The sequence below is a fragment of the Pseudomonas sp. FSL W5-0203 genome (assembly GCF_001896155.1).
In the GTDB taxonomy this organism is placed as follows: domain Bacteria; phylum Pseudomonadota; class Gammaproteobacteria; order Pseudomonadales; family Pseudomonadaceae; genus Aquipseudomonas; species Aquipseudomonas paracarnis.
Genome location: NZ_MPOR01000005.1, coordinates 1 through 113,282, shown reverse-complemented (window position 1 = coordinate 113,282; position 113,282 = coordinate 1). Strand labels below are relative to the sequence as shown.

Annotated in this window: 107 protein-coding genes and 1 tRNA gene (1 of these 108 running past the window's edge); 61 read left to right on the top strand and 47 right to left on the bottom strand. The window is 61.0% G+C overall.

The window, feature by feature from the left end; all coding sequences use genetic code 11:
- The 4 genes from hflD to BOP96_RS07235 all read right to left on the bottom strand — a co-directional run.
- Window positions 1-371: the 5' portion of a high frequency lysogenization protein HflD gene (hflD, locus tag BOP96_RS07250; RefSeq protein ID WP_003192101.1), read on the bottom strand. It extends 253 nt beyond the left edge of the window; 371 of the gene's 624 nt are visible here — the first part of the coding sequence; it begins with the start codon at window positions 369-371; its stop codon lies beyond the left edge, outside the window.
- Window positions 368-1,492, bottom strand: coding sequence for a tRNA 2-thiouridine(34) synthase MnmA (mnmA, locus tag BOP96_RS07245; RefSeq protein WP_014718905.1), 1,125 nt, complete (start codon window positions 1,490-1,492; stop codon window positions 368-370). Before mnmA ends, hflD begins: the two co-directional genes overlap by 4 nt.
- 59 nt (window positions 1,493-1,551) lie before the next feature.
- The gene (locus BOP96_RS07240) at window positions 1,552-1,998 is read right to left on the bottom strand and encodes an NUDIX hydrolase (RefSeq protein ID WP_073452274.1); all 447 of its coding nucleotides are present in this window, start codon (window positions 1,996-1,998) and stop codon (window positions 1,552-1,554) included.
- Window positions 1,999-2,202: 204 nt separating this feature from the next.
- Window positions 2,203-4,428 carry an NADP-dependent isocitrate dehydrogenase gene (locus BOP96_RS07235; protein WP_014718903.1) on the bottom strand — a complete coding sequence of 742 codons (2,226 nt, stop codon included), beginning with the start codon at window positions 4,426-4,428 and terminating at the stop codon, window positions 2,203-2,205.
- 482 nt (window positions 4,429-4,910) lie between these two features.
- Between BOP96_RS07235 and icd the strand changes: the two genes are divergently transcribed.
- Window positions 4,911-6,167 carry an NADP-dependent isocitrate dehydrogenase gene (gene icd, locus BOP96_RS07230; RefSeq protein WP_005789095.1) on the top strand — a complete coding sequence of 419 codons (1,257 nt, stop codon included), beginning with the start codon at window positions 4,911-4,913 and terminating at the stop codon, window positions 6,165-6,167.
- Window positions 6,168-6,242: 75 nt separating this feature from the next.
- On the opposite strand, the gene cspD is transcribed toward icd, so the two are convergent.
- On the bottom strand, window positions 6,243-6,515 hold the full coding sequence (cspD, locus tag BOP96_RS07225) for a cold shock domain-containing protein CspD (protein ID WP_073452272.1): 273 nt from the start codon (window positions 6,513-6,515) through the stop codon (window positions 6,243-6,245).
- 225 nt (window positions 6,516-6,740) lie between these two features.
- Here cspD and clpS point away from each other — a divergent pair, with 225 nt between their 5' ends.
- Window positions 6,741-7,109: an ATP-dependent Clp protease adapter ClpS gene (gene clpS, locus BOP96_RS07220; RefSeq protein ID WP_005789091.1), complete on the top strand. Its 369-nt coding sequence runs from the start codon at window positions 6,741-6,743 to the stop codon at window positions 7,107-7,109.
- Between the two features lie 29 nt (window positions 7,110-7,138).
- On the top strand, window positions 7,139-9,409 hold the full coding sequence (clpA, locus tag BOP96_RS07215) for an ATP-dependent Clp protease ATP-binding subunit ClpA (RefSeq protein ID WP_003192090.1): 2,271 nt from the start codon (window positions 7,139-7,141) through the stop codon (window positions 9,407-9,409).
- Between the two features lie 245 nt (window positions 9,410-9,654).
- Here the strand turns inward: clpA and infA are convergent, their stop codons facing one another.
- The 3 genes from infA to aat all read right to left on the bottom strand — a co-directional run bounded on the left by infA (window position 9,655) and on the right by aat (window position 11,418).
- Complete coding sequence (infA, locus tag BOP96_RS07210) at window positions 9,655-9,873, bottom strand: translation initiation factor IF-1 (RefSeq protein WP_002553999.1); 219 nt, start codon at window positions 9,871-9,873, stop codon at window positions 9,655-9,657.
- Window positions 9,874-9,973: 100 nt separating this feature from the next.
- Entirely contained in the window at window positions 9,974-10,681 is a 708-nt protein-coding gene (locus tag BOP96_RS07205; protein WP_003192088.1) for an arginyltransferase, read from the bottom strand.
- 56 nt (window positions 10,682-10,737) lie between these two features.
- A complete protein-coding gene (gene aat / locus BOP96_RS07200; RefSeq protein WP_014718900.1) occupies window positions 10,738-11,418 on the bottom strand; it encodes a leucyl/phenylalanyl-tRNA--protein transferase in 681 nt (226 codons plus the stop codon).
- A gap of 474 nt (window positions 11,419-11,892) precedes the next feature.
- Here aat and ftsK point away from each other — a divergent pair, with 474 nt between their 5' ends.
- From ftsK to cysG, 6 genes are read left to right on the top strand one after another with little or no spacing between them, the layout of a single operon-like run.
- Entirely contained in the window at window positions 11,893-14,301 is a 2,409-nt protein-coding gene (gene ftsK / locus BOP96_RS07195; RefSeq protein WP_003192084.1) for a DNA translocase FtsK, read from the top strand.
- A 54-nt stretch (window positions 14,302-14,355) separates the two neighbouring features.
- Window positions 14,356-14,979 carry an outer membrane lipoprotein chaperone LolA gene (lolA, locus tag BOP96_RS07190; RefSeq protein ID WP_003174700.1) on the top strand — a complete coding sequence of 208 codons (624 nt, stop codon included), beginning with the start codon at window positions 14,356-14,358 and terminating at the stop codon, window positions 14,977-14,979.
- 23 nt (window positions 14,980-15,002) lie between these two features.
- Entirely contained in the window at window positions 15,003-16,328 is a 1,326-nt protein-coding gene (locus tag BOP96_RS07185; protein ID WP_014718899.1) for a replication-associated recombination protein A, read from the top strand.
- On the top strand, window positions 16,325-16,699 hold the full coding sequence (crcB, locus tag BOP96_RS07180) for a fluoride efflux transporter CrcB (RefSeq protein WP_014718898.1): 375 nt from the start codon (window positions 16,325-16,327) through the stop codon (window positions 16,697-16,699). The genes BOP96_RS07185 and crcB overlap by 4 nt, the downstream gene beginning before the upstream one ends.
- A gap of 15 nt (window positions 16,700-16,714) precedes the next feature.
- A complete protein-coding gene (gene serS / locus BOP96_RS07175; RefSeq protein WP_019816715.1) occupies window positions 16,715-17,995 on the top strand; it encodes a serine--tRNA ligase in 1,281 nt (426 codons plus the stop codon).
- Window positions 17,996-19,390 carry a siroheme synthase CysG gene (gene cysG / locus BOP96_RS07170; protein WP_014718896.1) on the top strand — a complete coding sequence of 465 codons (1,395 nt, stop codon included), beginning with the start codon at window positions 17,996-17,998 and terminating at the stop codon, window positions 19,388-19,390.
- A gap of 106 nt (window positions 19,391-19,496) precedes the next feature.
- Here cysG and BOP96_RS07165 read toward each other — a convergent pair whose 3' ends face one another.
- From BOP96_RS07165 to tusD, 6 genes are all read right to left on the bottom strand, one after another.
- A complete protein-coding gene (locus BOP96_RS07165; protein ID WP_073452270.1) occupies window positions 19,497-20,492 on the bottom strand; it encodes a glutathione S-transferase family protein in 996 nt (331 codons plus the stop codon).
- Window positions 20,493-20,580: 88 nt separating this feature from the next.
- Window positions 20,581-21,582, bottom strand: coding sequence for a glycosyl transferase family protein (locus tag BOP96_RS07160; RefSeq protein ID WP_073452268.1), 1,002 nt, complete (start codon window positions 21,580-21,582; stop codon window positions 20,581-20,583).
- The gene (locus BOP96_RS07155; RefSeq protein ID WP_014718893.1) at window positions 21,579-21,914 is read right to left on the bottom strand and encodes a TusE/DsrC/DsvC family sulfur relay protein; all 336 of its coding nucleotides are present in this window, start codon (window positions 21,912-21,914) and stop codon (window positions 21,579-21,581) included. Before BOP96_RS07155 ends, BOP96_RS07160 begins: the two co-directional genes overlap by 4 nt.
- Window positions 21,911-22,189 carry a sulfurtransferase complex subunit TusB gene (gene tusB, locus BOP96_RS07150; RefSeq protein WP_014718892.1) on the bottom strand — a complete coding sequence of 93 codons (279 nt, stop codon included), beginning with the start codon at window positions 22,187-22,189 and terminating at the stop codon, window positions 21,911-21,913. Before tusB ends, BOP96_RS07155 begins: the two co-directional genes overlap by 4 nt.
- The gene (gene tusC, locus BOP96_RS07145) at window positions 22,189-22,539 is read right to left on the bottom strand and encodes a sulfurtransferase complex subunit TusC (protein ID WP_032902851.1); all 351 of its coding nucleotides are present in this window, start codon (window positions 22,537-22,539) and stop codon (window positions 22,189-22,191) included. The genes tusB and tusC overlap by 1 nt, the downstream gene beginning before the upstream one ends.
- Window position 22,540: 1 nt before the next feature.
- Window positions 22,541-22,933, bottom strand: coding sequence for a sulfurtransferase complex subunit TusD (gene tusD / locus BOP96_RS07140; protein ID WP_003192069.1), 393 nt, complete (start codon window positions 22,931-22,933; stop codon window positions 22,541-22,543).
- Window positions 22,934-23,090: 157 nt separating this feature from the next.
- On the opposite strand from tusD, the gene BOP96_RS07135 reads away from it, so the two are divergent.
- Window positions 23,091-24,266: a CaiB/BaiF CoA transferase family protein gene (locus BOP96_RS07135; protein WP_073452265.1), complete on the top strand. Its 1,176-nt coding sequence runs from the start codon at window positions 23,091-23,093 to the stop codon at window positions 24,264-24,266.
- 93 nt (window positions 24,267-24,359) lie between these two features.
- Here BOP96_RS07135 and BOP96_RS07130 read toward each other — a convergent pair whose 3' ends face one another.
- Together BOP96_RS07130 and BOP96_RS07125 are read right to left on the bottom strand one after the other, a co-directional pair.
- A complete protein-coding gene (locus BOP96_RS07130) occupies window positions 24,360-24,854 on the bottom strand; it encodes a SprT family zinc-dependent metalloprotease (protein ID WP_003192067.1) in 495 nt (164 codons plus the stop codon).
- Between the two features lie 128 nt (window positions 24,855-24,982).
- Window positions 24,983-25,585, bottom strand: a complete 603-nt coding sequence (locus tag BOP96_RS07125; protein ID WP_073452263.1) for a Yip1 family protein — start codon at window positions 25,583-25,585, stop codon at window positions 24,983-24,985.
- Between the two features lie 362 nt (window positions 25,586-25,947).
- Between BOP96_RS07125 and ttcA the strand changes: the two genes are divergently transcribed.
- Entirely contained in the window at window positions 25,948-26,772 is an 825-nt protein-coding gene (ttcA, locus tag BOP96_RS07120; protein ID WP_014718888.1) for a tRNA 2-thiocytidine(32) synthetase TtcA, read from the top strand.
- A gap of 67 nt (window positions 26,773-26,839) precedes the next feature.
- On the top strand, window positions 26,840-27,511 hold the full coding sequence (locus tag BOP96_RS07115; RefSeq protein ID WP_014718887.1) for a DNA-3-methyladenine glycosylase I: 672 nt from the start codon (window positions 26,840-26,842) through the stop codon (window positions 27,509-27,511).
- Window positions 27,512-27,636: 125 nt separating this feature from the next.
- Here BOP96_RS07115 and BOP96_RS07110 read toward each other — a convergent pair whose 3' ends face one another.
- The 3 genes from BOP96_RS07110 to arsC are packed head-to-tail and all read right to left on the bottom strand — an operon-like array spanning window position 27,637 to window position 28,989.
- On the bottom strand, window positions 27,637-28,041 hold the full coding sequence (locus BOP96_RS07110) for a DUF2069 domain-containing protein (protein ID WP_032902853.1): 405 nt from the start codon (window positions 28,039-28,041) through the stop codon (window positions 27,637-27,639).
- Window positions 28,025-28,639, bottom strand: coding sequence for an NAD(P)H:quinone oxidoreductase (wrbA, locus tag BOP96_RS07105; RefSeq protein WP_014718885.1), 615 nt, complete (start codon window positions 28,637-28,639; stop codon window positions 28,025-28,027). Before wrbA ends, BOP96_RS07110 begins: the two co-directional genes overlap by 17 nt.
- Window positions 28,636-28,989, bottom strand: a complete 354-nt coding sequence (gene arsC, locus BOP96_RS07100) for an arsenate reductase (glutaredoxin) (protein WP_014718884.1) — start codon at window positions 28,987-28,989, stop codon at window positions 28,636-28,638. The genes wrbA and arsC overlap by 4 nt, the downstream gene beginning before the upstream one ends.
- A 115-nt stretch (window positions 28,990-29,104) precedes the next feature.
- Between arsC and BOP96_RS07095 the strand changes: the two genes are divergently transcribed.
- The gene (locus BOP96_RS07095) at window positions 29,105-29,566 is read left to right on the top strand and encodes a TlpA disulfide reductase family protein (protein WP_003192057.1); all 462 of its coding nucleotides are present in this window, start codon (window positions 29,105-29,107) and stop codon (window positions 29,564-29,566) included.
- A gap of 132 nt (window positions 29,567-29,698) precedes the next feature.
- Here BOP96_RS07095 and BOP96_RS07090 read toward each other — a convergent pair whose 3' ends face one another.
- The 4 genes from BOP96_RS07090 to BOP96_RS07075 all read right to left on the bottom strand — a co-directional run bounded on the left by BOP96_RS07090 (window position 29,699) and on the right by BOP96_RS07075 (window position 34,410).
- A complete protein-coding gene (locus BOP96_RS07090; RefSeq protein ID WP_014718883.1) occupies window positions 29,699-30,103 on the bottom strand; it encodes an META domain-containing protein in 405 nt (134 codons plus the stop codon).
- Entirely contained in the window at window positions 30,100-30,540 is a 441-nt protein-coding gene (locus BOP96_RS07085) for a hypothetical protein (RefSeq protein WP_003192054.1), read from the bottom strand. Before BOP96_RS07085 ends, BOP96_RS07090 begins: the two co-directional genes overlap by 4 nt.
- A gap of 71 nt (window positions 30,541-30,611) precedes the next feature.
- Window positions 30,612-31,601, bottom strand: coding sequence for a 2-hydroxyacid dehydrogenase (locus BOP96_RS07080; protein WP_073452261.1), 990 nt, complete (start codon window positions 31,599-31,601; stop codon window positions 30,612-30,614).
- A 55-nt stretch (window positions 31,602-31,656) separates the two neighbouring features.
- Complete coding sequence (locus BOP96_RS07075; RefSeq protein ID WP_019816717.1) at window positions 31,657-34,410, bottom strand: response regulator; 2,754 nt, start codon at window positions 34,408-34,410, stop codon at window positions 31,657-31,659.
- A gap of 205 nt (window positions 34,411-34,615) precedes the next feature.
- On the opposite strand from BOP96_RS07075, the gene BOP96_RS07070 reads away from it, so the two are divergent.
- Together BOP96_RS07070 and BOP96_RS07065 are read left to right on the top strand one after the other, a co-directional pair.
- A complete protein-coding gene (locus BOP96_RS07070) occupies window positions 34,616-35,344 on the top strand; it encodes a response regulator transcription factor (RefSeq protein WP_014718880.1) in 729 nt (242 codons plus the stop codon).
- Complete coding sequence (locus BOP96_RS07065) at window positions 35,331-36,689, top strand: sensor histidine kinase (RefSeq protein WP_014718879.1); 1,359 nt, start codon at window positions 35,331-35,333, stop codon at window positions 36,687-36,689. The genes BOP96_RS07070 and BOP96_RS07065 overlap by 14 nt, the downstream gene beginning before the upstream one ends.
- Window positions 36,690-36,692: 3 nt before the next feature.
- Here BOP96_RS07065 and BOP96_RS07060 read toward each other — a convergent pair whose 3' ends face one another.
- The gene (locus BOP96_RS07060; protein ID WP_003192045.1) at window positions 36,693-37,208 is read right to left on the bottom strand and encodes a DUF2062 domain-containing protein; all 516 of its coding nucleotides are present in this window, start codon (window positions 37,206-37,208) and stop codon (window positions 36,693-36,695) included.
- Window positions 37,209-37,343: 135 nt separating this feature from the next.
- On the opposite strand from BOP96_RS07060, the gene BOP96_RS07055 reads away from it, so the two are divergent.
- From BOP96_RS07055 to murB, 8 genes are all read left to right on the top strand, one after another.
- Window positions 37,344-39,569, top strand: coding sequence for a DNA internalization-related competence protein ComEC/Rec2 (locus BOP96_RS07055; RefSeq protein WP_073452259.1), 2,226 nt, complete (start codon window positions 37,344-37,346; stop codon window positions 39,567-39,569).
- Between the two features lie 108 nt (window positions 39,570-39,677).
- Window positions 39,678-40,313, top strand: a complete 636-nt coding sequence (locus BOP96_RS07050) for a MotA/TolQ/ExbB proton channel family protein (protein ID WP_003192043.1) — start codon at window positions 39,678-39,680, stop codon at window positions 40,311-40,313.
- The gene (locus BOP96_RS07045) at window positions 40,310-40,738 is read left to right on the top strand and encodes an ExbD/TolR family protein (RefSeq protein ID WP_073452257.1); all 429 of its coding nucleotides are present in this window, start codon (window positions 40,310-40,312) and stop codon (window positions 40,736-40,738) included. The genes BOP96_RS07050 and BOP96_RS07045 overlap by 4 nt, the downstream gene beginning before the upstream one ends.
- The gene (gene lpxK / locus BOP96_RS07040; RefSeq protein ID WP_032902859.1) at window positions 40,738-41,748 is read left to right on the top strand and encodes a tetraacyldisaccharide 4'-kinase; all 1,011 of its coding nucleotides are present in this window, start codon (window positions 40,738-40,740) and stop codon (window positions 41,746-41,748) included. The genes BOP96_RS07045 and lpxK overlap by 1 nt, the downstream gene beginning before the upstream one ends.
- 24 nt (window positions 41,749-41,772) lie before the next feature.
- Entirely contained in the window at window positions 41,773-41,958 is a 186-nt protein-coding gene (locus BOP96_RS07035; RefSeq protein ID WP_003174668.1) for a Trm112 family protein, read from the top strand.
- Window positions 41,955-42,719 (top strand): 3-deoxy-manno-octulosonate cytidylyltransferase, encoded by a 765-nt coding sequence (gene kdsB / locus BOP96_RS07030; RefSeq protein ID WP_032902860.1) that lies wholly within the window; start codon window positions 41,955-41,957, stop codon window positions 42,717-42,719. Before BOP96_RS07035 ends, kdsB begins: the two co-directional genes overlap by 4 nt.
- Window positions 42,719-43,183: a low molecular weight protein-tyrosine-phosphatase gene (locus BOP96_RS07025; RefSeq protein WP_014718874.1), complete on the top strand. Its 465-nt coding sequence runs from the start codon at window positions 42,719-42,721 to the stop codon at window positions 43,181-43,183. Before kdsB ends, BOP96_RS07025 begins: the two co-directional genes overlap by 1 nt.
- Window positions 43,180-44,199 carry a UDP-N-acetylmuramate dehydrogenase gene (gene murB, locus BOP96_RS07020; RefSeq protein ID WP_073452255.1) on the top strand — a complete coding sequence of 340 codons (1,020 nt, stop codon included), beginning with the start codon at window positions 43,180-43,182 and terminating at the stop codon, window positions 44,197-44,199. Before BOP96_RS07025 ends, murB begins: the two co-directional genes overlap by 4 nt.
- A 69-nt stretch (window positions 44,200-44,268) precedes the next feature.
- On the opposite strand, the gene BOP96_RS07015 is transcribed toward murB, so the two are convergent.
- Window positions 44,269-44,940 (bottom strand): Bax inhibitor-1/YccA family protein, encoded by a 672-nt coding sequence (locus BOP96_RS07015; RefSeq protein ID WP_003192030.1) that lies wholly within the window; start codon window positions 44,938-44,940, stop codon window positions 44,269-44,271.
- 152 nt (window positions 44,941-45,092) lie between these two features.
- Here BOP96_RS07015 and BOP96_RS07010 point away from each other — a divergent pair.
- A tRNA-Ser gene (locus BOP96_RS07010) sits at window positions 45,093-45,183 on the top strand.
- A 116-nt stretch (window positions 45,184-45,299) separates the two neighbouring features.
- Here BOP96_RS07010 and BOP96_RS07005 read toward each other — a convergent pair.
- Both BOP96_RS07005 and BOP96_RS07000 read right to left on the bottom strand, forming a co-directional pair.
- Window positions 45,300-45,842, bottom strand: a complete 543-nt coding sequence (locus BOP96_RS07005) for a tyrosine-type recombinase/integrase (protein ID WP_256575347.1) — start codon at window positions 45,840-45,842, stop codon at window positions 45,300-45,302.
- Between the two features lie 151 nt (window positions 45,843-45,993).
- Window positions 45,994-47,073, bottom strand: a complete 1,080-nt coding sequence (locus BOP96_RS07000) for a fimbrial protein (RefSeq protein WP_081088285.1) — start codon at window positions 47,071-47,073, stop codon at window positions 45,994-45,996.
- A 736-nt stretch (window positions 47,074-47,809) separates the two neighbouring features.
- On the opposite strand from BOP96_RS07000, the gene BOP96_RS06995 reads away from it, so the two are divergent.
- A complete protein-coding gene (locus BOP96_RS06995; protein ID WP_175562981.1) occupies window positions 47,810-48,607 on the top strand; it encodes a fimbrial protein in 798 nt (265 codons plus the stop codon).
- A 441-nt stretch (window positions 48,608-49,048) separates the two neighbouring features.
- Here the strand turns inward: BOP96_RS06995 and BOP96_RS06990 are convergent, their stop codons facing one another.
- Window positions 49,049-49,825: a hypothetical protein gene (locus BOP96_RS06990; protein ID WP_073452249.1), complete on the bottom strand. Its 777-nt coding sequence runs from the start codon at window positions 49,823-49,825 to the stop codon at window positions 49,049-49,051.
- Window positions 49,826-50,171: 346 nt separating this feature from the next.
- On the opposite strand from BOP96_RS06990, the gene BOP96_RS06985 reads away from it, so the two are divergent.
- The 6 genes from BOP96_RS06985 to BOP96_RS06960 all read left to right on the top strand — a co-directional run bounded on the left by BOP96_RS06985 (window position 50,172) and on the right by BOP96_RS06960 (window position 55,000).
- The gene (locus BOP96_RS06985; protein WP_032902864.1) at window positions 50,172-50,588 is read left to right on the top strand and encodes an Ivy family c-type lysozyme inhibitor; all 417 of its coding nucleotides are present in this window, start codon (window positions 50,172-50,174) and stop codon (window positions 50,586-50,588) included.
- A 129-nt stretch (window positions 50,589-50,717) separates the two neighbouring features.
- Entirely contained in the window at window positions 50,718-51,119 is a 402-nt protein-coding gene (locus tag BOP96_RS06980) for a hypothetical protein (protein WP_014718871.1), read from the top strand.
- 92 nt (window positions 51,120-51,211) lie between these two features.
- Complete coding sequence (locus BOP96_RS06975) at window positions 51,212-51,409, top strand: hypothetical protein (RefSeq protein WP_014718870.1); 198 nt, start codon at window positions 51,212-51,214, stop codon at window positions 51,407-51,409.
- Window positions 51,410-51,603: 194 nt separating this feature from the next.
- A complete protein-coding gene (locus tag BOP96_RS06970; RefSeq protein ID WP_032902865.1) occupies window positions 51,604-52,344 on the top strand; it encodes a hypothetical protein in 741 nt (246 codons plus the stop codon).
- A gap of 133 nt (window positions 52,345-52,477) precedes the next feature.
- A complete protein-coding gene (locus tag BOP96_RS06965) occupies window positions 52,478-52,747 on the top strand; it encodes a hypothetical protein (RefSeq protein WP_019816804.1) in 270 nt (89 codons plus the stop codon).
- A 135-nt stretch (window positions 52,748-52,882) separates the two neighbouring features.
- Window positions 52,883-55,000 carry a TonB-dependent receptor family protein gene (locus BOP96_RS06960; protein ID WP_073452247.1) on the top strand — a complete coding sequence of 706 codons (2,118 nt, stop codon included), beginning with the start codon at window positions 52,883-52,885 and terminating at the stop codon, window positions 54,998-55,000.
- 1 nt (window position 55,001) lies between these two features.
- On the opposite strand, the gene BOP96_RS06955 is transcribed toward BOP96_RS06960, so the two are convergent.
- Complete coding sequence (locus BOP96_RS06955; RefSeq protein WP_073452245.1) at window positions 55,002-56,816, bottom strand: sigma-54-dependent Fis family transcriptional regulator; 1,815 nt, start codon at window positions 56,814-56,816, stop codon at window positions 55,002-55,004.
- 350 nt (window positions 56,817-57,166) lie between these two features.
- Here BOP96_RS06955 and BOP96_RS06950 point away from each other — a divergent pair, with 350 nt between their 5' ends.
- The 12 genes from BOP96_RS06950 (at window position 57,167) to BOP96_RS06895 (ending at window position 68,720) form a co-directional block, all read left to right on the top strand.
- A complete protein-coding gene (locus BOP96_RS06950; protein WP_014718865.1) occupies window positions 57,167-58,261 on the top strand; it encodes an ABC transporter ATP-binding protein in 1,095 nt (364 codons plus the stop codon).
- The gene (locus BOP96_RS06945; protein WP_056783757.1) at window positions 58,261-59,358 is read left to right on the top strand and encodes an ABC transporter ATP-binding protein; all 1,098 of its coding nucleotides are present in this window, start codon (window positions 58,261-58,263) and stop codon (window positions 59,356-59,358) included. The genes BOP96_RS06950 and BOP96_RS06945 overlap by 1 nt, the downstream gene beginning before the upstream one ends.
- Complete coding sequence (locus BOP96_RS06940) at window positions 59,355-60,221, top strand: carbohydrate ABC transporter permease (protein ID WP_003192014.1); 867 nt, start codon at window positions 59,355-59,357, stop codon at window positions 60,219-60,221. The genes BOP96_RS06945 and BOP96_RS06940 overlap by 4 nt, the downstream gene beginning before the upstream one ends.
- Before the next feature lie 10 nt (window positions 60,222-60,231).
- On the top strand, window positions 60,232-61,032 hold the full coding sequence (locus BOP96_RS06935) for a carbohydrate ABC transporter permease (RefSeq protein WP_003192012.1): 801 nt from the start codon (window positions 60,232-60,234) through the stop codon (window positions 61,030-61,032).
- An 11-nt stretch (window positions 61,033-61,043) separates the two neighbouring features.
- A complete protein-coding gene (locus tag BOP96_RS06930) occupies window positions 61,044-61,316 on the top strand; it encodes a DUF2160 domain-containing protein (RefSeq protein ID WP_014718862.1) in 273 nt (90 codons plus the stop codon).
- A gap of 47 nt (window positions 61,317-61,363) precedes the next feature.
- Window positions 61,364-63,106 (top strand): ABC transporter substrate-binding protein, encoded by a 1,743-nt coding sequence (locus BOP96_RS06925; RefSeq protein WP_003192009.1) that lies wholly within the window; start codon window positions 61,364-61,366, stop codon window positions 63,104-63,106.
- 145 nt (window positions 63,107-63,251) lie between these two features.
- Complete coding sequence (gene relB / locus BOP96_RS06920) at window positions 63,252-63,446, top strand: type II toxin-antitoxin system RelB family antitoxin (RefSeq protein ID WP_014718861.1); 195 nt, start codon at window positions 63,252-63,254, stop codon at window positions 63,444-63,446.
- Window positions 63,446-63,721, top strand: a complete 276-nt coding sequence (locus tag BOP96_RS06915; protein WP_019816805.1) for a type II toxin-antitoxin system RelE/ParE family toxin — start codon at window positions 63,446-63,448, stop codon at window positions 63,719-63,721. The genes relB and BOP96_RS06915 overlap by 1 nt, the downstream gene beginning before the upstream one ends.
- 209 nt (window positions 63,722-63,930) lie before the next feature.
- On the top strand, window positions 63,931-65,310 hold the full coding sequence (locus tag BOP96_RS06910; protein ID WP_073452242.1) for an iron-containing redox enzyme family protein: 1,380 nt from the start codon (window positions 63,931-63,933) through the stop codon (window positions 65,308-65,310).
- Window positions 65,311-65,321: 11 nt separating this feature from the next.
- Window positions 65,322-66,266, top strand: a complete 945-nt coding sequence (locus BOP96_RS06905; protein ID WP_073452240.1) for a methyltransferase — start codon at window positions 65,322-65,324, stop codon at window positions 66,264-66,266.
- 7 nt (window positions 66,267-66,273) lie between these two features.
- The gene (locus BOP96_RS06900; RefSeq protein ID WP_060766988.1) at window positions 66,274-67,392 is read left to right on the top strand and encodes a carboxylate-amine ligase; all 1,119 of its coding nucleotides are present in this window, start codon (window positions 66,274-66,276) and stop codon (window positions 67,390-67,392) included.
- Window positions 67,393-67,475: 83 nt separating this feature from the next.
- Window positions 67,476-68,720, top strand: a complete 1,245-nt coding sequence (locus BOP96_RS06895; RefSeq protein WP_073452238.1) for a zinc-dependent alcohol dehydrogenase — start codon at window positions 67,476-67,478, stop codon at window positions 68,718-68,720.
- A 286-nt stretch (window positions 68,721-69,006) separates the two neighbouring features.
- On the opposite strand, the gene BOP96_RS06890 is transcribed toward BOP96_RS06895, so the two are convergent.
- Both BOP96_RS06890 and BOP96_RS06885 read right to left on the bottom strand, forming a co-directional pair.
- Window positions 69,007-69,438 carry a hypothetical protein gene (locus BOP96_RS06890; protein ID WP_060766986.1) on the bottom strand — a complete coding sequence of 144 codons (432 nt, stop codon included), beginning with the start codon at window positions 69,436-69,438 and terminating at the stop codon, window positions 69,007-69,009.
- A gap of 93 nt (window positions 69,439-69,531) precedes the next feature.
- Entirely contained in the window at window positions 69,532-70,320 is a 789-nt protein-coding gene (locus BOP96_RS06885) for an AraC family transcriptional regulator (protein ID WP_014718855.1), read from the bottom strand.
- An 85-nt stretch (window positions 70,321-70,405) separates the two neighbouring features.
- Between BOP96_RS06885 and BOP96_RS06880 the strand changes: the two genes are divergently transcribed.
- The 3 genes from BOP96_RS06880 (at window position 70,406) to BOP96_RS06870 (ending at window position 73,156) form a co-directional block, all read left to right on the top strand.
- Complete coding sequence (locus tag BOP96_RS06880; RefSeq protein ID WP_073452236.1) at window positions 70,406-71,383, top strand: bile acid:sodium symporter family protein; 978 nt, start codon at window positions 70,406-70,408, stop codon at window positions 71,381-71,383.
- Window positions 71,384-71,490: 107 nt separating this feature from the next.
- Window positions 71,491-71,853 carry a type 1 fimbrial protein gene (locus tag BOP96_RS06875; RefSeq protein ID WP_038450482.1) on the top strand — a complete coding sequence of 121 codons (363 nt, stop codon included), beginning with the start codon at window positions 71,491-71,493 and terminating at the stop codon, window positions 71,851-71,853.
- 112 nt (window positions 71,854-71,965) lie between these two features.
- On the top strand, window positions 71,966-73,156 hold the full coding sequence (locus BOP96_RS06870; protein ID WP_014718852.1) for a sugar transporter: 1,191 nt from the start codon (window positions 71,966-71,968) through the stop codon (window positions 73,154-73,156).
- A gap of 169 nt (window positions 73,157-73,325) precedes the next feature.
- Here the strand turns inward: BOP96_RS06870 and BOP96_RS06865 are convergent, their stop codons facing one another.
- Both BOP96_RS06865 and BOP96_RS06860 read right to left on the bottom strand, forming a co-directional pair.
- Window positions 73,326-74,525 carry an NAD(P)/FAD-dependent oxidoreductase gene (locus BOP96_RS06865; protein WP_073452234.1) on the bottom strand — a complete coding sequence of 400 codons (1,200 nt, stop codon included), beginning with the start codon at window positions 74,523-74,525 and terminating at the stop codon, window positions 73,326-73,328.
- A 111-nt stretch (window positions 74,526-74,636) separates the two neighbouring features.
- Window positions 74,637-75,632, bottom strand: a complete 996-nt coding sequence (locus tag BOP96_RS06860) for a GlxA family transcriptional regulator (RefSeq protein ID WP_073452232.1) — start codon at window positions 75,630-75,632, stop codon at window positions 74,637-74,639.
- A gap of 285 nt (window positions 75,633-75,917) precedes the next feature.
- Between BOP96_RS06860 and BOP96_RS06850 the strand changes: the two genes are divergently transcribed.
- Window positions 75,918-77,471 (top strand): DUF726 domain-containing protein, encoded by a 1,554-nt coding sequence (locus BOP96_RS06850; RefSeq protein ID WP_073452228.1) that lies wholly within the window; start codon window positions 75,918-75,920, stop codon window positions 77,469-77,471.
- A gap of 42 nt (window positions 77,472-77,513) precedes the next feature.
- Window positions 77,514-78,833 carry an Nramp family divalent metal transporter gene (locus BOP96_RS06845; protein ID WP_003191984.1) on the top strand — a complete coding sequence of 440 codons (1,320 nt, stop codon included), beginning with the start codon at window positions 77,514-77,516 and terminating at the stop codon, window positions 78,831-78,833.
- Window positions 78,834-78,909: 76 nt separating this feature from the next.
- On the opposite strand, the gene BOP96_RS06840 is transcribed toward BOP96_RS06845, so the two are convergent.
- A complete protein-coding gene (locus BOP96_RS06840) occupies window positions 78,910-79,842 on the bottom strand; it encodes a LysR family transcriptional regulator (protein WP_014718847.1) in 933 nt (310 codons plus the stop codon).
- Window positions 79,843-79,961: 119 nt separating this feature from the next.
- Here BOP96_RS06840 and BOP96_RS06835 point away from each other — a divergent pair, with 119 nt between their 5' ends.
- The 6 genes from BOP96_RS06835 to BOP96_RS06810 all read left to right on the top strand — a co-directional run bounded on the left by BOP96_RS06835 (window position 79,962) and on the right by BOP96_RS06810 (window position 83,291).
- Window positions 79,962-80,450 carry a DMT family transporter gene (locus BOP96_RS06835; RefSeq protein ID WP_014718846.1) on the top strand — a complete coding sequence of 163 codons (489 nt, stop codon included), beginning with the start codon at window positions 79,962-79,964 and terminating at the stop codon, window positions 80,448-80,450.
- A gap of 4 nt (window positions 80,451-80,454) precedes the next feature.
- Window positions 80,455-80,910: a DMT family transporter gene (locus BOP96_RS06830; protein WP_073452225.1), complete on the top strand. Its 456-nt coding sequence runs from the start codon at window positions 80,455-80,457 to the stop codon at window positions 80,908-80,910.
- Window positions 80,911-80,998: 88 nt separating this feature from the next.
- On the top strand, window positions 80,999-81,169 hold the full coding sequence (locus BOP96_RS06825) for a putative metallothionein (RefSeq protein WP_019816816.1): 171 nt from the start codon (window positions 80,999-81,001) through the stop codon (window positions 81,167-81,169).
- Window positions 81,170-81,283: 114 nt separating this feature from the next.
- Window positions 81,284-82,060 carry an AraC family transcriptional regulator gene (locus tag BOP96_RS06820; protein WP_073452223.1) on the top strand — a complete coding sequence of 259 codons (777 nt, stop codon included), beginning with the start codon at window positions 81,284-81,286 and terminating at the stop codon, window positions 82,058-82,060.
- Window positions 82,061-82,129: 69 nt separating this feature from the next.
- On the top strand, window positions 82,130-82,303 hold the full coding sequence (locus BOP96_RS06815; protein WP_014718843.1) for a DUF1427 family protein: 174 nt from the start codon (window positions 82,130-82,132) through the stop codon (window positions 82,301-82,303).
- A gap of 28 nt (window positions 82,304-82,331) precedes the next feature.
- Complete coding sequence (locus BOP96_RS06810) at window positions 82,332-83,291, top strand: quinone oxidoreductase family protein (RefSeq protein ID WP_014718842.1); 960 nt, start codon at window positions 82,332-82,334, stop codon at window positions 83,289-83,291.
- Between the two features lie 151 nt (window positions 83,292-83,442).
- Here the strand turns inward: BOP96_RS06810 and BOP96_RS06805 are convergent, their stop codons facing one another.
- Both BOP96_RS06805 and BOP96_RS06800 read right to left on the bottom strand, forming a co-directional pair.
- Window positions 83,443-84,474, bottom strand: coding sequence for a purine-nucleoside phosphorylase (locus BOP96_RS06805; protein ID WP_073452221.1), 1,032 nt, complete (start codon window positions 84,472-84,474; stop codon window positions 83,443-83,445).
- A gap of 14 nt (window positions 84,475-84,488) precedes the next feature.
- Entirely contained in the window at window positions 84,489-85,439 is a 951-nt protein-coding gene (locus tag BOP96_RS06800; protein ID WP_032872109.1) for a nucleoside-specific channel-forming protein Tsx, read from the bottom strand.
- A gap of 212 nt (window positions 85,440-85,651) precedes the next feature.
- On the opposite strand from BOP96_RS06800, the gene BOP96_RS06795 reads away from it, so the two are divergent.
- On the top strand, window positions 85,652-86,464 hold the full coding sequence (locus BOP96_RS06795) for an aminoglycoside phosphotransferase family protein (RefSeq protein WP_019816821.1): 813 nt from the start codon (window positions 85,652-85,654) through the stop codon (window positions 86,462-86,464).
- On the opposite strand, the gene BOP96_RS06790 is transcribed toward BOP96_RS06795, so the two are convergent.
- Window positions 86,446-87,393, bottom strand: a complete 948-nt coding sequence (locus BOP96_RS06790; RefSeq protein WP_073452219.1) for a helix-turn-helix domain-containing protein — start codon at window positions 87,391-87,393, stop codon at window positions 86,446-86,448. The two genes, BOP96_RS06795 and BOP96_RS06790, sit on opposite strands and share 19 nt — an antisense overlap.
- A 254-nt stretch (window positions 87,394-87,647) precedes the next feature.
- Between BOP96_RS06790 and BOP96_RS06785 the strand changes: the two genes are divergently transcribed.
- A complete protein-coding gene (locus tag BOP96_RS06785) occupies window positions 87,648-88,421 on the top strand; it encodes an L-iditol 2-dehydrogenase (protein WP_073452217.1) in 774 nt (257 codons plus the stop codon).
- Window positions 88,422-88,643: 222 nt separating this feature from the next.
- Window positions 88,644-89,291, top strand: a complete 648-nt coding sequence (locus BOP96_RS06780; RefSeq protein WP_073452215.1) for a nicotinamidase — start codon at window positions 88,644-88,646, stop codon at window positions 89,289-89,291.
- Between the two features lie 3 nt (window positions 89,292-89,294).
- Here BOP96_RS06780 and BOP96_RS06775 read toward each other — a convergent pair whose 3' ends face one another.
- The 7 genes from BOP96_RS06775 to BOP96_RS06745 are packed head-to-tail and all read right to left on the bottom strand — an operon-like array spanning window position 89,295 to window position 95,733.
- Complete coding sequence (locus tag BOP96_RS06775; protein WP_014718835.1) at window positions 89,295-90,326, bottom strand: ABC transporter substrate-binding protein; 1,032 nt, start codon at window positions 90,324-90,326, stop codon at window positions 89,295-89,297.
- 13 nt (window positions 90,327-90,339) lie between these two features.
- Entirely contained in the window at window positions 90,340-91,437 is a 1,098-nt protein-coding gene (locus BOP96_RS06770; protein WP_038450464.1) for an NAD(P)/FAD-dependent oxidoreductase, read from the bottom strand.
- Complete coding sequence (locus BOP96_RS06765) at window positions 91,434-92,777, bottom strand: FAD-dependent oxidoreductase (protein WP_073452213.1); 1,344 nt, start codon at window positions 92,775-92,777, stop codon at window positions 91,434-91,436. Before BOP96_RS06765 ends, BOP96_RS06770 begins: the two co-directional genes overlap by 4 nt.
- Window positions 92,774-93,064, bottom strand: a complete 291-nt coding sequence (locus BOP96_RS06760) for a (2Fe-2S)-binding protein (RefSeq protein WP_014718832.1) — start codon at window positions 93,062-93,064, stop codon at window positions 92,774-92,776. The genes BOP96_RS06765 and BOP96_RS06760 overlap by 4 nt, the downstream gene beginning before the upstream one ends.
- Complete coding sequence (locus BOP96_RS06755) at window positions 93,064-93,858, bottom strand: ABC transporter permease (protein ID WP_020303062.1); 795 nt, start codon at window positions 93,856-93,858, stop codon at window positions 93,064-93,066. Before BOP96_RS06755 ends, BOP96_RS06760 begins: the two co-directional genes overlap by 1 nt.
- Before the next feature lie 4 nt (window positions 93,859-93,862).
- Entirely contained in the window at window positions 93,863-94,708 is an 846-nt protein-coding gene (locus tag BOP96_RS06750) for an ABC transporter permease (RefSeq protein ID WP_014718830.1), read from the bottom strand.
- Window positions 94,705-95,733, bottom strand: a complete 1,029-nt coding sequence (locus tag BOP96_RS06745) for an ABC transporter ATP-binding protein (protein WP_073452211.1) — start codon at window positions 95,731-95,733, stop codon at window positions 94,705-94,707. Before BOP96_RS06745 ends, BOP96_RS06750 begins: the two co-directional genes overlap by 4 nt.
- Window positions 95,734-95,975: 242 nt before the next feature.
- Here BOP96_RS06745 and BOP96_RS06740 point away from each other — a divergent pair, with 242 nt between their 5' ends.
- Together BOP96_RS06740 and BOP96_RS06735 are read left to right on the top strand one after the other, a co-directional pair.
- Window positions 95,976-96,806, top strand: coding sequence for an IclR family transcriptional regulator (locus BOP96_RS06740; RefSeq protein WP_019816829.1), 831 nt, complete (start codon window positions 95,976-95,978; stop codon window positions 96,804-96,806).
- A gap of 80 nt (window positions 96,807-96,886) precedes the next feature.
- Window positions 96,887-98,242, top strand: a complete 1,356-nt coding sequence (locus BOP96_RS06735; protein WP_014718827.1) for an MATE family efflux transporter — start codon at window positions 96,887-96,889, stop codon at window positions 98,240-98,242.
- Here BOP96_RS06735 and BOP96_RS06730 read toward each other — a convergent pair.
- Window positions 98,226-98,813, bottom strand: coding sequence for a TetR/AcrR family transcriptional regulator (locus tag BOP96_RS06730; RefSeq protein ID WP_073452209.1), 588 nt, complete (start codon window positions 98,811-98,813; stop codon window positions 98,226-98,228). The genes BOP96_RS06735 and BOP96_RS06730 overlap by 17 nt on opposite strands.
- A 132-nt stretch (window positions 98,814-98,945) precedes the next feature.
- On the opposite strand from BOP96_RS06730, the gene BOP96_RS06725 reads away from it, so the two are divergent.
- Window positions 98,946-100,118, top strand: a complete 1,173-nt coding sequence (locus BOP96_RS06725; RefSeq protein ID WP_073452207.1) for an MFS transporter — start codon at window positions 98,946-98,948, stop codon at window positions 100,116-100,118.
- Here the strand turns inward: BOP96_RS06725 and BOP96_RS06720 are convergent, their stop codons facing one another.
- Together BOP96_RS06720 and BOP96_RS06715 are read right to left on the bottom strand one after the other, a co-directional pair.
- On the bottom strand, window positions 100,119-100,484 hold the full coding sequence (locus BOP96_RS06720) for a type II toxin-antitoxin system HicB family antitoxin (RefSeq protein WP_014718824.1): 366 nt from the start codon (window positions 100,482-100,484) through the stop codon (window positions 100,119-100,121).
- A 13-nt stretch (window positions 100,485-100,497) separates the two neighbouring features.
- Window positions 100,498-100,731 carry a type II toxin-antitoxin system HicA family toxin gene (locus tag BOP96_RS06715; protein WP_073452205.1) on the bottom strand — a complete coding sequence of 78 codons (234 nt, stop codon included), beginning with the start codon at window positions 100,729-100,731 and terminating at the stop codon, window positions 100,498-100,500.
- Between the two features lie 210 nt (window positions 100,732-100,941).
- Here BOP96_RS06715 and BOP96_RS30745 point away from each other — a divergent pair.
- Window positions 100,942-113,282: non-ribosomal peptide synthase/polyketide synthase (locus tag BOP96_RS30745; RefSeq protein WP_073452202.1), on the top strand; the 12,341-nt coding region annotated here is incomplete at its 3' end.

The following is a 113,282-nucleotide window of genomic DNA, read 5'->3' as shown; positions in this document are numbered from 1 at the left end:
GCCGGGCCGAAGTGTTCTACCTGGGACTGGATCTGCGGCAGGCGCTTGCCGATGGTGTCCAGCAGGTCGTCACGCTTGGCTAGTTGGCGCTCAAGGCCGAGCATCGACAGGGCATAGCGCAACGGTTCGCGCTGCAGAGTGCTGGGGTCGCGCTCCAGGGCGCCGATCAGGGCGCGATAGCCTTCACGCAGGGCCAGGTCGTCACCGCCATAAACCTCAAGGGTGTCCTTGGGATCGCGGATCAGCAGGCTGCCGAGCATGCAGGTCAGGCCGGCTTCAGTGACCTGGCCGGTCTTGGCGATCTTGTCCACCAGTACCGCAGCGAGAAAGACACCGCCAAGGGCCGTCAATTGCTCCTGGGTCGGGCTCATGCCGGGTTGCTCCAGGCTTGCGCGACTTCAATCACGCCGCCGCCCAGGCAGATTTCGCCGTCATAGAACACCACGGACTGGCCAGGGGTGACCGCGCGCTGCGGGTCATCGAAGGTGGCACGGTAGCCGGTGGCGGTCTTTTCCAGGGTGCAGGGCTGGTCGCTCTGGCGATAACGCACTTTGGCGGTCAGGCGGCGCGGGGTGCTCAAGTCGATAGGGTTGACCCAATAGATCTCGGAAGCGAGCAGGGCGCCGGAGAACAGCAGCGGGTGCTCGTTGCCTTGGCCGACCACCAGCACGTTGTTTTCCAGGTCTTTGACCAGCACGTACCACGGCTCTTCACCGGCGTCCTTCAAACCGCCAATACCCAGGCCCTGGCGCTGGCCGATGGTGTGGTACATCAGGCCGTGGTGGCGGCCGATCACTTCACCCTCGGTGGTCTTGATCTCGCCCGGTTGCGCCGGCAGGTATTGCTTGAGGAAATCACTGAAGCGCCGCTCGCCGATAAAGCAGATACCGGTGGAATCTTTCTTCTTGGCGGTGGCCAGGCCGTGTTTCTCGGCAATTTTGCGCACTTCGGGCTTTTCCAGCTCGCCGACCGGAAACAGGGTCTTGGCGATCTGCTCACCACCGACGGCGTGCAGGAAGTAGCTCTGGTCCTTGTTCGGGTCCAGGCCCTTGAGCAATTCGGTGCGGCCATCGATATCGCGACGGCGCACGTAGTGGCCGGTAGCTATCAGGTCGGCGCCGAGCATCATGGCGTAGTCGAGGAAGGCCTTGAACTTGATTTCGCGGTTACACAGGATGTCCGGGTTCGGCGTGCGGCCGGCCTTGTATTCGGCCAGGAAGTGCTCGAACACGTTGTCCCAGTACTCGGCGGCGAAGTTGGCGGTGTGCAGCTTGATGCCGATCTTGTCGCATACGGCCTGGGCGTCGGCGAGGTCGTCCATGGCGGTGCAGTATTCGGTTCCATCGTCTTCTTCCCAGTTCTTCATGAACAGGCCTTCCACCTCATAACCCTGCTCCATGAGCAGAACGGCGGAAACGGAAGAGTCCACGCCGCCGGACATGCCGACGATGACGCGCTTCTTTTGTGTGTCAGAAGGGGCTGAATCACGCATAGGGTTTCAACGGGTGTCTTGAAAAAGGACGCGATTCTAGCAGGCCTGGGCCCGCAAGGCTAAAGAGAAGGGCGGATCAATTCGAGACTGTGGCATTGGCCGGCCAGATAATCATCGATGCAGCGGATAATCAGCTCGCTGCGCCAGTCGTCGCGCACGGCCATCAGTTCGTCACGGGTCAGCCAGCGGGCGCGCAGGATGCCTTCGTCGAGTTGATAGTCCGGGTGGTGTCTCAGGGCCTTGGCGATAAAGCAGACCCGTTGATAGGTGACGCCATTGCTGGGTGCGGTGTACAGGTAGATGCCGACGATGCCGGTAGCTTCCACGTCCCAGCCGGTTTCTTCCAGCGTTTCGCGCACGGCAGCTTCGGTCAGGGTTTCGTTCGGGTCCAGATGGCCGGCGGGCTGGTTGAGCACGGCGCGGCCGCCCTTGAGTTCTTCGACCATCAGGAAGCGGCCGTTGTCTTCGACGATGGTGGCGACGGTGATGTGGGGGAGCCAGGTCATTGCGAACCTCGGTATCTGGAAGGTGGCATGCTCAATGTGGGAGCTGGCTTGCCTGCGATGGCGGTGGGTCAGCTACGCCTGTATGAACTGACAGACTGCAATCGCAGGCAAGCCAGCTCCCACATTGGATTGGGTTTCTTCAATGAAGTCCCTACAAGCAGAAACCCCGGCACTGGGCCGGGGCTTCTTCACATCCTTACAACCTTACTTCAACTTGGCAATCGCCGCATTGAGGGTGTTGCTCGGGCGCATGGCTTTGCTGGTCAGCTCTGGGTTCGGCGCGTAGTAGCCGCCGATGTCCACTGGCTTGCCCTGTACGGCGTTGAGTTCGGCAACGATGGTTGCTTCGTTCTCGGCCAGGGTTTTGGCCAGTTCGCCAAACTGCGCTTGCAGTGCAGTGTCTTCGGTCTGGGCCGCCAGGGCTTGTGCCCAGTACAGCGCCAGGTAGAAGTGGCTGCCGCGGTTGTCGATGTTGCCGACCTTGCGCGATGGCGACTTGTTGTTGTCCAGGAACTGGCCGGTGGCCTGGTCCAGGGTCTTGGACAGTACCAGGGCTTTGGGGTTGTTGTACGTCACACCCAAATGCTCGAGGGACGCGGCCAGGGCCAGGAACTCGCCCAGGGAATCCCAGCGCAGGAAGTTTTCTTCCAGCAGTTGCTGCACGTGCTTTGGAGCCGAACCGCCAGCACCGGTTTCGAACAGGCCACCGCCATTCATCAGCGGCACGATCGACAGCATCTTGGCGCTGGTGCCCAGTTCCATGATCGGGAACAGGTCGGTCAGGTAGTCGCGCAGTACGTTGCCGGTCACCGAGATGGTGTCCAGGCCCTTGCGGGTGCGCTCCAGGGTGAACTTCATCGCATCGACCGGGGCCATGATGCGGATGTCCAGGCCTTCGGTGTTGTGATCTTTCAGGTAGGTCTGAACTTTCTCGACCACCACGCCATCGTGCGCGCGCTTAGGGTCCAGCCAGAAAATGGCCGGGGTGTTGCTGGCGCGGGCACGGTTGACGGCGAGCTTGACCCAGTCCTGGATCGGCGCGTCTTTGGTCTGGCACATGCGGAAGATGTCGCCAGCTTCGACGTTCTGTTCCATCAGCAGGTTGCCCTGGCTGTCGGTGACGCGGACAACGCCGTCAGCCTTGATCTGGAAGGTCTTGTCGTGGGAACCGTACTCTTCGGCTTTCTTCGCCATCAGGCCAACGTTTGGCACGCTGCCCATGGTGGTGGGGTCGAAGGCGCCATTGGCCTTGCAGTCTTCGATGACCGCCTGGTAGATGGTGGCGTAGCAGCGATCCGGGATCACAGCCTTGGTGTCGTGCAACTGGCCGTCGGTGCCCCACATCTTGCCGGAGTCACGGATCATCGCTGGCATCGAGGCGTCGACGATGACGTCGCTCGGCACGTGCAGGTTGGTGATGCCTTTGTCGGAGTTGACCATCGCCAGGGCAGGGCGAACGGCGTAGACCGCCTGGATATCGGCTTCGATCTGCGCCTGCTGGTCGGCCGGCAGGGCCTTGATGCGGGCGTATAGGTCGCCGATGCCGTTGTTCAGGTTGAAGCCGATCTGTTCCAGCACGGTCGCGTGCTTGGCCAGGGCGTCTTTATAGAACTCGGCAACGATCTGGCCGAACATGATCGGGTCGGAGACCTTCATCATGGTGGCTTTCAAGTGAACCGACAGCAGCACGCCTTGCTTCTTGGCGTCTTCGATTTCAGCGGCGATGAAGCTGCGCAGGGCTTTCTTGCTCAGCACGGCGGTGTCGATGATTTCGCCGGCCTGAACGCTGGTCTTTTCCTTCAGGACGGTGGTGGTGCCGTCCTTCGCAACCAGCGCAATTTTGACCGCGTCAGCGGTTTCGATCTGCACGGCTTTTTCGCTGCCGTAGAAGTCGCCGTTGTTCATGTGGGCAATGTGCGACTTGGAGTCGGCAGCCCAGGCGCCCATCTTGTGCGGGTGCTTGCGTGCGTAGTTCTTGACCGACAGCGGTGCGCGACGGTCGGAGTTGCCTTCGCGCAGTACCGGGTTCACGGCGCTGCCCTTGACCTTGTCGTAACGTGCACGGGTTTCTTTTTCCGCGTCGGTGGTTACGGTTTCAGGGTAGTCCGGCAGGGCGTAGCCCTGGGCCTGCAGTTCCTTGATCGCGGCTTGCAGCTGCGGGGTCGAGGCGCTGATGTTGGGAAGCTTGATGATGTTGGCTTCAGGCGTAACGGCCAGGTCGCCCAGTTCGGCGAGGTGGTCCGGGATGGCCTTGGTGCCCAGTTGCTCGGGGAAGCTTGCGAGGATGCGCCCGGCGAGGGAAATGTCGCGGGTTTCCACGGCAATATCAGCGGAAGCGGTGAAGGCCTCTACGATAGGCAGCAGTGAATAGGTGGCGAGGGCTGGGGCTTCGTCGGTGAAGGTGTAGATGATCTTCGAGCGGGTGGGCATATTCGGATTAACTCTCTTCTTTGCTGAAAGCGTGCGCAGAAACTCGAGATGCGCCGGGTAGAGCGCGTTCGTTCAAAGTCATCCATGAGCGAAATGTCGAGGTTTCTTCGCGGTGATGTTGGTTTGCATCAGTCGAGCGTCAAGCGGGTGGGCTATGGTAATAGTCCGGCTTTCTGGCGAAAGGCTACGTTCTAGAGCGGTCCGCCGTCGTGACTCTTTGGTCAGCGGCGGCATTATACATAGGTCGCTATGCTTACGCTGAGCCTTCATACAAAAGGGGGCTCGTCCATTGGTCTAAAGGTCGCAGGTGCGTGGGTAGTGGGATGTGCTCAAGATTGGCGCTTTTCCCTTTGCTTTCAGGCTTGTAGGCCACCAAATATGCTGTTTTCGATGCAAATGAGCATGGCGTGAGGTTTCAGTCGCCATTTATCTGGAGTAGGCTCGAACGCAGCCAGATGTTCAATCCATAGATGGAGTTCAGCATGGGATACAAGAAGATTCAGGTTCCGGCAGTCGGCGACAAAATCACCGTCAATGCAGACCATTCTCTCAATGTTCCTGACCAACCGATCATCCCCTACATCGAAGGTGACGGTATTGGCGTCGACATCAGCCCGGTGATGATCAAGGTGGTCGACGCCGCTGTTGAAAAGGCTTACGGCGGCAAGCGCAAAATCTCCTGGATGGAGGTGTACGCTGGCGAAAAAGCCACTCAAGTCTACGACCAGGACACCTGGCTGCCCCAGGAAACCCTGGACGCGGTCAAGGATTACGTGGTGTCCATCAAGGGCCCGCTGACAACGCCGGTGGGTGGCGGTATCCGCTCGCTGAACGTAGCGCTGCGCCAGCAACTTGACCTGTACGTGTGCCTGCGCCCGGTGCGCTGGTTCGAAGGCGTGCCCAGTCCGGTGAAAAAGCCTGGCGACGTGGACATGACTATTTTCCGTGAGAACTCCGAGGATATTTACGCGGGCATCGAGTGGAAGGCCGGTTCGCCGGAAGCGATCAAAGTGATCAAGTTCCTCAAGGAAGAAATGGGTGTTACCAAGATCCGTTTCGACCAGGATTGCGGGATTGGCGTCAAGCCGGTCTCCAAAGAGGGTACCAAGCGCCTGGCGCGCAAGGCCTTGCAGTATGTGGTGGATAACGACCGCGACTCGCTGACCATCGTGCACAAAGGCAACATCATGAAATTCACCGAAGGGGCCTTCAAGGAATGGGCCTACGAAGTGGCGGCTGAAGAGTTCGGTGCGACCTTGCTCGATGGCGGGCCGTGGATGCAGTTCAAGAACCCCAAGACCGGCAAGAATGTAGTGGTCAAAGATGCCATTGCCGACGCCATGCTCCAGCAGATCCTGCTGCGCCCGGCCGAATATGACGTGATCGCGACCCTCAACCTCAATGGTGATTACCTGTCCGACGCCCTGGCGGCGGAAGTGGGCGGCATTGGTATTGCGCCGGGGGCCAACCTGTCGGACACCGTGGCAATGTTTGAAGCCACCCACGGTACTGCGCCTAAATATGCGGGCAAGGATCAGGTCAACCCTGGTTCATTGATCCTGTCGGCGGAAATGATGCTGCGGCATATGGGCTGGGTCGAGGCGGCGGATCTGATCATCAAGGGCACCAACGGCGCGATTTCGGCCAAGACCGTGACCTATGACTTCGAGCGTCTGATGGATGGCGCTACGTTGGTGTCGTCGTCGGGGTTTGGTGATGCGTTGATCAAGCATATGTAAACAGGCAGAGAAAACCGGCCGCCCTGATGAGTCGGGGCGGCCGGTTTGCTTTGAGTGCTTGATTTCAGTGGCTGGTCAGGCCCGCTGCTTCTCTGATTTTTCTACCTTTGTTTCTTTCACGCCTGCAGTGGCAGGCGCATCAACAATATTTACGGCATGCATGCCTTTTGGCCCTTGAATGATTTCAAAGTTGACACGCTGACCCGCTTTCAGCGTTTTGTAACCTTCCATCTGGATCGCTGAGAAATGCGCAAAAAGGTCCTCGGTCTTGCCGTCTTCCTTGCCGTCTTCAATGACGAAGCCGTAACCCTTGACATTGTTGAACCACTTGACCTTACCACTAGCCATTCCCTTATCCCTCTGCACCAGACTCCATCACTGGAGTATCATCCTGTCTATCCGTCCTAACCCGAATAAATAAGGTTGACTGCGCGGACCTTTTTTACCCACTGTGGGCTCTATTCGTTGTAACACCGTTTCGCCGATAGTCAAGGTGACCAAAGGGTCAGAGTTGAAATTCTGACAGGCCGCCCCCACCACTGTAATTGAACCACTGACGAACCTTTCTTTCCCATGCATGCAAACAGCCAGATTCGACTAACATTCAATCAGGATCGCCCGGATCAGGAACATGACGACGACGGTTCTGCAGGCATTGCTGTTCAGGAGGCCAAGCCTGCTTTACAGGCGCCGCCGATGTACAAGGTGGTTTTGTTTAATGATGACTACACACCGATGGATTTCGTCGTCGAAGTGCTCGAGGTGTTTTTCAACCTGAACCGCGAGTTGGCGACCAAGGTAATGCTGGCCGTTCACACAGAAGGACGGGCAGTATGTGGAGTGTTTACCCGCGACATCGCCGAGACAAAGGCCATGCAGGTCAACCAGTACGCCAGGGAAAGCCAGCATCCGCTACTCTGTGAAATCGAGAAGGACGGTTAACGCCGACCACTTGGGTATGAGGTGAAGCTATGTTAAACCGCGAGCTCGAAGTCACCCTCAATCTTGCCTTCAAAGAGGCTCGTTCGAAGCGTCATGAATTCATGACCGTCGAACACCTTTTGCTGGCACTTTTGGATAACGAAGCTGCCGCCACCGTTCTACGTGCGTGCGGCGCCAACCTCGACAAGCTCAAGCATGACCTGCAGGAGTTTATCGACTCCACCACGCCACTGATCCCCGTGCATGACGAGGACCGCGAAACCCAGCCAACCCTGGGGTTCCAGCGGGTATTGCAGCGTGCTGTGTTCCACGTACAGAGCTCCGGTAAGCGTGAAGTCACGGGCGCGAATGTGCTGGTGGCAATTTTCAGCGAACAGGAAAGCCAGGCCGTGTTCCTGCTCAAGCAGCAGAGCGTTGCCCGTATTGATGTAGTCAATTACATCGCCCACGGTATCTCCAAGGTGCCTGGGCACGGCGATCATTCCGAGGGCGAGCAGGATATGCAGGACGAGGAGGGCGGTGAGTCTTCTTCTTCCAGCAACCCGCTGGATGCCTATGCCAGCAACCTCAATGAAATGGCGCGCCAGGGGCGGATCGATCCGCTGGTGGGGCGTGAGCACGAGGTAGAGCGTGTAGCGCAGATACTTGCGCGTCGTCGCAAGAACAACCCGTTGCTGGTGGGCGAGGCGGGCGTGGGTAAAACCGCGATTGCCGAAGGCCTGGCCAAGCGCATTGTCGACAACCAGGTGCCAGACCTGCTGGCCAGCAGTGTCGTCTATTCCCTTGACCTGGGCGCGTTGCTCGCCGGGACCAAGTACCGTGGCGATTTCGAGAAACGCTTCAAGGCGTTGCTCGGCGAGCTGAAAAAACGCCCGCAGGCCATCCTGTTCATCGACGAGATCCATACCATCATTGGCGCCGGTGCGGCTTCCGGTGGGGTGATGGACGCTTCCAACCTGCTCAAGCCGCTGCTGTCCTCCGGTGATATCCGCTGCATTGGTTCGACCACGTTCCAGGAATTTCGCGGCATCTTCGAAAAAGACCGTGCCCTGGCGCGTCGCTTCCAGAAAGTCGACGTGTCCGAGCCGTCGGTTGAAGATACCATCGGCATCCTGCGTGGGCTCAAGGGGCGTTTTGAAGCGCACCATGGCATCGAGTACACCGATGAGGCCTTGCGTGCGGCGGCTGAGCTGGCGTCGCGCTACATCAATGACCGGCATATGCCTGACAAGGCCATCGATGTGATCGACGAAGCGGGTGCCTACCAGCGCCTGCAACCGGTCGAGAAGCGCGTGAAGCGCATCGACGTGCCTCAGGTCGAGGACATCGTGGCCAAGATCGCGCGGATTCCGCCAAAACACGTCACCAGTTCCGACAAGGAGCTGCTGCGTAACCTGGAGCGCGACCTCAAGCTCACCGTGTTTGGCCAGGATGCGGCCATCGACTCGCTGTCCACGGCGATCAAGTTGTCCCGTGCGGGCCTCAAGTCGCCGGACAAGCCAGTCGGTTCGTTCCTGTTCGCAGGCCCGACCGGTGTCGGCAAGACCGAGGCGGCTCGCCAGTTGGCCAAGGCCATGGGCATCGAGCTGGTCCGTTTCGACATGTCCGAGTACATGGAGCGCCACACTGTGTCGCGCTTGATCGGTGCGCCTCCGGGCTATGTCGGCTTCGACCAGGGCGGCCTGTTGACCGAGGCGATCACCAAGCAGCCACATTGCGTATTGCTGCTCGATGAAATCGAAAAGGCTCACCCGGAAGTCTTCAACCTGTTGTTGCAGGTCATGGACCACGGGACCCTGACCGATAACAACGGGCGCAAGGCGGACTTCCGCAATGTGATCGTGATCATGACCACCAACGCCGGTGCCGAAACCGCGGCGCGGGCTTCGATCGGCTTTACGCATCAGGATCACTCCTCCGATGCCATGGAAGTGATCAAGAAGAGCTTCACGCCGGAGTTCCGCAACCGCCTGGACACCATTATCCAGTTTGGTCGCCTCAGCCATGAGGTCATCAAAAGCGTGGTGGACAAGTTCCTCACCGAGCTTCAAGCGCAGTTGGAAGACAAGCGCGTGCAGCTGGATGTGACGGAAGCGGCCCGCAGTTGGATCGCAGAGGGCGGCTACGATGCGGCAATGGGCGCACGCCCGATGGCGCGTCTGATCCAGGACAAGATCAAGCGGCCACTGGCCGAAGAGATCCTGTTCGGCGAACTCTCCGACCATGGTGGCGTGGTGCACATCGACCTGAAGGACGGCGAGCTGACCTTCGAGTTCGAGACCACGGCGGAAATGGCCTGATCGTTAGCTGCAACATTGCAAAAGGCGCCGAAAGGCGCCTTTTTGCTGCCTGAAATACGATTTACGAGACTGTGACCATCAACTGTGGGAGCTGGGTTGCCTGCGATGGCGGTCCTTCGGTCGCACATCGTTAACTGGCCCACCGCTATCGCAGGCAAGCCAGCTCCCACAGGGTCGAGTGGCGACTGTTAAATCCTGCGCACACAAAAACGCCCGGCATAACCGGGCGTTTTGTATTGACTTGCTTAGCGAGCGCGGTAAGTGATGCGCCCTTTGCTCAAGTCATAGGGCGTCAGCTCGACGCGCACTTTGTCACCGGTAAGAATACGAATGTAGTTCTTGCGCATCTTGCCGGAGATATGCGCGGTTACGACGTGCCCATTTTCCAACTCCACACGAAACATGGTGTTGGGCAGGGTGTCGACGACAGTGCCTTCCATTTCGAAGCTGTCTTCTTTCGACATGCAGTAAAGCCCTCGGTATCCAGTGAATGGCCCGGTGCAACTGCGCCAGGCAAAAGCGGCGTGCATTGTGCCCGAAAAAGGGTGTTCAAGCCAAGGGGTTCTAGTTAAGCGTGACCCATCTTTGATTAATCAGCAGCTCAATGGGCCGATATTGGGTCTTGTAGTTCATCTTTTTGCAGTTCTTGATCCAGTATCCGAGGTACACCGCCTCCAGTTCCAGGCGCAGCGCTTCGCCTATCTGCCACAGGATGGCGAAGCGCCCGAGGCTGCGGCGTTCTTCGGTCGGTTCATAGAAGGTGTACACCGCCGAGAGGCCGTTGGGCAGTAGGTCGGTGACCGCCACGGCCAACAGGCGGCCGTCGAGGCGGAATTCGTAGAACCGCGAAAAGGGCAGGTCACGCACCAGGAATGTGGAAAACTGGTCGCGGCTGGGTGGATACATATCGCCGTCGGCATGACGCTGCTCGATATAGCGTTGGTAGAGATCGAAATATTCTTCGCTGTATTGGGGTTTGGTGGCGTGTACGGTCAGGTCGGCGTTGCGCTTGAGAATGCGTTTCTGGTTACGGTCGGGCGAAAACTGCGCAACCGGGATGCGTGCGGGCACGCAGGCATTACAGTTCTGGCAATGGGGGCGATACAGGTGATCGCCGCTGCGCCGGAAGCCCATCTCGGACAGGTCGGCATACACATGCACGTCCATGGGCTGGCTGGGATCGAGGAACAGCGTGGTGGCCTGCTCGTCGGGCAGATAGCTGCATGAGTGGGCTTGAGTGGCATAGAACTTCAAGCGCGCCAGCTCGGTCATGATCAACCCTCGGGATAAGCTTTGAAATAAGTGTAAGCCACGTGCGCGAAAGTCGCCTAGGAAACCCACGGCCCGGCGTTGGGTTGGTCCAGATGTTTGTCCAGGAAGTCAGCGAAGACGCTGCGCGGTATGCCGCGGGCACCCAGGCTGTGCAGGTGATCATTGGGCATCTGGCAATCGATCAGCACAAATCCCCAGGCTTGCAGTTGCCGGGTCAATGTGGCGAAACCGAATTTGGAGGCGTTGTCGGCGCGGCTGAACATGGACTCGCCAAAAAACAACTGGCCCATCGCCAGACCGTACAGGCCGCCCACCAGTTCGCCCTGGTCCCAGACCTCGACGGAATGCGCGTAGCCACGCTGGTGCAGCTCCAGATAGGCCTGCTGGATGCTTTCGGTGATCCAAGTGCCATCGGCATAGGCACGGGGCGCGGCGCAGGCGTGTATGACGGCGGCGAAATCCTGGTCGAAGGTCACGGTATAGCGCTGCTGGCGCAATAATTTGCCCAGGCTGCGGGAAACATGCAGCTCGTCGGGGAATATCACTGTGCGAGGGTCGGGTGACCACCAGAGGATAGGCTGGCCTTCGGAGAACCAGGGAAAACAGCCATGACGGTAGGCCTGGATCAGTCGTTCGGCCGACAGGTCGCCACCGGCGGCGAGCAGGCCGTTGGGTTCGCGCATGGCCTTGGCCAAAGGTGGGAACGTCAGGGTGTCGCGTTGTAACCAGGTCAGCATGGCATCCAGGCTTACGGAAGGGGAGGGGAGTGGCAGGTCATGCACCTGCACCGCAAGTGTTGATTATTGACGACCCGGCGCCACGGGGCCAGCCCGAATAGGCTATTAACGAGGATTAGCATGAGCGGGTGTTTCTGCAACTCTGCACACAGGGTGTGGTCGTAATCGGGTCTGGCGCATGCCGGCCATTTGCCAAGCTTGCCTGGATTGCTAAATACAGCTCATAAGCCTTTGTCAGCAAAGGCAATGCATGCTCAAATTGTCCGTGCAGTCAGGTGAGCGGCAAGTGTGTGGCATCGCGCACGCAAACCCGTACAATGCGGCCATTGTGGCGTTATCGCCATTTCACCTATCCGTCACCGGATGTTAAAAGTAGATTCAGCAACATTCGTTCATTTTTCAGCTGCTCCGGATAGAGCAGTCGTGTAGTCATTTAACAGATGGACGCGCTAAAGGCGCAGGAATAGACCCGTTTTGAAGAAATCCGCCGCAGCACCTAAAGCAGCAGTCGTACCGGCCTGGCGCCAGCACCTGCATTACCGACTCAAGGAAGGCGCACTGATTGCCATCGGTGCGCTGTGTCTGTTCCTGATGATGGCCTTGCTCACCTATGGCAAGGACGATCCGGGCTGGAGTCATAACAGCAAAATCGATGACGTGCAGAATTTCGGCGGCCCTGTAGGTTCTTACAGCGCCGATATCCTCTTCATGATCCTGGGTTACTTCGCCTACATTTTCCCGCTGTTGCTGGCGATCAAGACCTGGCAGATCTTCCGCCAGCGTCACGAACCGTGGCAGTGGAGCGGCTGGCTGTTCTCCTGGCGCCTGATCGGCCTGGTGTTCCTGGTGCTGTCGGGCGCTGCGCTGGCGCATATCCACTTCCATGCACCGACCGGCTTGCCGGCGGGCGCGGGCGGGGCTCTGGGCGAAAGCCTCGGCGACCTGGCACGCCGTACCCTGAATATCCAGGGCAGCACCCTGATGTTCATCGCGCTGTTCCTGTTCGGCCTGACGGTATTCACCGACCTGTCATGGTTCAAGGTGATGGACGTGACCGGCAAGATCACCCTCGACCTGTTCGAATTGTTCCAGGGCGCCGCCAACCGCTGGTGGGCCGCCCGTGTCGAGCGCAAGCAAATGGTGGCGCAGTTGCGTGAGGTTGACACCCGTGTCAACGAGGTGGTGGCTCCAAGCACGCCGGATCGACGCGAGCAAGCCAAGGTCAAGGAGCGCTTGATCGAGCGCGAGCAGGCCCTGAGCAAGCACATGTCGGACCGTGAAAAGCAGGTGCCGCCCGTGATCGCCCCGGCACCGCCCAAGGCGCCGGAGCCCAGCCATCGCGTGCAAAAAGAGAAGCAGGCACCGTTGTTTATCGACAGCGCTGTCGAAGGCACCTTGCCGCCGATCTCGATTCTGGACCCGGCCGAAAAGAAACAACTCAACTATTCCCCCGAATCCCTGGCGGCCGTCGGCCACCTGCTGGAAATCAAGCTCAAGGAATTCGGCGTCGAAGTGTCGGTGGACTCGATCCATCCGGGCCCGGTGATCACCCGTTACGAAATCCAACCGGCCGCCGGGGTAAAAGTCAGCCGTATTTCCAACCTGGCCAAAGATTTGGCACGTTCCCTGGCCGTCACCAGCGTGCGCGTGGTGGAAGTGATCCCGGGCAAGACCACCGTGGGTATCGAGATCCCCAACGAAGACCGGCAGATCGTGCGCTTCTCCGAAGTGCTGTCGACGCCGGAATACGACAACTTCAAATCGCCGGTCACCCTGGCGCTCGGCCATGACATCGGCGGCAAGCCGGTGATTACCGACCTGGCGAAAATGCCGCACCTGCTGGTAGCCGGTACCACCGGTTCCGGTAAGTCGGTGGGTGTGAACGCCATGATCCTGTCGATCCTGTTCAAGTCCGGGCCGGATGACGCCAAGCTCATCATGATCGACCCGAAGATGCTGGAACTGTCGATCTACGAAGGCATCCCGCACCTGCTGTGCCCGGTGGTTACCGACATGAAGGACGCCGCCAACGCCCTGCGTTGGAGCGTTGCCGAGATGGAGCGCCGCTACAAGCTGATGGCGAAGATGGGCGTGCGTAACCTGTCGGGCTTCAATGCCAAGGTCAAAGAAGCCCAGGACGCCGGCACACCGCTGACCGACCCGCTGTACAAGCGCGAAAGCATTCACGATGAAGCACCGCTGCTGACCAAGCTGCCGACCATCGTGGTGGTGGTCGATGAATTTGCCGACATGATGATGATCGTCGGCAAGAAGGTTGAAGAGCTGATCGCCCGTATCGCCCAGAAGGCGCGGGCGGCGGGCATCCACTTGATTCTCGCGACCCAGCGGCCGTCGGTGGACGTGATCACCGGCCTGATCAAGGCCAACATTCCGACGCGCATGGCGTTCCAGGTCTCCAGCAAGATCGACTCGCGTACCATCATCGACCAGGGTGGCGCCGAGCAACTGCTGGGCCACGGTGACATGCTGTACATGCCGCCCGGGACCAGCCTGCCGATTCGCGTTCACGGCGCCTTTGTTTCCGATGACGAAGTCCACCGTGTGGTCGAAGCCTGGAAACTGCGCGGCGCGCCGGAATATAACGACGACATTCTCGCTGGCGTGGAAGAGGCCGGCAGCGGCTTCGACGGTGGCAGCAGCGGTGGCGACGATGATGCTGAAACCGACGCGCTCTACGACGAGGCCGTGGCCTTCGTACTGGAAAGCCGCCGTGCCTCGATTTCGGCGGTGCAGCGCAAGCTTAAAATCGGCTACAACCGCGCCGCCCGCATGATCGAAGCCATGGAAATGGCCGGCGTCGTGACCGCAATGAACACCAATGGCTCGCGTGAAGTCATCGCCCCTGGGCAGATGCGCGACTGATTCCGCGCCGCGTGGCAACACGCGGCGTGCCCTGACTACTCAATGAGGACTCCCATGCGCTTTATCCGCATGCTGTTGTTGCCGGCCCTGGCCTTGACCGCTGTTTCGGCTCACGCTGACCCGGCTTCCGTCGCCAGCCTGAAGAACCTGTTGGACAAATCCCAGACCCTCACCGCGCGCTTCTCCCAGCTCACCCTGGATGCCGGCGGCACCCAGTTGCAGGAAACAGCCGGTGAAATGGCCGTGCAGCGCCCAGGGCTGTTCTACTGGCATACCGAAGGCAAGGCTGAGCAGACCATCGTTTCCGACGGCCAGAAAGTCACGCTGTGGGACCCGGACCTGGAACAAGCCACCATCAAGAAGCTCGATCCACGCCTGAACCAGACCCCGGCACTGCTGCTGTCGGGTGATGTGTCGAAAATCAACGACAGCTTCGACATCACCTCCAAGCAGACCAGCAACGTCATCGAATTCACCCTCAAGCCAAAATCCAAGGACACGCTGTTTGACACGCTGTCCTTGTCGTTCGGCAACGGCGTGATCAACAACATGCGCCTGGTCGACAGCGTCGGCCAGCGCACCGATATCCTGTTCTCCGGAGTCAAGGCCAACCAGCCGGTGCCCGCGTCCAAGTTCAAGTTCGACATCCCCAAGGGTGCCGACGTGATCCAGGAATAATCTAGAGGTTTCAAACGCTGCCCATGGATCTGTTTCGAAGTGACCCGATTGCCCAGCCACTGGCCGCGCGCTTGCGTTCGACCAACCTGGATGAGTACGTCGGTCAGGAACACCTGCTCGCTCGCGGCAAACCCTTGCGCGAAGCCTTGGAGCAGGGTGCGCTGCATTCGATGATTTTCTGGGGGCCGCCGGGCGTGGGCAAGACCACCCTGGCGCGGCTGCTGGCGAAAGTCTCGGACGCGCACTTTGAAACGGTCTCGGCGGTGCTCGCCGGGGTGAAGGAGATCCGCCAGGCGGTGGAAGTGGCCAAGCAGCAGGCCGGGCAATACGGCAAGCGCACTATCCTGTTCGTCGACGAAGTGCATCGCTTCAACAAGTCGCAGCAGGATGCGTTCCTGCCTTATGTCGAGGACGGTACGCTGATCTTTATCGGCGCCACCACCGAAAACCCTTCCTTTGAATTGAACAACGCCTTGTTGTCACGGGCGCGGGTCTATGTGCTCAAGAGCCTGGATGAAGCGGCGATGCAAAAGCTGCTGCACCGTGCCTTGAGCGAAGACAAGGGCCTGGGCAAGCGCCAGCTGAGCCTCAGCGATGAAGGCTTCAAGATTTTGCTGACCGCCGCCGATGGTGACGGGCGTCGCTTTCTCAACCTGCTGGAGAACGCTTCCGACCTGGCCGAAGACGGCGGCGAGATTGGCGTTGATCTGTTGCAAAGCCTGCTGGGTGACACGCGCCGACGTTTCGACAAGGGCGGCGAAGCCTTCTACGACCAGATTTCCGCGCTGCACAAATCCGTACGCGGTTCCAACCCTGACGGCGCGCTGTATTGGTTTGCGCGCATGATCGATGGCGGTTGCGACCCGCTGTACCTGGCGCGCCGCGTAGTGCGCATGGCCAGCGAAGACATCGGCAACGCCGACCCGCGGGCCCTGAGCCTGTGCCTGGCCGCCTGGGAGGTGCAGGAGCGCCTCGGCAGCCCGGAAGGCGAGCTGGCGGTGGCCCAGGCCATCACCTACCTGGCCTGCGCGCCGAAAAGCAACGCGGTGTATATGGGCTTCAAGTCGGCCCTGCGTGCGGCCGCCGAGCACGGCTCCCTCGAAGTGCCGCTGCACCTGCGCAACGCACCGACCAAGTTGATGAAGCAACTGGGGTATGGCGACGAATACCGTTATGCCCACGATGAGCCGGACGCCTATGCGGCCGGCGAAGACTACTTCCCCGATGAGCTGGAGCCGCAGCCGTTCTACCAGCCCGTGCCCCGTGGCCTGGAGCTGAAGATCGGTGAGAAGCTCAATCACCTGGCCACCCTCGACCGTCTGAGCCCCCGGCAGCGGAGAAAATCATGATTCCTTTGGTGGTCGCCGTCTCGGTGGGGGGGATTGCCGGGACGCTGTTGCGCTTCGCCACCGGCAATTGGATCAACGCCAATTGGCCGAAACACTTCTATACGGCGACGCTCGCCGTTAATATCGTGGGCTGCCTGTTGATCGGCGTGTTATACGGCCTGTTTTTGTTACGCCCGGAAGTGCCTGTCGAGGTACGTGCCGGCCTGATGGTTGGCTTTCTTGGCGGCCTGACGACTTTTTCATCCTTTTCACTGGATACCGTGCGCCTGCTGGAAAGCGGGCAAGTGCCGCTGGCGATTGGCTATGCGGCCATCAGCGTATTCGGCGGGCTGCTCGCCACCTGGGCTGGCCTGTCCTTGACCAAACTTTGATAACGAGAGACCGACATGCTCGATTCCAAACTGTTACGTAGCAACCTTCAGGACGTAGCGGACCGCCTGGCATCCCGTGGCTTTGCCTTGGATGTTGCGCGCATCGAAGCGCTGGAAGAACAGCGCAAGACCGTCCAGACCCGCACCGAAGCACTGCAGGCTGAACGTAATGCGCGCTCCAAGTCCATCGGCCAGGCCAAGCAGCGCGGCGAAGATATCGCGCCGTTAATGGCGGATGTCGAGCGCATGGGCACTGAGCTGTCCGACGGCAAAATCGAGCTGGAAGGCATTCAGACCCAGTTGGATTCGATCCTGCTGGGCATTCCGAACCTGCCCCACGAATCCGTACCGGTCGGCGAAGATGAAGACGGCAACGTCGAAGTGCGCCGCTGGGGCACGCCGAAAGCCTTCGATTTCGAGATCAAGGACCACGTCGCCCTGGGCGAATTGACCGGTGGCCTGGATTTTGAAACCGCGGCAAAAATGTCCGGCGCACGCTTTGCCTTGCTGCGCGGCCCGATTGCGCGCATGCACCGTGCACTGGCGCAGTTCATGATCAACCTGCACACCGGCGAACACGGTTACGAAGAGGCCTACACCCCGTACCTGGTTCAGGCGCCGGCGTTGATGGGCACCAGCCAACTGCCGAAATTCGAAGAAGACCTGTTCAAGATCAGCCGCGACGGCGAAGCCGACCTGTACCTGATCCCGACGGCCGAAGTGTCGCTGACCAATATCGTCGCCGGCGAAATCCTCGACGCCAAGCAACTGCCGTTGAAGCTGGTTGCCCACAGCCCGTGCTTCCGCAGCGAAGCCGGCGCATCGGGTCGCGATACCCGCGGCATGATCCGCCAGCATCAGTTCGACAAGGTTGAAATGGTCCAGGTAGTAGAACCGTCGACCTCCATGCAAGCCCTGGAAGGCCTGACTGCCAACGCCGAGCGCGTGTTGCAGCTGCTGGAGCTGCCGTACCGCGTACTGGCCCTGTGCACGGGCGACATGGGCTTCAGCGCCGTGAAAACCTACGACCTGGAAGTGTGGGTGCCGAGCCAGGACAAATACCGCGAGATTTCGTCGTGCTCCAACTGCGGTGACTTCCAGGCCCGTCGCATGCAGGCGCGTTTCCGCAACCCGGAAACCGGCAAGCCGGAACTGGTGCATACCCTCAACGGTTCGGGCCTGGCCGTAGGCCGTACCCTGGTGGCCGTGCTGGAAAACTACCAGCAGGCGGACGGTTCGATCCGTGTACCTGAGGTGCTCAAGCCTTACATGGCGGGCGTTGAGGTCATCCGCTAAATGGAATTTCTGCCGCTGTTTCATAACCTGCGCGGCAGTCGTGTGTTGGTCGTCGGTGGTGGGGAGATTGCCTTGCGCAAATCCCGGCTGCTGGCCGATGCCGGCGCGGTGTTGCGGGTGGTTGCTCCCCAGATCGAAAGCCAGCTGCGTGAGCTGGTGCTGGGCAGTGGCGGGGAACTGATGTTGCGCGGTTATCAGGAGGCCGACCTGGACGGTTGCACCCTGATTATCGCGGCTACCGACGATGAGCCACTGAATGCGCAAGTGTCCAGTGATGCCAAGCGTCGCTGCGTGCCGGTCAATGTGGTGGACGCGCCAGCGTTGTGCAGCGTGATCTTCCCGGCGATTGTCGACCGTTCACCCTTGGTGATTGCCGTCTCCAGCGGCGGTGACGCGCCGGTACTGGCACGGCTGATCCGCGCCAAGCTGGAAACCTGGATTCCCTCCACCTACGGGCAACTGGCTGGGCTGGCCGCGCGTTTTCGGGCTCAGGTCAAAGGTTTGTACCCGGATGTGCAGCAGCGCCGGGCGTTCTGGGAAGAAGTGTTCCAGGGCCCGATTGCCGACCGCCAGTTGGCCGGGCAGGGCGAGGAGGCCGAGCGCCTGTTGATCGAAAAGGTCAATGGCGCGCCGCCTTACGCGCCCGGTGAGGTGTACCTGGTGGGTGCAGGCCCAGGTGACCCGGATTTGCTGACCTTCCGCGCATTGCGCCTGATGCAGCAAGCCGACGTGGTGCTGTACGACCGTTTGGTTGCGCCGGCGATTTTGGAACTGTGCCGTCGTGATGCCGAGCGCGTGTACGTCGGCAAGCGTCGTGCCGATCACGCGGTGCCTCAAGACCAGATCAACCAGCAACTGGTCGACCTGGCCAAGCAAGGCAAGCGCGTGCTGCGCCTTAAAGGGGGTGACCCGTTCATCTTTGGTCGTGGTGGCGAAGAGATCGAGGAATTGGCGGCCCATGGCATCCCCTTCCAGGTGGTGCCGGGTATCACGGCAGCCAGTGGTTGTGCGGCTTATGCCGGGATTCCGCTGACTCACCGCGATTATGCCCAGTCGGTACGGTTTATTACCGGGCACTTGAAGAACGGTACCTCGGACTTGCCTTGGCAAGACCTGGTCGGCCCCTCACAGACCCTGGTGTTCTACATGGGCTTGATTGGCTTGCCGATCATTTGCGAGCAGTTGATCAAGCACGGGCGCTCCGCAGATACCCCAGCGGCGCTGATCCAGCAGGGCACCACGTCCAACCAGCGCGTGTTCACCGGCACCCTGGCCGACCTGCCGCGCATGGTGGCGGAGCATGAAGTGCATGCGCCGACACTGGTGATCGTGGGTGAGGTGGTGGTACTGCGTGAAAAGCTCAAGTGGTTCGAGGGCGCCCAGTCCCAAGTCTGACCTCAAAAGCATCGGGGGCAAGCCCCCTCCCACATTGGAATGCATTCCAAGTGTGGGAGGGGGCTTGCCCCCGATGAGGCCATCTCATTACAACCGATGATCCGGATCAGCCAAAGACACCTTTACCCGGCAGCCGCACCCGATCATGCTCCGTATCAAACCTCTGCAACGGCCCCTTCGGCACAATCCCCGTCGGGTTGATCGTGCGATGGCTGGCATAGTAATGCCCCTTGATATGCTCGAAATCCACCGTCTCGGCCACCCCCGGCCACTGATACATCTCCCGCAGCCAGTTCGACAAATTCCCATAGTCGGCAATTCGCCGCAGGTTGCATTTGAAGTGGCTGTAGTACACCGCATCAAAATGAATCAGCGTAGTGAACAGCCGTACATCGGCTTCGGTCAGGTACTCGCCGGCCAAATAACGATGGCTGCCCAGGTGCTGTTCCAAATGATCCAGCTCGGCAAACACATCATCAAACGCACTTTCATACGCCTGTTGTGAGGTGGCGAAACCTGCGCGGTACACACCGTTGTTCACGGCGGGGTAGATGCGTTCGTTGAGGCTGTCGATGGTCGAATGCAGGGCTTGGGGGTAGAAATCCAGGGTATTGCCGGTCAGCGCATTGAACGCACTGTTGAACATGCGGATGATCTCCGCCGATTCATTGCTGACGATGCGCTTGAGCTTTTTGTCCCACAGCACCGGCACGGTCACGCGCCCGGTATAGTCGGCGGTATCGGCGGTGTAGCGTTGGTGCATGAAGTTGAAACCGTCGAGGTTGTCGCCGCTGGAGCCGTGGGCCTTGTCGAAGGTCCAGCCGTTTTCCAGCATCAGCCAACTGACCACCGAGACGTCGATCAGGCTTTCCAGGCCCTTGAGCTTGCGCAGAATCAAGGTGCGGTGCGCCCACGGGCAGGCGAGGGATACATAGAGGTGATAGCGACCGGCCTCGGCCTTGAAGCCGCCTTCACCACTCGGGCCTGGCGCGCCATCGGCGGTCACCCAGTTGCGGCGTTGTGCCTGCTCCCGTTGGAAAGCGCCATCGGCGCTACTTTCGTACCACTGGTCTTTCCACTGTCCGTCGATCAATAAACCCATGACTGGCTCCTTGGCTGATAAGCGTTGGAGCCCAGTCTAAAGGGATGAGTTCGAACTAAAAGCGCAAAGAACCGGCGTGAATGATCGATTAAATCGATTTATCCCGTGCGTCCCAGTACTGCTGGGCCAACTCGAACGCCTGTTGCCGTGGGTGGCCAAGGCCGCGCAGGGCCAACGCCATGGTGGCGATCAACGCCAGTTGCGGGTAGCTGTCTTCAACATCGCCGCGCCACAGCGCTTTGAGGTGCTCGGGCTCAAGCGTTGCTGGCTTGACGTGGCGCTGGTCTGAGAGGGCGGGCCACTCTTCGTCCCAGCTCTGGCCGCCGGTGGTGCCGTACAGGTGACTGAGGGTGTCGGGGTTGATCTCGATCTCGCCGCCGTCGCCCTTGACCACAATCACGTTGTCACCCAGCAAGCCACTGGCATCGCGATGCACGCCCTGGTAACCGGGGTGGAAAATGCTTTGCAGGCCACAACGCGCATTCAGCGGGTTGAGCAGGCGCGCCAGAGAGTGGATAGGCGAGCGCAGGCCCAGGGTGTTGCGCAGGTCGATCATGCGTTGCAGCTGTGGGGCCCAATCACCCAGCGGGATAAATGCCAGGTTGCCGTGGGCGAAGGTGCTCTGGACCTGTTGCCAGTCGCGGCACAGCGGGATCTGCAAGCCGTCCAGCAATTGCTCGGTGTACAAGCGCCCCGAAGTGTGGGCGCCGCCGCCGTGCATCAGGATGCGCACGCCGTTCTGCGCCAGGCATTTGGCTGCCAGCAGGAACCACGGCAGGTGGCGCTTTTTACCGGCGTAGGTCGGCCAGTCGATATCGACGTTCAGCGCTGGCGCGTGCAGGCGCTCACGTACGGCTTCGGTGAAACCGGCGAGTTCTTCCGGGCTTTCTTCCTTGTGGCGCAGCAGCATCAGGAAGGCGCCGAGCTGGGTGTCCTCGACCTTTTCGTCGAGCAGCATGCCCATGGCTTCCCGCGCTTCCTCGCGGGTGAGGTTGCGCGCGCCACGCTTGCCTTTGCCGAGGATGCGCACGAACTGCGCAAAGGGATGCTCTTGGGGCGTTACGAGAGTCAGGGGGGCAAAGTCGGTCATAAGCAATTCGTCGGCCTGGGCAGGCCCGCCAGCTTGGCGGCGAGTTTGGCGGGAGTGCCGTTGAACAGTTTGTTGAGGTGCAGGCTGTTGCCCTTTTCCGGGCCCAGCTTCAAGGCGGTGTACTTGATCAGCGGGCGCGTGGCGGGGGATAGCTGGAATTCGGTGTAGAACTGGCGCAGCAGGGTGAGGATTTCCCAGTGTGCCGGCGTCAGCTCCAAGGCTTCGGCAGCGGCCAGGGCATTCGCCACTTCATCGGACCAGTCGTTGAGGTCGACGAGGTAGCCGTCCTTATCCAGTTCCAGGGTGCGTGCGCCGACGGTCAGGGTGTTCATAGCCAGGTGTTGACCTTGTCGTAGTCGATCGACAGTTGCACGAAGCCTGGGTAATCGACGCTGTCAGCCCAGTCGGGCAGCGGCAGGTTGCGCGCCTGCATGTCTTCGGCCAGCACAAACACCTTTACGCCTTTGGTTTGCAGGGCGGGCGTGTGCAGGCCGTAGGCTCCGTCACCACATAGGAGGATAGCGTCCTCGGTGCCACAGATGCGCAGGCAGCTGTCGAGGCGGCTGTCGGTAAACGGGGAATGAGACACCACATGTAGAGTCGACATCAGAGGGTAATCACCTGGTCGTAACGGTCAATCAGCTGGAAAATGGCTTGGCTGTCGAGCGCCTGCGCGTGGGCAGGCGGCGGCAACCCGCGTGCGGTCAGGCTATGGCTGCACGCGAACACGTCATCAATGCCGAACAGGCCCAGGGCCTGCAGGTTGGCACTCAGGTCTTTCTGTTGCACGGCCTTGGCCGCTTGGTTCGGCGCCAGTTGGAACACACCGTCATCCAGGAACAGCAGGCCAATGGGCAGATCGAACGCGCCGCCGGCCAGCACGATATCCAGTGCTTCCCGCGCACTCGGCCCGGACCACGGGGCCTGGCGGCTGATCACTAATAAGGATCTGGACATGTCACGGCCCTCCAAAACAGATCAGGCGGTCGGCGTCCTGGATCGCGTCATGCAATTGTCCCAGGCCCGACAACGCCCAGGGTGCTTCCAGGTTGACCGCGCTGCGTTGGTAACGCGCAGCTTCCTCGGCATTAAGCACACCCCGGCGCAGGGCTGCGGCGATGCACACCACGCCGTCGAGTTGGTGCTGGCTGACAAACTCGCGCCATTGGCGCGCAATGTCTTGCTCATCCTGGGGCGCGACGATGTTATTGGACGCGCTGTACACGCCGTCCTGGTAGAAAAACAGCCGCACGATCTCATGCCCGCCGGCCAGCGCCGCCTGGGCGAACAACAGGGCGCGGCGCGAGGAGGGCGCGTGGGCGGCGCTATACAGTGCAATCGCGAACTTCATGGAAGACTCTGCCAACAAACGTCGGCCAATGATAAAGCCGCCGCCGCGAAAAAGCCCGCCGTGATCAAAACGGTCACTGTGGTTGATCGTTCTGACGATTGCCGGCAGCTGCCCGGCTGCCTAGTCTGTGAGTATTCGCAACCCAACTGGAGTCCCCATGTCAGGTCCCTTGGCGTCCCTTAAAGTGTTGGATTTTTCCACCTTGCTGCCCGGCCCGTTTGCCTCCCTGATGCTGGCGGACATGGGCGCCGAGGTGCTGCGTATCGAATCGCCCACACGGATGGACCTGTTGCGGGTATTGCCGCCCCATGATCGTGGTACCTCGGCCAGCCACGCCTACCTCAATCGCAACAAGCGCAGCCTGGCCCTGGACCTCAAGCAGGCCGAGGCGCTGGAGATTGTGCGTGAGTTGGTCAAGGGCCATGACATCCTGCTCGAGCAGTTCCGCCCCGGTGTCATGGAGCGCCTGGGCCTGGGCTATGAGGCGCTGAAGGCGATCAACCCGCGGCTGATCTATGTGTCGATCACCGGTTACGGCCAGACCGGCCCCTATAAGGAACGCGCCGGGCACGATATCAACTACCTGGCGTTGGCCGGCGTGGCCAGCCATACCGGGCGCCAGGACACCGGCCCGTTGCCCCTGGGCGTACAGTTGGCGGATGTGGCGGGCGGCTCGCTGCATGCCGTGGTGGGCTTGCTGGCGGCGGTGATTGCCAGGCAGCAAAGCGGGGTGGGGCAATACCTGGATGTGAGCATGACCGACTGCTCGTTCAGCCTTAACGCCATGGCGGGGGCCGGTTACCTGGCTTGCGGGGTCGAGCCTGGGTGGGAGAACCATGTGCTCAATGGCGGGAGTTTCTATGACTACTACCGCACACGCGATGGGCGCTGGATGTCGGTGGGCAGTTTGGAACCGGGGTTTATGCAGCAGCTGTGCGCGGCCTTGGGGCGCCCGGAACTGGCGGCACACAGCGTGACGCCCGAACGCCAGGCCGTGCTCAAACAGGCGTTGCAGGTGGAGTTCGAGAAGCGCAGTTTTGAAGAGTTGTGTGAGTTGTTTGCCGGGGTGGATGCCTGTGTTGAGCCAGTGTTGAGTTTGAGCGAAGCGGTGGAGCATCCCCAGTTGAAGGCGCGGGAGCTAGTCAGCCAGGTGCCCCGGGGTGATGGCTCGACACAAGCGCAATTGGCCTGCCCGCTGAAATTCTCCGAGGGGTTGCCGGCACCCAGGCACATTGGAGTGGCGGTGGGGGCGCACAGTGATGAGGTGCTGGCGGAGTTGGGGTTCGGCATTGAGCGGATAGAGCAATTGCGGCAGGCCAAGGTTGTAGGTTGACTGAGCGGGCGCTTTCGCAGGCAAGCCAGCTCCCACATCTGGATCTGTGAACGCAATCAAAATGTGGGAGCTGGCTTGCCTGCGAATAGGCCCTCATTCCACCCGAGTTTCTCCAGTGAACACCAGAGTCTGCCGACACCGCCGACACAAATACCGCCGCCCCTGGTTCACCAGCCCATGGCGCTGCGGTGAAAACGGAAAATCACTGTCCGCACACGGGCAGCGGTAAATATAGCGAGTCACTTGCCGACGCTTGACCTCGTAGGTGTGGCAACGGTCGGGCGGCAGCTCGTAAACCCCGCGCATGATCAACTGCCATTCCTCGCCATGGGGTTGGATACGCTCGCCAAACAATTGGTGGGCAATCAGGTGTGCCACTTCGTGGGCCACGGTTTGCTTGAGAAAGTGTTGGCTGTTTTCACGGTATAACTGAGGGTTGAAGCGCAGCAGGTTCTCGTGCAAATGCGCGACACCGGCCTTCTGGCCCCGCAGCTTGAGGCTGACCTGGGGGCGTTTGAAGCTTCGTTTGAAAAAGGATTCGGCTTGCAGGAAACAATCTTCGACGCGGGTATTGAGTTGCTCGGGCATGCTGTACATATCTCCAGAGACGCCCAGTATGCCGCAAAGCTGGGTGTTTCCGAATCTGTCAGGCGCCGAATGGTCATGCATAACGCACAAAGCCACCTTGCGGTGGCCTTGCCTGCGGGTTTTTTCGTTCAACTGGTGTAGATCGGCCCGACGCCCAGGCCCCAGACGATCACGGTAAAGGCCATGATCGCCACCAGCACCACCAGGCCGACGGCCAATACCGAGCTGGAAAACAGGAAGCCTTCATCCGGGTCGATACTCATGAAGGTCGGCAGCCCCACATACAGCAGGTACACCGTGTAGCAGATCGCCGCCGTGCCCACGACCATGCCCAGCCACATATGCGGGTAGAGCGCCGCCAGCCCGCCGATAAACAAGGGTGTGGCGGTATAAGTGGCAAACGCCACGCAGCGGGCCATGCTTGGGCTGGCGTCGTAGGTGCGGGCCATCCAGTGAATGAATGCACCCATCACCGCCACGCCGCACAGCATGGCCGCGTAGGACATGAGGGTCATCCACAGCGCGCTTTCCTGGGTCAGCATCACCGGGGCGCGGTTGCCGATGACCCAGCCGATCTGAGTGGTGCCAATAAAGGCGGAAATGGCGGGGATCGCCGCGAGAATCAGGGTATGAGTGAGGTACATGTGGCTGATGCTTTCTTCTTTATCGCCACGGATTTCCCGCCATTCCTGGTCGGGATGGGTAAACAGCCCCACGACGTGATGGATCATGCCAGTCACTCCTGTCGTTATTACCATCGCCCCCCATCGGAGCGCCCACGGGCCAAATGGCCTGAAAGGTCTGGATAGATGTGCGACCTCAAGTCGCAGTATAGAAAGGGATGACCGGAATAACCGTAGGGCCTTTAGAGCAAATTGCGCTGTAAACACTCACGCTAATCGCGGTGCGGTCTGTCAGGATTCATGGGATCCAGTGTGGGAGCTGGCTTGCCTGCGATGGCGGCCTGTCCGGACCAGAGATGTTGACTGGCACACCGCTATCGCAGGCAAGCCAGCTCCCACATTGGAACTCGGCGAGTCTTACCGGTAAAATGCTGCGCTTTTCGTCACACACCTTTGCGGATCCAAGCGCCATGGGCACTCTTACAGTCAACCAGAACAAACTGCAAAAACGCCTGCGTCGCCTGGCCGGTGAAGCGGTCGCCGATTTCAACATGATCGAGGACGGCGACAAGGTCATGGTCTGCCTCTCCGGCGGCAAAGACAGCTACACCATGCTCGACGTGTTGCTGCACCTGCAAAAGGTCGCGCCGATCAAGTTCGAGATCGTGGCGGTCAACATGGACCAGAAACAACCCGGTTTCCCTGAGCATGTGCTGCCGGCCTATTTGAAAGAACTGGGCGTGGAGTACCACATTGTCGAGAAAGACACCTACTCGGTGGTCAAGGAATTGATCCCGGAAGGCAAGACCACCTGCTCGCTGTGCTCGCGCCTGCGCCGCGGCACGCTCTATACCTTTGCCGATGAGATCGGCGCGACCAAGATGGCCTTGGGTCATCACCGCGATGACATCGTCGAAACCTTCTTCCTCAATATGTTCTTCAACGGCTCGCTCAAGGCCATGCCGCCCAAGCTGCGTGCCGATGATGGGCGCAACGTGGTGATCCGCCCGCTGGCGTATTGCAACGAGAAGGACATCCAGGCTTATTCCGACTTCAAGCAATTCCCGATCATCCCGTGCAACCTGTGCGGCTCCCAGGAAAACCTGCAGCGCCAGGTGGTCAAGGAGATGCTGGTGGACTGGGAGCGCAAGACCCCGGGGCGTACCGAAAGTATCTTCCGCAGCCTGCAAAACGTGATCCCGTCGCAATTGGCCGACCGCAACCTGTTTGACTTCACCAGCTTGAAAATCGATGAGACCGCCGCATCGCGTTTCGTCAATGTAGTGAACCTCTGAGTCTTCCCGAGGCTCTAGTACACGGCGCTTGCGGGCGCCGTTTTCAATTCGACTGACAGGAGAGGGCATGCGCGATTACAAGTGGCTGCACGAATATTGTCTGAACCGCTTCGGTTCGGCGGCCAAGTTGGAAGCCCATCTGCCGGTGCCCAAGACCCCGGCGCAATTGCGCAAGATCACCGATGACCGTTACCTGTCGACCTTGGCGCTTCGGGTGTTCCGCGCCGGTTTGAAGCACAGCGTGGTTGATGCCAAATGGCCGGCGTTCGAGCAGGTGTTCTTCGGTTTCGACCCGGAAAAAGTCGTGCTGATGGGCGCCGAGCACTTGGAACGGTTGATGCAGGACGCCCGCATCATCCGCCACCTGGGCAAGCTCAAGAGTGTGCCGCGCAATGCGCAGATGATCCTGGATATCGAGCAGGAAAAAGGCAGCTTCGGTGCGTTTATCGCCGATTGGCCAGTGACTGACATCGTTGGGCTCTGGAAGTACCTGAGCAAGCATGGCCATCAACTGGGCGGGCTGTCGGCGCCGCGCTTTTTGCGCATGGTCGGCAAGGACACCTTTGTGCCAAGCGATGACGTGGTGGCGGCGCTGAATGCGCAGAAGATTGTCGACAAGGCCCCGACCAGCCTGCGCGACCTGGCGACGGTGCAGGGCGCCTTCAACCAGTGGCATGCCGAGAGTGGGCGGCCGATGTGTCAGTTGTCGATGATGTTGGCTTACACGGTGAATCATTGATCACCTGATCGTTCCCACGCTCCGCGTGGGAATGCATCCTGTGACGCTCCGCGTCACCCTTGCACTAGGCCCGGGACGCAGAGCGTCCTGGGCAGCATTCCCACGCGGAGCGTGGGAACGATCAGTCAATCGGCCAGTCGACGGTTCAACTGATGCCGCCAACGCACATACAGCAACGCCGTGCAAAACACCGCCAGGCTCGCCAGCATTTCCAGCACACCGAACCACTGGCGGTTCGGGTCATACGCCGCCAGCGCGCCCTTGATGAAATACAGGTTCACCACAAAGCACATCCACGAATGCCCGCGTGCGCTGCCCATCAGCATGCCTGGCGCAAGTATCAGCAGCGGCACCAACTCGATCAGCAGGATGACCCACGGGCGCGCCCCATGCAGGTCGGCGACCAACAGGTAGTACGCGCACAACAAGCCCACCAGGCCTAAAAACGCCAGCAGGCTCAGCGCGCGTGCCACCTTGACCCGCGGCGCCAGCCATTCCCGCGTTGGCAGGACCTTAGGCTTCCTGGCCACGGCCGTTCTCCAACAGCGTGGCGGTCTTGGCCAGGCGCAGGCCCAAGGCCCGGCACAGGGTGATTTCATGTTGATCGAGCATGCGCTTACCGTCTGGCCCGGAATGGTGGCTGGCGCCATACGGCGTGCCGCCGCCCTGGGTGTCGAGCAGTGCCTGCTCGCTGTAGGGCAGGCCGGTGATCAACATGCCATGGTGCAGCAGCGGTAGCAGCATCGACATCAGCGTGGTCTCCTGGCCGCCATGCAGGCTGGCGGTGGAGGTGAAAACGCCGGCCGGCTTGCCGACCAAAGCGCCGGTAAGCCACAGGTTGCTGGTGCCATCGAGGAAGTACTTGAGCGGCGCGGCCATGTTGCCGAACCGGGTCGGGCTGCCCAGGGCCAGGCCCGAGCAGTGCTTCAGGTCGTCCAGGCTGGCATACAGCGCGCCTTCGTCGGGAATGCTCGGCGCCACCGCTTCGCACTCGGTGGAGATCGCCGGCACGGTGCGCAACCGCGCTTCCATGCCGCCTTGCTCGATACCGCGGGCAATCTGCCGGGCCATCTCGCTCACCGAGCCGTTGCGGCTGTAATACAACACCAGCACATAGGGCGTAGTCACGGCAGGATCTCCAGCACGTTCTCGGGTGGGCGGCCAATGATGGCTTTGTCGGCGGTTGCCAGGATCGGGCGTTCCATCAGCTTGGGATGGGCTGCGATGGCGGCGATCAGTTGGGTGTCGCTGAGGCTGGCGTCTGCCAGGTTCAGGGTTTTGTATTCGTCTTCGCCGGTGCGCAGCAGTTGGCGTGCGCTGATCCCCAGTTTTTTCAGCAGGGCCTCGATTTGCGCGGCATCCAGCGGGGTGTCCAGGTAGCGCACGACGGTCGGGGTGAGGCCGCGGGCTTCCAGCAGTTCCAGCGCACCGCGGGATTTCGAGCAGCGCGGGTTGTGATAAAGCGTCAGATCGGTCATGTGCGGGTCGCATCTTGCGTAAGGTGGCGGGTATTCTACCTGCGCTGGCGCCTGTCCTTAAACCGTAAGAGGCGATAGGCCGCAGCCAACGTTCATTTTTGCGAAGGAATACCCCATGACAAGGCGACTGATCGGTGCATTGGCGATCATCACAACCCTGCTGCTCAGCGGCTGCGGTAACGATTACGGCGTTGACCAATATGGCCAGAAAGTGGCGGCCGAACGCCTGGACAAACAGTGGCTGGTGGTCAACTACTGGGCCGAATGGTGTGGGCCGTGCCGCACGGAAATCCCCGAGCTCAATGCCCTGGCAGAACAGTTGAAAGGCCAGAATGTCGGGGTGTTCGGCGTCAACTTCGACAATGTGCAGGGTGAAGAACTGAAGGCCGCCAGCGACAAGCTGGGGATCAAGTTCACGGTACTGGCCCAGAACCCGGACGGGATCTTCGAGATTCCGCGCAGCGAGGCATTGCCGGTGACCTACATCATCGACGACAAGGGCAAGGTGCGTGAGCAGTTGATGGGTGAGCAGACAGCGGAAGGGGTGTTGGCCAAGCTCAAGGCGCTGAAAGGATAAAACTGTGGGGGCTGGCTTGCCTGCGATGGCATCGCTGCGGTGTACCTGATACACCGCGTCGTCCGCATCGCAGGCAAGCCAGCTCCCACAGAACCAGAGGACACCGCGTTAATACAGGAGAGTGCGCCTAGATCAGCCTTCTTCGAGCCACAAGCGGATCGGCTTGCCTTCGGCCGGCCAGAACCGTGTCTGCTCTATAGGCGAGATGTCCCAACGCTGCACGCCTTGCAGGGCCTGGAAGAAGCGATGCTCTTGCTCCATCAGGGCCTCGGCGCACATTTTTCGGGTGCTGCCGACTGGGCCGAAGCTGAGCTTGTCGCCTTCGACCGTGTACGGCGCAAACCAGTGGTTACAGCCGCCATTGCCATAGGCGCGGCCATCGGCGCCCAGGGTGACGGTGAGGTGCGCGTAGTCCATCAACGGCCGCTCACCGATCCATTCCACTACGTAGCTGTGGTCGCGCTCGAGCTTGGCGCCATCGGCAGCGCAGCCTGCCAGGCCCATGCCGATGGCGGCGAGCAGCAGCGGGCCTTTCATTGCGCGGCCTGCTGGCATTTCGGGCAGCGGTGCTTATCGCCTTCGCTGGCCCAGCCCAGTTCTTTGATACGCGCGTTGGCGGCCGGTTGCAGCGGTGCCTTGGTCAGCTTGGTTTCTACCGCGAATTCAAACTCCAGCACGGCGTCGCAGCTGTCGCAATTGACCTTCCAGGTGTGAATCTCCAGTTCGCCGAACTTCGGCCCTTGGGCCATGGCGACCCACTGGCCCGCTGGGCGGATGGAGTAGCGTGCGTCACCTTCGACGGTCAGTCGCATCGACAGGGTTTTACTGCCGCGCAGGCTGACGATCAGGACGTCGCCATGTTTGATCGAACCACCGTTGCCGGTGACCTGGTAACGGCCCGGCACCAGGGCACGGCATTCGATCAGGGTATGTTGCGGGCTCAGCAAGCTGAAGCGGAAATCGTGTTCGGCCATGGATCCTCCAAATAGGCGCGGCATCCTATCACGGGTGCCGGCCTATCATGAGCCTGGTATGTGACCGCTGATCATCCCTTGACCAGGTTCTGCGCCCGGCCATCGCCCCACGCGGCAATGTTGGCCAATGTGGTACCGGCAATCGCCGCCAGGGCCTCACGGGTGAGGAAGGCCTGGTGCGCGGTGATGATGACGTTGGGGAAGGTCAGCAGGCGGGCAAGCACGTCATCCTGCAGGGGCAGGTCCGAGCGGTCCTCGAAAAACAATTGGGCTTCTTCTTCGTAGACGTCCAGCCCCAGGTAGCCCAACTGGCCAAGCTTGAGCGCTTCGATCAGTGCTGGCGTGTCGACCAGGCCACCGCGCCCGGTGTTGATCAGCATCGCACCGGTTTGCATCTGCGCGAGTGAGCGGGCATTGATCAGGTGTTTGCTGTCGGCGGTCAGCGGGCAGTGCAGGCTGATGATTTGCGCCTTCGCCAATAGTTCAGACAGGCTCACGTAGCGGGCCCCGAGGTCCTGCACCTGTGGGTTGGGGAAGGGATCGTAGGCCAGCACCTGGCAGCCGAAGCCGGCCATGATCTTGGCGAAGGTCGCGCCGATCTGACCGGTGCCGACCACGCCGACCGTTTTGCCGACCAGATCAAAACCGGTCAGCCCGTGCAGGCTGAAATCACCGTCGCGGGTACGGTTGTAGGCACGGTGCAGGCGACGGTTGAGGGCCAGGATCAGGGCGACGGCATGCTCGGCCACTGCGTGGGGCGAATAGGCGGGCACGCGCACGATGGTCAAGCCCAGGCGCTGGGCGGCGGGTAGGTCGACGTGGTTGTAGCCCGCCGAGCGCAGGGCAATCAGGCGTGTGCCGCCCTTGGCCAAGTGCTCCAGCACCGGGGCGCTGAGGTCGTCGTTGATAAAGGCACAGACCACCTCGTGGTGTTCGGCCAGGGCCACGGTATCGAGGTTGAGCCGGGCGGGTTGGAATTGCAGTTCCAGGCCAGCCGGCAGCGGTTCGCCGAGGAAACTCTCGCGGTCGTAGGTTTGGCTGCTGAAGAGAATGACGCGCATTGAGAAGGCTCCCTGCAATTTACACATTGTTGATTCGTTGCCCATGAAAACAGGGTCAGGCGCTGACTCTGGCTTCACTGGCCAGCCGCGCAATCGCCATGTCCAGTTCGTCCAGCGCGGCCATGGCCTTGGCGTCATCCTGCTTGAGCAGGGTTTCGGCGCGTTGGCAGGCTGCTCGTAATTGCGGCACGCCACAGTAGCGGGTGGCGCCGTGCAAACGGTGCACGCGCTCGATCAAGGCATGGTTGTCATTGGCTTCGCGGGCGTGGGTAATTGCCAGGCGATCAGCCTCCAGGGAGGCCAGCAGCATGGCGAGCATATCGGCGGCCAGGTCGGCCTTGTTGGCGGCCAGGCGCAGGCCTTCTTCGTGGTCGAGTACCAAGAGCTGCACGCCCTGGGCCGCACCTTCATGGGTGCGCTCCGGGCCTTGGTTACGCAGCGCCAGGCCGGTCCATTTCAATACCACCTGGGCCAATTGCCGCTCGCTGATGGGTTTGGTCAGGTAGTCGTCCATACCGCTTTGCAGCAGGGCGCGTTTTTCGTTGGCCATGGCGTGGGCCGTGAGGGCCACCACCGGCAGCGGCGTGCCGTGGCGCTCGCTTTCCCACTGGCGGATCGCCTCGGTGCTCTGGCGGCCATCCATGCCGGGCATTTGCACGTCCATCAGCACCAAATCGAACGTTTCCTGCTTCACGGCGTCGACCGCCGCGTAACCGCTTTCCACCGCCTGCACCTTGGCGCCCATGTCTTCCAACAGGGTTTGCACCAGCAACAGGTTGGCCGGGTTGTCGTCCACGCACAGCACGCGTGGCGCACGGCTGGACAACGGCTCACCGGGTTCGCTGCGCGAAGGGCGCGGGCTGATCAGGTCGGCCAGGGAACGGCGCAACTTGCGCGTACAGGCGGGCTTGGCCTGCAATTGGCTGTTGGGGTTGGGCACCGATTGGTTGAACAGCATCTGCTCGGTGGTCGGGCACAGCACCAGCACCTTGCAGCCCAGGTGTTCAAGGTCCCACAGGTGTTGGTTGAGGCGCTCGGGCGGAATGTCGTTGGCCGTGACGCCGAGCACCGCCAGGCTGATGGCCTGTTCGGTCTGGTGCGCACTGGTGATGCCGTTGGTCAGGCTTTCCAGGGTATTGAACGGCGTGACTTCCAGGCCGCAGTCTTCCAACTGATGTTGCAGGGCCTGGCGCGCCAGTTCGTGGTTTTCCAGCACGGCCACACGACGCCCCAATAGCGGCGCGGCGGGCAGGTCTTCGACGTCGTCACGGGTCTTGGGCAGGTTCAGGCTGATCCAGAATTCCGAACCTTCACCCGGCGTGCTGTCGACGCCGATTTCGCCGCCCATCTGCTCGATCAATCGCTTGGAAATCACCAGGCCCAAACCGGTGCCGCCGGGCTGGCGCGACAGCGAGTTGTCGGCCTGGCTGAATGCCTGGAACAGGGCGCGCACATCCTGGTTCGACAGGCCAATGCCGGTGTCTTGCACACTGATGCGCAATTGCACGCTGTCTTCCTGCTCGTCCTCGATCATGGCCCGGGCCACAATGGTGCCTTCGCGGGTGAACTTGATCGCATTACTGATCAGGTTGGTCAGGATCTGCTTGAGCCGCAGCGGGTCGCCCACCAACGCCAGGGGCGTGTCGCGGTAAACCAGGCTCACCAGTTCGAGCTGCTTGGCATGGGCGGCGGGAGCGAGGATGGTCAAGGTGTCTTGCAGCAAGTCGCGCAGGTTGAAAGGCACGCTGTCGAGCACCAGCTTGCCGGCTTCAATCTTCGAGAAATCGAGGATCTCGTTAATGATGCCCAGCAAGTTATCCGCAGACTTTTCGATAGTGCCCAGGTAGTCCAACTGGCGCGGCGACAGCTCGCTTTTTTGCAACAGGTGAGTAAAGCCGAGGATGCCGTTGAGCGGCGTGCGGATTTCATGGCTCATGTTGGCCAGGAACTCCGACTTGATACGGCTGGCCTCCAGGGCTTCCTTGCGCGCCAGGTCCAGCTCGATGTTCTGGATCTCGATGGTTTCCAGGTTCTGGCGCACGTCTTCGGTGGCCTGGTCGATGCTGTGTTGCAGCTCTTCCTGGGCATTTTGCAGGGTTTCGGCCATGCGGTTGATGCCCGACGCGAGTTGGTCCAGTTCCTGGCTGCCCAAGGGTGGCAGGCGTGTCTCCAGGTTGCCGTCCTTGAGCTGGGTCACGGCTTGCTTGATCTGGCCAATCGGCGAATTGATGGTGCGGCTGATACGCAGGGCGAGGGCGGCGGTGCACATCAGGCCGATGGCGATCAGCAGCAGGCTGGCGAACAGGCTGCGATAGCCGCGCAGCAACATGCCATTGTGGGACAGCTCCACTTCGACCCAACCCAGTAGACGGTCGGCCTCATCGGGAATCAACTCGCCCGCCAGGTTGCGATGGCGGCCAAACACCGGCAGTAGATAGCGAGTGGCGTCATTGCCGGTGCGCTGCAACAGGTGCGAACTGTTGCCGGTGGGCGGCTGGTTGAGCATGGTCGGACCGGCATGGGCCAGGGACGAACGGTCGGGCGCCAGGAACGACACGGCGCGCACATCCGGCTGCTCCAGGGACTGGGTCGCGATGCGCTCCAGCAGGTCGGTGTTCTTATGGCCCAGCGCGGGTGCCACCAAGGGTGCCAATTGCTCGGCGATCATTTCGCCGCGTTGCAGCAGTTGGGTCTGCAACTCCGAGAGTTGCATCCAGGTGAAATAGCCGCCCAACAACAGCGCCATCAGGCTGGTCGGTAATAAGGTCAGCAACAGTACGCGGCCTTTTATCCCCATTCTTCTAAGCACGCCACTCTCCTGCTACCACGTTGTTATCAATGATCCACGCCGGCATCCGGCCCGCGCCACCTGCGCAGTGTAGCCATTTGCACGGTCTGGAATCTTGCAAATTAATGACATGCGGCAATCTTCGGGCCATTCGGCGCCGGGTGGCGATTGCCTGTGAACGTTTAATCTTGAATAATCAGTGATTGAGAATGACTTGCAGACGCTAATGACTCCCGCAGCAGTTGGCCTACCCAGTATCCTGACCATCGAAGACGACCCGGTGTTGGGCGCCTACGTGCACGAGCAGCTTGGCCGCAGCGGCTTCCAGGTGACCTGGTGCCAGAACGGCCAGCAGGGCCTGCAACTGGCCCGCGCCCAGGCCTTCGACCTGGTGCTGATGGACATTCTGCTGCCGGGGCTGGACGGTTTGTCGATCCTCACCCATTTGCGCCAGAGCCACGCCATGCCCGTGATCCTGATGTCGGCCCTGGGCGCTGAAGCCGACCGTATCAGCGGTTTTCGCCTGGGCGCGGACGACTATTTGCCCAAGCCGTTCAGCATGGTTGAACTGTGCGTGCGAATTGAAGCGATCCTGCGCCGCGTTGCCCTGGATCGCCGGCCCGAGCCGCCGCGCGCCTCGGTACCTGAACATGCCCGGGTGCTGCACTTTGATGATGAACGCTGCGATGTGTCCTGCCAGGACCAGTGGGCCGGGCTCACGCGCAGCGAATACCGCCTGCTGGAAACCCTGCACCGCAATGCCGAAGAAGTCCTCAGCAAAGCCTTCCTGTATCAGCAGGTGTTGCAGCGCGGTTATGCGCCCCATGACCGCAGCCTCGACATGCATGTCAGCCAGATCCGCCGCAAGCTCAAGGCCATCGGTTACATCGAGCGTGAAGTACGCACCGTATGGGGCAAGGGCTACGTGCTGAGCGGTCACGATGAAGGGCTTTGAGCGATTGCCCGGCAGGCACTCGTTGTTCTGGAAGCTGGCCTGTCTGTTGATCGCCTTCTGTTTGCTGATGATCTGGCTCAGTTGGTCGTGGGGGCGCTACATGGAGCAGCAAAGCGCGTACCTGTCGGACAAGTCGCGGGAGATTCTCACCGGCTATGCCGCGGGTGCCGAGCTGGCGTGGAGCACTCAAGGCAGCGCCGGCGTGGACGCCTGGCTGCGGCGGATGGCCGAGCGCGAAAGCACTTGGGTGGGGGTGATCGGTAACGACCTACAGTCCCTGGGCAGCACGCCCTTGAGTGACAAGGAAAGCCAGCGCCTGACGTTTTTGCGCGGATTGGATTGGCCGGTCAGCCGGCATGTCATTGGCCTGCCCTGGATGAAGGTGCCGTTTCCGGTCGACCCTGGCGCGGGGTCGCTGGTGATCGAGCTGCCGCAGCGTTTTATGCCAGGGCGCTATCAACTGTTCTGGCGGGTGGTCACCAATGGTGTGATTCCCGGCCTGTTTACCCTGTTGCTGTGCATCGGCCTCTACCGGCTGTTGATCATGCCCCTCAATCAATTGCGCGAGCAGGCCAATGCCTGGCGTGCGGACCAACTCAATACGCGGATGTCTCGCGATGCCACCAGCCGCCAGGATGAACTGGGCGAGTTGGGCCGCGCCTTTGACCATATGTCCGAACGCTTGCAGGGCACCGTGCGTTTGCAGCAGCAGTTGCTGCGCGATATGTCCCATGAACTGCGCACACCCTTGAGCCGCCTGCGGGTGGCCTGCGACAGCGAGCAAGACCCGGCCAAGCTGCGCGAGCGCCTGGGCCGGGAAATCGACGCCATGCAGCGCCTGGTGGAAGACAGCCTGCAACTGGCGTGGCTCGACAGCGAAACAACGCCGCTGCCCCAGGAAGACATTCAGCTCCAGGCGTTATGGGACATCTTGCGCGAGAACGCGTGTTTTGAAAGCGGTTGGCCCGCATCGCGCTTGCCGTGCCTGTTACCCGCGGACAGTTGGGTGCGTGGCAACCTCAATGCACTGGCCCAGGCCTTGGAAAATATCCTGCGCAACGCCGTACGCCACTCGCCCCAGGGCGGCTGGGTGCAACTCGACGGCTGTCGGGAGGGGGACTATTGGCATATCTGGCTGCAGGATCAGGGCGCTGGGATTGCTGAGGATGATCTGGAGCGCATCTTCGCGCCCTTTACCCGCCTGGACGGCTCGCGGCCCGGCGATGGTGGTTTCGGCCTGGGCCTGAGCATTGCCCGCAACGCCGTGCAGCGCCAGGGCGGTCGCTTATGGGCGGAAAATACCGGGCAGGGCCTGCGGGTGCATTTGCACTTGCTGGCCCGTTAGCGCTCAGCGCCTACGCAGTTTGCGTTTTTTCCACTGGTGCGCCACCCACCAGCGCCAGTACGCCATGGTCAGGCAATAGGCCAGGGCGCCCAATACTACCCCCAATACCACCGAACCCAGCAGGAACGGCTGCCAGAGTGTGCTCAACTGGCCGCTGATCCATTCCCACGTCAGGTTGTCGGGCAAGCTGCGTGGCGGCACATTCATCAGCCAGGCGCCGGTCATATAGGTGCAGATGAACACCACCGGCATGGTGATGGGGTTGGTCAACCACACCAGGCTGATGGCGATGGGCATATTGCCGCGCACCGAGATCGCGAGCACTGCGGCGAGCAACATCTGCAACGGAATCGGGATAAACGCCGCAAATAAACCCACCGCCATGGCGCGCGCCACGGAGTGCCGGTTCAGGTGCCAGAGGTTGGGGTCATGCAGCAGCGTGCCAAGAAACTGTAATGACTTGTGTTCCCTGATACTGCTGGGGTCTGGCATGTACCGTTTGAATAAGCGCCGGGGCATAAGGGGTCCAGGTCAATTCGAGGGGCAAGTATGCCCGGATTCTATAAACAGAAAATTCAGACTTTGTGACAAAACATCATAGGCGCTGTCGTTCAGCCGACTAAGACTGAGTGGATCACGGGAAAAGGATGATCCATGAAGACAGGGATGTTGGCGTTGGCGCTGGGGTTGCTGATGTTGCGTTGGTTGCCGGCCCTGCCGCCCGGCGCCGCGTTATTGGGCATGCTGGTGTTGGCCTTGATGCTGTTGCCTTTTCGGTCCTATCCCTTGGCCTTTTTTCTGGTGGGCTTGAGCTGGGCTTGCTTCAGCGCGCAGCGGGCGTTGGATGATCGACTGCAGCCGGCCCTGGATGGGCAGACTCGTTGGGTGGAGGGGCGCGTGGTCGGCTTGCCCCAGCAGACGGTTACGGGCGTGCGCTTTGAACTGGCCGACGGCCGGTTGCGCAAGGGGCGGCTGCCCAAACGTATCCGCGTGTCCTGGCACGGCGGGCCAGTGGTGAACAGCGGCGAACGCTGGCGCCTGGCGCTGACACTCAAGCGGCCTGCGGGCCTGCTCAATTTTCATGGAGTTGACCACGAAGCCTGGCTGCTGGCCCAGCGTATCGGTGCCACTGCAACGGTAAAAGATGGTGAACGCCTCGCACCGGCCCGCAATGCCTGGCGCGATGCTGTTCGCCAGCGCGTGATGGCGGTGGATGCCCAAGGCCGCGAGGCGGGCTTGGCGGCGTTGGTATTGGGCGACGGTTCCGGCTTGGCGCCTGAGGATTGGCAGGTGTTGCAGGACACGGGCACGGTGCATCTGCTGGTGATTTCCGGGCAGCATATCGGCTTGTTGGCGGGCTTGATCTACGGCTTTGTCGCGGTATTGGCGCGCTATGGTTGCTGGCCACGAACCTGGCCGTGGCTGCCGTGGGCGTGCGGCCTGGCTTTTGGCGCAGCGTTGGGTTATGGCCTGCTGGCGGGGTTTGGCGTGCCGGTGCAGCGGGCTTGTATGATGGTCGGCCTAGTGTTGCTGTGGCGTCTGCGTTTCCGCCATTTGGGGCTGTGGTGGCCGTTGCTGCTGGCGCTGAACGGCGTGCTGGTGCTGGAGCCCTTGGCCAGCCTGCAGGTAGGGTTCTGGTTATCGTTTGCGGCGGTCGCGGTATTGTTGCTGGCGTTCGGCGGGCGCTTGGGGCCGTGGAGCGTCTGGCAGGCGTGGACCCGGCCTCAGTGGTTGATTGCCATTGGCTTGTTTCCGGTGTTGCTGGTGTTGGGTTTGCCCATCAGCCTCAGCGCACCGGTGGCCAATCTGTTTGCCGTGCCGTGGATCAGCCTGGTGGTGCTGCCCCTGGCGCTGCTGGGCACGGCGTTGTTGTGGGTGCCGCTGGCGGGGGAAGCTGTGCTGTGGCTGGCCGGCGGCGCGCTGGACGGATTGTTCAAGGGCCTGGCGCTGCTTGCCGGGCAATTGCCGGCCTGGGTGCCGCTCGAGGTGCCGCTGGCGTATTGGCTGGTCAGCCTGATGGGCGCAGTGGTGTTACTGCTGCCCAAAGGGGTGCCGTTCCGGGTGTTGGGCTGGCCCATGTTGTTGATGGCCGTTTTCCCGCCCCGGGAGTGGGTGCCCCACGGACAGGTCGATGTGGTGCAACTGGATGTCGGCCAGGGGCAGGCACTGATCCTGCGCACCCGCCATCACACCTTGCTCTACGATGCCGGGCCGCGCTCGGGGCCTGTCGACCTCGGCGCGCGCGTCGTGTTGCCGTCGTTGAAAAAACTCGGGGTAGGGCGGTTGGACATGATGCTGCTCAGCCATGCCGACGCCGATCACGCCGGTGGTGCGGCAGCAGTGGCTCGGGGGTTGCCCGTCAAACGCGTGGTGGGCGGCGAAACCGAGGGCTTGCCAGCCTTTCTCGCCACCCAGCCCTGTACCAGCGGCGAACGATGGGAATGGGATGGTGTGTCGTTTGAACTGTGGCAGTGGGCGGGTGGGCTTGAGGGCAATCCGAGGTCGTGCGTGCTGCACGTCCAGGCCAATGGCGAACGCCTGCTGCTCACCGGCGACATTGATCGCGCTGCCGAACAGGCGTTTCTGGCATCCCCGCTGGCGGTTCCGACCGACTGGCTGCAGGCCCCGCACCATGGCAGCCGAAGTTCTTCGTCCTGGCCTTTCGTACAACGGTTGGCGCCCACCTCTGTGCTGATTTCCCGCGGTCGCAGCAATACGTTCGGCCATCCTCATCCGCAGGTCCTCGAACGCTACCAAGCACTGGGCAGCCGGGTGTATGACAGCGCCGAACAGGGCGCTGTGCGCCTGCGCCTGGGGGCGTTTGTGCCTGCGACGGTTGCGCGCAGCGAACGTCGTTTCTGGCGCGAACCGTTACCGTAATCAGGCGTTGCCAAGGTCTCGAACCGCGACAGACGGACCTGTAGCCGGTGAACCCTTCTGTTGACCCTATATGGTAAAGTGGCGCACTTTTTCGAGGGGACATTCACTGTGTGGGAATTGGTCAAATCCGGCGGCTGGATGATGTTGCCGATCATTCTGAGCTCCATCGTCGCACTCGGCATCGTCGCCGAACGCCTGTGGACCCTGCGCGCCAGTCGCGTCACCCCCGAGCACTTGCTGGGGCAGGTCTGGGGCTGGATCAAGAACAAGCAGCTCGACAAGCAAAAGCTCAAAGAGCTGCGTGCCAATTCGCCACTGGGTGAAATCCTCGCCGCCGGCCTGGCCAATTCCAAGCATGGTCGCGAGATCATGAAGGAGTGCATCGAAGAGGCGGCCGCCCGGGTTATTCATGAACTGGAGCGCTACATCAACGCCCTCGGCACTATCGCCGCCATGGCGCCGTTGCTGGGTTTGCTCGGCACGGTATTGGGCATGATCGATATCTTCAGTGCGTTCACGGGCTCGGGCATGACCACCAACGCGTCGGTACTGGCCGGCGGTATCTCCAAGGCCCTGATCACCACCGCCGCGGGCTTGATGGTGGGTATCCCTTCGGTGTTCTTCCACCGTTTCCTACAGCGGCGCATTGATGAGCTGGTGGTCGGTATGGAACAGGAAGCCATCAAGCTGGTAGAAGTGGTGCAGGGCGACCGTGATGTAGACCTGGTCGAGGGCAAAGCGTGAAATTTCGCCGTAAGCAACGGGAAAATATTGATATCAATCTCGCGTCGTTGATCGACGTGGTGTTTATCCTGCTGCTGTTCTTTGTCGTGACCACCACCTTCACCCGGGAAACCCAGCTGCGTGTCGACCTGCCTGAAGCGGTGAGTGGCTCGCCTGCCGAAGACCAGCAAGTCAAGCAGCTGGACATCGCTATCAGCGCCGAAGGGGTGTTTTCGGTGAATAACCAGTTGCTGGAGAAAAATGACCTTGCCAGCCTGATGGAGGCGTTGCAGAAAGAGTCTGGTGGCGACACCCAGTTGCCGCTGTCCATCAGCGCCGATGGCAAAACCCCACACCAGGCCGTGATCACCGCCATGGACGCTGCCGGCAAGCTCGGTTTCAGCCATTTGCGCATGACCACCGTCGAGGCGGCGAGCGCGCCCTGATGGCCATCTCCGACCGTTTACTCAAGGCATGGTACGAAGGTCATCCAGCACTAATGTTGCTGCGACCGCTGGAATCGTTGTATCGCCGTGTGGTTCAACGTAAGCGTGCGCGCTTCGTGGCGGGCGAGGGCGAGATTTATCAGTCGTCTGTGCCAGTGATCGTGGTGGGCAATATTACGGTGGGAGGCACCGGCAAGACGCCGTTGATCTTGTGGTTGATCGAGCACTGCCGCCGCAGCGGTTTGCGCGTAGGAGTGGTCAGTCGAGGCTACGGTGCCAAGCCGCCGCAGCTGCCGTGGCGTGTGGAGGCCGGCCACAGTGCCGAGGTGGCCGGTGATGAACCCTTGCTGATCGTGCAGCGCAGCGGTGTACCGCTGATGATCGATCCTGATCGCAGTCGTGCGGTAAAGGCACTGCTGGCCAGTGAACCCCTGGACCTGATCCTCTCCGATGACGGCCTGCAGCATTACCGCCTGGCTCGCGATCTTGAACTGGTGCTGATCGATGCCGCCCGCGGCCTCGGCAACCGCCGGTGCCTACCAGCCGGGCCGTTGCGTGAACCGGTGGATCGCCTGAAGAGTGTGGACGGGGTACTTTATAACGGTGCCGTTTCGGACCGTGAAGATGGCTTTGCCTTTCGCCTGCTGCCCACAGCGCTGGTCAACCTGCACAGCGGCGAGCGCCAGCCGGTCACCTACTTTGCGCAGGGCCAGCAGGTGCATGCGGTGGCCGGCATAGGTAACCCGCAACGTTTCTTCAATACCCTTGAAACGCTACACTGGCAGCCGCTACCCCATGCTTTTGCCGACCACGCGCCCTACAGCGCCGAGGTCTTGAATTTTACCCCGTCATTGCCGCTGGTCATGACCGAAAAGGACGCGGTGAAGTGCCGCGCCTTTGCCCAGCCCGACTGGTGGTACCTTGCGGTGGATGCGGTACCGTCGCCGGCGTTCGTCGCCTGGTTCGACATGCAGTTGATGCGTCTGCTGCCCAACCGTCTCTTGCCTTAAAACGCTTCTTTCCAGGAAACACTCATGGACACCAAACTGCTCGATATCCTCGCTTGCCCGATCTGCAAAGGCCCGCTCAAGCTCAGCGCCGACAAAACCGAGCTGATCAGCAAAGGTGCCGGCCTGGCTTACCCTATCCGTGACGGCATCCCGGTCATGCTCGAAAGCGAAGCCCGTACTCTGACCACCGATGAGCGCCTGGATAAATGACCACCGCCTTTACCGTTGTCATTCCCTCGCGCTATGCCTCGACGCGCCTGCCGGGCAAGCCGCTGCAAATGATCGGCACCAAGCCGATGATCCAGCTGGTGTGGGAACAAGCGTGCAAGAGCAGCGCCGAACGGGTGGTGGTGGCCACCGACGACCCGCGCATCATCGAGGCGTGCAAAGGTTTTGGTGCCGAAGCGGTCCTGACCCGCGAAGACCATAACTCCGGTACTGATCGCCTGGCCGAAGTCGCCACTCAGCTGGGTCTGGCACCCGACGCGATCGTAGTGAATGTGCAGGGTGACGAGCCATTGATACCGCCGAGTGTCATCGATCAGGTCGCTGCCAACCTCGCGGCCCATGGCGAGGCGCGTATGGCGACCCTGGCCGAACCGATCGAAGACATCGAGACGCTGTTCAACCCGAATGTGGTGAAAGTGGTCAGCGACATCAACGGCCTGGCACTGACGTTCAGTCGCTCCACCTTGCCGTGGGCGCGGGATGCCTTTGCCAAGAATCGCGACGTGTTGCCGGAGGGCGTGCCATATCGCCGCCATATCGGCATCTATGCCTACCGCGCCGGTTTCCTGCACGACTTCGTCAGCTGGGGCCCGTGCTGGCTGGAAAACACCGAGTCCCTGGAGCAACTGCGTGCCCTCTGGCACGGCGTGCGTATCCACGTGGGCGATGCGTTGGAAGCACCGCCAGCCGGTGTCGACACCCAGGAAGACCTCGAACGCGTCCGTCGCCTGCTGGGCGCCTGATGGAAGTTCTGTTTGTATGCCTGGGCAATATCTGCCGCTCGCCAACCGCTGAGGGCATCTTGCGCCATAAGTTGCGTGAAGCAGGCTTGGCTGGCCAGATTGAGGTGGCGTCTGCTGGCACCGGGGAATGGCATGTCGGCAACCCGCCGGACCAGCGCAGCCAACGGGCGGCGCTGGCGCGCGGCTATGACCTGTCGAGCCAGCGTGCCCAGCAGGTTTCCCGCGCTGACTTTGCCCGCTATGACCTGATCCTGGCCATGGACAGCAGCAACCTGCGCAACCTCAAGGCCATGCAGCCGGGGCAGGGCAAGGCGGAGCTGGATTTGTTCCTGCGCCGCTTTGATGGCGAAGTGGACGAGGTGCCAGACCCTTACTATGAAGGTGAGCAAGGTTTCGAACGGGTCCTGGACCTGATCGAACGCGCCTGTGACTTATTGGTGATCGAATTGAAGGGGCGGTTATGACCTTGCAAGTGCGTGCGCAGGTATCGCTCAAGCCATTCAACAGCTTCGGCATTGATGTGCGCGCTCAATTATTCGCCGAGGCCCACAGCGATGCCGAGGTTCGCGAGGCCATCACCTATGCCGCTGCACACGCGGTGCCGCTGCTGGTGATCGGCGGCGGCAGCAATTTGCTGCTGACCCGGGATATCCAGGCGCTGGTGTTGCGTATGGCGACACAAGGCATTCGCGTGCTGAGCGACGATGGCACGCACGTGGTGGTCGAAGCCGAAGCGGGCGAAGCCTGGCATCCGTTTGTGCTGTGGACGCTTGAGCACGGCTTCTGCGGCCTGGAAAACCTCAGCCTGATCCCGGGCACTGTCGGCGCCGCGCCGATGCAGAACATCGGTGCCTATGGCGTAGAGATCAAGGATGTGTTTGCCGGCCTCACCGCCCTGGATCGCCAGACGGGCGAACTGCGGGACTTCAGCCTGGACGAATGCAACTTTGCCTACCGTGACAGCCTGTTCAAGCACGAAGTCGGGCGCTGGCTGATCCTGCGGGTACGCTTTGCCCTTAGCCGCGCCACCCACCTGAAACTCGACTACGGCCCGGTGCAACAGCGCCTGGTCGCGCAGGGCATCACCCACGCCACGCCAAGCGATGTGAGCCGCGCGATCTGCAGCATTCGCCGCGAGAAACTGCCAGACCCGGCAGAGCTGGGCAATGCGGGCAGCTTCTTCAAGAATCCGCTGGTACCCCAAGCCTTGGCTGTTGAGCTGCAACGCCAGTATCCGGACCTGGTGGCCTACCCTCAGGCCGACGGCCAAATGAAACTCGCCGCCGGCTGGCTGATCGACAAGGCCGGTTGGAAGGGCTTCCGGGAGGGCGATGCGGGCGTGCACAAGCTGCAAGCGCTGGTGCTGGTCAACTACGGCACCGCCACCGGGCAGGAGATTGCCCAGCTGGCGCTACGCATCCAGCAAGATATCTTCAAGCGCTTCAAGGTCGAGCTGGAAATGGAACCCAATCAGTACTGAGCTATCGGGCCTGAAAATGAAAATGCCCCGTATCTCGCGATACGGGGCATTTTTTATTGCGTTGGCTGATCAGTCGTCGCGGCTCATGATGCCGAAGATCTGCAACAGGCTGATGAACAGGTTGTAGATCGACACATACAGGCTGATGGTCGCCATGATGTAGTTACGCTCACCGCCGTGGATGATGGCGCTGGTCTGGAACAGGATGCACACCGAGGAAAACAGCACAAAACCCGCGCTGATCGCCAATTGCAGGCCGCTGATCTGGAAGAACATGCTGGCCACCACCGCCGCCAGCAGCACGAAGAAGCCTGCGGTGATGAAACCACCCAGGAAGCTCATGTCCTTACGGCTGATCAGCACGTAGGCCGACAGACCACCAAACACCAGGGCGGTCATGGCAAACGCCGAACTGACCACTTCAGCACCGCCGGCCATGCCCAAGTAACGGTTGAGGATCGGGCCTAGGATGAAACCCATGAAACCGGTCAAGGCAAACGCCGACACCAGGCCCCAGGCCGAGTCACGCAGCTTGTTGGTCAGGAAGAACAGACCGTAGAAGCCGATCAACACGACAAAGATATTCGGGTAGCCGACGCGCATCTGCTGGGCCACGTAAGCCATCACGCCGCTGAATGCGAGGGTAAGGGCGAGCAAGCCGTAGGTGTTGCGCAACACGCGGCTGACTTCAAGCTGCTCAGCCTGCGCGTTGCCATTCACTGCGTAATTCTGTTCGCGCATGGCGACACTCCTTCAGTTTTGAAACGTTCAGTCGCAAAGATCATAACAGACGCCTTGTAACAAGCGATGCAGAGAGTTTGACAGTGTGTTTCATTCGGGTATTATGGCGCCCGCTGACACGGGATGGGCTACTATAATCCTGTGATGCACAAGGGAAATTGGCAGAGTGGTTGAATGCACCGGTCTTGAAAACCGGCGGACGTTAATAGCGTCTCCAGGGTTCGAATCCCTGGTTTCCCGCCAAGATTTACACAAAAGCCTCGCGATTGCGGGGCTTTTGCGTTTTCGGGGTTTGGATAGGCAGAGGCAGTTTCTGAGAGGGGTTCCGAAACTTTCGGGTAGGCGTTCCGAAACTTTGCCTATTTGGAGGGTTTAGCGGTAGCGCCAATCCGCCTGTAAACCCGCTTGGTAATCTCCTGCTTACTATGTCCCAGCAGTAGACTTGCGTCGCCAATATCGACAATTTCCGATGCGGCCTTGGGCCGAATGTCACGAAACTGAAACCCTCCAATTTTTGTTGCGAGCATTGAGTCCCCCTGATCCAGTGCGTTCTGCTGTGCCTGTTCCCTTGCTTTGTCCCATCGTAAGCGCAACATGCCCTTCGTCATCCTCTTTCCGTACTTGTTGGTCAGCAGGTATTTGGATGAGTGGTGAGCGTTTCTTTCTGTTATTTCTCGCACTAGTTTCCCGAGGCTGTTTTCGCCGGCTTCCGTTCGCATCAAGATTCTGAGCTTTTGTCCTGTTTTACCTTGGATGACCAGGCAGTAATCGCCATCAGCGTCGTCGCTACGCATTACGATCACGTCACCTGGCCGCTGGCCTGTCAGATACGCCAGATCCCTTGCTTCCCTTAACTCTGGTGCTGCGGTCCCACTCGAGCACTCAGCGCCGGAGAGGTGCACCCATAATGAGGTAAATAGTTGCTGCGAAGCGCCGGCTGCGGCAAAAGTAGGTGGAGTAGGCGGGAAGTTTAATCTGATTTTGAACGATTGCCGTTTTCCGAAATATTTTTGTGGCCGTAAAATCTAGGAGCAATGCAAACACTGGAGGCACTCACTCGTAAGCTAGAGTGACGGTAACTCCCGCATTGACTTTACCCGGTTTTACCATTTCATTGCCGCGGACATAGACCACGTTCAACATCTTTCTCTGTATTCCACCCGTAGTGGCCATCATTCCTATTGATTTGAGGCTGCCTTTAAGTCCGAAACTTACCGGTTGCCCGTCGTCGAGCACTTGCAGCGCGACACCTGAGGCTTGGTCTGGTATAGCAGCCAGCGTCAAATTATTAGAGGTGTTGGAGGGGGTGTTCACATCAGTCATGCTGTAGTACACATTATAGGCAACAGGTGCTTTGTCGCAGGAGGCGCCTAGCTGAAAAGATGCTACCTCGACTGTTGCACCTGCACTTGGAAGGCTCGAAATATTGAGCGGTCGCAACTTAACCAGCGCGGGTGCGTCCAGTGTGCACGAAATACTATTTACGTTAAATGATACTGGGCGTATGAAAACAGTGGGCGTAGTCGCATAGCAATTGGTCAAGCCGCCGCTGCCGGGAATGTTGGTACATGGCACCCCACTTCCGTTAACGACCCCAGCCAGTAGCTGAATTTCGTTAATGACTTTAGGTCCAGGCTTTAAGCTTAACTTTGAGAAGTATCTAACGCGCACCCGAATTGCTTCCTGAATATTGTTATTGGCGTCAGGTTTTGAAATTTTCATTGACCAGGCGTACTGGTTTGAGGAGATTGGAGAGAAGCTTCCATCTGGTGTAGCGATAGACGCAATGATGAATATATCTGGATCGCTCGTTGACCATAGCGCATAGTATTCCCCCTCAAAGAGTGTTGTAGCGCCGGCATAGGTAGGGCTCATAAAATATCCGTATTTGTATTGTGCACTAAATCCAGTTGACATTTCTGTGCAGGATAACTGTATTGTGGCTTCATGCCACGCACTTGATAACATTCCACCTTTGCCGGCGGCGTTGGAGGCAAGTTGGAGTTCACTGATCGTGGGATTAATATATGTACTGTCGGTCTGGCAGAGGGCGCTGCTGAATGAAGAGTATACAAGGAGTATTATAAATATGCCTAAGTATCCGAGGTTTTTTAGTGCTAATGGAATGGACATGACTTCCTCTGCTTTAGCTAATTTATAAATACTCTCACTGCAGAGCTACTAATGGAAATCAGATGTTTCAGTCTTGATGGTAAGATATATCTTACGCTTCGTATGCAAAATTGGCCGAGGCCGGCCATGCGATGAGTCTCAGAGCTGTTGGCCTGTTTAGTAGTTTTCTTCCGGTCGGCAGGAAGCGGGGGAGAGGGATAAATCATCTTGCACCACTACATGCGCCCCTTGATCAGGGTGGCTTGCAGGCCAGCAAACCTAGGGCAAGTTGGTTGTCGTAGAGCTTTGATAGCTCCGCAGGGAGCAGATCTGAGTTAGGAATCGTTGATCCTTCGAGGGCTTATTAGACAGGCAGGTTAATTTTTGCGTTTGCGAATCTGAGGGAGGCTGTTAAGCACAGGCGGCCAGCCGCTTTTTTTCACGTGTAGGATTTATCTTTATATGGGTTGGGGTTTATCCTGCATGGTTCTTTGATTATTCCTTGGGTGTGCTATTTAGTGATTGTGTAGTATTAGGTTTATATTATTTGACATGGTAATTATTATGCGCTGGGTTTTTTGTTTTTTAGTTGCTTTTTTTATGTGCTCTACAATGCAAGCACAAGCGACAGGGGTGTTTACACCAGCGAATGCCACTGTGCAGCTGCCAGTGTCTATAAGCACCCCAGGTAGTCTTGCCATTGGTAGTGTTATTTGGTCTTCTCCTATAGTTGTTACGCAGTTGAGTGGGGATGTCGATGAGTTCTATTTCACAACTAGATCAAGCGCATCCAAAGTGTCTGGATTTGAAGATGTTTTTTTTTACGGGTGTCGCAGGTATAGGAGTGAGGTATAAGGTGTTGGCTACTACTAGGGATTACCCCGGTGGAGTAAATGTAAAGATTGGAGTTGACTATCCTATAAAACAGTGGGCAGCGGGTGACAGCTATGAGCAAAAATTCTCAATTGAACTCGTTAAGGTAGGATCCATTAGCACTACTTCGGTTACTGTTCCTAGGTTATCTATGTATCTGTGTACTTACTACGGTAACCCTTGCATGGCGAATTTCACTCTGCAAGTTGATGGTGCTTCCTCGGTCAAGGTCGGACCAAGTTGTAAGGTCTCCACGCCCGTCATTCCGGTGCGATTGGGGAAGTTATCTTTGAGCTCTTTTGCTAACATCGGAGATGTATCAAGTCCAAGCTATTTTTCTATATCACTGTCCTGCACGGGCGGGGATGTAGGTGTGTCAACATATCCTTATGTCACTTTGACTGATGTTGTTTCACCAGGAAATATTTCGGATGTACTTTCGTTAGGTACTGGTTCAACTGCAAGCGGGATAGGTATACAAATTTTTCACGGTGATGACCTTCTTAAATTCGGGCCTGACTCTTCTGCCCCAGACAATGTGAATCAATGGAAAGCAGGTGAAATCAAGCGTGGCGAAGCGTTATTTCAAATCCCTCTACGAGCGCGATACGTGCGAACTGGTAAAAGCTTGCAGCCTGGTACTGCCAATGGGCAAGCTACTTTTACATTTAGCTGGCGCTGAATATCTGGCTCGTGAAGAAAACTTATTTATATCGTGCCCACCGATGCGTTTAAATTAACGTTGTGACTTAAGAAGTTCTCAGTATCGAGTGTTTCGAAGCATAATAATCCTTATTTCTTGATATCTATGCAGACCGCAAAGGCGTTTTGCTAGCAGCGTGCAGTTTCCAATATGACGCTGGGAGGGGTGTTAAGATAGTCCAAAACTAAAAGCGTACCCCTTGTAGAGATGCGATCTCCAGCTCTATACATTTCTCTCAGTAGTGGAACTCTTTTTGCATTCAAGGCCGCAGCCAGCCTGCATTTGCATAGCGGTCTTGAAAACCGGCGGACGTTAATAGCGTCTCCAGGGTTCGAATCCCTGGTTTCCCGCCAAGATTTACACGAAAGCCCCGCGAAAGCGGGGCTTTTGCGTTTCTGGGGTTTGGTTATACCGGGCTATTTAGGCAGTTGGTCTAACTCGAAAGGCCAGGAACACCGGCCCGAATGGGAAGGTACTGACTTCCAGCTCATCCAGTGGATTGAGCGTGTGCGTGCGGCTTCCAGCGTTGCTGTAGATCACGTGGCTGCTGGATACGGCAATGTTGATCTTGCCGGCGGCTGCCTGGATTAGATTCACCTTGAACCCTTCAATCACATCATCACCGATTGTCAGCGTGACATCTGTATCGCTGATGACCAGCATCGACTTGCCTGAATCCGGCATGGTCAAGGGCCTGCTGCCGGTGATAGAAACATTGGTGTGCACATGTCCGCCAGCGTGGTAACTGACCATTCTCGGATCAGCGAAGACCCGGGCGAAGGAGCCGACATAATTCACACTGGCGCGCATGTCGTCGAATTGCTCAACCACGTATGTACCAATGCTGCCGGAAACTTCCCCATTGGGGTCCAGAACCCATTTGCGTCCTACCATCAACCCGATCTGGGTATTGGCACGTACACCGGCACGCATTTCTTCCAGAAAGAGCTGGCTGATCTGGCCACCGCCTTTGCCCTGGACATAGGTAAATCGTGCAATGGAATGGCTGTCGCCAGTGGGGCTGCCCTGGGCAGTATCGACCTTGTAGTCGACAAAGTCTGCCGAGACGATGGTGGTCGTGGTGTTGGCGTTTGGCGCCCAGGTAAAATCCAGGACCCTGCCGGTTTTGACCTGCTCTAGAGAGGTGGTGGCTTGTGATGTAGTCGTAGAGCCTGACTGCTTCAAATCGTCATTCATGATACTCATCCGTAAGTGAAGTCGAGGGTCGAAAGTACACGAAGCAAATGACCGCCGTCATCACAGCACTTTTTCTACAAGACTATGCTGTCTTACTGGATCCGTATGGAGCTGTCATCGTGCACGTGCCCTCGCACTGCGTATTCATTACTAAGCACAGTACGGAGCTTTTAGCTTGACTGATTTACTTCTCTCCACGGCAGCCATGGCCTGCCTCATGATTTCAAGCTTGTTTGTTAGGTGAACGTCGAAACTTCTAAAACAGTGCCCTGTCCCAGCTTTCATACCGATGTTTAAGTGCAACCTGCGAAAGCGGCTGAAAAGTCAGCGAGATGGAGTCATTCGAATGAAAATACTGAGCCTTTCGATGCTGGCGGGTGCCTCCATGATGCTAGTCTCTGAAGGCGTTTGGGCTGAGCAATATCTGCCCGAGATTGCCAGCAAAGCGCCTTACAAAAAAGCCTACGCAGAGATGCTCAGTTATCCGGACTGGGTCAGTAAAGCTCAGGGCACAGCGTCGCCAGTCGAGACGGTTTCGGCGGATGGTAAGCGCTTTACGGTAGGCCACATGTGCAAGCCACATGATTGTGCAGACAATCAGCTAATCGTGGTCTTTAACGCAGATGGAACAAAGTCCTGGGGGCTACTCGCGACGCGTCCAGCCGAGGGAGAGGCATTCAGTAAGCAATTGCTGGGTGATCCCGACAGTGTCGTTCAGGGCCTACTGAATAAGTCGTTTGCTGACAACAATCCCGAAGATTGATGACCGGTGTCGCTCTGCTGCGGCAAACGGTGGGTGGGGAGAACGACCATCAGATAAGACATAGCGAACAGCCAGCTTGTTATGGTTATCGTGGATGTTAAAGTCGCACAAATTTTTTGAGGGAACGATATGCGAGGCTTAATCGGAGCATTACTGCTTGCTGCTCTTGGTGGGTGCTCCACATCGCCTATATCTGCCGACATCGCAGACCCTGTGCCATCCACAAGAATGTATGCCTTTACGGAAAAGAACGCGGCTCAGTTGGTGGTGACTAGAGACTCGGGCATCTACGGAGCTGAAGTCCGTTTTATTTTGCATATTGATGGAAAACCGGCTGCCGAGTTTCACCCTGGGGAGGTTGCCAGGTTTGGGCTGGCCCCTGGCAAGCATATTCTTGGTGTCTCGAAATACATGCTTTTCGGCACCTCAAGAATCATCGAATCAGAAATTGATATGAAGCCGGGAGACCTTGTTCGCCGCAGAATTTCTCAGCACGGCAGCAGTTTTTCTTTCACCCCGACTGCCTACTAAACGCCATTCGTCTAACGCCCGGCACTCTCAATCCCGATGCAGCCTCTCAATCCTAAGCGCGGATATCCCGAGCCTATAAACGGAGTGCCAGCATGGAAATCAACGAGAAAGCCCCAGGCAACATTTCCCAGCAAGCGGTTACCCGGGGCACCGATAACGAGACCGGCCATGACCCGCGGCGTGACGAGGACAATATCCCGCTGCCGCCGGATGACGAGGCGCCTCTTGAAGAAGATATGTCGGATGTAGATGCGGCCGATTCAGTAGCTACTGAGCATCCCAAGACCTGAAGGCGTTCAGGCCAAAGAGCCCGGCCCTGTGCCGGGCTTCGTCTGCTGGTCCCCTTGGTCTCGTTCACCTCCTTGTGGCTGTAAGCCGATGCTGATCCGACCCGCACCGCTGCACTTTTTTCCATTTTGCTGATCTACCTCTGTCCCGGCCACCCGACTCCCGCGTGCGGCCCACAGAATCAGACCCGGTGCCGATGGATCGAACGTTTACGATTTTTACCACCCGATGGCCGCTGTTGCTGGCTGCGATGTTCGCGCTGTGTGCAGTGGGTTGCAGCCAACAACAGGGCCGCGATATCGCCAGGCAGTTCAGCGACGGCAAGCCCGATGAGTTCTTCCAGACCAGCGTCGACCGCATGGCCACCCTGGGGATGCGTGACAACCTGCAAAGCCTCTACCTGCTGATGAGCAAGCTCTACCTGCGCAACCCCAACCAGTGGCGTCAATCGGGGTATCCGGATGCGGTGACCGCCGCCCGGAAAATCCGCCAGGCCATCGAAAATCGCCAACCCTTGCCCGCACTGGGTGACCGGCGTGACCTGGCTGCCCTGAGCTATTCCTTGAGCCCCGACTTTCGCGGCGACCGCGTCGGCGCGTTCATCTATGCGATTGGCAGCATGCTTGTGACCGCTCACGGCGGGCGCACGCAGTTTTATGTGACCGACTCGATCAACCCGCAGTTTGTCAGCAATGCCGCGCGTAATATCGAAAAGGCCACCTGGCTGCTCAGCCAGCGTCAGGATGCCAATGGCGTGCTGCTGTTGTTTTCCAATGAAATATCGGAGGAGGGCAGTAACCTCAGTTTTGCCGTTGAGTTCGGCAAGATCGTCGCGCGGTTGGACCTGCTGACCCAAATCCTCGATGAGCGCTACCGGCGCATTGGCCTCAATTACGCACAAAGCTTGTTGCTGATGAATTTCCTGCCGGTGCAGTGAGGCCCGTCGCATCGACCAATCGGTGCGGTGTTTCCCTTTCCGCTGTAGGAAGCGGCCTATCTTGTCTCCGGCGGCTTGAAAGGCTGGCCTGCGGGCAATAGCCTCGGATTTTTCTTAAACACGAGGCCCTCCCTTGGGTAAACGAAAAACGGTTTGGCCCACGGATCGCGAAATACGCTTGCGGTTTATCCTCTATGCGGTAATTGACGCCGCGACTGCCCAGGGCGTGTCTGCCGAGTTATTGCTGCCGGCGCATAAGTTATTGCGTGACTCGCCCACGGAAGACCAGTTGCGCGACACCTTGGGGGCGATTCTCGCCACTGACGAAATGTATGGCTTTCGCTTTCCGCCGGGGTCGGATGCAGATGATCTGATGCGGACATTGGCAACTGCCGATGGTTAAACTGATTCACCCCTGTTTTTGATACGCCCCTGTCCGTCATTAAGGAGTGACTCGAGGGGCGTACCTGCCTTCCCATCACTGTTCGCGTGGTGGGCTCGGCCCGGCACGTTCCCGGATTCCAAGGACCTGCTCCCAATGCTGCTGCGCCACCCCCCGTTTATTTTTGCCGCCTTGACCCTCAGTTCGCTGGTACAGGCCGAAGGCCTGCAATTGGAGCCGGTTGAAGTCACCACGGCTGAGGCCAGCGCCGCAGAAATCGCCCAGGCGCAGCTCAAAAGCGTGCCCGGCGGCACCAATTACATCGATATGGACAGCGTGCAACAGGGACGGGTCAGCACCAACGAGGATGTCTTCAAGTACCAGGCTGGTGTTTACGCCAAGGCGGCCAATAACGAAGGGGTGAAGGTGTCCATTCGTGGCTCGGGCCTGAACCGCGCCCCCGGTGCCCATGCCTCCGGCCTGTATGAAATGTTCGACGGCCTGCCGCTTACCGGCCCAGGCGGCACGCCCTATGAGCTCAAGGACCCGCTGTGGCAAAGCCGGGTAGAGGTGCTGCGTGGCGCCAACGGGTTCGATCAGGGTGCATTGGCCTTGGGCGGTGCGGTCAACTACGTTACCCGCACCGGCTTGGACGCGCCCAAGCTGCAAGTGCGCTATGAGGTCGGCAGTCGCGGCTATGCCCAACGCGAAGTCAGTTCCGGGCAGGTGCTGGGGGACGCCGACTATTACATCAGCCTCACCGATTCGGAGTCCGACGGTTATCAGCACCAGAGCGCTGGTACCGGCAAGGGCATCGCCGCCAACTTTGGCTATCGCTTTAACCCGGACCTGGAAACGCGCTTCTACTTGCGTTATCGCGAAACCACCAACGATTCTCCCGGCAGACTCACGCGTGACCAGATCAGCCATGATCCGCGTGCCGCCAACAGCCTCAACGCCGCCCGCGATTCAAAACGCCTGCAACCGGGCTCTACCTGGATCGCCAACAAGACCACCTTGCAACTCGATGACGCATCAAGAATCGAAGTCGGGCTGGCCTATCACGATTACCCGATGGATCTGCGCGAGGGCACCAACCGCCTCAAGGTCGCCTACACCGATATCAGCGGCACCCTGAACTACATCCGTCAGGACAACCTGTTCGGCCATGCCAGCAAAACCACCGTCGGTCTGCGCACCACCCAGGCGATGCCTAATAATGGCGCTTCGGAATATGTGCGCATCCCGGCGGGCAAGACCGCAATCTACGCCCCCGGCACCAAGACCCGCGACTACAGTTACCTGGGTTCCGATACCGTGCTGCATGTAGGCAACGAGCTGGAATTGCTGGAGGATCTGTGGCTGACCACCGGCCTCGCCGCCATCTACACGCGCCGCGAAACCCAGGTCACTTACCCTGACGGGCAGGCACCGCTCAGTCAGCATGATTGGGATTACGCGCCGCGCATTGGCCTGCGTTACGACTTCACCCCGCAGTTGCAGGTCTACGGCAACCTGAGCCGCTCGGTAGAGCCACCGCACGCGTGGTCGATGATCTGGGGTTCGAACAAATACTTTGGCCCGGGCAGTGGGGCAGCCACGGGGTTGCAGCGCGAAGGCGTGAAACTGCGCAATCAGACCGCCACCACCCTGGAAGTCGGCGGGCGCGGTGAAGCCTGGCTCGGCCAATGGGACTTGGCGCTCTATCGTTCTGAGGTTCGCCACGAGCTGCTTTCCGTGGAAACCCAGGCCCAAACCGCCAACAGTAGCGCGATCATCGCCGAGTCCAACGCTAGCCCCACCGTGCACCAGGGTGTGGAGTTGAGCCTGCTCAGCCCGCTGTGGGACGGCGGTGGCAGCGGTAAGCTCGACCTACGCCAGGCCTACACCTTCAGCGACTTCCACTACCGCGACGACGAGCGTTTCGGCGACAACACCTTGCCCGGCATTCCCAAGCACTATTACCAGGCGCAACTGCGCTACAGCCACCCGACGGGTTTCTACACCAGCCTCAACACCGAGCATGCATCACGGGTAGCGGTGGACTACGCCAATTCCTACTATGCGGCGGCCTACACCACCCTCGGCGCCACGTTCGGCTATGACGCGCCCAAACACGACTGGCAAGCCTGGGTCGACCTGCGCAACCTGACCAACCGCCGTTATGCCAACACCGTCACGCCGGGTTATGACGACAAAGGGATGGACGCGGCGCGCTCCACCCCGGCGGATGGGCGGGGTATTTACACCGGCGTTTCCTGGAGTTGGCGTTAAATCAGCCTTCGTGCTGGCGCAGTCGCTTGTACAGGGTGTTGCGACTCACCCCCAGCTCTCGCGCCAGGTGGGAGATATTCCCGCCCACGGCTTCCAGGCGTTGGCTCAGGTCGAGGCGTTCATCCAGGTGCTCAGGTTTGGACTGCGGCACCGTCGCCTGCAAATCCACAAAAAAATCATCGGGCAGGTGTTCCGCGCGAATCGGCTGCTCCTCGGCCATCGCCAGCGCCACCTGCAACACGCTGCTCACCTGACGCAAATTGCCCGGCCACGGATGCTGCTCAAATAACCTCAGCACCTCGGCACTCAGCCCGGCCCACTGGTTCGGCTCGCGGTGTTGCTGCCACAGTTGCTGGAACAGCGCCTGCTTGTCGGTACGCTCGCGCAACGGCGGCAATTCCAGGGTCAGGCCGCCGATGCGGTAGTACAAGTCCTCGCGAAAGCGCCCGGCCTGCACCAGCTCGCGCAATGCACGGTTGGTCGCCGAGATGATGCGCAAATCCACCGGGAACACCTCGCTGCTGCCCACCGGTTGCACACAGCGCTCCTGCAACACCCGCAACAGGCGGGCCTGGGTCGGCAACGGCATATCGCCGATCTCGTCGAGAAACAGCGTGCCCTTGTCCGCCTTGCGGATCAGGCCGATGCTGCCTTTCTGGTTGGCGCCGGTGAAGGCGCCTTTTTCGTAGCCGAACAGTTCCGATTCCACCAGCTCTGCGGGGATCGCTGCACAGTTCACCGCGATCAACGCCTGTCGGCTGCGGGAACTGGCCTGGTGCAGGGCTTTGACGAACACCTCTTTGCCTACGCCGGTCTCGCCATGGATCAACAGCGGAATGTCCTTCTCCAACAGGCGCTCGGCCTGGCGCACGGCTTTTTCCACGCGCACATCGCCAAAATGTAGGGTCTGAAGGTTGATCGACGTCGGTGCTGGCGGCGGTTGGCTGAACAGCCGGGCCTGCACCGGCATCTGTTTGGGCCGCTTCAACAGGCACTGGAACCGATTGCGTCCCGCCGCCTGCAAGGCGAAGGGCAGCCCTTCCGGTTGGTTGAGCAACTCCAGCAGCGAGACCTTGAACAGGCTGTCGATCATCACCCGCGACAGGCTGATGCCCAGCAGATTATCTGCGCGCCGATTGGCCGACAGGACCTGGCCGCTTTCATCAAAGATCAGCAGGCCGGCCCATTGGCTGTCGAGGTTGCTCAAGCCGGTGTTGAAGGTCAGTTGGAAGTGTTCGCCGCGAAACAGGTTGAGGATCAGCCGATTCTCCACGGTCTGGCTCATCATCTTGACCATGCCCAGGGTGTGGGAGGGCGGCAGGTAACTGTCGCTGGACACGTCCAGAACGGCGATGATTTCGCGCTGGGCATCGAAAATCGGCGCCGCGGAGCCGGTCATGAAGCGGTTGGCCTTCAGGAAGTGTTCATCGTGTTCAATATGCACGGCCTGGGCGCAGGCCAGTGCGGTGCCGATGGCATTGGTGCCACTGGCGCGTTCCATCCAACTGGCGCCGGGGCTGAAGCCACGGGCCAGCGTGGGTTCGATAAACCGCTGGGTGCCCCACGACGTCAGGACCTGGCCCTGATTGTCGGCCAGCATGATCAGGCAGTTGGAGTTGCTGAGGATATTTTCGTAGTAGGGCAGCACTTCCTGATGAGTGGTCTGCACAAGTGAATGCTGGCTTTCCAGGAGATGGCGAATGCCCTCGGCGGGCAGTTGGTCAAAGCTGGGGGTGCTCTGGTGATCCAGGCCGTAGGCGCGGCAACGGCGCCAGGATTCCTGGATAAGGGTGTCGTGGGTCAAGGGTTCGGCCATCGTGCGACCTTCTTTATTATTGTTGTCGGGTCTTGCGCCATCTAACGTCAGACATCGAACAATGTGGGAGCGGGCTTGCCCGCGATGGCAATGGGTCAGGCACAGCCTCTACAAACTGATGCGCCGCCATCGCGGGCAAGCCCGCTCCCACATTTGATCTTCGTCGCGCATAAAGTGTTGTTCACAACTGTTCATTGTCAATCCCGGCAGTGTTCAATTGTTCAGCCGGATTGTTCACTCCCGAACACCATGATTCGCCCATCTCCTTACACATCAAACAGTTGCGGTTTTGGCACGAAACTCGCTCTGACAACGGACCAGATTCATTCCAATAATAAAAAGGTCGTGTCATGTCATTGACCCTGGAACATGTCTCCCGCGTTGTCGACGGCCAAACCTGGATCGACGACGCCAACCTGCGGTTCGAAGCCGGTTCTTTCAACGTCCTGCTCGGTCGCACCCTATCCGGCAAGACCAGCCTGATGCGCCTGATGGCCGGCCTGGACAAGCCCGACAGCGGCCGCATCCTGATGAACGGCGTGGATGTCACGCAAAAGCCGGTGCGCCTGCGCAATGTGTCGATGGTCTACCAGCAGTTCATCAACTACCCGACCATGACCGTGTTCGAGAACATCGCCTCGCCGTTGCGCCAGGCCGGTGTGTCCCAGGAGGTGATCCAGAGCAAGGTGCTGGAAACCGCCAAGATGCTGCGCATCGAGAAATTCCTGCAGCGTCACCCCCTGGAATTGTCCGGTGGCCAGCAGCAACGTACCGCCATGGCCCGCGCCCTGGTGAAAGACGCTGAACTGATTCTGTTCGATGAGCCGCTGGTCAACCTGGACTACAAACTGCGCGAAGAGCTGCGTCAGGAAATGCGCGAACTGTTCAAGGCGCGCCACACCATCGCGATATATGCCACCACCGAGCCCAACGAGGCCCTGGCCTTGGGTGGCACCACCACCATTCTTCATGAGGGGCGGGTGATCCAAAGCGGCAAGGCCGCCGAGGTCTACCACCAGCCGCAAACTGTCCTCGCCGCTGAGCTGTTCTCCGAGCCGCCGATCAACCTGATGCCAGGGCGCATCAGCGGCAACGAAGTGAGTTTCGCCAACTTCGTGCATTTCCCACTCAATGTTGACCTGCGTCCTATCGGCGAAGGCGAATTCCGCTTTGGCGTGCGCCCCAGCCATATCAGCCTGGTACCCAGTAATGATGATGACCTGGAGCTGGCGGTGACCGTGGAAGTCGCCGAGATCAGCGGCTCGGAAACCTTTCTGCATGTGCGCAGTGAGCACTTCCTGCTGGTGCTGCACCTGCCGGGGGTGCATGAATACGATGTCGACGCGCCGATCCGTGTGTATATCCCCACCCATAAACTGTTTGTGTTCGATGGTCAGGGCCGCTTGGTCCAGGCCCCCGGGCGCCGTGTCGCGAGGGTTGCCTGATGGCCGAGATCCATTTGCGCAACCTGGCCCATAGCTACAGCCCTACGCCCGCTGGGCCAGAAGACTACGCCATTCGGGAAATGAACCATGTGTGGGAGCAGGGCGGTGCCTACGCCTTGCTCGGGCCGTCAGGCTGCGGCAAGTCCACGCTGCTCAATATCATTTCCGGCCTGCTCAGCCCGTCCGAAGGCCAGGTGCTGTTCGATACCCAAGTGGTCAACGACCTTACCCCGGAGAAGCGCAATATCGCCCAGGTGTTCCAGTTCCCGGTGGTGTACGACACCATGACGGTGTTCGACAACCTGGCGTTCCCGCTACGCAACCAGGGCATGGCCGAAGCGAAAATTCACAGCAAGGTGCAGGAGATCGCCGAAGTCCTCGACCTGCAAAACCTGCTGAGCAAAAAAGCCCGCAATCTCACCGCCGACGAAAAACAGAAAGTCTCCATGGGCCGTGGCCTGGTGCGCGATGACGTGTCGGCCATTCTCTTTGATGAGCCGCTGACGGTGATCGACCCGCACCTGAAGTGGAAACTGCGGCGCAAGCTCAAGCAGATTCACGAGCAGTTCAATATCACCATGGTCTACGTCACCCACGATCAACTGGAAGCCTCCACCTTCGCCGACAAGATCGCGGTGATGTATGGCGGGCAGATCGTACAGTTCGGTACGCCGCGTGAATTGTTCGAGCGGCCCAGCCACACCTTTGTCGGTTATTTCATCGGTAGCCCTGGGATGAATCTGATCGAGGTGCAGGCCAAGGCTGGCGGTGTAGGGTTCGCCACTACCCTGTTGCCACTGTCCGAAGCGTTGCAGCAACGTCTCAACGCCACCGACTACAAAAAGCTCCAGGTTGGTATCCGCCCGGAATTTATCCACGTGTGGGACGAGTACAACCCTGACGCCCTGCAAGCCGACGTCGTCCATGTGGAAGACCTCGGCACCTACAAGATCATGACCCTCAACCTCGACGGCGCCACCCTCAAGGTGCGGCTGGCCGAGGACAAGCCGGTGCCGGAAGGCAAGGCTTCCATCAGCTTCCCCGCGCAATGGCTGATGCTCTACGCCGACGATTACCTGCTGGAGGTGGCGCCATGAACAAGGTGCAGAACAACAAGGCCTGGTGGCTGGTGTTGCCGGTGTTCCTGCTGGTGGCGTTCAGTGCGGTGATCCCGATGATGACCGTGGTCAACTATTCGGTGCAGGACATTTTCGACCAGTCCAGCCGCTATTTTGTCGGGGCCGACTGGTACAAGCAGGTGCTGCTCGACCCGCGCCTGCACGACTCGCTGCTGCGCCAGTTCATCTACTCGGCCTGCGTGCTGTTGATCGAGATCCCACTGGGCATCGCCATCGCCCTGACCATGCCCACCAAGGGCCGCTGGTCCTCGCTGGTGCTGATCATCCTCGCCATTCCCTTGCTGATTCCGTGGAACGTGGTCGGCACTATCTGGCAGATTTTTGGCCGTGCCGACATCGGCCTGCTGGGCTCGACCCTCAACGCCCTGGGCATCAGCTACAACTACGCTGCCAACACCATGGACGCCTGGGTCACCGTACTGGTGATGGATGTGTGGCATTGGACCTCGCTGGTAGCGCTGCTGTGCTACTCAGGTTTAAGGGCCATTCCGGACGTGTACTACCAGGCTGCGCGGATTGATCGTGCATCGGCCTGGGCGGTGTTCCGACATATCCAGTTGCCGAAGATGAAAAGCGTGCTGCTGATCGCGGTGATGCTGCGCTTCATGGACAGCTTCATGATCTACACCGAACCCTTCGTGCTCACCGGCGGCGGGCCGGGTAATGCCACCACTTTCCTGAGCCAGACGCTTACCCAGATGGCCGTCGGCCAATTCGACCTGGGCCCGGCGGCGGCGTTTTCCCTGGTGTACTTCCTGATCATCCTGTTGGTGTCCTGGCTGTTCTACACCGCCATGACCCATTCCGACGCCAACCGCTGAGGCCGCCAACATGAGCAAGCGCAAGCTGATTCCACTACTCGTTTACATCCTGTTCCTGCTGGTGCCGATCTACTGGCTGCTGAACATGTCCTTCAAGAGCAACACCGAAATCCTCGGCGGCCTGACCCTGTTTCCGCAGGATTTCACCCTGGCCAACTACAAGGTGATCTTCACCGACCCGAGCTGGTACACCGGCTACCTCAACTCGCTGTACTACGTGAGCCTGAACACCGTGATCTCCCTGAGCGTGGCGTTACCAGCGGCGTATGCGTTCTCGCGCTATCGCTTCCTGGGTGACAAGCACCTGTTCTTCTGGCTGCTGACCAACCGCATGGCGCCGCCGGCAGTGTTCCTGCTGCCGTTCTTCCAGCTGTATTCATCCATTGGCCTGTTCGACACGCACATCGCCGTGGCCCTGGCCCATTGCCTGTTCAACGTGCCGTTGGCGGTATGGATCCTGGAAGGCTTCATGTCCGGCGTACCCAAGGAAATCGACGAAACCGCCTACATCGATGGCTATAGTTTTCCCAAGTTCTTCGTGAAGATTTTTATCCCGCTGATTGGCTCCGGTATCGGCGTCACGGCGTTTTTCTGTTTCATGTTTTCCTGGGTCGAACTGCTGCTGGCGCGCACGCTCACCTCGGTCAACGCCAAGCCCATCGCAGCGGTGATGACCCGCACGGTGTCGGCGTCCGGCATTGATTGGGGCGTGCTGGCAGCGGCGGGGGTGTTGACCATCCTGCCGGGCATGCTGGTGATCTGGTTTGTACGCAACCACGTGGCCAAGGGCTTTGCCCTGGGCCGGGTCTAGAGGAGTCGATGATGGAATGGATGGCCTGGACCACCCCCACTGCGCTGTTCTTTGGCGGCATTGCCCTGATTCTGGCGGGCATGACCACTTGGGAATTACGTTCGCCGAGTATCCCGCGGCGCGGTTTGCTGCCGATCAGCACCACCCGTGGGGATCGCTTGTTTATCGGTCTTCTCGGTAGCGCCTACCTGCATTTGCTGGTCATTGGCGTTACCGACTGGAGTATCTGGGTGGCGTCCGCGCTCTCCCTTGTTTGGCTGTTGAGTGTGATGCGTTGGGGCTAGCAAGCTCGCTCCTGCAAGCCCCGTTTGAAACTAACCTGGAGGTCTCTATGTTGAATAAAAACAATAAGCTGCGACATAGCATTTCATTGGCCGCCGTACTGGCCCTCAGTGGTTTGAGCGCTTCGGCCTGGGCTGATGCGTATGAAGATGCCGCGAAAAAATGGATCGGCAGCGAGTTCAAACCCTCGACCCTTACCGAAGCCCAGCAGTTGGAGGAGTTGAAGTGGTTTATCAAGGCGTCGGAGCCGTTCCGTGGGATGAAGATCAACGTGGTGTCTGAAACCCTCACCACCCACGAGTACGAATCCAAGGTGCTGGCCAAGGCCTTCAGTGAAATCACCGGCATCAAGCTGACCCACGACCTGCTGCAGGAAGGCGACGTGGTGGAGAAGCTGCAAACCCAGATGCAATCCGACAAGAATATCTATGACGGCTGGGTCAACGATTCCGACTTGATCGGTACGCACTTTCGCTACGGCAAGACCGAGTCCATCACCGACCTGATGGCCAACGAAGGTAAGGATTTCACCTCGCCCACCCTGGACCTCAAGGACTTTATCGGCCTGTCTTTCACCACCGCGCCGGACGGCAAGATCTACCAGTTGCCCGACCAGCAGTTCGCCAACCTCTACTGGTTCCGCGCCGACTGGTTCGAGCGGCCGGAGCTGAAGGCCAAGTTCAAGGAGAAATACGGCTACGACCTGGGCGTGCCGGTGAACTGGTCGGCTTATGAAGACATCGCCAAGTTCTTCAGCGAAGACGTCAAGGAAATCGACGGCAAGCGCATTTATGGGCACATGGACTACGGCAAGAAAGACCCGTCCCTGGGATGGCGTTTCACCGATGCCTGGTTCTCCATGGCCGGCGGCGGCGACAAAGGCTTGCCCAACGGCTTGCCGGTGGACGAGTGGGGCATCCGTGTAGAGGATTGCCACCCGGTGGGCTCCAGCGTCACCCGCGGCGGCGACACCAACGGCCCGGCGGCGGTATTCGCCACGCAGAAATACGTGGACTGGATGAAAGCCTACGCGCCACCGGAAGCGGCGGGCATGACCTTCTCCGAATCCGGCCCGGTGCCGTCCCAGGGCAACATCGCCCAGCAGATCTTCTGGTACACCGCGTTTACCGCCGACATGGTCAAGCCGGGCCTGCCGGTGGTGAATGCCGATGGTACGCCGAAATGGCGCATGGCACCGTCCCCAGTCGGGCCGTATTGGGAAAAGGGCATGAAGAAGGGCTATCAGGACGTAGGTTCCTGGACCTTCCTCAAGTCCACGCCCGAAAAGCAGAAACTCGCGGCCTGGCTCTACGCGCAATTCGTGACCTCAAAAACCGTGTCGCTGAAGAAAACCATCGTTGGCCTGACGCCGATTCGTGAGTCCGATATCAACTCCCAGGCCATGACCGACATGGCGCCCAAACTCGGTGGCCTGGTGGAGTTCTACCGCAGCCCGGCCCGCACCGAGTGGTCCCCGACGGGCACCAACGTGCCGGACTACCCGCGCCTGGCGCAACTGTGGTGGAGCAACATCGCCGCAGCGGCCAGCGGCGAGAAAACCCCGCAACAGGCGCTGGACAACCTGGCCAAGGAGCAGGATGCGATCATGACGCGCCTGGAACGCTCCAAGGTGCAACCGGTGTGCGGCCCGAAAATGAACCCCGAGCGTGACGCGCAATACTGGTTTGACCAGCCGGGCGCGCCGAAGCCGAAACTGGCCAACGAGAAGCCCAAGGGCGAAACCGTGAACTACAACGACCTGCTCAAGCAGTGGGAGGCGGCACGTAAGTAATTTCGCTGAATGAGCTGAACACAACGGCACGCTTGCGTGCCGTTGTTTTTTTTTGTGGGTGAGCCACCTGCATTTCATCTGGTGCTCCGAGACAGCTTGCTAGCTTGGGACTAAACTGCTGAGCATTCATACAGGAGGTCATCTTATGGGTGTTCCACTTTCCCCAATTGTTTCCGAATTTGAAACCGAGGAGCAGGCGAATAGTCATGATCTTTGGTTTCGCGCCAAAGTCGAAAAAAGCTTGGCCAACCCCGGACCCGGTGTACCCCATGACGAAGTCATGGCGAGGGTCGAGGCGATTATCCTTGAAGCAGAACGCAAGCAGTGGGCCAAAGCCTGATGTTAAGCGTTGTTTGGCTTGATGAGGCTATCAGCGACCTGATTGACATCGTTACTTTCATTGCAGAAGAGAATCCTGGGGCGGCGCGACGTATCAAGACACGTCTTGAAGGTGCGCCTCTGCCACTGACCGAGCATCCTTACCTGTATCCGAACGGCCGTGTGCCCGGTACGCGGGAGGTCGTCGTTCACCCCAATTACGTCCTAGTGTATCGAGTAACAGCAGAGCGCATCGAGATAGTCAACGTGTTGCACGCTCGGCAAGAGTATCCCTGATTTTCTCCTCATATCGCGTGAGGCACGATTTGGTGACCCAATGTCCCCATCGCAATAGCACCGCGACCGCTTGTCCCCACGTTAACAATCCAATCTGAATTTTCCGCACATCTCAAGGTTCTGCATCTTAGAAGCGCATGTTTTCAAGCGCTATTGCAGGGCCACCTTGTGGGAGGCCCGTTGTAACGGACTTTGCGGAAACTGCCATCATGACACTCCTCACAGCGCTGTCAGGCCAGCCGGCCTCTCTCACCGACTCGGCCCAGGGCCGCCATCAACGGGTCTACCAACAGCTGCATGGCGAAACCCAAGACGCCACCGAACTGGCGCGTGAATACCTGCACGATCAATTGGCCCTGGTAGAGGCAACCGATTGCGACTTGCCAGAGGCGCCCGAACAGCTGATGGCCTGGGTCGAGCAACGCTGCGCCGAGGTGGCCCAGGCCTATGCCGACTATCTGGAACAGCGTCGAAACGGTGGGCCACGGCGGTATTTCCAAAACAAGGCCCATGCTTTGTACTTTCTTCAGTGCGTGGCGCCGACCAAACAGGTCGACGGCGCCTGGCTCTATGGCTTGCTGCGCTATTGGCAAGACCAGCGCTTCGACGGCCTGCTCACCACTTACCTGGAAGAATTGGGCGACGGTGAAGCTGCGCAGAACCATGTGGTGATCTACCGCAAGTTGCTCAGCGAGCACGATGCCGACAGCGAAGCCGGCCTTGAGGATGAGCATTACCTGCAGGGCGCGCTGCAACTGGCGCTGGGTGTGTGCGCCGACGAGTTCCTGCCCGAGGTCATTGGCTTCAACCTCGGTTACGAACAGCTGCCGCTGCACCTGTTGATCACGGCCTATGAACTCAGTGAACTGGGTATCGACCCCTATTACTTCACGCTGCATGTCACCATCGACAACGCCAGCAGTGGCCATGCGAGCAAGGCGGCGCTATCGGTGCTGAACCTGTTGCCGCTGGGCGAGGGCAGGGCAGACTTCTATCGCCGTGTGGCCGCAGGCTACCGTCTGAATGATCTGGGGCCGGGTACTACGTCTGTGATCAAACAGTTCAACCTGCAGGACGAGGTGGTGGCGATGCTTGAGCGCAAGCGCGCCTTCGGCCAGCACATGCATTCGGACTATTGCCGCTTTGAAGGGCAGACCGTCAACCAATGGCTGGCCCGGCCTGGGCAGATCGGCGCTTTCCTCAAGGCCCTCGAAGACAAAGGCTGGATCAAGCACAACCAGGACCCCACCAACAGTCGCTTCTGGCAATTGATCGAGGGCGCTGGCGCCGCGATGTTCGGAGTGTTCAGCGGTTTTGAAAAACAACTGATCCATGACTGGATTGCGGGTGAATGGGTTGCCAGCGAACGCGTGCCGCCCGTGCGGCCGGGACGCGGCAGCCGGTTTTCCCGCGAGCAGCATCGTCCAGCGGACCCGGATACCCAGGCTTTGGCGGAGTCATTGTGCAACTTGCCCGATGAGCAACAGCTCAATGCACTGATCCCGTGGCTGTCGGCACGCCGTCATTGCACGCCTGCCGGGCTGTATGCCACTCGCCGCTTTATCCAACTGCGTGCGCGCCTGCGCTAAGGAATGTGCCTATGTCTGCGCAACAACTGGCTGATCGTGCCTTGTTGAATCTGGGCCGGGGGTTGAAGGAGGGTGGTTATCGCTTTATCACGCCAACGCCCTTGACCCATGAGCGTGTCTATCGGCGGCTGGCGACGCCCCTGGCAATGACGCTGCGCGATGTGTTCGGTTGGTCGATGCCGTTCGATCAAGGCCTGTTGCCCGAGGCCCTGCGTGGAGAATTGCAGCAAGCGGATGTGATCGAAAAGCACGGCGCGCTATGGCGCAGCGCAGTGCGATGGTCGAGCCTCGACGAGCTGCTGTTCGCCCATTCGCCTTATCCCACCGACCAGGCGGACGCGGTGTTTTTCGGCCCCGATAGCTATCGCTTTGCCCAGGTAATCGAAGCTTACCTGCAACAACGTTTCGAGCCGCTCAAGCGCGCCGTGGACATCGGCTGTGGCGCCGGCGTCGGCGCGCTGGTGATTGCTAAAGCCCGGCATGACGCCCAGGTGCTGGCGGTGGATATCAACCCCCGTGCCCTGCGCATGACCGCGGTGAATGCCGAGCTGGCCGCGCTGAATAACGTCAGCGTGTACCACAGTGACGTGCTGGCCAGTGTGGAGGGCGAATTCGACCTGATCGTCGCCAACCCGCCGTACATGAAAGATGACCGCCAGCGCGCCTATCGCCATGGCGGCGGCGCCTTGGGGGAGCAGTTGTCGCTGCGCATCGTCAGTGAGTCCATCGGGCGCCTGGCCCTGGGCGGTAGCCTGCTGCTGTATACCGGGGTGGCGATGGTGGCCGGCAGCGACCCTTTCCTGGAGGCGGTCAAGCCACTGCTAGGCAGCGACGCCTACGGCTGGACCTACCGCGAACTGGACCCGGACGTTTTCGGTGAAGAACTGGAAAAGCCCGGCTATGAGCAGGTGGAGCGCATCGCCGTGGTCGCACTGACTGTCACCCGATTGCGCTGAATACCCGATGCTCACCTTTGGCATTGAAGAGGAATACTTCATCACCGACCTGCACAGCCGCCAGATGGTCGGCGAGCCCTCGGCGGCGGTGCTGGCAGCCTGCCGCGAAGCGATTGGCGCAGGCTTCTCGTTTGAGATGTTCCAGGGCCAGATCGAGGCGGCCTCTCCGGTGTTCACCTCCAGCGCCGAAGCGGCGGACTACTTCCGAGCAGTACGCCGCAACCTGGCGCAATCCCTGGCTGAGTTCGGCCTCGGTGTGGTGTGCGCCGGCAGCCATCCCCTGGCCGATTGGCGTGGGCAACAGCCGACCGATCAGGCGCATTTCCGGCAACTGTTCGACGATATTCAATATGTAGCGCGGCGCAGTGTGTTGTGCGGGCTGCATGTGCATGTGCAGGTGCCGCAAACGCTGGACCGTATCGCGGTGATGAACCAGGTGTCGCCGTGGCTGCCGTTGTTGCTGCTGCTCAGTTGCTCATCGCCTTTCTGGGACGGCGCGCCCAGCGGCTTCATGAGCTACCGCCAGGCCGCGTGCGACGAGTGGCCCCGCATGGGCGTGCCGGAGCACTTTAGCGACTGGGCCGAGTACCTGCGCTACCTGGCCCTTTTGCAGCGCATCGGCGCGATCAAGGCCGATGGCAATGGCTGGTGGGGCATTCGCCCGGCGGCGCGTTACCCCACCCTGGAACTGCGCATGACCGACGCCTGCCCACGGCTGGCGGACGCCTTGGCCCTCGCCACGCTGTTTCGGGTGATGGTTACCCATGCCTGCGCGATGCAGCGCCCTGGAGCCAGGTTCAGTGCCGAGGCGCGCTGGCTGCTCAAGGAGAATCGCTGGCAGGCCAAGCGTTATGGGGCCGCTGGTACCTTTGCGTTGGACGACACCGGCACCCTGGGCAGCGCTGAGCAATGGCTGCAATACGCCCGACAGACCTTTGCCGCCACCGCAGAGGCCATGGGCGAGCCGCTGTTGTTCGATACCTTGGATGCCTTGCTGCAACGCGGCAACAGCGCGACTGAGCAGTTGCGCTGGCACGCCCAGGCCCAGGCCAGCGGCGCCGATGCAATTGCCAGCGTGCGCCAGGTAGTCGACCTGCTGTTGGCCCAGACGCGCGGCGACCATTGATCGGGTGTCGCTCTACGTCGAAGGAACACTGAGGGGCTGCTCTGTCCTTAATTAGTAACCCCTCAACGGCAGGAGCGCAGAGCATGCGAGCGATGACTTACCAGGGCGCACACAAGGTGCAGGTGGATACCGTGCCCGATCCGATCATTGAACAACCCGACGACATTATTTTGCGGGTCACCGCCACTGCGATCTGTGGCTCGGACCTGCACCTGTACCGGGGCAAGATCCCGACCGTGGAGCACGGCGATATCTTCGGCCATGAGTTCATGGGCATCGTCGAAGAAACCGGCCCGGCCGTTACTGCCGTGCAACCCGGCGACCGTGTGGTGATTCCGTTTGTGATTGCCTGTGGCGATTGTTTCTTCTGCCAGCTCCAGCAATTCGCCGCTTGCGAAACCACCAACGATGGGCGCGGTGCGATCCTGAATAAAAAAGCCATCCCGCCGGGTGCCGCGCTGTTCGGCTACAGCCGTTTGTATGGCGGCATTCCCGGCGGCCAGGCGGAGTGGGTGCGGGTGCCCAAGGCCAACACCGGGCCGTTCAAGGTGCCCGGCACCCTGGCGGATGAGAAGGTGCTGTTCCTCTCCGATATCCTGCCTACCGCCTGGCAGGCGGTGACCAATGCTGGCATCGGCAAAGGTTCCAGCGTGGCCATCTATGGCGCCGGGCCCGTGGGCCTGCTCAGTGCGGCTTGCGCGCAGATGCTGGGCGCCGAGCAGATCTTCATGGTCGACGACCATCCGTATCGTTTGGCCTACGCGCAGAAAACCTACGGCGTGATCCCGATCAACTTCGAAGAAGACGATGACCCGGCTGACACCATCATCCGCCAGACCGCCGGCATGCGCGGCGTCGATGGCGTGGTGGACGCGGTGGGGTTCGAGGCCAAGGGCAGCACCACGGAAACCCTGCTCACTGCCCTCAAGGTCGAAGGCAGCAGCGGCAAGGCTCTGCGCCAGTGCATCGCCGCCGTACGCCGTGGCGGCGTGGTCAGCGTCGCCGGGGTGTATGCCGGGTTTATCCATGGCTTCATGTTCGGCGATGCCTTCGACAAGGGCCTGACCTTCAAGATGGGCCAGACCCATGTGCAGCGGTTCTTACCGGAGTTGTTGGAGCATATCGAGCTGGGGCATCTGCACCCGGAGGCGATCATCACTCACAGGCTGCCCCTGGAACAGGCGGCGCGGGGGTATGAGCTGTTTGATAAAGCCGAGGAGGAGTGCCGCAAGGTGATCCTGCTACCGGGTGGGAGCGACCGGCCGCTGACCGAGCCAGTGGACGAACTGACCCCTGAGTTGCGCGTACAAGGTGTTCCCGGGTTCTAGGCCAATAACCGGAAAAATGTGGGAGCTGGTTTGCCTGCTATAGCGGTGGTTCAGTTGAATATTCAGTGACTGACACACCGCCTTCGCGGGCAAGCCCGCTCCCACAGGGGATCTGTGCCGGGCGCTGATTTTGTGGGCAATGCATGACCAATGTGGGAGCTGGCTTGCCTGCGAAGGCGGTGTGACAGTCACTGCATCTGTGACTGCACTACCGCTTTCGCAGGCAAGCCAGCTCTCACATGGATTTTCTTTGCTTTGACAGTGGTGTTTCCCACATTAACCGGTGTCAGGCTGCGGCTTGCGGCTGGATGCGCAATTGGCCTTCGACATCCTTGACCAACCCACTGGCGACAAACAGCGGCGCCAGGCGTTTGTGCAACTGTGGCTCGACAAACTCGTTGACTGTGTCCAGCGCCAACACGCCACTGAGCGGCAGCTCGGCCTTGGTGTACGACAACCATGCCTTCTTCAACGCCATCAACACATCACTGCCCGCCGTCGAAGCGAAGCGACGGTGCAGGGGCTTGGTGTCGAAGGTGAAGGTGTGTTGGAACTCATAACCGCTTTCATCGCCGCCGTTGGCCGTGCAGCGCACGCAGGTGCAAGGGCCGTCACCGAAGGCGCTGCGCAGGTAGGCGTTGAAGTCCACCACGGGCTTGAGTGACAGGCGCTTATCAACCTCGAACAGGTCCCCGGTCATTTTTTCGTCAGTGTTCAACGTCCATTCCTCGCAGTCGGTTGCTGTGTTTCAAAGCGCGGCACAATACCAGCCGAGCGTCGGTTTGGGGATTATTTGCGTCGTGAGGGAGGGTCAGCGGAAGAATTCACCGGGGGTGGAATCGAACTGCTGACGAAATGCATTGATAAAGGCTGAGGTCGATTCATAGCCACACCCCAATGCCACATCCGTCACCCGCTCGCCTTGTTCCAGGGCGGGCAGAGCGCTCAACAGGCGCAGGCGCTGGCGCCATGCGCGAAACGTCAGCCCGGTGTCACTCAGGAACACCCGACTCAGGGTCTTTTCACTCACCTCCAGCTTTCGGCTCCACTCGCCCAACGTCGTCTGCTGCTCGGGATGCAGGTTGAGGCTGCGGTAGATCTGTCGCAGCCGTGGGTCGTGAGGCAGTGGCAACATCAAATCCACCTGGGGTGCGGCGGCGAGCTGATCGAGCAGTACCTGAGCCAGGCGCCCGTCCGGCCCGTCCTCGGTATATTCCACCGGCAATTGGCTGAAGTTGCGGATCAGCTCGCGTAGCAAACTGCTCACCTCCAGCACCTGGCAACGCTCGGCGGCCCAGGCGGTGACGCTGCAATCGAGGTATAAGCTGCGCATTTCCGTATGGGGTGAACTGAACACCCGATGGGGCATGCCGGCCGGAATCCACACCGCGCGCTGCGGTGGTGCGACGAAACGGCCAACGCTGGTCTGGATCTCCAGCACTCCGGAAATCGCGTAGGACAGCTGCACCCACGGGTGGCTGTGGCGTCGCGTCAGCGCACGGTTGGGCAAGGATTCAGTACGCCCGTACACCGGCCTCGGCAGGCTGGAAAGCCCTGGGACACTGCGGCGAACGGCTTTTTCATGTCCTTTAGGCGGCATTTACTGGCTCATTGGCGTTAGTCGGTAACAGGTGGTTACGTTAGAGTCGTCGCGACGCTCTTGGCAACCCCTGGAAGAATTGCTTATGACCCGGCCCCGGTTTCTCCCCGACAACTTCACCCTCACTCTGATCGCCACCGTGATCCTCGCCTCACTGCTGCCCGCCAGCGGCCAGACCGCCGTGGCGTTCGGCTGGGTCACCAACCTGGCCATCGCGCTGCTGTTTTTCCTGCACGGCGCCAAGCTGTCGCGCAAGGCTATCGTCGCCGGTGCCGGCCACTGGCGTTTGCATTTGCTGGTGTTCAGCCTGACCTTCGTACTATTTCCGTTGTTGGGCCTGGCGCTCAAGCCAGTGCTGTCGCCGTTGATCGGCAACGAGCTGTACATGGGCATGCTCTACCTCTGCGCCTTGCCGGCCACTGTGCAATCGGCGATTGCCTTTACCTCCCTGGCCCGCGGCAACATCCCGGCGGCCATCTGCAGCGCGGCGGCGTCCAGCCTGTTCGGCATCTTCCTGACGCCGCTGCTGGTAGCGCTGCTGCTCAACGTGCATGGGGATGGCGGCTCCACAGTCGATGCGATTGTCAAAATCAGCGTGCAGTTGTTGCTGCCGTTCATTGCCGGGCAGATTGCCAGCCGATGGATCGGTGGCTGGGTCGGGCGTAACAAAGCCTGGCTGAAATTCGTCGACCAGGGCTCGATTCTGCTCGTGGTCTACGGGGCTTTCAGCGAGGCGGTCAACGAAGGCATCTGGCACCAGATCCCGCTGTGGGAGTTGGGCGGCTTGGTGGTGGCTTGCTGCGTGCTGCTGGCCCTGGTATTGGTGGCGTCTACGCTGCTGGGCAAGGCGTTTGGCTTTAACCAGGAAGACCGCATCACCATCTTGTTCTGTGGTTCGAAGAAAAGCCTGGCGACCGGCGTGCCGATGGCGCAGGTGCTGTTTGCCGGGGCGAGCATGGGCGTGTTGATTTTGCCGTTGATGCTGTTTCACCAGATCCAGTTGATGGTCTGCGCGGCGTTGGCCCAACGCTATGCCCAGCGGCCGGAGAGCATCCCGAGTTAATGGGGCAGGTGGATCCGTGATGCACCTCTCATTCGCGGGTAAATAAGCTCAAGTTAACCGGCGTGACGACGACTTACTTCTTAACTAACCCAAGAAGGAGTGTCGGCATGAACGTTCGTCGTGTAGCGGTAATGACTGGCCTTCTGGGGCTGTGGGCAAGTACCTGCGGCGCCGCACAAACCGTGGGGCAGGGCACCATCAGGTTCAGCGGCGCCATTGTCGAGTCAGGGTGTGCGACAAATGCGCGCAGCGGTTCGGTGATGGAACTGCGCGGCTGTGCCCAATCCAGTCGTGGCAGCCGAATCGAGGTGCGCAGTGTGGTGCCGGTTGTCAGTGTCGATGCACCCCATGTGCGGCTGGTGGCGGACAGCGGCAAGGGGCGCTATTACGATCAGCGCTATGTGTTGGTAGACAGCGCCGGCAAGCTTATCCAGTCAGGCAACTACATCATTACCATGACTTCGCCGTAGGCCGCCGGGCGACGATCCGCAGCAACAGCGGTGCGAGAAACCTATAGAATGCTCGGCGGCGGCGCTTGTCCTGGGTGGCCGCTTGATCACCGTCAGAGTACCGCGCCCGTCAATGAGCCTTTCAGCCGCAACCCCACAAGCCAATTGGCAACCGGTCATCGCCCTTGCGCTGGCCGCGTTTGTGTTCAATACCACCGAATTTGTCCCCGTCGGGCTGCTCAGCGCCATTGGTGCCAGCTTTGATATGCCCGTGGCCAGCGTCGGCCTGATGCTCACCATCTACGCGTGGATCGTGTCGCTGACCTCGCTGCCGGTGATGCTACTGACCCGCAACGTCGAACGGCGCAAGCTGCTGATCGTATTGTTCGGTCTGTTTATTGCCAGCCATATTCTCTCTAGCGTGGCCACCAGCTTCGGCTTGCTGATGGTCAGTCGTGTCGGCATTGCCCTGGCCCATGCGTTGTTCTGGTCGATCACGGCTTCGCTGGCTGTACGCCTGGCGCCAGAGGGCAAGCAGGTGCAGGCCCTTGGCTTGCTGGCCACCGGCACATCCCTGGCGATGGTGTTGGGCATTCCCTTGGGCCGCCTGTTGGGCGAGGCCATGGGCTGGCGCACTACCTTCCTGGTGATCGCCGCGTTCGCCGCCGCCCTGGTGTTCTGGCTGGGGCGCACCTTGCCGCTGCTGCCCAGCCAGAACTCCGGCTCCCTGCGCAGTCTGCCGCTGCTGTTCAAGCGTCCTGCGCTGGTGGCGCTCTATGTGCTGACCGCAATGACCGTTACCGCGCAATTCACCGCCTACAGCTACATCGAACCCTTCGTCGAAGGCGTCGCCGGCCTGGGCGGCAGTGCCGTGACCCTGATCCTGCTGGTGTTCGGTGGTGCTGGCATCATCGGCTCGTTGTTGTTCAGCCTGGTGCATCGCCTCAACCCCCACCTGTTCGTGATCGGCGCAGTGTCTATCCTCGCCGCGTGCCTGGCGCTGATGCTGCCGTTGAGCGGCGCCGAGTCTTACCTGGTGGGGCTGAGTATTTTCTGGGGCATGGCGATCATGGGCTTTGGCCTGGCCATGCAGTCCAAGGTGCTGGTGCTGGCACCGGACGCCACCGATGTGGCCATGGCGATGTTTTCCGGGATCTACAACATCGGCATCGGCGGCGGCGCGTTGATGGGCAGCTGGGTAGGCAGCCACTTCGGCTTCGCCTGGATCGGCGCGGCGGGCGGTTTGCTGGCGGGGTTGGCGTTGGTGGGGTATTGCCTGGCGATTCGGCGGTTTGGGCAGGGTGGTGCCCCGATGCCAAGCTGATCGCCCCGTATCCACCGGATAACTGCAGACTTAATGTGGGAGCTGGCTTGCCTGCGATGGCGGTGTGTCAGCCACTGCATCTGTTGCTGCGCGACCGCTTTCGCAGGCAAGCCAGCTCCCACATTTGATCTTCACTGCCTTGAGCAATGCGTTCGCTTAACTGACTGTCCTACGCCACCGGAATCAACGGATCCGCCGCCGCCAGTGCCACTGCTCTATCCGCCGCCGGTGGGTAGATCCACACGCTATTGATCTGCTGTTTGAGTTCCTTGGCTTCCTGGCCCACCAGCTTGAGCTGACGGTCCCAGCCTTCGGTGTACACCGCGCCCCAAGCGCCGAGGTCGAGGCAGGTCACGTATTTGGGTTGGCTGTAGGCCATGGGGGCCACGCCGATCAGATCGGCGGCGACGTTGTTGCCGGCGTAGCGGCCCAGGGCGATAGCGTGCTGGCAGGACATGGCAGCGAAGTTGCCCAGCGCGTCTGTGGCGGCGTAGGCCACGTCGCCAGCGGCGAAGATGGCAGCCTGGCCCTTGACCTTGAGGTGGGCGTCCACGTGCAGGCGGCCCTGGGGATCGCGGGTGCCCTCAACCTGTTCGGTCAGCGGGTTGGCGCGAAAGCCGATGGTCCAGATCACGGTGCTTGATTCAATCCGCTGCCCATCTGCCAGGGTCACGCCACCGGCATCCACCGAGGCGACCGAGGTGTTCAGTACCCATTCAATCCCCAGCTCGCGGCTGGCTTCGATGATCGAGGGGCGTATGCCATCGCCCATCGACGCGGCAATCTGCGGCCCGCGGTCGACCACGATCACACGGATGTTGGCCGTCTCACCCAGTGCCGCACGCAGGCGCGCCGGCATTTCGGTGGCGGTCTCGATACCGGTAAAGCCGCCGCCGGCCACCACTACGGTATTGCGGGCCGGACTGTCGGGCAGATTTTTGAGGGCCTTGATATGGGCCTCAAGGCGCGCGGCGTCTTCGATCTGATCCACATCGAACACATGCGCAATGCCGTCCATGTCTGGGCGGTTCAAGCGGCTGCCGGCAGCCACTACCAGGCGGTCGTAGCTGAGGGTGGCCGGGATGCCGGCCGCGTTGCGGTAGGTCACTTGCTTATTAGTGGCGTCGATGCTGTCGGCGGCGCCTGGCACAAAGGTCACGCCCACAGCGTCGAACAGCGCATCAAGCGGGGCCAGCATGGTATGCACATCGGGCTCGTAGAACCGCGGGCGGATACGCAGTTCTGCTTGGGGGGCGAGCAGGCTGATACGCACATCGTTGCGGTCGTGTTTATCCAATAGCCGAGCGGCGCTCAAGGCGCTCCACACGCCACCAAACCCAGCGCCGATGATCAGAATATGTTGTTTCATGGGGTTGCTCCAGAGACCAGGTAAGCCGCAAGGCATTGCCGGATCACTGTAAAAGCAGCAGGGCCTGTCCGAAAGGACATATAACCCTGGATGACTGCCGCCTCTGCCGGCCTAGCGGGAAAAGCGCTCGCGGTAGTCGCGCGGTGAGATGGCCAGGTGGCGGTGGAAGGTGCAGCGCATGTGTTCTTCGTCGCCAAACCCGCACAGCCCGGCGATCTGCTCGATGCTACGCTGGGAGTCTTCAAGCATGCGGCGCGCCGCTTCCATGCGAAACAGCTCAATGGCCTTGGCCGGGGTGCGACCGGTTTTTTGCTTATAGACCCGGGCAAAATTGCGTGGGCTCATATGGCTCTGCGCGGCCAAGCGTTCGACGCTGAGGTCACTGTCGCGCAGGTTGTCGCTGATCCAGGCATGCAGCGCATCAAAGCCGGCGCTGTCGGCGGTTTGCGCTTGCAGCACCTGGCTGAACTGCGCCTGGCCACCGGGGCGCTTGAGGAACACCACCAGTTCGCGTGCCACTTGCAGCGCCACTTCGCGCCCGCAGTCGGCCTCCACCAGCGCGAGCGCCAGGTCGATCCCGGCACTGACGCCCGCCGAGGTCCACACCTGGCCCTGCTGCACGAAGATCGCGTCCACGTCCACCTCGATGCTCGGGAAGCGTTGCTTGAGCAGCTCGCACATGGCCCAATGCGTCGCCGCGCGGCGACCCTCCAGCAAGCCCGCCAACGCCAGCAAAAATGTGCCGCTGCACACCGACGCGGTACGTCGCGCCTGACCGGAGGCGTTGCGCAGCCAGTCCACCAGCGCAGTATTGTCCAGCATGGCTTGCTCAATGGCGGGCGCGCCGGGTACCACCAGGGTGTCGATGGTGGCTGGGTCCAACTGCGCTAAAGCCACAGTGTCGACGCTCAAGCCTTCGGCGGTTGGCATCAGCCCGCCCGCCAGGCTGGCATTGTGCAGCACATAACCTTGCAAACCGCGTTCGGCCATGGCCTTGGTGGCGGCCCAGAACACCGTTTGCGCGCCGGTCAGGTCGAGCAAACCCATCTGCGGATACGTCAGGAACACCAAGGTGCGCGGTTGGGCCAATGGGGAGAGTAGGGTCATACGCTGGCCAGTTGCTCGATCTGGCTCAAGGTGCGCAAGTGTGCACCCATGCCCCTGGTAAATGGCTTGAGTTGTTCAAGTTTGGACGTCATGACAGTGGTCTCCGGTAAAGGGGCAGAGCGCTGTTTTACCATGCCCCCCAGACAGTTTAAGCCGTCGCACAGCGTTTGGTCTTGGTTGAACAGTGTTTTGGCAAGGCCCTTCTGCGAATGTCGGTCAGGATTCACCTTGCTGGTCGGCTCTGTTTGTTACTATCGCCATCCCGTCACCCGGAGTCGCCGCCCTATGCAACACCAGTGGGATGAAATGCACCGCACCCGCAAGCCCACGTTCGTCCTGTGTGGCGAGCCCCAGGGGGATGTGCTCAATCTCTATGTTCACGGTTACTCGGCGTTCTTCAACCGCCAGCAACTGGGCAACTTCAAGCAGCAGTTGGCGGGTATCGAAGGTTCGACCAACTTGATGCTGTTCTGGCCGGCGGGGCATTTTCTGGAAAACCTGTTTGCACCGTTCAAGGACGTGCTCGCCTCGCTGCTCGGCGGTGGCGGCCTGGGCGCGGCGACGGTGGGCGTGGGCAAGGCTATTGCCTATTTTCTCGACCATTACAAAAGTGTCGAGGCACGGGTGGATGAAGTGGCCAAGACCTTGTTGCCCGAACTGGCCGGCTACCTGCACAACCAGGCGCTGCCGGTGCGGCGCATCAACCTGATCGGCCATTCCCTGGGCGCACGCATTCTGGTCAAGAGCCTGCTGGCCAGCCCCGAGATCGCTCGCGAACTGCCGTTGAATAACCTGTTGTTGATGGGTGGGGCGATCTGTACCTCGAGCCCCTGGGACGAGGTGTCGGCGCCGCTGAAGGGGCGGTTGATCAACTGCCATTCCAGCAAGGACTGGGCGCTGGCCATGAAGCCCGATACCGAGCGTTGCATCGGCCGCTATGCGATTGACGTGACGCCCGCGCTCAAGGCCAAGGTCACCAATGTGCACCTGGCCAGCTTCGATCATGCCGCCTATTGGCCGCAGTTGAAGACGGTGGTGCAGTACACCGATTTGCTGCAGGAGCGGCGCGGCATGATCCGTGTGGACTCGCGCAGCAGTGAAGTACGGTTTGCCGAAGCGGACGTGGACCTGTACCCGGCGTTGGTGCAAGCGCGGCCGGAGGAGCTGAAGTTTCTTGCCGAACTGATGGCGCAAAAGCGCAGTGCCGCGATTGATGCCAGTGTGCGTGAGCCGTTGAAACTGGCCATTGAATTGCAGCGCATGGGCGGTGATAGCTTTATGAACCTGGCCCGTGGCCATGGCGTGGGCTATCGCCAGATTGCCGAAGATGTGGCGCAACGCCTGGGTATCAAATTCGATCAACCACTTGAGCACGTGGCGCTTGCCGAGATCGAAGGGCAGGTCGCAGAAACACTGATCGAGCAGTACAAGGACAAACTCAGCCGCGCTGATCGTCAGGCGTTCGAGGCCGAGCTCAAGGCGGCGGCACAAAAAGAGCAGGGGTTGTTCAACCGCTTGGATGTGGGCCGTTCGGCTACCGCAGCCTTGAGCGGCACGGCGTTGGCCGGGCTGACCGGGTTTATCCTGCGGCGCGGTGCGGCTACGGCGATTCCGGTAGTGGGCCAGGCGCTGGCTGCGGCGATGTTGCTGGTCAGCGGGGTGCGGGCGTTTTCCGGCCCGGCGTATTCGATCACCACCTTGGCGGTACTGGTGGTCGGCGTGATCCGCCAACGCATGGAGCGCGAGGCGCTCAACCAGGAACTGGAGCTGGTGGTGCAAGTGGTGGAAGCGTTTGACCTACCGCGAGACACGGTGATGCGCACCGTCGCCACCGACTGATAAGCTGCTGCCCAAGTCTTGTGTATTTGCCTGGAATACCGCGTGAAATTCAGCCTGCCGAAAATCGCCACCGCCCCGTTCTGCCCGCCGGAAGTGGCCGGCTCTGTCGCTGTTGATCCCAAGGCCTCGTTTTTTAAACGGGTGCTGATGTTCGCTGGCCCCGGCCTGTTGATCTCCATCGGCTACATGGACCCCGGCAACTGGGCAACGGCCATTGAGGCCGGTTCACGCTACGGCTATAGCCTGTTGTTTGTGGTGCTGCTGGCCAGCCTGGCGGGGATGGCGGTGCAATGCCTGTGTTCGCGGCTGGGCATCGCCACTGGCAAGGACCTGGCGCAACTGTGCCGTGAGCGCTACAGCCAGCGCTCTGCTCGTACCCAGTGGGTGTTGGCGGAAATCTCCATCATCGCCACAGACCTTGCCGAAGTGCTCGGCTGCGCCCTGGCGTTTCACCTGTTGCTGGGCGTGTCGCTGACCACCGGCATTGTCATCACGGCATTCGACACGCTGTTGATCTTGGCCCTGCAAAATCGCGGTTTTCGGCGCCTGGAAGCGATCATGCTAGCGCTGGTCGCCACCATCGGCGTGTGCTTTTTCATCGAACTGGTGCTGATCAAACCCTACTGGCCCGACGTGCTCAGCGGGTTCACCCCGTCACTGTCGGCCATCAGCGATGCGGCGCCGTTGTACCTGGCCATCGGCATCCTCGGCGCCACGGTCATGCCCCATAACCTCTACCTGCACACCTCTATCGTGCAGACCCGCCTGATCGGCAAGGACCTGGCGAGCAAGCAGGATGCAGTCAAGCTGGCGCGTATCGATACCATCGGCTCCCTGGCCTTGGCGCTGTTGGTCAACGCCGCGATCCTGGTGCTAGCCGCAGCGGCCTTCTACAAGACCGGCCATACCGATGTGGTGGAAATCCAGGACGCCTATCACCTGCTCGACCCCTTGGTCGGCGGTGCTTTCGCCAGCATCCTGTTCGGTATCGCCTTGCTGGCTTCGGGCCAGAGTTCGACCTTTACCGGCACCATCGCCGGGCAAGTGATTATGGAGGGTTACCTCAACCTGCGCATACCCTGCTGGCAGCGCCGCCTGATTACCCGTGGGCTGGCGCTGATCCCGGCGTTTCTCGGGGTATGGCTGATGGGTGACGATGCTATCGGCAAGCTGCTGATTCTCAGCCAGGTGGTACTGAGCCTGCAATTGCCCTTTGCGTTGTACCCGTTGATCCGCATGACCGGCGACAAGCAATTGATGGGGCCGTTCGTCAACCGGTTGCCCACGCGGCTGCTGGCGTGGTTTCTGTTCGCGGTGATCAGTGGGGCGAATGCGTGGTTGATCGGGCAGTGGTTGTTCTGAGCCAGGGTTGAGTCATGTGCTCTTTTTCTCAACCCGGCCTTCGAACAGTTTGCGCTCCGTCAGGGGGCGGTCACACTCACCGATCCCAATACGGCACCGTCCCAAAACACTCCACGAAATAGTCGATCACCGTGCGCACCTTCAGCGACAGCCTGCGGCTGCCCGGCCACAACGCAGCGATCTGTTGGGGCTCCAGGGTTGTCGCGACCTCGTACTCACTCAGCACCGCCTGCAAGGTACCGGCGCGCAGGCTTTCGCCAATCAGCCAGGACGGAAACACCACCAGGCCCAGGCCTTGTTCGGCGGCGTGGGTGAGGGTGTCGGCGTGGTTGCCGGTGATGGGGCCGCTGACGCTGTAGGCAGTCCAGTCGCCTTGGCCGCGGCGGAAGAACCAGCGCTGCTGACCGGTGATGCCTTTGTAGGCCAGGCAATGGTGGTGGGCCAGTTCGTCAGGGTGGCGCGGCGTGCCATGTTGGGCCAGGTAAGCAGGGCTGGCCGCGATGCGAAAGCGTTGCGGCGCGAAGATGCGCGCCTGCATGCCCGAGTCATTGAGCACGCCGATACGAAACAGCAGGTCGGTGCCATCTTGCAGCGGGTCGACGAAGGTGTCGGTTTGCTGGATATCCAGCTGCAACTTCGGGTAGCGCCGGCACAGCGCTCCCAGCCAGGGTGCAAGGTGGCGCTGGCCGAACACCATGGGCGCGTTGATGCGCACCAGGCCGCTGGGCTCGCTGTCTTGCTCCTGCAGGGCCTGGTTCGCCGTCTCCAACTGCTCCAGTAGCAAGCGTGCGTGGCGGCCCAGCAGGCGGCCGGCTTCGGTGGGGCTGACGGCACGCGTATGGCGGTAGAGCAATTGCTGGCCGACGGCCTGTTCCATCAGTTGAATCTGCCGCGAAATGGAGGAGGGCGCCAGGCTTTCGCGGCGGGCCACTTCGGAAAAGCTGCCTTGGTCCAGCACGGCCACAAACAGGCGTAGCGCCTTGAAACTCAGTTCATTCAAGCCCTGCATCATCTCTCCAGGCTGTGCGTTTTACGCAAAGGTGTTGTCCGCATACTCCCATTTATCGCACAGCGCGGCCACCGGATAATGCGCGCCATGTTTTTCCTTTTTTGATACACGGGTGATGTATGCAGGCACGTTCTACCGAAGGCCTGGCGCAGGCCAGGCCGAGCAACAACCTTTTACGGCTGCTGCTGTTGCCGTTGGTGATTCTGGCGGGCATGGGCCTGTCGGTGGAGGCCGGGTTGCTCGGGCCATTGGGCGCGCAGGTCGGGCATTTGTGGGCGACGTTGAGCATCTTTGGCGTTGGCACGGCGATTCTGTTTTTACTGCTGCTGTTCAGCGGCCCGCAAAAGGGCCCGGCATTCACGCAGCTGCCGCGCTGGCAGTTGATCGGCGGGTTTCTGGGGCCGATGTATGTAGTGGTGTTGACCCTGGCTACACCGCACATCGGCATCGCGATGACCATGATCGCGATTCTCTCGGGCCAGGTGGGCAAGAGTGTGTTGATCGACCACTTCGGCTGGTTCGGCACCGCGCGCAAACGGGTCAATGGCGAGCGCTGGATCGCGTTGGCGTTGATTGTGGCGGCACTGGTTCTGATTGCACGAGGCTAAGGCGATGAATCTGTTTATGTTGTTGGTGATGGTGATTGCGGCGGGGGCGGTGCTGAGTGTGCAGGCCGCTATCAATGGGCGTCTGGGCCAGACTGTGGGAGTGTTGCGCAGCAGTCTGTTGACTTTCGCGGTGGGCGCGCTGACCACGGCGTTGTTGATATTTTTCTTCGAGCCGGCCCAGGCCGTCAGCCTGCTGGAGGTGCCAAAGTGGCAATTGACCGGTGCCCTGTTTGGCGTGGTGTACATGATGGTGATGGTCGGCACGGTGCCGGTGGTCGGTACGGCCGTCGCCACGGTGGCCGTGATTGTCGGGCAACTGGGCATGGGCATGTTGATCGACAACTTTGGCTGGCTGGGCAACCCGGCGATCGAGCTGTCGGGCAGTCGTATCCTCGCGATGCTGTTGCTCGCCCTGGCGTTGGTGTTCATGTACCGCAGTAATAGCCGCCGGGCCGACTGACGGCGCTGAACCATGCTTGCTTGCCCAGGGTCACTGCTTAAGGTGCGGCGCTCGCCGCATCGGACGACCATGAACAAGGAGTCTGACCATGCCAGATCAAACCTGTGCTTGCCCTCACTGCAAATGTGTACTGGGCGCTGACGCAATAATGAAAGACGGCAAGGGCTATTGCTGCCAGGGCTGTGCCGAGCACCATGCTCACGGTGAACCCTGCGCGGCGGCGACGGGATGCGAATGCGCCAAGTCGGCCCACGGTTGACAGGATTGACCTGCAGGCCCGGGCACCCGGTGCCTGCAGGATGAGTAAAAACAGTTCGCTTGCCGGCGACCAGTCTTTACCATGGTCGCCCGTCCTTGTTTGATGTGTACCGCCATGGCCCTGGCCGCGCCCCCCGACCTTAGTGATCACGCCGTTCCCGTGCAGCCGTTGGCGCGTACCTACCCGCGTGGGTTGTACGTAGAACCGCACAGCCACGATTGGGGCCAGTTGCTCTACGCCATGAGCGGTGTGATGTGGGTCGAGACGCCCCGCGAAGCCCTGGTAGTGCCGCCCCAGCGTGCAGTGTGGTTGCCGCCGGGGGTGGAGCACGGGATCCGTGTGGTCTCCGATTTGCAGATGCGCAATATCTACCTGCGCCCGGCGTTGGCGGCGACGCTGGACAGCCAGGTGCAGGTCATCGAAGTGGGCCGCTTGTTGCGGGAGTTGATCGTGACCTTGGTCGAGCAGGGTGATCACGGTGATGCGGTTTACTATGACGCTGTGGTGGGCCTGGCTCTGTTGGAGTTGCAACGCGCACGGCGCTCGCCTATTCGCATCGCCATGCCGGTGGCGGCGGATCGTCGGCTGATCAATGCGTGCCAGGCGGTCATGGCTGCGCCTTCCCTGGACATCCCGTTCGAACAGCACGCCGAGGCAGCGGGCGCCAGCGTGCGCACCCTGGCGCGGCTGTTCCAGCAGCACCTGGGCATGGGGTTTGCCCAGTGGCGCCGTCAGGTGCAGTTGGCCACGGCGGCTGCGGAGTTGATCCAAGGCCAGTCGGTGAGCGGCATAGCGCGCACCCTGGGTTACTCGCCCAGCAGCTTCAGCGACATGTTCCGACGCAAATTGGGCGTGTCGCCGTCGCAGTACCGGAGTTGGCCGAAATCCTGAAGCACTTGGCCGATACCCACGGTAGGTGCGCCCTAGACTGAGCCCATCAATCCACCGGGCGCAGCCTTCATGAGCTATTTGATTTCCTTGGCCATCGGCCTGTTTGTCGGCGTGATCTACGGCGCGCTGGACTTCCGCTCGCCTGCACCGCCCGCTATCGCACTGGTCGGCCTGATGGGCATGCTGCTCGGCGAAAAGCTCTGGCCCATGGCGCGGCAGTTGGTCAGTGGTTGGTTGTCCTGATCCCTTTTCCCTTCCACGGATGCCCTCTATGAACGCACTGCAATTTACCGACACCGGCGACCTCGCCCACCTGCGCCTGGTGGAGGTGCCCATGCCGGTACCGTCTGCCGACGAAGTGTTGGTCAAGGTCAACGCGGCGGGCCTGAACCCCAGCGACGTCAAAAACGTGCTTGGCCGTTTCCCCTACACCACGCTGCCACGCATCCCTGGGCGTGACTTCGCAGGCGTGGTGGTGGAAGGCCCGCAGGCATTGCTCGGCCAGGAGGTTTGGGGCACCGGTCGTGACCTGGGGTTTTTCGCTGACGGTTCCCATGCCCAATACCTGCGCGTGTCAGCCAAGGGCGTAGCGCACAAACCCACGCACTTGAGCTTTGCCCAGGCGGCCAGCCTCGGTGTGCCCTTTACCACCGCCTGGGACGCCCTGGAGCGCAGCGGCGTTGGCAAGGGCACGCGCTTGCTGGTGATCGGCGCCAACGGCGCGGTCGGCAGTGCGGCGTTGGCGCTGGCGAAGATACGCGGTGCGCAGGTATTGGCGGCCGTGCGCAAGGCCGATCAGCTCGAGTTGTTGCAGGCCCAAGGGCTGGAGGCGATTGCCTTGGGCAAGCCGGAGGAACTGGGCGCGCAAGTGCAGGCCGTGTTCAATGGCGGCGCCGACGTGATCTTTGACACTACCGGTTTCTGGCTGCCTGCCGCGGTGGCGGGGCTGGCACCGTTCGGCCGCATCGCCATCATCGCCGCCCCGGTTGACGGCCACGTGCAGTTACCGGCCCTGGCGCTGTACCGTAAGGGCGGGTCGGTGGTGGGGATCAACTCTTTGCTCTATAGCTGCGAACAATGCGCGGTGATGCTGGAGGCGTTTGGGCGCTTCTTTGATGAAGGCCTGTTGCCGCTGCCTACGGGGTTGCGTGAAGTGGCGTTGGTGGAGGGTGTTCAGTGCTATGCAGAAGTGAACAACGGCAGCCCAGACAAAATCATTTTCCTGCCCTGATGGGATAGAAATGTGGGAGCGGGCTTGCTGTGGCGAGGAAGCTTGCTCCCGCTCGACAGCGCAGCTGGAGCCGGCTTTTTTGGGGGCGCTACGCACCCCAGCGCAAGCAAGCTTGCTCGCCACAGCAAGCCCGCTCCCACAATGTTGATCTTTATTCGGTTTCGGGAACGCCTTTTTCCCACGCCGACCAGTTCTTCACAATCGCTTGGACCAACGGGTTGCCCGTGCGGTACAGGTTTTCCAGCGCCGGTACAAACCCACCCTGATCGGCATACTTGAGCAGGTTGTCCACTTCGCTGTAGCCAGGGTAAGGCCGGTCAAAGTCAGAGCCTGCGCGCACCACGGCCAGACGCTGGATATCCACCAAGCCTTCGCGGCTGGCGCGCAGCAGCGCTTCGTAGGTGGAGTTGTCCTCCTGTTGGGTGGTGCAGTATTCGCCTTTGTTGTCGGTGAGCAACTGGGTCCAGACTTCGGCACGTTCGCTCAACCGCGTGCCGGAAAACCAAGTGTTGCCCGCCAGGGTGTCGCAGCGGGTGACTTGCGGCGGCTGGTTGGCCGGGGCGGCGGGGTAGTGTTTGCGCCAGGCGGCGGACTCTGTGCTTTCTGTCAGCTCCACCTTGTGCGACAAGGCAAACGCCTTGGCTTGCAGCTTTTGGTTGAGCTCAAACACTTCGGTCTTGTAGTCCAGCGGAGGTTTTTCGTTGGGCCCCTTGGTGTTGATCCCGATATAGCCCGTCGGCCAGTCCTTGGGCGCATCCCGTGAATCCAGCTCCCACTGCGTGCCGAACTCCACCAGGTAATGGGCCCAGGCGGCGGTACCGATGGTGCCGTGCTTGGGGTTGATGCCGGCGATCCCGGCGATCAGGAAGTAGCTCTGGCGCAGGTCGAACTTGGGCGACAAGGCCAGGGCCAGGGTAGATGCGGCAGCGTTGGTCTGGCCCATGCCGGTCACCAGCAGGCACACGTCCTGGTTGTTGCAGCGAATCACTGGATATTCGGCGGACAAGCCTGGAACGCGTACTTCTTGTTTAAGTTCGAGGCGGTCGATCCAGGTTTGCGCCTCGGGGGCAAACATGGTGATCAGCATCACCTTGGGTTTGATCGGTGCTGGGCTATCCGCCAGCACTATGTGGGGCAATAGGGCCAGGCCGACGGCCAGCGAGACACGGGTCAATGCGTTCATCTACAGCTCCTTGATCAGAATTGATAGCCCACGCCGGCGTAGTAACCCCAGCCGTCTGAGCGTGCGCGGAAGTTGCCTTCGCCGAAATTCAACTCGCTGCCGTCCTCCCAGTTGCCGCCGTTGTGAAAGTAACGGCCGACCAGGGTAAAGCGCAGATGGGTAAACGAGTACAGCAACACGTTGGTGGCCACCAGGGAATTGGCGGTGCGCGCCGGGTTGTCCTTGTGCAGGTCCGAGCCGAAATCGTAGTTGGTGAAACCGATGTAGGTCAGCGAGGCGCCGTTGTCGAACTTGCCGATGGGCACGATGTACTTCATCTGCGCTCGGTAGCCGTCCCAGGAATACTCATTGCTGGCGCCGTAGTTTTCCCACTGGTAGCGCCCGTAGAAATTGGCCGACAGGTTGACCCTCGAATGGGTGTCGATATCGGTACCCAGGCCGCTGTACAGGGTGTTGGCGCGGTTTTCCTTGCGGCTGCCGTGGTCGTAGATCCAGTCAAAGGCCACATACCATTCCTTGAATGGGCCAATTGCCAGGCTGCGTCCTGCGAGGTAGTCGATGGAGATCCGCGGTTCATGCTCCATGAACACCGGCGAGCCATGGTCCCACACACCTTTGTCATTACTGTTACCGATGGTGAGGATCTTCGGTACATCGATATAGCCGTACAACTCAAAGGGGCCCTTGCGCCCGAAGTACTCGTATTCCAGGTAGACGTCATCTTGAGGCTTGGGGCCGAAACTGATGTCTTTGCTGCCGATCAGCGTGAGGTCCTGGTTGAACCACTCGGACAGATACACGCCTTTTTTCGCCGGGGGGTTGGCTTCAGGGCTGAGGGTTTCGCCCTGTGCTGAGTCATCCACGGGCTTTTCCTGCGCCAAAATGGGTGCACTGAGTACTCCCGTAACGGCGGCCAGTAGCAACGAAACGCCAAGACCGGCACGAGGCTTTGAGGTGGGGTGCATTGAAAGTCCTTATTCTTACGCGGTTTAAACCCGATTCGACGGGGAGGAGTGAACTTGGCGGTCAAGTTCGTTCCGCAAACGTTTGCACAGGTTGTACCAACTTGGGTCAATGGCTTGAACTGTTTAGAAAAAAGAGCAATTAGCCGACGCTTTGGTCAGGAAAACACTGGGATTTCTGTCATCCTGATGCGTCACCCTGTGGAGGAACCTTGATGTTCGAACACTACCTGCGTGCCTGGGAGCTGTGTGCTGATGGACAGCCTATCGTCACACCCGGCAGCGACCTGTTGCCGGTCCGCTGGAAAGGCGTGCCGGCGATGTTGAAAATTGCTCATACCCCTGAGGAAAAACTCGGCGGCCGCCTGCTGAGCTGGTGGGCAGGTGACGGCGCGGCACGGGTGTTCGCCCATGACCACACTGCAGTGTTAATGGAACGCGCAACGGGCTCAGGTTCCTTGATGCGCATGGCCCTCAATGGTCAGGACGACGAAGCCAGCCAGATCGCCTGCGCAACCCTGGCCCGGCTGCATGCGCCTCGTGTGTCGCCGCCCGAAGGGTTGGTTGGGCTGGATGAGTGGTTCCGATCCTTGTGGCACGCCGCCGACCAGGAGGGCGGTGTCTTACGCGACTGCGCGGCGACGGCCCGGACATTGCTGGCTGCGCAACAGGAGGTTGTGGTACTGCACGGTGATTGCCATCACGACAATATCCTCGACTTTGGCTCTCGTGGCTGGCTGGCGATTGATCCAAAGCGGGTGATGGGCGAGCGCGGTTACGATTACGCCAATTTGATCTGCAATCCGGACTTGCCGACCAGTAGCGATCCACTGCGTTTCAGCCGCCAGGTTGGGGTTATCGCCCTGGCGGCCGGCCTCTCACGTCCGCGTTTGTTGCAATGGGTGGTGGCTCATGCCGGGTTGTCTGCCGCCTGGTTTCTGGAAGACCAGGAGCGCGAGCGTGCCATGATTGAGTTGCAGGTTGCCCGTCTGGCACAGCAGGCACTGGCTCAAGGGGCGGACGAGTAGGGCGGCGGGTGATGGGCAACCGGGGTGAATAATTGAAGTGCGGCCTGTCGCCGGTACTCACTCGGCGTCTGGTGCATTTCGATACGAAAGTGGCGATTGAAATTCGACAGGTTGGCGTAACCCACCTCAAAGCAGATGTCCGCCACTGACATCTGGCTGTGCAACAGCAAGCGGCAGGCACGCTGCACGCGGAACTTGCGCATCAGGTCGATAAAGCCGTGGCCGGTGTTGCGTTTGAAAAACCGCGAAAAGCCAGGTTCGCTCATGTCCAGCTGCCGGGCGATGTCCGACAGGCGTACATCGCCGGTCAGTTCCCGCATCAGGTAGTCAAGCGCCTTGTTGATACGTTCGGCGCTGCGCGCATCCAGGGTCGGTGCGTAGCACGGGCTGGCCAGGGTCTTGGCCTGTGAGGGCGGGGCGTTCTTCAGCGTATCGAGCAGTTGCAGAAATAGGATCAGGCGTTGCAGACCATGGGCATTGCCGATGGCCTCCATCAGCCTGGCGGCGTGTGTGGCGGTTGCTCCGGTGAATTCGAGGCCGCGTCGCGCCTGTTCAAACAACGCCTGTAACTCGCCCAGTTCCGGCAGGGTGGTGCGCAGAGCGAGCAGGGCGGCGCCGTCGAATTGGAGCACCACATCACGCCCGTGCAGGTATTCGCCGGGGGCCAGGTCGCCGATCCAGTCGTGAGGCAGGTCAGGGCCGATCAGTGCGACATGCCCTGCGCTGAACGCACCGATATAGTCGCCCGCCACCAGCTTGCCGCTGCCTTGGCGGATCAGGTGGATTTCGAATTCAGGGTGGTGGTTCCAGCGTGCCAGTTCATAGGGATAGTCATGTTCGAACCAGCGAAAACCATGTTCCGGTTCGGTCAGGATCACCTCAAGCTCCGCAGGGCGATGCTCGAACAGGGTGGCGGGGCTGACGGGCATGATGCTGCCTCTTGTGGTGGTGCAATTTTCCCAAAATACCCGCACTGGCAATCGGTGCGCTAGCCCCGGTTTCGCCTGAGGCTGATACTTTTTTGATCCTGTGCCTCAGGTTAAAAAAGTATCAGCCGCGCATTCGCCAGCCGTTTGTGAGGCGGCAGGCCAAGCTGCTGTAATCGAGGCTCAACAACAAAGGTCGGCAAGCTGTTCTCGGCGGTGTTCACCGGCTACCGGCAATAACCTTCACAGGAGCCCCCATGAAACGACTCGAAAGTAAAAGCGCGCTGATCACCGGATCGGCGCGAGGCATTGGCCGTGCGTTCGCCCAAGCCTACATCGCTGAAGGCGCCACCGTGGCCATCGCCGACATCAACCTGCAACAGGCCCAGGCCACCGCCGCCGAACTGGGGCCCCAGGCTTACGCCGTGGCGATGGACGTCACCGACCAGGCCTCCATCGACGCGGCCATCGCCACAGTGGTGAGCCACGCTGGCAAGCTCGATATCCTGATCAACAACGCCGCCCTGTTCGACCTGGCCCCCATCATCGACATCACCCGCGACAGCTTTGAACGGCTGTTCTCGATCAACGTCGCCGGCACCCTGTTCACCCTGCAGGCCGCAGCCCGACAGATGATCAGCCAAGGGCATGGCGGCAAGATCATCAACATGGCCAGCCAGGCCGGGCGGCGAGGCGAGCCGTTGGTGGCGGTTTATTGTGCGAGCAAGGCGGCGGTGATCAGCCTGACGCAATCGGCGGGGTTGAACCTGATCAAGCAGGGCATCAATGTCAATGCCATCGCCCCCGGTGTGGTGGACGGCGAGCATTGGGACGCAGTGGATGCGTTGTTCGCCAGGCATGAAGGGCTGGCGCCTGGCGAGAAGAAAAAGCGCGTAGGGGATGAGGTGCCGTTTGGGCGGATGGGCACGGCTGAAGACCTGACCGGCATGGCGATCTTCCTGGCGTCGACGGACGCCGACTATGTGGTGGCCCAGACCTATAACGTCGATGGCGGCAATTGGATGAACTAGCGGTTGACGCTGATCCAACTGTGGGAGCTGGCTTGCCTGCGATAGCGTTGGTGGATTCACTCGCCTCATCGCAGGCAAGCCAGCTCCCACCTTTGAACTTCAGCGTTCTGGAGAATAGGGTAAGTCAGCAACGCATCGATCCCCGCAGTAAACTGTTCCATACTTCAAGATTTCTACGCTCGCCCGGAGGCGGTCGTACGTGCGGACCACCCGAGAACGACCATGAGCCTTTCGAAAGCTGCCATCGCTTCATTCGACGTCGACGCCCAGAAGAGCTTCACGCCTTTGTGTCCCAGCGAGTTGCCAGTGGCCGGTGGCGACGGCATTGGTGCCGAACTCAATTACATGGCCAGTCTCGCCGGCCACCGCATCGGCAGCAAGGACGCCCACACCCCCCACGCACCCTGGGTGGTAGCGCAGCACAGCGAGATGCTGCAACCCACCGGCCTGGCCCATGCCGATGTGACCTGGGTCAGCCACTGCGTGCCCGGCACCGAAGGGTTCACCCTGCTCGATGAGTTGCCCACCCCCTATGACTACGACTACTTCATCTGGAAAGGGGTCGAGCCCGACCTGCACCCCTACGGCGCCTGTTACCACGACCTGCACGACAAACTGTCCACCGGCGTCATCGAGTACCTCAAGGCCCACGGCGTGGCCCGCGTGATCGTCGGCGGCCTGGCGCTGGACTATTGCGTCAAGACTACCGCGTTGCAATTGCTCAAGGCCGGCTTGCAAGTGATCCTGCATTTGCCGGCATGCCGAGGCATCAGCGAGGAGGGCGGTGTACAGGCTGTCGACGAATTGCTCAAGGCCGGTGCATATATCAGTCGCACCCGCGAAGAACTGGCCCTGATTGCGCAGGGCTGAGCCTCAACGCTCAATCGACCGACTCCACCGCGCATTCCACTGCGGCCGTGCCTGGTTGACCTGGTCCCAATCAATCGAAATGGCGGTCTGCAGATAACTCTGCATGGCCTCCACCCGCGCGCGGGTTTTGTCGGTGGTGGGGGTGGTCGGGTTCGACGGGATCTGGTCACCTTCTTCCAACGCCGGCGCCTGGGCCTCGGCAGTCAGCAAGAACGCTGCGAGCTTCTGCGCCAGTTCCGGCTGGTCATTGCGGGCGATCACGCATTCGGCCACGTTGAGCACCACCGCACCTTCTTTGGGCTGCGCGTACTCCATCGGTATGCCGAGCAGCTTTTGCGTGGCGACCTGGGTCGGGGTCAGGGGGAAGATCGCGGCCTCGTCGGTTTGCACCATCTCGGAGATCTTTGCGGAGCTGGCGATGTATTCCAGCACGTTGGGGCCCACGGTCGTAGGCCAGGCCTTGAAACCCGGTTCCACATTGCTTTCATCGCCACCCTGGATGCGGTTGAACATCAAGAAGCCATGCAGGCCGAAGGTGGAGGAGGCCAGGGATTGGAACACCACTTTGTCCTTGAAGCGCGGGTCGGCCAGGTCCATCCATGAGGTGGGCGCGGCCCAGCCTTTGTCTTTGAACATCTTGGCGTTGTAGCCAAGGCCGGTGACGCCCAGGGTCACGGCCACGGCTTCGTCCTTGATTCGGGCCTTGGCCGGGATCTGTTCCAGTGGCGGGCTCGGCGCGAGCTTGTCGCACAGGCCCATGGAGATGGCGCGGTACATGATGCCGTCGTCGAGGAACATCACATGCATCTGCGGGTTGGCCTGGTTGGCCTGGACCTTGGCAAGAATGTCCGATGAGGTGCCGGGTACGATCACGACCTTGGCGTTATTGGCCTTTTCGAAGGCGGGCAGCACCTTGTCGGCGTACACCCGTTCCATGGTGCCGCCGTTCATGCCCAGGTACAGCGTGGGGGCGGCATGGGCCGTGCTGGTGAGCAAGGCGAGGGACAAGCAGGACAACGCGAGACGTGATTGCATGGGGTTTTTCCTCTCAGGCTTGGAAACGACGGATGGAAAACGCTTCGATGGGTTGGCGGCAGGCGCCGTCGCAGACGATCTCTGCCAGGGCTTCACCGACGGCGGGGCCGAGCTGGAACCCGGCGCCGGCAAAGCCGAAGCCGTGGAGCAGGCCGGGTTGGGTACTGCTGGGGCCGATCACCGGTTCGTTGTCCGGCAGGTAACCTTCGGTGCCGCTCCAGGTGCGAATGGCCTGGGCTCCCTGGAGAAACGGGTAGAGTTCGCCGGCATTGCGCAGGATCTCCAGCACCGCCGCCTGGCCCGGCCGGGCTTGCTGTGGGCCGAGGGCAAAGCCGCGCCCGCCGCCGAGGATGCAATTGCCACGGGCGACTTGCCGGGCATAGATGCCGCCGCCCTCGACGCCGGTGCTGACGGTCATCACTCCCCGCAGCGGCTCGGTGACCAGCATTGCCGGGTGCGCCGAGATAATCGGCACCGGCTCGCCCAATTGCGCGGCGACCTTGCCAGCCCAGGCGCCGGCGCAGTTGAGCAGCCAGGGCGCTTGCAAGTGCAGGCCGTTGGCGCAGTGCACCTGGAACAGTCGGCTGTCGTGCGCGATGCGGATCACCTCGGCTTGCTCGTACACCGCAGCGCCATGGCGTTGGGCGGCACGGGCAAAGGCTGGGGACACCAGCCGCGGGTTGGCATGCCCATCATCCGGGCACAACGAGGCGCCCACTGCCACGTCGCCCACCCAGGGAAAACGCTTGCGCAACTCGCTGCGGTCCAACAGCTGCAAGCCCAGGCCAAAGCCACGGGTCTGATCGGCGTAGGCTTGCAGTGCGGCAAAATCCCCGGGGCTGCGCGCCAGCTTCAAATGCCCGCAGCGCACGTATTCACCCTCAATACCAATCAACCCAGGCAGGTCGGCCCACAGTTGGTGAGCGCGCTGGGACAGCGGTAACTGATGCAAGGGCCGCCCCTGGCGCCGCACGCCGCCGTAATTGACGCCGCTTGAGTGCGAGCCACAAAAATCCCGTTCTACCAGTGCCACCCGCTGGCCTTTTTGCGCGAGCACCAAGGCCGCCGAAGCTCCGACGATGCCACCCCCCAAGACGATGACGTCGATCATGGCTGCACCTGCACGCCAAACGGCAGCGGCTTGATCGGCGCCTGGCCACGCAGACGCCCGATCTGTGGGAGGTCGCGGCCGCTGCGCTCTGCTACGATTTCCGCCGCCGCCAACCCGCACATCCGCCCTTGGCAGCGGCCCATGCCGACGCGGCAATGGGCTTTGACTTGGTTGATTTCCCAGTGGCCTTCATCCACCACGGCGCGCACCTCGCCGACGCTGACCTCTTCGCAGCGGCACAGGACCAGTTCGTCCGGCGCCTGCGCGGCCCAGTGCTCGGGGAAGGGGAACGCGGTTTCCAGGCCCTGGCGAAAGCGCTGGATACGCGCCAACTGCCGCTCCAGTGTGGCCCGGCGGTGCGGGTCGACCGCGACGCCGGTATCTTCCAGCAACGCCAGCGCGGCACATTCGCCGGCCATTTGCGCGGCATCGGCGCCCATGATCCCGGCGCCGTCGCCCGCCAGGTACACCCCTTCGACACTGCTGCGCCCGGCGCTGTCACGTTGCGGCAGCCAGGCGCGATTGAGCGGGTTCCAGGCAAACTCACAGCCGAGCAGATCGGCCAATTGCGTTTCGCTGCGCAGGGCGTGGGCGAAGGCCACCGCATCGCATGGCAGGGTCTGTTCGCCGAAGCGAATGCCACGCACCCGTTGGTCGCCGTCGATCTGCTTGAGCATTGCGCCCTGATGCACGGCAATCCCGTGGGCGGTCAGCCAGGCGCGGTAATACATGCCTTTGGCCAGGGTCGCCGGTTGCCTGAGCAGCGCTGGCAAGGCCCGGCATTGGGCGCTCAGCGGCGCACTGTCGAGCACCGCCAGCACCTTGGCACCGGCCTTTGCGTATTGGTACGCGACTAAATAGAGCAACGGCCCGGAGCCACAAAACACCACGCGTTCGCCAATCGCGCAACCTTGGTACTTCAAGGCGATTTGTGCCGCGCCCAGGCTGTAGACACCGGGCAATGTCCAGCCCGGCACAGGCAGGATGCGGTCGGTGGCGCCGGTGGCGACTATCACCTGCGCGTATTCGAGGCTGTCGGCGCGACCGTTATTGAGCATGTCCAGGCGACCGTCCTCGGCGTTCCACACCAAGGTATCGGGCCGATAGTCGATCAAGGCTGCCAGTTCATCCATGGTGCGGTGCACGGCTTGGGCCTTGCGCGCTTCAAACCCGTAGACCTGCCTGGCGGTGCGTTGAAACCCTGGAGGTTGGCGCCGATAAATCTGCCCGCCACCGCGCGGGCTCTCATCCACCAGGCAAGGTGTGATGCCGTGGTCGAGCAACGTGCGCGCCGCGCTGATCCCCGCCGGGCCTGCACCCACAATCACCACCGGCTTCATGGCTGGCGCCCCGGGTCACGGCTGATCGCCTGGCCGTCTTCAAGCAGGGTCGAACAGGCGCGCACCCGCCGCCCATCGGCCAGCCGCACCCAACAATCCTGGCACGCGCCCATCAGGCAAAACCCGGCGCGGCGCTCGGCACTGAAATCGCTGCCGCGCAGGTGCTCGGCACAGGTCAGCATGGCGGTCAGTAGGGTGTCGCCGAGCAACCCCGTGGCGGGTTGGCCGTCGAGGGTAAAGGCCAGGGCAGGGCGTTGGGTTTCGCTCAGTCGCTTGAACAAGGCCATCAGTGTTTCCCCACCAGCACGCGGTCCAGGCCGTAGACCCGGTCGAGCACAATCATGGTCGCTGCCGTCAGTGCGATGACCAGCGCCGAAACGGCGGCCATCATCGGGTCGATAGACTCGGTGGCGTACACATACATGCGCACCGGCAGGGTTTGCGTGGCCGGCGAGCTGACGAAAATCGACAGGGTCACTTCATCGAAACTGTTGATGAACGCCAGCAACCACCCACCGGCCACGCCAGGCAAAATCATTGGCAAGGTGATCTGCCGGAACAGCGTAAAGCGCCCGGCGCCGAGGGATTCGGCGGCCTGCTCGGCACTGCGATCAATGCCGATGGCCGCCGCCAATACCAGGCGCAACACATAGGGGGTGATGATCACCACGTGCGCGAGCATCAGCCAGGTAAAGCTGCCGTTTACGCCCATCAGCGCAAACAGGCGCAGCATGGCCACCCCCAGCACCAGGTGCGGAATGATGATGGGCGACAGGAACAGCGCGCTGAAGAAATTGCGCCCCGGGAACGCATAGCGACTGATCGCCAGGGCCGCCGGCACCGCAATCAGGGTCGCCAGCGTGGCGGCGGTGAAGGCCAGGATAAGGCTGTTGTAGAACGCCTGGATAAAGTCAGCGCGTTCGAACACTGCGCGAAACCAGCGCAGGGAGAAGCCCGACGTGGGCAGGCTCAAGGTGTTCTCTGGCGTGAATGCCACCAGGCACACCACCACCAGCGGCGCCATCATGAACAGCACCACCGCTGCATGGAAACCGAGGGCCAACGGACCGTTTCTGGACATGCGCTTAAACCCCCAGGGACTTTTTGTAGCGGCCTTCGACCATACGGTTCCAGCTCAGCATGATCAGCAGATTGACCAACAGCAGCGCCACCGCGAGGGTCGCGCCCATGGGCCAGTTGAGTTCCGAGAGGTACTGGTCGTACACCACGGTGGCGACCATCTTCAGGCGTCGCCCGCCCAGCAGACCGGGGATCGCAAAGGAGCTGGCAGCCAAACCGAATACGATCAGGGTGCCGGACAGCACACCGGGCATCACTTGGGGCAATACGATCTTGCGCATCACCGTCGCTTGGCTGGCGCCAAGGGACAACGCCGCCTGTTCGGCTGACGGATCGAGCTTTTGCAGGGAGGTCCACACCGGGATGATCATGAACGGCAGCATCACGTGCACCAACGCGATGATCACGGCGAAGGGCGTATACAGCAGCTTCATCGGACTGCCGCCGAGAGCCTGGATCATTTGGTTAATCAGCCCGTCGGCACCCAGCAGCAGGCTCCAGCCAAACGCGCGTACCACCACCGAAATCAGCAGCGGTGTGAGGATCACTATCAGGAAAATCGAGCGCCACGGCGTGCCCATGCGGCTGAGGATGTAAGCCTCCGGCACGCCGATCACCACGCACAGTAGCGTCACCAGGGCACTGATCCAGAACGTGCGCCAGAAAATCTCGTAGAAGTAGGCGTCGCTCAACAGCGCCCAGTAATGGGCCAAAGTCCACTCATCGACCTTCACGCCCACTTGGTAGTCGAACACATTGAACGACAGCACCAGGGTCAAGCCCAGCGGCACGATCAGCAGCCCGGCAAACAGCACCAGCGCTGGCAGCGAGAGCAGGTAGCCGCGACTCATGGGTGCACCTCATCGGCGGCCAGTACCCGCAGCAAATCGGCCTGCCATTGCAGGCCCACCACCGCGCCGTTAGCCAAGGGCACGCTGCCGTCGTTACTGCGCACCACGGTGATTTCGCCCAGGGCGGTGTGGACGCGGTACAGCCATTGGCTGCCGAAAAAGTAGCGGTCCAGCACTTTGCCTTGCATGCGCCCGGTGCCAGGCTCCACCAGTTGGATTTTTTCCGGGCGCAGGCTCAGGGTCAGTTCGCCTGCGCCGCCGTCGTGACGCACTTGGGGTGCGCCGAGCGCATCGTAGTCGCCGGCCAGCAGGTTGGCCTTGCCGACGAAGTCCGAGATAAACCGCGTACGCGGGTGCTCATAGAGCTGGTACGGCGCGTCGATCTGGGTCACACGCCCGGCCTGCATCACCACCACACGGTCGCTGATGGACAGGGCTTCGGCCTGGTCATGGGTGACCATCAGGGTGGTGATGCCCACCGCGCACTGGATACGACGGATTTCAAATTGCATCTCTTCGCGCAGGTTGGCGTCGAGGTTGGACAGCGGCTCATCGAGCAACAACACCGGCGGTTCGATCACTAGCGCACGGGCCAGGGCCACGCGCTGGCGCTGGCCGCCGGACAGCTCACGAGGGTAGCGCTGCGCATGCTGGGCCAGGCGCACCAGCTCCAGCACGGTATTGACGCGGGTGGCGATGTCGGCCGCCGACACCTTGCGCATCTTCAGGCCGAAGGCGACGTTGTCGCGCACGCTCATATGCGGGAACAGCGCGTAGCTCTGGAACACCACACCCAGGCCACGGCTGGCGGGTTTTGCGTGGGTAATGTCGCGACCGTCGAGCAGGATCTGACCGCCGCTGACGTCGACGAAACCGGCGATCATTTGCAGGGTGGTGGTCTTGCCACAGCCTGAAGGGCCGAGCAGGGAAACGAACTCGCCTTGTTCCACCGCCAGATCAGTGGCGACCACCGCATCGACGGCGCCATAGCGTTTGCTCAAGGCCTTGAGTTGGAGAAATGCCATGTTTGCGTTCCACCTTTATTCAGTCGCGTCTAAACGCGCTTTCTTGTTTTGGGCAGATGCGAAAAGTGCGGTGCCGGTGCGTTGGCGCTCGATCTCAAGTCGGCTGCCGGTTGTTGTTCAATTCGCCCCTGTGGACGCAGATTAGGACGAAGACTAGGATGGGTGGAAGGTGGAATTTCACTCAACGGACTACTATTTTGCGATTTATTCATTGAGCAGAATTATTAACGAGATTAGGTGTTATGGATTCCACTGAGCGAATTGATGGCGGCAAAGAAGTCGGTGCGGGCAGCGTCTCCCGGTTGTTTGCTGTGCTGCGAGCCCTAGGGGAGGTACCCGAGGGCGGCGAGCGGGTCACCCAGCTCGCCCAACAGGTGGGCTTGTCCCAACCCACCACCCATCGTCTGCTGCGCAGCCTGATGGACGAAGGCATGGTTGAGCAGGATGCACGCAGCAAACGCTATCGCTTGAGTCTGGAGTTCTTCGCGTTGGCGGCCAACGCGGGCAAGACCGGCAACCTGCGCGACCTGGTGCGCCCCAGCCTGTTGCGCCTGAGCGCGTCGCTGGGGGACTCGCTGTTCCTGCTGGCGCGCAGCGGCTTCGACGCCATTTGCCTGGACCGCAGCGAGGGTCCGTACCCGATTCGTACCTTCACCGGCGATATCGGTGGGCGCGTGGCCTTGGGTGTGGGGCAGGGCAGCCTGGCGATCCTGGCGTTTCTGCCGGAAGAAGAGCGCGAGACGGTGATCCGCTACAACCTGCCACGGCTCAAGGACTTCCACCTGTACGACGAAGTGCTGCTGCGCTCCGAAGTGGAGAACGTGCGCAAGCTGGGTTATGCAGCACGCAACACCGGTGTGCTGGAAGGTATGGCAGGGCTGGCGGTGCCCATCCTCAACCGCGACGGGTACGCGGTCGCGGCGTTGAGCGTGGCGACCATCAGCGACCGCCTGGGGCCGAGCCGCTTGCCGATGGTGGTGGAGTTGTTGAAGCGCGAGGCGGCGGCCATCGGGCCGCGGCTCAATCCGTTTGACCCGACGTTGCGCAGGCCGTCGCAGACCTTTGGGGGTTAACCCGGGCCTTCACAACAGCATATTGGATCCAGTTACGGTATAACCCTGAGACGCTTTCGTGATTCGAGGCCCCATTTTTCATGCAAAACCCTTTGCAACGTCCGCTGTGGCAAATCTATCTGTTGTTCCTGGCACCGATGGTGCTGTCCAATTTCCTGCAGAGCTTTTCCGGCACCCTCAACGGCATTTACGTCGGCCAGATGCTGGGCACCCAGGCCTTGGCCGCGGTGTCGGGGATGTTTCCCATCGTGTTTTTCTTTATCGCCCTGGTGATCGGCCTGGGGGCGGGCGCCTCGGTGTTGATCGGCCAGGCATGGGGCGCCCAGGAGACCGGAATGGTCAAGGTGATTACCGGTGCCACCCTGACCCTGGGCGCGTTGGTGGGCCTGGTGGCCGCCGTGCTGGGCAGCCTGTTTGCGCGCCCGGCATTGCAGGCGTTGGGCACGCCGGTGGATGTGCTCGACGATGCGGTGGGCTACGCCCAGATGATGATGTTGATCATGCCGTTGCTGCTGGTGTTTATCCTCTATACCCAACTGCTGCGTGGCGTCAGCGACACGATTTCGCCGTTGCTGGCATTGATGGTCTCCACCCTGGTGGGCTTGCTGCTCACGCCTGCGCTGATTCGCGGCTGGATCGGCCTGCCACCCATGGGCATCCAGAGTGCGGTGTATGCCGGGCTGGTGGGTAACGCCTTGGCGATGCTGTTTCTGATCCTGCGCCTGCGCCACAAAAACCACGTGATGGCGCCAGACCGCGAGCTGCTTGCCGCCTTGCGCCTGGACCGCGTTATCCTCGGCAAAGTCCTGCGCATCGGCCTGCCGACGGGCTTGCAGATGGTGGTGCTATCGCTGTCAGAGCTGGTCATCCTGGCTTTGGTCAACGGCCACGGTTCCCAGGCCACGGCGGCCTATGGCGCGGTGACGCAGATCGTCAACTATGTGCAGTTCCCGGCGCTGTCGATCGCCATTACCGCCTCGATCCTCGGCGCCCAGGCGATTGGCGCCGGGCGCCTGGAGCGCATCGGGCCGATCCTGCGCACGGGGCTTGTAATCAACCTGTGCCTCACCGGTGGCTTGATCGTGCTCGGCTATGGGCTATCCCACTGGTTGCTGGGCCTGTTCATCACCGACGACAGCGCACGGGTACGGGCCGAACACCTGCTGCACATCATGCTCTGGAGCATTCTGGTATTTGGCTTCCAGGCGGTGATTGGCGGCATCATGCGCGCCAGCGGGGTGGTGCTGATGCCGGTGGCGATCTCGATCTTCTGCGTGCTCTGCGTGGAACTGCCAATGGCCTATCTGTTCAACGCCCACTTCGGATTGGAAGGAGTGTGGATGGCATTTCCGGTGACCTACCTGGCGATGCTGGTGTTGCAGATCGCCTATTACCGCTTGGTGTGGCGGCATAAGCAGATCAAGCGGTTGGTGTGAGGCTCAGCCCGCGCAAAAGCAGCTCCAGGCCTTGCAAGCCTTCCTCCAGCCGTGTACTCGGGTGCTCATCCCGGGCAATCCACAACGCGGTATTAACCAGGCTGCCGTTGATCAACTGCGCCAGTGCGTGGCTGGAGGCCGTAGGCATCAGGCCCGCTTGCATCAGGGCCTCCAGCAATTGGCGCAAGGACTCCACGCAGTGTTGCTGGGAGCCGGTGTCGCCCAGTACCGCCGGGGCATCCTGCAATACAATGCGCTGGATTTCCGGGTCCTGGGCCATGCGCAGATAGGCGCGACAGCGCTCGCAAAAACCACTCCAAGGCTCTACGGCCTGCTCCGAGATGCGTTGCAAGCGCACGTCCATCTCGCTGTCGAGTTGAGCGACCACCGCTGCCAGCAGCCCTTTTTTGTCACCAAAGTGGTGATACAGCGCACCGCGCGTCAGGCCGGCACGGGCAGTAAAGTCATCCATCGAGGTATTGGCATAGCCTTGGGTGGCGAAGGCCCGGCGCGCGCTCGCTATCAGGCGGGCGCGGGTGTCTTCGATCATTTCAGCTCGGGCTCGGCTCATGGGCGTCTCTTGGCTAAGTGATTGACATACGCTGCGTATGCGAAGCATGATCTGCCACATACGCGTCGTATGTATTTTGCCCTGATGGATTCAGATAGCAAGCCCAGGGCGTCGAGCAAGAGGTCAAGCAGAATGGCAAACCCCTACGCTGAGTTATTCCAGGTCCCCGGTGCCCGGGCCTTTGTGCTCGCGGGCATGCTGGCGCGCATGCCGATATCCATGACCGGCATCGGCCTGATCACCATGCTGTCCCAGGTACATGGCGGCTATGGCCTGGCCGGTTCGGTGGCGGCGGTGTTTGCCCTGGCCACGGCGATTTGCGCGCCGCAAGTGTCACGTTGGGTGGACCGCTACGGCCAGGGCAGGGTGCTGCCGATTGCCGCGCTGATCGGCGGCGGGGCGCTATTGATGTTGCTGCTGTGTACGCGGTTGCAGGCGCCGAATTGGACGCTGTTTCTGTTCGCCGCGCTGGCGGGCTGCATGCCCAATATGTCGGCCATGGTGCGGGCGCGCTGGACCGAGTTGTACCGTGGCCAGCCCAGGCTGCAAACCGCGTTTGCCCTGGAGTCGGTACTCGATGAGGTGTGCTTCATCATCGGCCCGCCCATTTCGGTGGGGTTGAGCGTGGCGGTGTTCCCAGAAGCCGGGCCCCTGGTGGCGGCGCTGTTGCTGGGGGTGGGCGTCACCACCTTTGTGCTGCAACGGCAAACCGAGCCACCGGTACACGCGCATCAGGGCGCGCACGGTCGTTGGCTGATTGCTTCGCCGTCGGTATTGATCCTGATGATTTTGCTGTTGGCCATGGGCGTGATCGTCGGCGTGGTGGATGTGGTCAGCGTGGCCTTCGCCCAGCATCAGGGCCAACCGGCGGCGGCGAGTATCGTGCTGTCGGTGTATGCCATTGGTTCGTGCCTGGCCGGGTTGGCCTTCGGTGCCCTCAAACTCAAGGCGCCGTTGCCACGCCAGCTCCTGTACTGCGGCGTAGCCACGGCGTTGACCACCTTGCCCTTGCTGCTGGTGAGCAATATTCCCGGCTTGGCCGCTGCCATCTTTATCTCCGGGCTGTTCTTTGCGCCCACGTTGATTGTGTCGATGGCCATGGTGGAGCAGATCGTCCCGGCCAGCCGCCTGACCGAAGGCATGACCTGGCTGATCACCGGCCTGAGCATCGGCGTGGCCATTGGCGCCGCGAGTTCGGGGTGGATGATCGACCACTTTGGCGCCACCAGCGGATTCTGGGTGGCGCTGGCGGCGGGGGCGGTGGTTGCGGGTTCGGCGGTAGTGGGTTACCGGCGGTTGGGATAGTCAGCCAATCGTCGGGCATGGCTCTGGGTAGTGATGCTGCAGAAATTCGTTCAGCGCCTGACGCGTGAGATCATTCAATGTCACTTTCTTACGGTTTGCCGCCAGGGCAGCGGCCAAATGCAAGTCATGCCCGACACGTACGTTGAATGAACCTTTGCACGGTTTCTCCGGCGTGTGCCCCAGGCTTTGGCAGGTAGCGAGATAATCATCCACCGCGCCACGGAAGGCTGCGTCCAGTTCAGCCACAGTTTTGCCTTCATAGCTCACCAATGCCTTGATGAACAGGATTTTACCAAACAGGCAGTTGTCCTCGAGGCTGGCTTCGATGGAGCCGATGTAGCCTTTGTGTTTCAGTTGGTTGTTCACTGAATCAGTTCTCCTATTTCAATTGTTCGATGATCTGGCGCCGAATGTAGTGTTTCAGTTCGTTGCCGGGGTGAGGCTTGTGCAGGGTGATCATTGCACTGGGGTCGCCCATGTCGAACTTGACCCGGCTTCCGGCCCCTTCAATCTGTGTGTATCCCAATCGGCGTAATAACGTGACGAGCTCAGACCAGGTAAATGCCATGTGCTCATTGAGCAGTTTGGCGAGCAGCTTTTCATTCTTGGACACGGCGTTCCCTGCGTGTAACTAAATGTAGTTGCAAAAAGTGGTGTTCGTCAATGCTAGCTCAGCTTCGTGCGGCTTCGCGGGGATTGATGTAACCCCCGATGACAGCCTGTGCGGCGCCACCCATTCCCCCGCTAATTTTTCCCCGCCCGGTTCGTTTTATAGGGACGACGTGCCTTTGTGCTTCCCGCCTATTGCCCCGGATTCCAAGAAATGAATGCTGAAGACTCCTTGAAACTTGCTCGCCGGTTTATCGGGCTGCCTCTGGAAAAACGCCAACTGTTCCTGCAAGCCTTGCAGAAAGAAGGCGTGGATTTTTCAAGGTTTCCGATTCCGGCAGGGGTGGAGGTGGAGGACCGCCAGGCGCTGTCCTACGCGCAGCAGCGCATGTGGTTTCTATGGCAGTTGGACCCGGCCAGCGGCGCCTACAATTTGCCTGGCGCAGTGCGCTTGAGGGGGGCGCTGAGCCTGCCAGCGCTGGAGCAAGCGTTCGCCAGCCTGGTGGCGCGTCACGAAACCCTGCGCACGGTGTTCCAGCGTCAGGCTGATGAGCGGCTGGCGCAGGTGGCGGTGGAGCCGTCGGTGACCGTCGAGCACCTGGACTTCACCGCCTTGGCCTTTGATGCGCGTGAGCAGGCCGTCAACGCCGCCGCCACCCGTCAATCGCTGTTGCCGTTCGACCTGGAACACGGCCCATTGCTGCGCGTGCAACTGCTCAAGCTTGCCGAGCAGGAACACGTGCTGCTGCTGACCCTGCACCACATCGTCTCCGACGGTTGGTCGATGAACGTGCTGATCGACGAATTCATCCGTTGCTATGACGCCCATGAGCGCAACGAAGCGCCCCAACTGCCAGCGCTGCCCATCCAGTACAGTGATTACGCCCTGTGGCAGCGCCGCTGGCTGGAAGCGGGCGAGCAGGCGCGCCAATTGGAATATTGGCAGGCTCGCCTGGGCGATGAACATCCGGTCCTGGAGCTGCCCACCGACCACCCGCGCCCGGCCATGCCCAGCTACCAGGGCACACGGCATAACTTCGCGATTGCGCCGGCACTGGCCGCGCAACTGCGCAGTTGCGCGCAAAAACACAACGTTACCCTGTTCATGCTGCTGCTCGGTGCCTTCAATGTGCTGTTGCACCGCTATACCGGCCAAAGCGACATCCGTGTCGGTGTGCCGATTGCCAATCGCAATCGCACCGAAGTCGAGGGGCTGATCGGGTTCTTCGTCAACACCCAGGTGTTGCGCACCGAACTGACCGGGCAAACCCGGGTTGCCGAGTTGCTGCAAGGTATCAAGGAGCATGCCCTGGGCGCCCAGGCCCATCAGGAGTTGCCCTTCGAACGGCTGGTGGAAGCGCTGAAAATCGAGCGCAGCCTGAGCCACACGCCGCTGTTCCAGGTGATGTATAACCATCAGCCGGTCGTCGCCGACATCGCCTCGGTCAGCACCGCATCGGGGCTGGAATTGGCCCTGGTGGAATGGCAAGGCCGCACCACCCAGTTCGACCTGACCCTGGACACCTATGAAAAGTCCGGCACCCTGCATGCCGCGCTGACCTACGCCAATGACTTGTTCGATACGCCCACCATCGAGCGCATGGCCCGGCATTGGATCAGCCTGTTGCAAGCCATGGTGCTCGATGGCGAACAGCGCATTGGCGAATTGCCCATGCTTGACGCGGCTGAACAGCAACGGCTGGTCCACAGCTGGAACCAGACCACCGAGGCGTACCCGACCGAGCGCGGGATTCATCACCTGATCGAAGACCAGGCGCGGCGCAGCCCCGATGCACCGGCACTGGTGTTCGGTACCACCACCTTGACCTACGCCCAACTGGATGCGCGCGCCAACCAGTTGGCCCATGCCCTGGGCGAGCAGGGCGTGGGGCCCGACGTGCTGGTGGGTATCTGCATCGAGCGCTCCATCGAAATGGTGGTTGGCCTGCTGGCGATTCTCAAGGCCGGTGGCGCCTACGTGCCTCTCGACCCTGAGTATCCCCAGGAACGCCTGGCCTACATGATCGAAGACAGCGGCATACAACTGCTGCTCAGCCAGCAGAGCCTGCTGGCGTCGCTGCCCGTCGCCGGTATCCAGTTGATTGCCCTGGACCAGCCGGCGCTATGGCTCGACGGCTACAGCAGCGAATCGCCGAACGTGGCCTTGAATGCCCTTAACCTGGCCTACGTGATCTACACCTCGGGCTCCACCGGCAAGCCCAAAGGCGCCGGCAATAGCCATCGCGCCTTGGTCAACCGCTTGAGCTGGATGCAACAGGCGTATGGCCTGGGTGCCAACGACGCGGTGTTGCAGAAAACCCCGTTCAGCTTCGACGTGTCGGTGTGGGAGTTCTTCTGGCCACTGATGACCGGCGCCCGCCTGGTGGTCGCGGCGCCTGGGGAGCACCGTGAACCGGCGCGCCTGATCGACACCATTGGTCGGCACGCCATTACCACCTTGCACTTCGTGCCGTCGATGTTGCAGGCGTTTATCCATGAGCCGGGCGTACAGGCGTGCGCAAGCCTTACGCGCATCGTCTGCAGCGGCGAAGCCTTGCCCCTGGATGCGCAACAGCAAGTGTTCGCCAAGTTGCCCGCTGCGGCGCTGTACAACCTCTATGGCCCGACCGAGGCGGCCATCGACGTCACGCACTGGACCTGCATCGACGAAGGCGCCGACAGCGTGCCCATCGGCCGCCCCATCGCCAACCTCGGCACCTACGTGCTGGACGCGCAACTCAACCCGGTGCCGGCCGGTGTCAGTGGCGAACTCTACCTGGGCGGCGTTGGCCTGGCGCGCAGTTACCACCGACGCCCGGCGTTGACTGCCGAACGTTTCGTGCCCAGCCCGTTCGTGACGGGCGAGCGCCTGTATCGCACCGGTGACCGCGTGCGCCAACGCGCCGATGGGGTGATCGAATACCTCGGCCGCCTCGATCATCAGGTCAAATTGCGCGGCTTGCGTATCGAGCTGGGCGAAATCGAAGCACGCCTGATGCAGCATCCACACGTGCGCGAAGCCGTGGTACTGGTACAGGGCGGCAAGCAGTTGATCGCCTATCTGGTGCACGCAGGCGAGGCGCCAACGGACCTCAAGGCCTGGTTGCTCGGCAGCTTGCCGGAATACATGGTGCCGACGCATTTCATTGCGCTGCCCAAGCTGCCGGTGACCGCCAACGGCAAGCTCGACCGCAAGGCGTTGCCAGCGCCGGATGCGGCTCAGCCGCAGGCATTTGTCGCCCCCCAAGGCGACCTGCAAACAGCCCTGGCTGCCATCTGGAGCGACGTGCTGGGCGTTGAGCAGGTCGGCCAGGACGATAACTTTTTCGAGCTGGGCGGCGATTCGATCATCTCCATCCAGGTGGTCAGCCGCGCGCGTCAGGCCGGCATTCGCCTGAGCCCGCGTGACCTGTTCCAGTACCAGAGCATCCGCAGCCTGGCGCTGGTGGCGCGCTTTGAGCAGGTCAGCCTGATCGACCAGGGCCCGGTCAGCGGCGAGGTCATGCTGACGCCCGTGCAACACAGCTTTTTCGACCAGCCGATCCCGGCGCGGCATCACTGGAATCAATCCTTGTTGCTGGTGCCCGGCGAGGTGCTTGAGCCTGCACGGTTGGAGGCAGCGCTGGCGCGGTTGATCCAGCATCACGACGCCTTGCGCCTGCGCTTTGTGCAGCAGGCGCAAGGCTGGCAGCAGAGCCATGCAGCCTATGTCAGCGAATCGCTGTTGTGGCAATGCCAGGCCAGCACCGACGCTGAACTGGCGGTGTTGTGTGATGAAGCCCAGCGCAGCCTTGACCTTGCCCAAGGCCCGCTGCTGCGCGCCGCGTTGGTGAATTGGGCCGATGGCAGCCAACGTTTGCTGCTGGTGATCCATCACTTGGTGGTGGATGGCGTGTCTTGGCGCATCCTGCTTGAAGACCTGCAACAGGCTTACCGAGAACAGGTGCTGCCGGCAAAAACCAGTGCCTACCAGCGCTGGGCGCAACAGCTGCACCGCCACGCGCAGACCGTCGAGGAGCAACTGTCGTACTGGCAAGCCCAATCCATCGACGCCGAACTGCCGTGTGATCACCCCGAAGGCGGCCTGCAAAACCGCCTGGGTGCCAAGCTGGAAACACGCCTCGACGTCGAGCACACCCTTCGACTGCTGCAAGACGCGCCAGCGGCCTATCGCACCCAGGTCAACGACCTGCTGTTGACCGCCCTGGCGCGGGTGATCAGCCGTTGGAGCGAGCAACCTGCTGCGCTCATTCAATTGGAAGGCCATGGTCGCGAAGACCTCTTCGACGACATCGACCTGAGCCGCACCGTCGGCTGGTTCACCAGCCTGTACCCGGTGCGCCTGCATGCCAAAGGCGAGTTGCCCGAGGCGATCAAAGCGGTCAAGGAACAACTGCGCGCCGTGCCCGACAAAGGCCTGGGTTACGGCCTGTTGCGCTACCTGGGCGCGCCACACGCGCAGGAAAGCCTGGCGAACCTTACCGCGCCGCGCATCACGTTCAACTACCTGGGCCAGTTCGACCGTCAGTTCAACGAGTCGGCACTGTTCGTGCCGGCCAGTCAGGGCAGTGGCCAGGCCCAGGATCCAGAGGCGCCGCTGGCCAACTGGTTGACGCTGGAAGGTCAGGTGTATGGCGGCGAGTTGTCGTTGCAATGGGGGTTCAGTCGGGAGATGTTCGAGGCGGCGACTGTGCAGCGGTTGGCGGATGAGTACGCAGCCGAACTCAAGGCGTTGATCGAGCATTGCTGTGCCACGCCGGCAGGCCAGGTGAGCCCCTCGGATTTCCCGCTGGCACGCCTCACCCAGCAGCAACTGGATGCCTTGCCCGTGGCCGGGCCGGCGATTGCCGACCTTTATCCGCTGTCGCCGATGCAGCAAGGCATGCTGTTCCACACCCTGTTGGAACCCGAGGCACAGGCCTATATCAACCAGTTGCGCCTCGACATCGAGGGCCTTGATTTGCTCGCCTTCGGACGTGCCTGGCAGGCCGCACTGGATCGTCACGACATCCTGCGCAGCAGCTTCCATTGGCTGGGCCTGGACAGTGCTCATCAGCTGATCCAGCGCCAGGTCGACCTGCAACTGCAAGTGATCGAAGACCCCGACGCCGATTTCGACACCCTGGCCCAGGCCGAACGCGAACGCGGTTTTGCCCTGAATGCCGCGCCGCTGTTTCGCCTGACGCTGGTGCGCGGTGCCGGTGCGGCCTGGCACTTTATCTTCACCAGCCACCACATCCTCATGGACGGCTGGAGTAACGCGCAGTTGCTCGGTGAAGTCATCGCTCACTATGCGGGGCAGGCAGTGCCGGCGCCGCTCGGGCAGTTCCGCGATTACCTCGCCTGGCTGCAACAACAGTCCTCGGGCGAAGCGTTCTGGAAATCCGCCCTGACGGCATTGCCGGCGCCGACTCTGCTGGCGCAAGCGCTGCGCACGCCGGTAGCCGGGGTGGGCATGGCTGACCATCACGTAGCACTGGAGAGCGACTTTACCCGCCGCCTCGGCGAGTTCGCACGCCAGCACAAAGTCACCCTCAATACCCTGTTGCAAGGGGCTTGGAGCCTGTTGCTGCAACGCTACACCGGCCAGGACTGCGTCGCCTTCGGTGCCACCGTGGCCGGGCGTTCCGCACCGCTGCCGGGGATCGAGCAGCAACTGGGCCTGTTCATCAACACCTTGCCGATCATCAGCGCAGCCTCGCCAGCCCAGTCGGCCGCGACGTGGCTCAGCGAACTGCAAGCGCTCAACCTCAGCCTGCGCGACCATGAACATGTGCCGCTCTATGACATCCAGGGCTGGGCCGGCCAGCAGGGCGCGCTGTTCGACACCTTGCTGGTGTTCGAGAACTTCCCGGTCGCCGAGGCGCTCAAGCAAGGCGCGCCGGCCGGCCTGACTTTCGGTCGCCTGCACAACCATGAGCGCACGCACTACCCATTAACCCTGGGCATCGAACTGGGCGCCAGCCTGCGCCTGGAATTCAGTTATGACCGTGCCCAGTTCAGCGAGGCGCACGTGGCGCAGTTGAGCGCCAACCTGCAACACCTGCTGGCGCAATTGCTCGCAGACGCTCACATGCCGCTGGGCAACCTGCGTCTTCTCGACGCCCCTGCGCAACGGCAGATGCTCGCTCTGAGCCGCTCAGCCGCAGCGCCCCAGACCAACGAACGCGTGCACCAGCGTATTGCAGCCCAGGCCGAGGCGACGCCAGACGCCCTGGCTGTACAGGCCGGTGACGCCAGCTTGAGCTACGCCCAGTTGAACCAGCGCGCCAACCGCCTGGCCCATCGCCTGTTGGCGCTTGGTGTCGGCCCCGGCCAACGGGTGGGCCTGGCTTCGCGGCGTGGCCCGCAGTTGATCGTCAGCCTGCTGGCAGTGCTCAAAAGCGGGGCGGCCTACGTACCGCTGGACCCTGAATACCCAGCAGAACGTTTGGCCTATATGCTCGCCGACAGCCGCCTGGACGTGCTGCTCAGCGAAACCGGCTTGCTCGCCGACTTGCCTTTGCCCCGCGGCCTGACCCGCGTGGATTTCAGCGCCAGTGGCGACGAACTGACCGGCTACCCGACGACCAATCCGCCCAATCACGCGGCGGCGGCTGACCTGGCCTATGTGATCTACACCTCTGGCTCCACCGGCCAGCCCAAGGGCGTGGCCATCGACCATGCCGCCCTCGGCCAGTTTTGTGACAGCGCCACGCTGTACAGCCGACTGAGCGCCGAAGACCGCGTGTTGCAGTTTGCGACCTTCAGTTTCGATGGTTTTGTCGAACAGTGCTTCCCGCCCCTGTGTGCGGGCGCGGCGTTGATCATGCGTGGCGATGAACTCTGGGATGCCGGGCAACTGGCGCAAGAGATTGTCGAGCAGGGCGTGACCCTGGCCGATTTGCCCGCCGCCTACTGGTACCTGTTGGCGCAAGAGTGCGCCGAGCACCGTCGCTTCCTGGGCAAGCTGCGCCAGGTGCATGTGGGCGGTGAAGCCATGTCAGTGGAGGGCGTGCGTGCGTGGTACGCCGCAGGCTTGGGCAATGTGCGCCTGGTCAACACCTACGGGCCGACCGAAGCCACGGTGGTCTCCAGCGTGCATGAGTGCCAATTGGCCGATGCCAACGACGCCTACGGCGTGCCAATCGGGCAGGCGATTGCCGGGCGCGGCCTGTATGTACTCGACAGCGGTTTCGAACTGTTGGCCACCGATGGCGTGGGCGAGCTGTGCATTGGTGCTGAGGTTGGCTTGGCGCAACGCTATTTCGACCGCCCGGCGCTGACCGCCGAGCGCTTCTTGCCGGACCCGTTTTGCGCCACGCCCGGTGCGCGGCTTTATCGAAGTGGCGACCTGGCCCGGTATAACCCGGCGGGTGCGCTGGAGTACGTCGGGCGTATCGACCATCAAGTGAAAATTCGTGGCCTGCGTATCGAAATGGGCGAAATCGAAGCCAGCCTGCAAGCCTTGCCCAACGTGCGGGAAGCCGCCGTGCTTGCGCAGCCGAGCGCGACCGGCGTGCAGTTGGTGGCGTACGTGGTGCCAGCCGAAGGCCAAGCGCTGGAGCCCCAGGCACTGGCGGCGCGCTTGCGCCAGACGTTGCCGGACTACATGGTGCCGGGCCATTGGGTGGTCCTCGATGCCTTGCCGTTGAACCACAACGGCAAGCTCGACCGCCGTGCGCTGCCCACACCCGACCTGAACCAGGCCAGCGCCGCCTACGTGGCGCCGCAGAGTCCATTGCAAATCCAGTTGGCGGCGATCTGGCAAGCAGTGTTGCAGGTCGAGCAGGTTGGCCTGGAAGATCACTTCTTCGAACGCGGCGGCCACTCCTTGCTGGCCACCCAAGTGATCTCCCGGGTGCGCCACGATCTCAAGCTGGAAGTGCCGTTGCGGGCCCTGTTCGAGCAGCCGACGCTGGCCGCTTTCGCAGCGGCGTGCGCAGGCGTGCAGGCCGATACCGCGCCCGTGATCCAGGCAGTTGGCCGTGACCAGCCGCTGGCGTTGTCCTTTGCCCAGGAGCGGCAGTGGTTTCTCTGGCAATTGGACCCTACCAGCGCGGCCTATCATGTGCCCACCGCCTTGCACCTGCGCGGTGAACTTGACGTCGCGGCGCTGGAGCGCGCCGTCGAGGCCCTGGTGCAGCGCCATGAACCGCTGCGCACCACCTTTGTGGAGGCGGGCGAGCACAGTGTGCAAGTCATCCACCCAGGCCTGGCAGTGCCGGTTGAACAACAAGAGGTCGACGCCGGCGCTATCGAGCAGGCTGTCACCGAAGAGATCCAGCGCCCGTTCGACCTGCGCAACGGCCCGCTGATGCGCGTCAAGTTGCTGATCGTCGCGCCTGATCACCATGTGCTGGTCATCACCCAGCACCACATCATCTCTGACGGCTGGTCGATGCAAGTGATGATCGACGAGTGGGTGGCGCTGTACCAAGGCGACGCAGGGTTGCCGGCCTTGCCGATCCAGTACGCCGACTACGCCCAGTGGCAGCGCGACTGGATGGCGGCTGGGGAACAACAACGCCAGCTCGATTACTGGTGCGCTCGTCTGGGGCGCGAGCATTCGTTGCTGGACCTGCCGCTGGGCTATCCACGCCCCGCAGTGCAGAGCCATCGTGGCGCGCGCCGCCAGATTCATCTGGAGCGTGCGCTGCTGACTGAACTCAAGGCCCTGGCCCAGCGTCAGGACGTGACGCTGTTCATGCTGTTGCTGGCGTCGTTCCAGACCTTGCTGCACCGCTACAGCGGCCAGGCACAGGTGCGTGTCGGCGTGCCGGTCGCCAACCGTAATCGCTTCGAAACCGAGCGACTGCTGGGCTTTTTCGTCAATACCCAGGTGCTGCAAGCTGACGTGCACGGGCACATGCCGTTCGACCAGTTGCTGGCCCAGGTCAAGCAACGTGCCCTGGAAGCGCAGGCCCATCAGGACCTGCCGTTCGAGCAGCTCGTGCAAATGTTGCAGCCCGAGCGCAGCCTCAGCCATAACCCGCTGTTCCAGGTGATGTTCAACCATCAGGACAGCCTGCGTTCAGCCCCGGTGCAATTGCCCGGCCTGGCTTTGCAGCCAGTGGATTGGGCCGGTCACAGCACTCAGTTCGACCTGAACCTGGAAACCGAGGAATCGGTGGACGGTCTCTGGGCCTCGCTGACTTACGCCACGGACCTGTTTGACGCGGCGACCGCGGAACGCCTGGCCGAGCATTGGCAAAACCTGCTGCGCGCGGTCCTGCAGGATGCCTCGATGGCCTTGGACGACCTGGCGATGCTCAGCCCGTCGCAATCGCAGCAAATGGTGCACGACTGGAACCGCAGCGACACCGACTACCCACGCGAACGCTGCGTACACCAGTTGTTTGAGGCCCAGGCCGCGGCGCAACCCGACGCCATCGCGCTGCACTTCAATGACGAGCACCTGAGCTACGGCGAACTCAACCGTCGCGCCAATCGGCTGGCCCATCGTCTGATCGACAGGGGCGTCGGCCCGGACGTGCTGGTGGCGGTGCACGTGGAGCGTTCCCTGGACATGGTGGTTGGCTTGCTCGCGACCCTCAAGGCCGGTGGCGCCTATGTGCCGCTCGACCCGCAATTCCCGGCAGAGCGCCTGGGCTACATGCTTGAAGACAGCCGCGCCCGGGTATTGCTGACGCAACCGCACCTGCTGGGGCACCTGGCGCAGCCGCACGGCGTGCAGGTGCTGATGGTGGAGGAGGCCGGCACAGCGCAGCACAATCCCCAGGTTGCCGTGACACCGGAGCATCTGGCCTACGTGATCTACACCTCTGGCTCCACTGGCAAGCCCAAAGGGGTGATGGTTCGTCACAAGGCGCTGTGCAGCTTCACCAGCGGCATGGCCGGTACGTTGAGTATCGGCCAGGATGCGCGGCTGTTGTCGCTGACCACCTTCTCGTTCGACATCTTCGCCCTGGAGCTGTATGTGCCGCTGAGTGTCGGCGGTACCGTGTTGCTGAGCGCCCAGGCAACGGCCCTCGACCCCGAGGCGATCCTCGATCTGGCCCAGCGTCAGGCGGCGAATGTGCTGCAAGCCACGCCTTCGACCTGGCGCATGTTGCTCGACAGCCCACGGGCTCATTCACTGCGTGGCATCGCCTGCCTGTGCGGTGGCGAAGCGCTGCCCGTCGATTTGGCCCAGCGCATGCTCGACCTGCAAGGCCCGCTGTGGAACCTCTATGGCCCGACGGAAACCACCATCTGGTCGGCGGCTCATCGTTTGCACCAGGCATTGCCGTTCGTTGGACGGCCCATCGCCAATACCGGCTTGTTCATTCTCAATGCCGGTCTCACGCCATGCCCCCAAGGTGTGTCCGGTGAGCTGCTGATCGGCGGTGTCGGCCTGGCGCGGGGTTACCACGGGCAGCCGGCGCTGACCGCCGAACGCTTCGTGCCCAACCCGTTTGGGGCTCCGGGCGAACGCCTGTACCGTACCGGCGACCTGGCACGCTATCGGGCCGACGGCGTGGTGGAATACATCGGCCGCGTCGACCATCAGGTCAAGGTCCGGGGTTTCCGTATCGAGCTGGGTGAAATCGAAGCCTGCTTGCGTGAGTTCGACGGCGTACGCGAAGCCGTGGTGCTGGCCGATAACGACCGGCTGATCGCTTACCTGGTCAGCGCCGCGCCGCAGGCGTCGCAGGTCTATAAAACCGCGCTGCGCGAGCGCTTGCCGGACTACATGGTGCCCGCGCAGTGGCTGTTCCTCGACAGCCTGCCGCTGACCCCCAACGGCAAGCTCGACCGCAAGGCATTGCCCAAACCGGATGCCAGCCTGTCGCTCAAGGGCCATGTAGCGCCCGTCACCCCGCGTGAGCAGCAGGTAGCGGCGATCTGGGCCGAGGTACTGGAATTGCCCCGGGTGGGCCTCGACGATCATTTCTTCGAGTTGGGCGGGCATTCATTGCTGGCCACGCGGGTGGTGTCACGGGTGCGTCAGGCCCTGGCGCTGGAAGTCCCACTCAAGGCCTTGTTCGAACAGCCGCTACTGGGTGATTTCGTGCGGGCCATGGGCGAGGAGGGCGTCACCGCGCCGGCGTTGATCAAGGCCGACCGCACGCAGCCTCTGCCGCTATCTTATGCCCAGGAGCGCCAGTGGTTCCTCTGGCAACTGGACCCGGCCGGCGCCGCGTATCACATCCCCAGCGCCTTGCGTTTGCAGGGGCCGTTGGACCTGACCGCGCTGCAAGAGAGCTTTGATAACTTGCTGGCTCGCCATGAAAGCCTGCGCACGTATTTCCGTCAGGACGCCACCGGCGCGGTTCAAGTCGTTGACGCCCAGGGCCGGGTCGATATCGAGCAGGTCGACAGCGACTATGCCGGCCTCAAGGCGCGGGTCGCGCAGGTGGTCGCCCAGCCTTTCGACCTGCTGCGTGGGCCGCTGCTGCGGGTTACCTTGCTGCGCCTGGCCGAGGACGACCACGTGCTCGTGCTGGTGCAGCATCACATCGTCTCTGACGGCTGGTCGATGCAGTTGATGGTCGAAGAGTTGGTGCAGGCGTATGCCGCTAACAGCCAAGGCCAAGACGTGCAATTGCCGGCGCTGCCGATCCAGTACGCCGATTATGCCGTGTGGCAGCGCGGTTGGATGGAGGCGGGGGAGCAGGCGCGTCAACTGGCCTACTGGCGCGAGCAGTTGAGCGGCGAGCAACCGGTGCTGGAGTTGCCGTTCGACCAGCCGCGCCCGGCACAGCCAAGCCATCGTGGCGCACGCTTGGCTATCGAGTTGCATCCGGAGTTGTTGGGCAGTTTGCGCGCACTGGCGCAGCACGCTGGCGTCACGCTGCCGATGCTGCTGCTGGCGTCTTACCAGGCGTTGCTGCATCGCTACAGCGGCCAGGAAGATGTGCGCGTGGGCGTGCCGATTGCCAACCGCAATCGCCTGGAAACCGAGGGGTTGATCGGCTTCTTCGTCAACACCCAAGTGCTCAAGGCCGATATCCACGGGCAAATGAGCACCGAGCAACTGCTGCACCAGGTGCGTCAGCGTTCCCTGGAGGCCCAGGCTCACCAGGACCTGCCGTTCGAACAGCTTGTGCAGGCATTGCAACCGGAGCGCAGCCTTAGCCTGAGCCCGTTGTTCCAAGTGTTGTTCAACCACCGTGTGAGCGCTGCCGACAGCCATCTGCATCGCCTGGCCGACCTGCACGTCGAAGTCCTGGACCTGGACGAAGGCGTGGCCCAGTTCGACCTGGCGCTGGATGTGGAAGAAAGCCAGACGGCCCTGCGGGCCTCTCTGAGTTATGCCACCGATCTGTTCGCCGTGGCGACCATCGAGCGCATGGCCGGGCATTGGCAGAACCTCTTGCGGGCAATGGTGATCGACCCACAGCAACCCATCAGCCAATTGAGCTTGCTGGGCGAGGATGAGCAACAGCAGATTCTTGAGCTGTGGAATCAGGCCGACACCGGTTTTTCAGCCGAGCGCCTGGTGCATGAATTGGTCGGCGATCGCGCCCGGCAAACCCCGGACGCAGTGGCGGTTAAATTCGACGCGCAAACCCTGACTTACGGTGAACTGGATCGCCAGGCCAACCGCCTGGCCCATGCCTTGATCGCCCG

Bases quoted from the DNA above. Each gene is read 5' to 3' on its own strand.
- mnmA (WP_014718905.1), bottom strand. From the start codon at position 1,492: ATGCGTGATTCAGCCCCTTCTGACACACAAAAGAAGCGCGTCATCGTC.
- BOP96_RS07240 (WP_073452274.1), bottom strand. From the start codon at position 1,998: ATGACCTGGCTCCCCCACATCACCGTCGCCACCATCGTCGAAGACAAC.
- BOP96_RS07235 (WP_014718903.1), bottom strand. From the start codon at position 4,428: ATGCCCACCCGCTCGAAGATCATCTACACCTTCACCGACGAAGCCCCA.
- icd (WP_005789095.1), top strand. From the start codon at position 4,911: ATGGGATACAAGAAGATTCAGGTTCCGGCAGTCGGCGACAAAATCACC.
- cspD (WP_073452272.1), bottom strand. From the start codon at position 6,515: ATGGCTAGTGGTAAGGTCAAGTGGTTCAACAATGTCAAGGGTTACGGC.
- clpS (WP_005789091.1), top strand. From the start codon at position 6,741: ATGCATGCAAACAGCCAGATTCGACTAACATTCAATCAGGATCGCCCG.
- clpA (WP_003192090.1), top strand. From the start codon at position 7,139: ATGTTAAACCGCGAGCTCGAAGTCACCCTCAATCTTGCCTTCAAAGAG.
- infA (WP_002553999.1), bottom strand. From the start codon at position 9,873: ATGTCGAAAGAAGACAGCTTCGAAATGGAAGGCACTGTCGTCGACACC.
- BOP96_RS07205 (WP_003192088.1), bottom strand. From the start codon at position 10,681: ATGACCGAGCTGGCGCGCTTGAAGTTCTATGCCACTCAAGCCCACTCA.
- aat (WP_014718900.1), bottom strand. From the start codon at position 11,418: ATGCTGACCTGGTTACAACGCGACACCCTGACGTTCCCACCTTTGGCC.
- lolA (WP_003174700.1), top strand. From the start codon at position 14,356: ATGCGCTTTATCCGCATGCTGTTGTTGCCGGCCCTGGCCTTGACCGCT.
- BOP96_RS07185 (WP_014718899.1), top strand. From the start codon at position 15,003: ATGGATCTGTTTCGAAGTGACCCGATTGCCCAGCCACTGGCCGCGCGC.
- crcB (WP_014718898.1), top strand. From the start codon at position 16,325: ATGATTCCTTTGGTGGTCGCCGTCTCGGTGGGGGGGATTGCCGGGACG.
- serS (WP_019816715.1), top strand. From the start codon at position 16,715: ATGCTCGATTCCAAACTGTTACGTAGCAACCTTCAGGACGTAGCGGAC.
- cysG (WP_014718896.1), top strand. From the start codon at position 17,996: ATGGAATTTCTGCCGCTGTTTCATAACCTGCGCGGCAGTCGTGTGTTG.
- BOP96_RS07165 (WP_073452270.1), bottom strand. From the start codon at position 20,492: ATGGGTTTATTGATCGACGGACAGTGGAAAGACCAGTGGTACGAAAGT.
- BOP96_RS07160 (WP_073452268.1), bottom strand. From the start codon at position 21,582: ATGACCGACTTTGCCCCCCTGACTCTCGTAACGCCCCAAGAGCATCCC.
- BOP96_RS07155 (WP_014718893.1), bottom strand. From the start codon at position 21,914: ATGAACACCCTGACCGTCGGCGCACGCACCCTGGAACTGGATAAGGAC.
- tusB (WP_014718892.1), bottom strand. From the start codon at position 22,189: ATGTCGACTCTACATGTGGTGTCTCATTCCCCGTTTACCGACAGCCGC.
- tusC (WP_032902851.1), bottom strand. From the start codon at position 22,539: ATGTCCAGATCCTTATTAGTGATCAGCCGCCAGGCCCCGTGGTCCGGG.
- tusD (WP_003192069.1), bottom strand. From the start codon at position 22,933: ATGAAGTTCGCGATTGCACTGTATAGCGCCGCCCACGCGCCCTCCTCG.
- BOP96_RS07135 (WP_073452265.1), top strand. From the start codon at position 23,091: ATGTCAGGTCCCTTGGCGTCCCTTAAAGTGTTGGATTTTTCCACCTTG.
- BOP96_RS07130 (WP_003192067.1), bottom strand. From the start codon at position 24,854: ATGCCCGAGCAACTCAATACCCGCGTCGAAGATTGTTTCCTGCAAGCC.
- BOP96_RS07125 (WP_073452263.1), bottom strand. From the start codon at position 25,585: ATGATCCATCACGTCGTGGGGCTGTTTACCCATCCCGACCAGGAATGG.
- ttcA (WP_014718888.1), top strand. From the start codon at position 25,948: ATGGGCACTCTTACAGTCAACCAGAACAAACTGCAAAAACGCCTGCGT.
- BOP96_RS07115 (WP_014718887.1), top strand. From the start codon at position 26,840: ATGCGCGATTACAAGTGGCTGCACGAATATTGTCTGAACCGCTTCGGT.
- arsC (WP_014718884.1), bottom strand. From the start codon at position 28,989: ATGACCGATCTGACGCTTTATCACAACCCGCGCTGCTCGAAATCCCGC.
- BOP96_RS07095 (WP_003192057.1), top strand. From the start codon at position 29,105: ATGACAAGGCGACTGATCGGTGCATTGGCGATCATCACAACCCTGCTG.
- BOP96_RS07090 (WP_014718883.1), bottom strand. From the start codon at position 30,103: ATGAAAGGCCCGCTGCTGCTCGCCGCCATCGGCATGGGCCTGGCAGGC.
- BOP96_RS07085 (WP_003192054.1), bottom strand. From the start codon at position 30,540: ATGGCCGAACACGATTTCCGCTTCAGCTTGCTGAGCCCGCAACATACC.
- BOP96_RS07080 (WP_073452261.1), bottom strand. From the start codon at position 31,601: ATGCGCGTCATTCTCTTCAGCAGCCAAACCTACGACCGCGAGAGTTTC.
- BOP96_RS07070 (WP_014718880.1), top strand. From the start codon at position 34,616: ATGACTCCCGCAGCAGTTGGCCTACCCAGTATCCTGACCATCGAAGAC.
- BOP96_RS07065 (WP_014718879.1), top strand. From the start codon at position 35,331: ATGAAGGGCTTTGAGCGATTGCCCGGCAGGCACTCGTTGTTCTGGAAG.
- BOP96_RS07060 (WP_003192045.1), bottom strand. From the start codon at position 37,208: ATGCCCCGGCGCTTATTCAAACGGTACATGCCAGACCCCAGCAGTATC.
- BOP96_RS07055 (WP_073452259.1), top strand. From the start codon at position 37,344: ATGAAGACAGGGATGTTGGCGTTGGCGCTGGGGTTGCTGATGTTGCGT.
- lpxK (WP_032902859.1), top strand. From the start codon at position 40,738: ATGGCCATCTCCGACCGTTTACTCAAGGCATGGTACGAAGGTCATCCA.
- BOP96_RS07035 (WP_003174668.1), top strand. From the start codon at position 41,773: ATGGACACCAAACTGCTCGATATCCTCGCTTGCCCGATCTGCAAAGGC.
- kdsB (WP_032902860.1), top strand. From the start codon at position 41,955: ATGACCACCGCCTTTACCGTTGTCATTCCCTCGCGCTATGCCTCGACG.
- BOP96_RS07025 (WP_014718874.1), top strand. From the start codon at position 42,719: ATGGAAGTTCTGTTTGTATGCCTGGGCAATATCTGCCGCTCGCCAACC.
- murB (WP_073452255.1), top strand. From the start codon at position 43,180: ATGACCTTGCAAGTGCGTGCGCAGGTATCGCTCAAGCCATTCAACAGC.
- BOP96_RS07015 (WP_003192030.1), bottom strand. From the start codon at position 44,940: ATGCGCGAACAGAATTACGCAGTGAATGGCAACGCGCAGGCTGAGCAG.
- BOP96_RS07000 (WP_081088285.1), bottom strand. From the start codon at position 47,073: ATGTCCATTCCATTAGCACTAAAAAACCTCGGATACTTAGGCATATTT.
- BOP96_RS06995 (WP_175562981.1), top strand. From the start codon at position 47,810: ATGAGTTCTATTTCACAACTAGATCAAGCGCATCCAAAGTGTCTGGAT.
- BOP96_RS06990 (WP_073452249.1), bottom strand. From the start codon at position 49,825: ATGAATGACGATTTGAAGCAGTCAGGCTCTACGACTACATCACAAGCC.
- BOP96_RS06985 (WP_032902864.1), top strand. From the start codon at position 50,172: ATGAAAATACTGAGCCTTTCGATGCTGGCGGGTGCCTCCATGATGCTA.
- BOP96_RS06980 (WP_014718871.1), top strand. From the start codon at position 50,718: ATGCGAGGCTTAATCGGAGCATTACTGCTTGCTGCTCTTGGTGGGTGC.
- BOP96_RS06975 (WP_014718870.1), top strand. From the start codon at position 51,212: ATGGAAATCAACGAGAAAGCCCCAGGCAACATTTCCCAGCAAGCGGTT.
- BOP96_RS06970 (WP_032902865.1), top strand. From the start codon at position 51,604: ATGGATCGAACGTTTACGATTTTTACCACCCGATGGCCGCTGTTGCTG.
- BOP96_RS06960 (WP_073452247.1), top strand. From the start codon at position 52,883: ATGCTGCTGCGCCACCCCCCGTTTATTTTTGCCGCCTTGACCCTCAGT.
- BOP96_RS06955 (WP_073452245.1), bottom strand. From the start codon at position 56,816: ATGGCCGAACCCTTGACCCACGACACCCTTATCCAGGAATCCTGGCGC.
- BOP96_RS06950 (WP_014718865.1), top strand. From the start codon at position 57,167: ATGTCATTGACCCTGGAACATGTCTCCCGCGTTGTCGACGGCCAAACC.
- BOP96_RS06945 (WP_056783757.1), top strand. From the start codon at position 58,261: ATGGCCGAGATCCATTTGCGCAACCTGGCCCATAGCTACAGCCCTACG.
- BOP96_RS06940 (WP_003192014.1), top strand. From the start codon at position 59,355: ATGAACAAGGTGCAGAACAACAAGGCCTGGTGGCTGGTGTTGCCGGTG.
- BOP96_RS06935 (WP_003192012.1), top strand. From the start codon at position 60,232: ATGAGCAAGCGCAAGCTGATTCCACTACTCGTTTACATCCTGTTCCTG.
- BOP96_RS06930 (WP_014718862.1), top strand. From the start codon at position 61,044: ATGGAATGGATGGCCTGGACCACCCCCACTGCGCTGTTCTTTGGCGGC.
- BOP96_RS06925 (WP_003192009.1), top strand. From the start codon at position 61,364: ATGTTGAATAAAAACAATAAGCTGCGACATAGCATTTCATTGGCCGCC.
- relB (WP_014718861.1), top strand. From the start codon at position 63,252: ATGGGTGTTCCACTTTCCCCAATTGTTTCCGAATTTGAAACCGAGGAG.
- BOP96_RS06915 (WP_019816805.1), top strand. From the start codon at position 63,446: ATGTTAAGCGTTGTTTGGCTTGATGAGGCTATCAGCGACCTGATTGAC.
- BOP96_RS06910 (WP_073452242.1), top strand. From the start codon at position 63,931: ATGACACTCCTCACAGCGCTGTCAGGCCAGCCGGCCTCTCTCACCGAC.
- BOP96_RS06905 (WP_073452240.1), top strand. From the start codon at position 65,322: ATGTCTGCGCAACAACTGGCTGATCGTGCCTTGTTGAATCTGGGCCGG.
- BOP96_RS06900 (WP_060766988.1), top strand. From the start codon at position 66,274: ATGCTCACCTTTGGCATTGAAGAGGAATACTTCATCACCGACCTGCAC.
- BOP96_RS06895 (WP_073452238.1), top strand. From the start codon at position 67,476: ATGCGAGCGATGACTTACCAGGGCGCACACAAGGTGCAGGTGGATACC.
- BOP96_RS06885 (WP_014718855.1), bottom strand. From the start codon at position 70,320: ATGCCGCCTAAAGGACATGAAAAAGCCGTTCGCCGCAGTGTCCCAGGG.
- BOP96_RS06880 (WP_073452236.1), top strand. From the start codon at position 70,406: ATGACCCGGCCCCGGTTTCTCCCCGACAACTTCACCCTCACTCTGATC.
- BOP96_RS06875 (WP_038450482.1), top strand. From the start codon at position 71,491: ATGAACGTTCGTCGTGTAGCGGTAATGACTGGCCTTCTGGGGCTGTGG.
- BOP96_RS06870 (WP_014718852.1), top strand. From the start codon at position 71,966: ATGAGCCTTTCAGCCGCAACCCCACAAGCCAATTGGCAACCGGTCATC.
- BOP96_RS06865 (WP_073452234.1), bottom strand. From the start codon at position 74,525: ATGAAACAACATATTCTGATCATCGGCGCTGGGTTTGGTGGCGTGTGG.
- BOP96_RS06860 (WP_073452232.1), bottom strand. From the start codon at position 75,632: ATGACCCTACTCTCCCCATTGGCCCAACCGCGCACCTTGGTGTTCCTG.
- BOP96_RS06850 (WP_073452228.1), top strand. From the start codon at position 75,918: ATGCAACACCAGTGGGATGAAATGCACCGCACCCGCAAGCCCACGTTC.
- BOP96_RS06840 (WP_014718847.1), bottom strand. From the start codon at position 79,842: ATGCAGGGCTTGAATGAACTGAGTTTCAAGGCGCTACGCCTGTTTGTG.
- BOP96_RS06835 (WP_014718846.1), top strand. From the start codon at position 79,962: ATGCAGGCACGTTCTACCGAAGGCCTGGCGCAGGCCAGGCCGAGCAAC.
- BOP96_RS06830 (WP_073452225.1), top strand. From the start codon at position 80,455: ATGAATCTGTTTATGTTGTTGGTGATGGTGATTGCGGCGGGGGCGGTG.
- BOP96_RS06825 (WP_019816816.1), top strand. From the start codon at position 80,999: ATGCCAGATCAAACCTGTGCTTGCCCTCACTGCAAATGTGTACTGGGC.
- BOP96_RS06820 (WP_073452223.1), top strand. From the start codon at position 81,284: ATGGCCCTGGCCGCGCCCCCCGACCTTAGTGATCACGCCGTTCCCGTG.
- BOP96_RS06815 (WP_014718843.1), top strand. From the start codon at position 82,130: ATGAGCTATTTGATTTCCTTGGCCATCGGCCTGTTTGTCGGCGTGATC.
- BOP96_RS06810 (WP_014718842.1), top strand. From the start codon at position 82,332: ATGAACGCACTGCAATTTACCGACACCGGCGACCTCGCCCACCTGCGC.
- BOP96_RS06805 (WP_073452221.1), bottom strand. From the start codon at position 84,474: ATGAACGCATTGACCCGTGTCTCGCTGGCCGTCGGCCTGGCCCTATTG.
- BOP96_RS06800 (WP_032872109.1), bottom strand. From the start codon at position 85,439: ATGCACCCCACCTCAAAGCCTCGTGCCGGTCTTGGCGTTTCGTTGCTA.
- BOP96_RS06795 (WP_019816821.1), top strand. From the start codon at position 85,652: ATGTTCGAACACTACCTGCGTGCCTGGGAGCTGTGTGCTGATGGACAG.
- BOP96_RS06790 (WP_073452219.1), bottom strand. From the start codon at position 87,393: ATGCCCGTCAGCCCCGCCACCCTGTTCGAGCATCGCCCTGCGGAGCTT.
- BOP96_RS06785 (WP_073452217.1), top strand. From the start codon at position 87,648: ATGAAACGACTCGAAAGTAAAAGCGCGCTGATCACCGGATCGGCGCGA.
- BOP96_RS06780 (WP_073452215.1), top strand. From the start codon at position 88,644: ATGAGCCTTTCGAAAGCTGCCATCGCTTCATTCGACGTCGACGCCCAG.
- BOP96_RS06775 (WP_014718835.1), bottom strand. From the start codon at position 90,326: ATGCAATCACGTCTCGCGTTGTCCTGCTTGTCCCTCGCCTTGCTCACC.
- BOP96_RS06770 (WP_038450464.1), bottom strand. From the start codon at position 91,437: ATGATCGACGTCATCGTCTTGGGGGGTGGCATCGTCGGAGCTTCGGCG.
- BOP96_RS06765 (WP_073452213.1), bottom strand. From the start codon at position 92,777: ATGAAGCCGGTGGTGATTGTGGGTGCAGGCCCGGCGGGGATCAGCGCG.
- BOP96_RS06760 (WP_014718832.1), bottom strand. From the start codon at position 93,064: ATGGCCTTGTTCAAGCGACTGAGCGAAACCCAACGCCCTGCCCTGGCC.
- BOP96_RS06755 (WP_020303062.1), bottom strand. From the start codon at position 93,858: ATGTCCAGAAACGGTCCGTTGGCCCTCGGTTTCCATGCAGCGGTGGTG.
- BOP96_RS06750 (WP_014718830.1), bottom strand. From the start codon at position 94,708: ATGAGTCGCGGCTACCTGCTCTCGCTGCCAGCGCTGGTGCTGTTTGCC.
- BOP96_RS06745 (WP_073452211.1), bottom strand. From the start codon at position 95,733: ATGGCATTTCTCCAACTCAAGGCCTTGAGCAAACGCTATGGCGCCGTC.
- BOP96_RS06740 (WP_019816829.1), top strand. From the start codon at position 95,976: ATGGATTCCACTGAGCGAATTGATGGCGGCAAAGAAGTCGGTGCGGGC.
- BOP96_RS06735 (WP_014718827.1), top strand. From the start codon at position 96,887: ATGCAAAACCCTTTGCAACGTCCGCTGTGGCAAATCTATCTGTTGTTC.
- BOP96_RS06730 (WP_073452209.1), bottom strand. From the start codon at position 98,813: ATGAGCCGAGCCCGAGCTGAAATGATCGAAGACACCCGCGCCCGCCTG.
- BOP96_RS06725 (WP_073452207.1), top strand. From the start codon at position 98,946: ATGGCAAACCCCTACGCTGAGTTATTCCAGGTCCCCGGTGCCCGGGCC.